Below are 115,343 nucleotides of genomic sequence, written 5' to 3' on the forward strand. Positions count from 1 at the left end.
ATTATATGCAAGTAAACTATTAAAAAAAGTAGCAGATCCGATCGAAAAAGAAGAAATGCGTTGGGTAAGTTTTAACCATTTAGAAAAACATCTTTATCACGAACATCACTTATACTTAATTAAAGAATACCTAAAATAAATAATCATCTAATTAAAGTAACGCAATGGTAATTATGTTACTTGGAAACGTCTTAAATCAATATAGAAGGTCTTCTTACAAAATATAAGAAGACCTTCTATAAATTATTAGCTATTAATCCTGATGAGTTAGATAGAAAGAGTACAGCAGAGGAATTAAGAAACCAATCACTATTATAATGAATACATACTTTTCTAATGATGGATATATCAAACCTGATAGAAAAATCACAAAACCTAGTAATAAAAACACAATTGAGGCTGTACGATGTGTTTTACTCCAAATTTTACTACTACTAACTATCCATGGCGTTTTAATACCTATAGGAGAATTAAAAGGGATTTTTTGATAATAATTACCTATTACAATTAATAATGTTCCGGTTATTAGAAGTATCAACCTATTCATATCAAAAGAAAATCCATTAGCATTAAATATCACTATTAAAATAGCCACAAATACTAGAAATATTACTAAGTTGATGATAATGCTATATACATTTTCATAAGCATCTCTTCTTCCTTTATCCATATTTTTGTACTTAGGTTTATATAGCATGATTAAATATATTATAGTCATAATAACTATCGTCAATAAAGCTGCAATATATTTATTTGCAGACCATATAACAGAACCATCATCTTCTACTTGCATAGGGATAGAATCAGGTAGTGATGGGATCATATAGATCCAGTATAAAATGCTGCATAATATGATAATCAGTGATAACTTAGTTTTCTCAAATAGTGTTTTGCTCATAATAAATCTCCTACTTTTCTTTAAATTTTAGTACCCAATGCATGATTTCTTCGAATACGGATACATTGATATTGTAGTAGACGTATTGACCTACTTTTCTAGAATAGACCAAATCTGAATGGCTTAATATTTTTAGATGTTGAGAAATGTTTGACTTACTTACGTCAAATGAATCATGAATTTCACCTGCAGTCATTTCCCCATGTTCTTGTAACAAATCAAGAATCTCTCTCCTAGTTGAATCAGAAAGTGCTTTAAATAAATCTTTCACATATTTCTCCTTAATTTAGCATTTAAGTAATTAATTAAATACTAACATTATATTAAATAAAATTCAATAGGAATTTATTTTGAGTAGTTTAAAATATAAAAGAATTGAATGTTCATAAATTTTTTCTTTTAGTAAAGTTCATCTTTCAATAATAATGTAACATAATTTTAATTAAGTTACATTAAGAACATTGATATAATAAGGATTGACTTTCTTTATATAAAAAATTTATCATAATGATATAAATAAATATATTAAATGATACTTATTGAAAGGCTGGTTGCATATGAAAACAGTTGAGCCAATTAGAAATATTGATGCCGTTAAAGAAATGAGAAAGTCACTTGCTTATTATGGATCAGAACGAGATGTATTTTTATTTGTCTTGGGGATTAATTGCGGTTTGCGTGTCGGAGATATGCTGACACTCAAAAAGAAAGATATTAAAGACTATCAGCTGAAATTAAGAGAGAGCAAAACTAAGAAGCATAAAACAATTACTTTGAATCATATTAAATCTGACATTGATGATTACATTAAGTTTTTAAATGATGATGATTATTTATTTAAATCTAATAAGCTAGATAAAGACGGTAATCAGAAAGCTATCAGTCGTGTACAAGCGTATAGAATATTAAATAAAGCTGCTGAATCTATCGGAATATCAGACATTGGAACTCATAGCATGCGTAAAACTTTCGGCTATCATTACTACAAGCGGACAAATGATGTCGCTTTACTAATGGACTTGTTCAATCATTCATCACAATCAGTCACTTTACGTTATATCGGAATCAATCAAGACGTATTAAATCAATCTATTACAAACGCTATGAGTGGCTTATATGATTAATCTTAAACTTTTGTAAAGCTGTCATATCCTGATGGCTTTTTTCTTTTACTCAAATTATGCTATGAGTGTAATTCAATCTAATTTAAAGGGGATTTGCTCAAGGTCTACTATCACAAAAGAACAGCAGTTAATGTTAATGATATTACAATTACAGCAAGCCTTAATGTTATCTATTCTTGAATCGAAGAAAAAAGATAAAGTTATAGCAGAATTAGAAGCTAAGTTGAATCAATAAATGCTGAGATTTCGATTCTAAGAACGTTTTGTATGATTCTATGAGTAATCATGCATAAAGTGTTATCTGATAGACTGTTAGCACACATAAATTAAAAACTCCCTCCTACAATGTAACGTAAGAGGGAGTTATGTTTATTGAAGTCTAAAACCTTTATGTGTTGACGGTAGTTCAGTTATAATACCAAGTTTATAATCTCTTCTAATTCGTGTAATTTCTTTGTGAATTGATTTTGGAATAAACTGAAGATTGTTTATTTGATTATTATGCGTGTTTGAATCGATGTGATCTATTTCTATCACTTCATTTGGAAACCTACTTTTTACTGATTCGTATTCATCAGGTTTAAATGTATTAATTACTAACGAATGAACTTCAATTGTACTTTGAAAAATTCCATTAGATTTATCACTTGCTGTTAATGTGACAGTTTTGTAATTTTTATTTTTACTTTCAATACTCGAATAGCATATGTTATTTTCTTTACGATAGATAAACCCTTTTGTATTAGCATAATAATCATCAAATAAATTATCTTTATAAATTATTTGCTTAACTTCTGCCCCATCATCAAAAACTGATAAATCCATCATTACCATTTCGTGCTTATTAATCATCTTATATTCATACGTTCTCAAATCTAACAATCTTTTTCCATCTGTTAGGTATCTATCATTGTTGACAACTTTACAAAATTTATCTTTATACATTCCATTTTTAACTTTAATAGCTTTTGATATATTAATTTTAAAAATTTTATCAACAACATTTTTTTCAGGAATACCATTGACTAGAATAGGCATTTCATAGGCATCTGATACTTTAATATATTTTTGTCTGTTTTCCTCAATAATATTAATATATTCTAACTTCTTAGTATTATAAACTTCTTTAGTTTTAATATTTACTTCAATGTGTGGATAAAAAGGCTCAAGTGTAATTGTATTTAGTTTAACTTCCTGTACTTCATTAATAACTGTCTTCATATTATTTTATCTCCTTAAATATTTTTATTTAATATATGTATGTATTTATTATGATTGTTCTATGTAGTTTCTAAATTTTGTATTCCATCCAGTCATATAATAAGTTTCTCATTCTTGAAGAGGGAATATAGCAATTCATTACTTCACCATTCCTTACACAACCCCTGAATAAAAATTGAACAAGATCAGATACAGCTAATAAATCTTCATTCACAACAATTCCCCTAATCTCAAAGAAACCTTTTTCCAGTGGGTTCATGAACCGATTATAAACATATGCAGCGACTGTACAATTTGCATAATCATTAGTTGCTCTAATATTCAATGATATAAAATTATCTTTTGTTCTATCATCTTTCTTATTAAATTTAGTTTTAGCATTCTTAAACTTAGATGCATACTGCTTCTTAGTAGTCCAAAAAATATTCTCATTTTTAGTTGGTACTTGAGTACGAAAATAACTATATAAATTCTTATTTAATTGTTTTATACTATCTTCTTTGTTTTTAGAAAACCAAGTTGAAGACAAATAAAAATCGGTATTTACATTAAATCTAAAATCATCGTAATTACTATTTAATATACTTTTCCTTCCAGTATCCTGTCGATAATCTTCATAAATATTCAATAGTTTACCTACTTCTTCTCTTTTATCAGCCTTGCTGTCATAATTTATCAAATGATATTTATTATTTTCATACTTAACTGAAAATTTATCATATTGTACTTCGTGCAAATCATAATAATATTTCTGGATTTGACCATCGAATAAATATGTCAGAATATACACTTCTTGAAAGCTAGTAAAAGCTTTGACATTCATTGTCCAAAACATCGCTTGGTCATTGTAGATATATAAATTATCTGTATCTGCTAGATCTCTAAGATAATCAAAACTATTATTTAAGTTCTTGTTATAATCATCATCTATCCAACGTACTTGACCTTTTGCTTCTATTGATATTGAATTTAATCTCAAAAGGTAGTTTATATCTTTGGAAGTTGTTTTTAATTGTTCAAGTACATTAGCTACTTCATCCATAATTAATGTATAACCTTCAATTCTTATATCATCAAGTGTTTCCTCATCTAACATTGAAAACAAAACATGTGTCATTACTATTGATTCGCCATTTTCAATAAGTAACTTTAAATGTGCTAATTTTGAACCTTTAAATTTCACGCTAGGTTCACTAAAGATTGCTTTAGTATCATTAATCACTCTTGTTACCTCATTGAGAAACGGTGTAACATAAATGTATTTCTTTTTACTCACATATGTTACTCCAGTGCCTATTGTAATAGACTTAATTTTAGTATTCTCATTCATCATTTGTATTGCATAACTGGTTTTACCAGCACCACATATTGCATCAATTACTTTAACTTTTACCAATATAATTCCTCCGAATGTTTTATCATAAATTTTTATCAAAAAGTGTGCAAAAACTATAATATTAAAACGTATTTTCTAGTACTTTTTAAGGGTGTCCCTTATAGAAGAGTATTAAATTTGTGCAAAAAGTCTAATCACCTTATCATTCTTCAAAATATGCTCATTTCGCTACGCTACATTCCGCTTGAACTTTATTTTATTCGCTACGCTTCATAAAAGTCGTTCGTGAAGATTCTTTCTATGTGATGAACATTATAAGCATAGCGTTAATGTGAAGCACTAAGCGGAATTGTGAAGCGTTCTTTGCTTCATCAATTTCAAGAGAACCTAAGAAAATATATTATTTATAATTTTTTAAATCATTCCCTTCATGCAATATATTTTGTTTAATATTTTTATTACTTTATTAAAGTAAATTAAGTATATAATAGAAGGATTTATTTTGTCAAATATTTATTTTTATAGTTTTATGTACTTTTAATTATTATTTTGTTAATATGAAATTTACTAGGAGGTTTATCATATGAAAAGAAATGACTATATAAAAACTATAAATAAAATAAGAAATGAATTGAGTTTAATTGAGAAGAGTATTAATAGTGAACCTGATTTTCTTGAGGGATTTGCTTTATACGATGAAAATAAAGAAAACATTATTGATACTAAAACCACTTTACAATACTTAGAAGAGTTAGCAGATGGCAATCAAAGTACTAAAGCTACATCTATATATATGAATTTAGATACGTTTGAAAAATTAGACTCTTTAAGTTCTTATATTGAAGCTACCACTTCACCAAATACGACTTATAATCCTGATTACTTATCAGAAATTGAAAAAAATAATTTTAGAGATTTAACTAAAAGTTTTAAAACAAAGTTTATTACTCTAGCAATTGAAGAAGCTTTATTAAAATGGGAATATGAAGGCAATAAAAATCCAAAAGTTCAAAAATTAAGATATTTAGGTAATAAATCAAAAAATGAATTTTACCGTTCATACTTGTGGGAAGAAAATGGTCATTACTATGGAGTGACCTTAGATAAAAGATCATTTGAAAGAGAGTTTTTAACTACTAATCCTCAAAACTTAAATCCAGAGAAAATAGTAGGTATTAAGAAGATATCTATTGGTGTACCTTTATATAAAATTGAAGAATGGTTCGAAGAAAAAAAGAGATTAGCTGAAATATAACCATGCGTAATCACTTAACTGAATATACTATCTGCTGAATGTAGGTATTAGAAAAATCTAAAACCACCCCCTCCCTACTTCAATATAAATAGCTTAATCAAAAAGGGAACTCATATTTATTCTGCTGGATCAGTAGACAAGTCAGAGGGCGGTATATATATTACATAGAGTGCTTAAAATATGTGCATTTAACACTTGTAGAATCGAGTTAAAATGAACTTTTAAAGCTGTTTAAAGGCTATTATCAAATCATCAGAAAACGCTGGTATATACGCAGAAAAAGAAGCGGTCTGCTGTCAGATTAATTTTTAAAATCTTATTTCTGAAAAATTGCCACATTATATTAGTATATATATTTAAGTGATTATTTAAAAATTACAAGGGAAATCTCCGCTAGTCGGCATTTTATCTTGTTCATAAAAGTACTAATTTACAAGGGCTTTATGAATTAGAAAATGGCTGATTTTAGTTAAATTTGTAATAATTCTATAACAACTAAAATTCACTCAACTGTTGATTTCTCTATGAAAATGGGCTTTCATTTCAGTTTAATAAAATGAGATCAGTACTTTTTAAAATATTGAATATCATAATATACTTAAGTATAAGGTAAAATCCGCTTCTAATATTGTGATAAAATCGTTCTTTTAATCGTAATAGAATCATAGTCCTATTTGAATGTTATAACGCTCTAATTAAGCCGCACAGCAACGTTACAGCTATTTATGTGTATTAAAAACTATTACTATATGCTGTCGGTTCTTCAATGCTTAATATGAATCAAATATTACTAATAGCAGATTTACTTTTTAAGACATGTCTATCTTTTAATATCATATTAAGTTATACAATAGAAGCTACTCACTGAACAATGGTGAATAGCTTCTATAATTTATTATTTTCTTTTATTTCTTCTCATACTTGATATAGATTTTTTACTATAAATCAGACTATCAACTGCATTATATTGATTATGCTGTTTTTTGATTAGTTCTTCATTCACATGAGTATATATTTCAGTTGTTGTTATTCTTGAATGTCCTAATATTTTCTGCAATACTCTTACACTACCACCATTCGCAAGAAATTCAGTTGCTGCGGTATGTCTAAATGTATGACAACTAAACTCTTTATTTATTTCCAACTTTCTACTAAACTCTTTCAATGTTTTTCTAAAAGAATCAGGTCTTAGTTTTTTCCCGTATGAGTTTAAAAAAACATATTCATTATCAAATTCTGAAGTAATATCAATATACTCTTTAAGCAGTCGTTTAGTTTTAACGCTAAAATTCACATATCTATAATTGTTATTCTTAGTCTTGCTAAAATATATTATTTGATTATCAAAATCAATATCATCTTTAGTAAGTTCTAATACCTCGCCTATTCTTCCCATTGTGTCTAATAACACATGAATAATAACATAAGCTCTAAATTCTGTGTAATAATTCTTTTCAAGTCCATTGAGTAACTTATTAATATCTTCTTTACTTACAGTTTTTACACGTTCATTCTGTTTCTTAACTAAAGATATATGCTTAAAAGGGTTATTATCAATATACTCGCATTCAACTAACGTATTAAATATTGCTTTGCTTAATCTGATATAAGTATTCACTGAAGAAGGTGCTAAACCGATCTTAGAGCCTTTTTTATTCTTCCTGTCAGTGTAATGTTTATAGTCATATAGTAAATAACGTACATAATCTTCAGCGTCACTTTTAGTTATTGTAAATATGTCCTTATCGTTAAAATATTTTCTCATGCTGACAAATGCTTTGTGATAGCTTGTCATAGTTGCTTCTGATAAGTTCATTACACTTTTAGCACTAATAACAATCTCTTCAGCTTCTGTGTATGAATCATTAAGACTTCTTTGCTTTATCAATTTTCTCGACATAAAAAGACACTTCCTTATTAAATTTATTTGTGTAAATTCAATAAAGTCGTGTCTAATATTATGAAACATGCAATCACTACTATAATGATTAACACTACTTATATAGTAATGATTGCATTCTCATATAAATATTGATTTTTGTTTCAACGTTAATTTGAAGCGGTCTTTTAAGCTTCTAAGTGACCGAATTCCATGACGTCACGAGCAATCATGACTTCTTCGTCAGTCGGAATGACCATAACTTTAACCGGTGAATGTGGATAGTTGATGAATGCTTCTTCGCCGCGGAGACCTGTATTCAATCTTGGGTCCCAGTAGACGCCCATAAATTCAAGTCCTTCCAGTACTTTCGCGCGGACGACGTCAGAGTTCTCACCGACACCTGCTGTGAAGATGATAGCATCCAGACCATGCATACGTGTTGCATATGAACCCATATATTTATGGATCCGGCTCGCGAATACTTCCAGTGCTAATGTTGCTCTTTCATCGCCTTCTTGTGCGCCCTGCTCGATATCACGAAGGTCACTTGAAGTGCCTGAAATACCTAATAGTCCTGACTCTTTGTTCAGTACGTCCAGCACTTCTTCTGCAGTCTTTCCTGTCTTCTCCATAATATATGGAATCAGCGCCGGGTCAAGGTTACCTGAACGTGTTCCCATCGTGACACCTGCAAGCGGTGTAAAGCCCATAGACGTATCGACAGATTTACCGCCGTCAATCGCCGCAATAGAGGCACCGTTACCAATGTGGCAGGAAATGACACGCAGCTGTTCAATCGGACGTTCCAGCAGTTCAGCAGCACGTTCTGATACATATTTGTGGCTCGTACCGTGGAAGCCGTATTTACGGATACCGAAGTCTTTATAGTATTGGTACGGCAAGCTGTAAAGATATGATTCTTCAGGCATTGTCTGATGGAATGATGTATCGAACACAGCAACGTGAGGAATGTTCGGCAGCATTTTTCTGAATGCGCGAATACCCATCAAGTTGGCAGGATTGTGCAGCGGTGCAAGATCGCTCAATGATTCAATCTGCTTCTCTACTTCATCCGTGACAAGTGCTGAAGTCGGGAATAACTCTCCGCCGTGCACGACGCGGTGGCCTGTGCCGTCAAGGTCGTTGATATCGTTGATGATGCCGTGTTTCTTCATCTCTTCAAGCATCATGTTGACCGCCTGTTCATGATCTTTAATATCAAGAACCTGCTTAATTTTTTCACCGTTCACTGTAATCGTGAAAATAGAATCTTTCATGCCGATTCTTTCCACAAGACCTTTCGTCACTACTTTTTCTTCAGGCATTTCAAACAGCTGAAATTTCAGTGATGAACTGCCGGCATTAATCGCCATAATTTTCTTCATGATTATCCTCCTCAAAAGTTCTACTTTAATATTAAATCATTAATACAGAAGATTATCAATCATTATAACAGCTACTTTTTATTTCTATTGGATTTAAACCATTCTGTCATTTCATCAAGAAATGACCTCATCTGAAATTCATCTTTAAAATCCGGGATATTGGCTAACAGCACTTCAACGGGCGGCGTTTTCTTACCGCTTTTGCGCTCGAGTATCAGCAGTGATTTACGTGTGGACTCTGTTTTGAATAAACTTGACGGAAAGTTAAGAAATGCCTGCATAATGGTCTCTGTTGCAATAAATTTTTGAAGCTGTTGCACATTATCATGCTCAAACAGCTGACTCGGTACAACGAGAAATGCCAGTCCGCCCGGCTTCAGTGCATGGACTGCCTGCTCTATCAGCAGATGATGGGAGAAGCTGTGGCCCTCTTCAAATCCGAGTGTCATCTGATGGCTGCGCTCGTCCACCGGATAATATCCGACCGGCAGATCGCCGATAATGAGATCCATGTCACTGACAGCAAGCGGCATGATGGCGTCCTGCGGGTAGACATTGAACGGAATCTCCAGGAAGTTCGACAAGTGGACGCTGAGCCTCGCGAGCACCGGGTCCACTTCTACAAGATAATGCGTGAATTTCTTGTCCGGATTCTGCTCATGCACTGTCGCTGATAAATGGCCGGTTCCACTGGTCATATCCAGAAGTTCCGCCTGTTCATCATCACCCATGAACATGCGGACGAGATAACTCACCAAGTAACCGATGCTGTCAGGCGTCATCTGATGATTCGGCTGGATCATCTCTTCTTTCAGCATACTTAAATAAGCGAACTGGAATGCTTTACGACGTTCCACTGTTGTGCTCTGTTCGAGGAGGGCCCGGTCATTCATATAGAGCTCTTCCATACTTAAGCCGAGATTTTCAATAAAGCTGTGCCCATTTTCGAGCTGTAGTTCTTTTGCTTTCTTATCAAGTCTTTCAAACAATTTCTCAATCATAAAGTCATATTTCCTTTCAAATAAAAACTGCCCTCAGTAAGGGCAGCATGATTAAATTGATTTCAAAGCGTCCAGTGCTTTATCGTAGTCCGGATGGTTCGTTCCTTCAGAGACGACTTCTGTATAGACCACTTTGTTGTCTGTATCAAGAACAAATACTGAACGCGCAAGTAAGCGCAGCTCTTCCATGACGACACCATAAGCAGTACCGAACGCCAAATCTTTGTGATCGCTCAATGTCACGACATTATCAAGACCGTGTGCTGCACACCATCTTTTCTGTGCAAATGGTAAGTCTGCAGAAATTGTGATGACCACTGCATTATCGATGCCGGACGCTTCTTCGTTGAAACGTCTTGTCTGCTGGTCACATACGCCTGTATCAAGAGAAGGGACGACGTTGATTAATTTCTTCTTGCCTTCAAAGTCAGCTAACGTGCGCACCGATAAATCGTTTGCGAGCACTGAAAAGTCAGGTGCTGTTGTTCCTTCGGTTACTTGTTCTCCAAGCAATGTGATCGGTGAATCTTTAAATGTGATTTGAGTCATTACAAGTTCCTCCTGAAATATTAGTCGTCTTTAATTTAACATGAAATGTGTTGAAAGCGAACTATTTTGACTGATGCGCCGGAATAATAACGGCTGTAGTGCTGTCAGTTCTCCGCCGGCTGTGCCTGTGTCAGCCGGTCGCGCAGCCGCTCCTGCTCTTCTTTGACGACAATCGTATCGCTCAGCATATCATGGATCCCCTGCCTGCTCGGATTGAACAGCACGACGAGATAGAGCAGATTTACAAAGAAATTGCTGATGTATCTGCCGAACACTTCCCGCACGACCACCTGCGTGAACGTCAGCGGTGTCTGACGGTAGGAGATGACTTTCAGCCCGAGAATCATCTTGCCGATCGTCGCTCTGAAAAACCATGTCATCAGTAAAAAGTACAAAAAATAGACGAGAGCACTAGCAACGTTCCCCGCATTGAATATCGGAACGAGCCAGTAATCACTGGACACATGCAGCAGCGTCATGAGCGGGTCGACGACAATCTGCTTGATGCACCAGATGACAAGCCCGTCAATTAAATAGGCAATGAATCTTCGGCCGAAGCCGGCATGTGTGCTGTACATAATGTCCTGCTCAAATCCGGCAAGGGGCGACGCATAAACCATTTTTTCATTCATCGTCATCACCTACTCCCCGTAAAGATACATCGGCGCTGCGCCTTGACGTTTTGTCAGCAGCTCTTTAATCGTATCCACTTCACTCTGGCCTGTTAACTTAGAGAGCCATGATTTCGCTGCGAATGGATTAGCCCCGAAAATAGAATCCTGCTGATTAAATTCAATGACTTCTGCTTTGTCTGCCTTCATCTCCTGCTTCAACGCAGCAAGTGCATCTTCCTCCAGACCGAGCTGATCAACTAAGCCGTTCTTCTCTGCCTGCAGCCCTGAATAAACCCGTCCGTCCGCCAGTTTCTTAACGTCAGCTGCACTCATCTTTCTGCCGTCTGAGATCACTTTGACAAACTGGCTGTAACTTTCATCGACAAGCGACTGCAGAATCTGACGTTCTGAGGCGTCCATCTCTTTAGTCGGGCTCATGATATCTTTATGTGCACCGCTCTTGATTACATTGAATTTCACGCCGTATTTTTCGGCAAGCTCCTTGTAGTTCATCGACTCCATGATGACGCCAAGCGAGCCTGTCAGCGTCTCTCTTGACGCAAAGATTTTGTCTGCCGGCGTTGAAATATAGTAACCACCGGACGCTGCCACATTTTTCATAGAGACATAGATTTTCTTATTTTTCGCTTTAATCTGTTCCAGCTTATCGTGTATTTCAGCACTTTCGTAAACACCGCCGCCAGGAGAATTGACCACTAACAGCAGCCCTTTAATCGATGAATCGTTCTTAATCTTCTCCAGTTCTTTCATCATCAGCTGATGATTGTAGGAGGCAGCTGAAAACAATGACTGTTCACCAGTATCCTGGATGACCCCGTTCACTTCGACCCGTGCAATTTTATGAGCTGTATCCGTGCCGGAAATCGTTGTCTCCTCGAGTGAATCAGAACTGCCGAGCTGTTTCAGTTCATCAGAGAAGTTCGAGGTAAAGCTGCTCGTAAACAATGAAGAGGCTACAGCAAAAATAAAGAGTGCCGCTGCGATCAGCAGGGCAATGATACGCTTATTCATCTTATCTTCCTTTCAAATGGTTTTATTTACATCTATAATAATAACAGAAAGAAAAACGTTATCATAACCATTAGGGGGAATTTTCCATGAATGCTAGAAATAAGTTTTATTTTTTCACATCACGTGACCCACTGGTCATCGCACAGAAAGATAGCGTGGCAGAACTGGCAGTTGAACATGGTTTTGAAGTGGTTGAACATCCGGATGACGCTGATATCATCGCATCAATCGGCGGGGACGGTGCGTTTCTGCAGGCTGTACGAAAAACGAATTTCCGTCAGGATGCTATCTATGTCGGCATCGCGACAAGCGACCAGAAATACTTGTATTCTGACTTCCATATTGACGATACATCGAACCTCCGTGCAGCAGTGAAAAACGAGACCACTGAAGTGAGACGTTACCCGGTGCTTGAAGTGAACTTGAACAACGAGATGACTTACTACTGTCTGAACGACTTCTACATTAAATCGTCCATCATCAAATCAATGACGATGGATGTCTCCATCGATGCCGTGCCCTTCGAGACGTTCCGTGGTGATGGTCTGCTGATATCAACACCGACCGGTTCGACGGGCTACAACAAGTCACTCGGCGGTGCCGTCGTCGATCCGATGATGAAAAGCATGCAGATGACTGAAATCGCATCACTGAACAACAATAACTACCGGACACTCGGCAGCCCGGTCGTCTTAAGTGACAGCCGTGAGCTGACGCTCAGCCTTGATAAGTCAGGCAACTTCTACCCGATCATGGGACTTGATAATGAGGCATTGTCTATCCAGTATACAGATTTCATCTCTATTAAGATCAGCGAGAAAGTCGTTAAAACATTGAAGATCAAAGAAAATTCGTTCTGGCATAAAGTACAGCGTAACTTCCTGTAGCACAAAAAACGATTAATCCGCCGGATTAATCGTTTTCTGCTTAATGGAAAAAATGAGCGGTGATATAGTCCCATGCATTTTTACTGATGAGCAGCACTGTCACAATGATGAACAGCAGTTTGACATAGGAGACGCCTTTGTTCAATGCAAACTGACTGCCCGCAAAACTGCCGGCCACCATCGACAGTCCCATCGCAAGCCCTACTACATAATCCACTTTCCCAAGATAGATGAAAAGCAGAACTGCACCTAAGTTGGAAGCAAAGTTCAGGAATTTGGCATTGCCCGCCGCCCTTAAAAAATCAAAGCCGATCAACAGCAGACTGAACAGCAGAAAACTCCCTGTCCCGCCTCCTAAAAAACCGTCGTAAAAGCCGATAAAGGCGACGACTACGATAAACAGCACCGACTTAACCGGTGAGAGCTTCTTATAAGTTGTCGTAGAGCCCCAGTCTTTATTGAACAGCGTATAGATCAGGACGAGAGTCAGCATAATGATAACAATCGGTTTCAATAGTGCAGGCGGCAGATAAGTAGCCGTCAATGCACCAAGGATCGACAAAATGAACGACACCGGAAAGAGCCTGCCGACGATATGGAAGTCCACTTTCCCGGAACGGATGAAAGAGACAGTCGATGTCAGTGAACCAAATGAGCTTGCAAGCTTATTCGTGCCGAGCGCCACCGCCGGATTCATTCCCGTGGCAAGCAGTGCCGGAATCGAGATAAGCCCGCCGCCGCCGACTACAGCATCTATAAACGCGGCTAGAAATCCAAAGAAAATCACAATGAGTAATATGTGTAAATCCAAAGTTGTCCCTCATTTCTCTCTATTAAAATGCTCGCTTTATAATTCCGGCTGATTTCCTTCAAATATTTCACTGTTGTCCATGTTAAAAGCGGTCCGCAGCCGGTCGGCGTAATTAGTGAACGCACCGTCTATACCGGCAGCAATAAGCTGCTTCATATCTTCCGGTTCATTCAATGTATAAGGAAAGACAAGGAATCCCAGCTGGTGCATCCGTTTGATCAGCGGCGCATCAAGGTCTTTAATGCTTGGTCCGACCGCATAGACGAACTCATGGATCTTCAGCAGCGCGTCGTCTGTCATCTGACGCAGCACCCCTTTTTTAGTCAGCAGCAGCAGCGGCATCGCCGGTACAAGATGATGCACTTTAATCAGACTCTCCAGGCTGAACGACTGGATGACCGTCTGATTGTTCTGCAGCCGCTCAAGTGACAGCAGGCCATGTTTATCCAGCACTTCGACAAGCCGCTCTTCCATGCCCGGATAAACTTCCGGCGCTTTCGTCTCAATATAATAGTTGACTGCACCGTAACGACCGATGACGTCTTCAAGCGTCGGGATAGTCTGGCCTATAAAGTAGTCGCGCTGCAACTCAGGGAACTGCTTGTTGTACCAGCTGCCGACGTCCAGCTGCTTGATTTCTTTCAGCGTCATTTCTTTGATGACACCGGGCAGTCCACTTGTCCGTTCAACAGTTTCGTCATGCATAATGATGATCTCACCGTCCAGTGTCATTTGAACGTCCAGCTCAATGTAATCAGCTTTCATATCGAACTGACTCATGTCATACGATGAAAATGTGTGCTCCGGCGCATAGCCTGATGCACCGCGATGCGCAATGACCACATTGTTAGTCAGCATTATATTCACTCCTTATAACAAGTCGTTAAAGACAGCGGCTGCTTTTTCTTTCGTGATTGTCATGACTTCAATATTGTCAATCGCTTCAGCAAGCAGCGGCTCAAAGTCAAAGTACCCTTCGAATTTCTCCATTTTATCGAGCCGTGGATTCGTCTTCGGATTTTTCGGTGTAAAGATAGTGCAGCAGTCTTCAAACGGCTGGATGGAAGTTTCAAATGTACCGATTTCTTGCGCCTTGATGATGATGTCCTCTTTATCAAGCGTCAGCAGCGGGCGGAGAATCGGCATCGATGTGACGGCGTTAATGGCATACATGCTGCCGAGTGTCTGGCTCGCGACCTGTCCTAAGTTCTCACCGTTGACTATTGCTTTAGCGTCAATCTGATGCGCCACCTGCTCCGCTATTTTCAGCATCATGCGGCGCGTTGAAGTCATCGTCATGTTTTCCGGAATCACTTTATGGATCGTCTTCTGGATGTCAGTGAACGGTACAAGGTGAAGCTTGATGACGCCTGTCGTCTGAGCCATAATACGGGTCAGTTCAATGACTTTCTGCTTCGCTTCTTCACTGGTGAACGGCGGTGAATGGAAATGAATCGCTTCAATCGTCACGCCGCGTTTCATCACTTCAATCCCTGCGACCGGTGAATCAATGCCGCCGGACAGCATGAGCAGTGTTTTGCCGCCGGTTCCGACTGGCAGTCCGCCTGCCCCTTTAATAACCCGGGAATAAATGTAGACACCTTCTGCTCTGACTTCCACGTGAACCGTGTAATCCGGTTTTTTCACCTGCACTGTCAAATGCTCGGTGTTTTTCAGAATCTCACCGCCGAGCATGCTCTGCAGTTCAAATGTATCATACGGGAACTGCTTATCTGAACGTTTCACGTCGACTTTAAATGTCGCACCTGCTTCATCGATCTCTTTCGCTGCGCCGACCGCTGATTCAATGATATCCGTGATATTCTTTGTCGTGCGCACAACCGGGCTGAGCGACTGAATGCCGAATACTTGAGCGGTCCGGCTCATGACTTCTTCAATGTCTGTACCGGGTTCAAGGTCGATGAACATGCGGTCGCGTTCAGCAATTACATGGTAACCGGTCAGCGGGATTAACGCATACTTCACGTTGCCTTTCAGCTGGCTGATGAACTGATGACGGTTCCCTGTTTTCAATGTCAGTTCACCGTAACGCACTAATACTCTGTTATAATTCATTTATTTAATAACTCCTCTACTTCACTGTATATTTCTTTGAACGCCTCTTTGAACGCCTCAATTTCTTCTACTGTATTATATTTTGACAGTGACAGTCTGACACTGCCGGTAATCGTCGCTTCATCCACATGAAGCGCTGTCAACGTCTCGTTCAGCTTCGCCCGTTTCGATGAGCAGGCACTTGTCGTCGAGATCATAATGCCGCGCCTGCTGAAGGCATTGACAATCACTTCACCTTTAATGCCGACGAATGAGAAATTGACAATGTGCGGCGCGCCGCCTGCCTGAGAGTTCAGCTGAATGCCGGGATACTGCTTGACGAAGCTTTCAATCTCCTGCTTGAACTGATAGAGCCTTGCACGCTGCATCTCCATCTCTTCCATCGCCAGCCGCATCGCTTTGCTCAATGTGACGTTAGCAGCCACATTCGACGTCCCTGACCGGAAACCGTACTCCTGGCCGCCGCCGTACACCGTCTGCGCCAGATTACGCAGCTGATTGACAACAAGCAGCCCCTGTCCTTTCAGGCCATGAAACTTATGGCCGCTCAGACTGAAGCTGTGCACGCCGTCGATGACAAGCGGCACTTTCCCGAATGACTGCACGCAGTCAACATGGAAATGGACCTTCGGATAACGCTTCAATACTTCAGCGATTTCAGCGACCGGCAATACAGCTCCCATCACGTTATTGACATGCATGACAGATACCAATATGACGTCCGGCGACAGCAGTCCTCTGAAGTGGTCCATATCAAAGGCACCATCTTCTTTGAACTTCACATACTTCACCGCAAACCCTTCCTGTTCAAGTCCCCGAATGGTCTCCAGTACAGATGGATGCTCAATTTCCGTCGTAATGATCGTCCGGCCGAATGCTTTCTTCGCCCGTGCCATACCCGTCAATGCCATGTTATTGGATTCAGTCGCACCGCTCGTAAAAACGATGCTCTGCTGATCGAGCTTCAAAATATTTTTGATCTGGCTGCGCGCTTCCTCCTGCAGCTGATTCGTCTCGAGCCCTTTCTCATGCGGACTTGCCGCATTGAAATAAAATGTTTCATTAATCTTTATGAATGCGGACAAAACCGCCGCGTCGGGCTTTGTCGTCGCACAATTATCGAAATATATCATACGTCACCTCTTCAATATTGTAATACTATACCATAAATATAGAACCCCGGATATATTTAGTCATACTCCGAAAACTCTTACAACTTCAACGGAAAAACTCCGGATGAAGTACTCATCCGAAGTTCTTTTGATAGGTCAGTCATTCAGTTGATGGACACGCTGCTCAATTTTTTCAGTAGCACCGGGTTCCACACGTTCAATGGCGGCTTCTGCGATTTCTACCGCACGTTTATAGCGGTTGTTGCTGAACAGACGCTCGGCTTCATTGAGGTCTTTGTTGACATCAGAACGGTCTTTTCTGTAGCGGTTGCCGTATTGTATCAACGCTTCTGCATATCTTGCATTATCCAGTACATCAAACGCTTCCTGTTCAAACGTATTCATCGCCACCAGCACTTTGTTCACTTTGTCACGGACGTACTCGACGTTCATCGGACGTTTATTGAACAAGCCGTGCACTTCACGTGTCTCCACATCAATTTCATTCTTCATGATAATGAACCGTTCCGGCACACTTGAAAGGTTGGATGCGAGTAACCGGCGGAATACTTCTTCTTTCCGGCTCTGGATCTTCAGCGTATGCTGCTGTGCTTCACGCTCGTATTCGCGCAGCGCCGTCAAGTGATGCTGAATCTTCTCCTGATTGTCGTTGATGACAGCGACATGATCTTTAATGTACTGAAGATTATCTTCCACTTCAGAATAGCGGACGGCAGACTTCGCCATCTCACTGAGTATTTCGTCATAAATGCCGATCAGACTTTGGATTTCATTATCGTACTGTCTGACTTTCTGGATATCTTCTTCATTAATATGATAGTTTTCTTTCACGTACTCTATTTCAGTGCGCAGTGTATAGTTCATATCTTTTGCATAGAACAACTCATCAGTGATGATTTCCCGCGATTTTTCAACGTTATTTTTCGCTTTCACTTCTATTTCAACGAGTTCCAGCATTTCATCAAGTGCCGTATTGATTTCACCGATCAGTTCCTCAGCTTCATCCAGCTGCAGTCTTGCAATCAATGGTTCTACGAGATTAAGTTTACCTTTTAATGTCTGCAGACTGCTGTCTACTTTGACGTGATCAAGGTTGTAACCTTCAACTTTTAAGTCGCGGCAGCCGTACCGGACATCCTGGAACTGGCCCGGCAGTTCTTTCTGGACATCACGGATCAGCAGCGGAATCTCATCCATATCTTCTTTCAGACGCGTCATCTGCTCGTGAAGTTCTGTAATCTGCAGATGCGCTGTGTCGTAGTTTCCTTCATTAGCGTACTGCACATACTCTTCAATGCGCGGCGCAAATAATTCGATATTATCTTCCAGTGGTTTTGCAGCTTCGCCGTATTGATGACGGTTAGCAAGGACATCCCGCTTAGCTTCGCGGTAAATCGTCCGGCAGTCCTCATATTTCATCTGATCTGCTTTCGCGCCGCCTACATAGCTCGAAATATCAGTGGTCACATTGCTATATTTCTTCTCAATCTGATCAAGAATTTGATGACTTTCGTTTACTTTGTCCTCGCTCAAAGAAAATTTAAATTTATCAAGTGCTTCATCTGCATCATTGATTGTCAATTCTACAGCTTTAATATCTTCAGTCAGAACGGTCTGCCATTCACGTTTCCATTTTTCAAAGCGCATGCCTGCTTCACCTTTAACAGTCAGTTGTTTCACTTTCACCAGCTGATCCTGAAAAGGCAGCGCCTTTACTTCCTCTTTACGCGCTTCCACTTGTTCGAGAGCAGCGCGTTTCTGATTACGTTTATAAAATAAAATACCGACAGCAATAAGCAGCAGTATAACAACCAGCACGATGATATATAATGTCATAAATAATCTTCCCTCCAACCTGTTAAATTATATTATAACTTAAAAAAGGGCCTCAAAAAACATTTTCTTGTGAAAAATATAGCAAATGATTAAAATAGGACTATCCAACATAGAAGAGGTGTTTATATATGTTTCAGCCAGGTCAGCTTCAAGATTATAAAGCTCTAAATACAGCGCTTGATCATCTGCTTGCAGGTGAAGATGACATTATCAGCCACTTAGCTAATGCCAGCAGTCTGCTTAACTACTTTCTCGACAACGTTAACTGGGTGGGATTTTATACGATGAAAAACGGTCAGCTGCAGCTCGGACCGTTCCAGGGACTTCCTGCCTGCGTTACTATACCACTCGGCCGCGGTGTCTGTGGTACTGCCGTCAGTGAGGACAAAGTGATGCGCGTAGCTGATGTCCATACATTCCCTGGACACATTGCATGCGATGCCAACTCAAAATCAGAGATCGTCATTCCAGTTCACGTGGACGGCGAAGTGTTCGGTGTACTGGACATTGATGCACCGATAGCAGACAGATTTACAGCAGAAGATGAGGCAGGGCTGCTTGAATTTGTAAGTGTCCTTGAGCAGCATCTCAAGACAGCCGCATAACAAGTGCCGGTACCGTGAGGAGTGGGTTCGGGAAGTTACGACCGATATTTGTGTTTTATCGCTCATAACTTACTCACTATATACTTATTGACATTCATAACTATCCTCTATATAATAGACGAATGTGAATAAACGAGAGTAGCGGATAAATATTGAGACGCTCTATGGTGTCCCCATAGCTGGCGTGCTGCGTAACCAAAGCTAACAGGCGAAGGCACGGAAAGACACTATATCGGCCTCGAGCATTTATCATTATTTTTGTTTTTCGCGAAAAAAACAAAAGGAGGAGTCAACTTATGGCTCGTTTTACAGGTTCAACTTGGAAAAAATCTCGTCGTTTAGGTATCTCATTAAGCGGCACTGGCAAGGAACTCGAAAGACGCCCTTACGCACCAGGACAACACGGTCCTAACCAACGTAAAAAATTATCTGAGTACGGTCTTCAATTACAGGAGAAACAAAAACTTCGTTACATGTACGGTATCAACGAACGTCAATTCCGCACAATCTTTGATCGTGCCGGCAAAATGAAAGGTATTCACGGTGCTAACTTCATGGCATTGTTAGCTTCTCGTTTAGATGCAGTTGTTTATCAGCTAGGTTTAGCGCGTACACGTCGTCAAGCCCGTCAGTTAGTTAACCACGGTCACATCTTAGTAGACGGCAAACGTGTAGATATTCCATCTTACACATTAAAAGCTGGTCAAGTAATCACAGTCCGTGAAAAATCACAAAAATTAGATATTATCGCTGAATCAGTCGAGTTATCTAACCACGTACCTGACTACTTAACTTTCAACGCTGATACTTTAGAAGGTACATTCGTACGTACACCAGAACGTTCTGAATTATCTGCTGAAATCAACGAACAGTTAATCGTCGAGTACTACTCACGTTAATAAAATTAAACCTCCAGAATATTCTGGAGGTTTTTTTGTTTGCACTGATGACATTAAAAGTGTTTTCTTCCTATTTAGAAGATAGAAGATTTAATGAGTTGAAATTCTGGCTTATTTGCTTCATGCTGATTAAAAACACTTGAAGGAGACGGACATGAAACATAGATTTAACGGTCATGCACAGTTTACCGGCGGCTACGAAGCAGCCGGCCGGCTGACGACTGATAACTTAAACACTCAAATATCGATTCCAGGTGCGATGGGCGGTGCTGATGTCGGGACTAATCCTGATGAACTGCTGCTCGGTGCTGCCACCACATGCTTCATCATTACGCTTTCTGTCATGTTTAAACGGCATGGCTTAACGCTTGCTGATCTGAATGTCAAGTCGACAGCAGTCGTCGATGTCACAGACGGTGTATTCACTTATGAAGCGATTCATTATGACGTCACTATCGATACGACTGCGCCAGAAGACAGGCGGAGCTTAATCACAAGATTCGTTCACAAGTCAGAAGCCAGCTGCATGATCACCCGGGCACTGGCCGGCAATGTCGATGTCATCATAGATGATATTACAATTAACTTTATCGAAGAATCATGAGAACAGCGGACTGCGTCTATGCAGTCCGCTGTTTTGTATCATACTCATATCAAATTTATGTCAGCTATTCTCTGCAGTCAATTCGTCGGCATTAAAATCTGATTGACTTTAAAGAATAAAAGCAATATTATGAAAAAATACGGAGAAAAGAGGGATGAAATGAGTTCAGTAACACAAATTCAAAAACCAAAACGTAGAAGAGGTATCAGCCTCCCTACTCAAATTTTAATTGCACTGATACTTGGGGTAGTAGTGGGTGCACTATTACACGGACGCACAGATTTAGTCAACTATATACAGCCGTTTGGTGATATTTTCCTTCACCTGATCAAAATGATTGTTGTACCTATCGTCTTTGCTTCACTTGTAATTTCTATTGCAGGTGCGGGCGATATGAAAACTGTCGGTCGCTATGGCTGGAAGACACTGCTGTACTTTGAAGTGATCACAACGATTGCCATCGGACTTGGTATTATTTTTGCCAACATCTTTAAACCAGGTGCCGGCATCGATGCTTCAAAGCTGCCTAAAGGCGACGTATCAAAATATACGACGAATGCGGAAGCGGCTGCACACTCCACTTATGGTAACCATATCATTGATACAATTGTCGGCATTATCCCGACGAACATCATGCAGTCAATGGCTGAAGGACAGTTACTGCCGGTTATTTTCTTTTCAGTATTTTTCGGTCTCGGCTTAGCAGCGATCGGCAAAAAAGGAGAACCTGTCAAAGCTTTCTTTGAAGGATTTCTTGACATCATCTTCTGGATGACCAATCAAATCATGAAATACGCGCCGATCGGTGTATTCGCTTTTATCTGTGTCACGGTCATCAACTTCGGCCTCGGCGCATTAATTCCATTGATGAAGCTGGCACTTGTCGTCGGAGGCTCGATGGTCTTCTTCATCATCGTCGTGCTGGGCGGTGTGGCAGCGATATGTAAGATCAACATCTTCCACTTGCTGAGAATTCTGAAGGATGAATTACTGCTGGCCTTCTCTACTTCAAGTTCAGAGACGGTACTGCCTGTTATTATGGATAAGATGGAGAAATTCGGGGCACCGAAAGAAATCGTTTCTTTCGTCGTGCCGACGGGATATACATTCAACCTGGACGGCTCAGCGCTGTACCAGTCAATCGCAGCACTGTTCATTGCGCAGATGTATGGTGTCCACTTGTCCATCACACAGCAGTTAGTACTGTTATTCACATTGATGCTGACATCTAAAGGGATGGCTGCTGTACCAGGAACATCCATCGTCGTCCTGATCACGACACTGACAGCGATGAATATCCATCCAGAAGGACTCGCGCTTATCATCGGGATCGACAGAATACTTGATATGATGCGTACCGTCGTCAACGTGGTCGGTAACTCATTATCAACATTAGTCATCGCGCGCTGGGAGAACCGTCTGGATTACGAAAAAGGACGCAAATATTACGAAAGCTTCGCTAAAAAATAAAAAGGCTGGAATCATTAGATTCCAGCTTTTTTATTTTTTATTTTAAATGATGCTCGACAGCATCGGCCACCTGCTGAACATGAGTGCCAATAATTACTTGAGCATTCTTCTGTCCAGTTTTAATGACACCGGCTGATCCAGCCTGCTTCAGCAGCTGCTCATCAACCAGTCGATTATTCTTCAGTTCAAACCTAAGACGCGTCGCACAGTTCGTCATATGCTCGATGTTTGACGGGCCGCCTACGCCTTGAATAACACGCTGCGCTAAAGCATCGTATTTATTGGAAGATAAGTTATCAGCGGTCACTTCATCAGCTGGCCCTACTTCGTCACCTTCACTTAACGCCATAGCGGCAATCTCTTCGTCACTTTCGCGGCCAGGTGTCTTAATATCAAGCACTTTAATAGCAAAGCGGAAAATAATATAGTACAGCGCAAAGTAGATGACGCCGAGCACTAGTAACATCAATGGATGGTTCGCATTAGGATTTTTTAAAGATAACAGATAGTCAATGAATCCTGCGCTGAATCCGAAGCCCGCTGTCCAGTGGAACGACGCTGCAATGAACATTGACAGCCCTGTCAGCACGGCATGAACGAAGTACAGTGCGGGGGCGACAAACATAAAGGCGAACTCAACCGGCTCAGTCACACCTGTCAGGAACGCGGATACTGCACCTGCAAGAAAAATACCGGCAACCGCTTTTTTGCGTGCTGACTTCGCTGAATGATACATCGCAAGAGCTGCACCTGGCACCCCGAACATCATGACTGGGAAGAAACCAGCCTGATACATGCCGGTAACACCTTTAACAGCATCTTTGCTCTGGAATTTCTTAATATCATCAATCCCGGCGACGTCAAACCAGAACACTGTGTTCAAAGCATGGTGAAGACCGACTGGAATGAGCAGCCGATTGAAGAAACCGAATAATCCGGCACCTACTGCCCCGAGTCCTAACATCCATTCACCGAAACTGACTAACGCACCGAATACAAACGGCCATACAAATAGCAGCACTAATGATAGCAGCATCGCAAAAAACGATACTAAAATAGGGACGAGTCGTCTGCCGCTGAAGAATGCAAGAGCAGCGGGCAGCTCTGTCTGATGGAACTTGTTAAATGTCCATGCTGCAATTAATCCGACAAGAATACCGACAAAGACATTGTCAATTTTCTCAAACCCCTTGTTTACTTGCTCAGGTGCTATTCCCATCAAGTTCGCAACTGATGCAGTGGACAACACGGTCGTCACAACCATAAAGCCGACGACTGCGGCAAGGGCGGCTGCACCGTCTTTTGACTTACTCATCCCGAGTGCAACCCCGATAGCAAACAGCATGCCTAAATGATCAAGAATCGCTGAACCTGCTTTAATCAGGAATCCAGCGACAGGATTATTCGCGCCCCAACCGGTCGGATCGATCCAGTAACCAATTCCGAGCAGCAAGGCAGCAGCTGGCAGCACCGCTACCGGCAGCATCAGACTGCGGCCGATACGCTGTAAAAATGAAAACATAAAAAAAACCTCCCTTAATTAAGTGTATATTGATTATATCAGTGATTAAGAATGAATCCTACACAATAAAAGCAGGAACTAAAAATTAGTTCCTGCCGGATGACTTATGCCTTGTAAGCGTCCTGTCTTAAGTAAGCTGCCGCTTCTGCTATATCTTTATAAAACTGTCTATCTTCTGTGACAGACGGAATAAATGCTCTATATTCGTCAAACTTCTTCTTCGTCTTCAGCGACAGTCGGTCTGCACCTTTCAGTTCGGCTGCCTGCAGCGCGATGATACATTCAATCGCAAGAACGTTACGCGTATTCTCAAGCATCATATAACCATGACGTGATGCAATAGTGCCCATTGATACGTGGTCTTCCTGGTTGGCTGAAGATGGAATAGAATCAACGCTTGCCGGATGCGCGAGTGTCTTGTTCTCAGAGACAAGGCTTGCTGCCGCATACTGCATAATCATCATACCGCTCTGAAGTCCGGGTTCCGGGCTTAAAAATGCCGGCAGACCACCGTTCAGCTGCGGATTGACTAACCGTTCAATCCGCCGTTCAGAGACGCTGGCCAGTTCGCTGATACCGAGCTTCAAATAATCAAGCGCAAATGCGACCGGCTGACCGTGGAAGTTGCCGCCTGAGATCACTAATGTCTCATCATTCTGATCAAAAATCAGTGGATTATCATTTGCCGCATTCATCTCTTTTTCAAGGACTTCTTTAACATGGCGGAACACTTGGAAGCTCGCCCCATGAATCTGCGGGATGCAGCGCAGTGAATAAGCATCCTGGACACGTACTTCACCTTGTCTTGTTGTAAGTTTTGAGCCTTCCAGCCAGTCAAGCATTCTTGCCGCTACTGCTGTCTGCTCTTGAGAATTACGCACGATGTGGACATTCTCATGATACGCATCCGTAATACCGTTCAGTGCCTGATGAGTCAGTGCCGCAATCCATTCTGCCTGGTAACCGATGCTTTCTGCTTCTATGTAACTGATAACGCCCTGAGCTGTCATCGCCTGCGTGCCGTTGATCAAGGCGAGCCCTTCTTTCGCCTGCAGCTTCAGTGCCGGGCGCTCCAGATGCACGAGGACAGCTGCACTGTCTGTTTCTTCACCTTGATAATAGACACGTCCTTCACCGATCAGTGCCAGTGCCAAGTGAGATAATGGTGCCAGGTCACCGGACGCACCGAGTGAGCCCTGGCCCGGAATGACCGGAATAATGCGTTGGTTAATAAAGAATACCAGCTGCTCGACAAGTTCTGCAGTCACACCGGAATGGCCTTTCAGCATCGTGTTCAGACGCAGTATCATCATCACAAGGGCTACATCCTGCGAGAATGGTTTACCGACACCACAGGCATGCGACCGGATCAGATTCACCTGCAGCTGATTATACTGTGTCTCCTCGATCAATACATCACTAAATAAACCAAATCCTGTTGTAATACCATAAATGGTTTCACGTTCATTGATAATCCGTTCGACGATTTTCCGGCTCGCTTTGACGCGCTCGACAGCTTCATCAGCAACAATTACAGACCCCTTATCTGCAATAAACTGACGCACCTGATCAATAGTTAAATGCTCTCCAGTCAATAATAATTCCATCATAAAATTCCCCTTTGCTGATTGGTCACTACAACACAGATTATACGCACTGACACAGACAGTTTCAATGAAGAAACCGGCAGCGGAATGCGTCAAGAGTTGCAGCCGATAATAGAATATTTTCTATTCATATATACATGTAATTGGAAAATGCATATAAATATTTTTACTATCTTGTAATTGACTATCAGTCATGATACACTTTAATTAATTAATTATATCAATTTAACCATAAATATGCTTTCGTAGGTTATTGCTCTATAATTCACATTATTATAAAATTAAGGGTGATAATATTGAGATGCCTCAAACATTTATTTAGTGGCAAACTTACTGCATATCAAATCGCGACAGCCACAGGTATCGAAATAGATACTATTACTGATCTGGCAGCAAAAAAGCTGAGTTTAGAAAATATCGATCAAGCGGCTTATAATAAACTGCTCGATCTTGAAACCAGTCTTTTTACTTCAGAAGCTGACCAGGAACAGTCAACAAATGAGACAAGTGCTTAAGCACTTGTCTCATTTTTTCGGCTCGTAGGCAGTAGTTAAATATTGAATGGACGCGAGAATGAGGTCATGCAGCACTTCTTCATCAATATCATTGACTTCCTTTATATAAAGGCATGATTTTCCCCTTCTATATTTACCGAGCTGTTTCAGCTGTTTTCCACCTTTACTGTTCACAGCGGCCAAATAAAGATTGATTTTCGTTTTTTTTAATGCGAAGGCTACAAGAGGAGCATCCCCTTCAAACTTTTCTTCAATCATATAGTGGTATTTACCGAAACCTACCATTGACGGACCCCACATTCTCGGTTCAAAACCAGACGCCTGTTCAAATATTTTAAGCAGTTGATAGGCATCTTTTTTTCTTTTGACATCTGTCATTTGAGAGATGAAATGGTTTACATCTGTATGTCTCTGCTGATTCAGGCCATCACTCATTCATTTTCCCCTTTTTGATGAATTATACTATATATTCAGAATATTTAATATATATGATGTCATTTTTGTCTGACATTAAGCTAAAAAAATAAATCTTTATGCCCTCTGATGTTTAACTTCTCCGAAAAAAAGGTACTAGTATAAAAAAGATACTTAAACCAAATACAAAAGGGGTGGGCATGATGCCAACTATCTTACTAAAAGCATCTCATCCGACTTCATATGTTAACGACACAAGATTCCAGCTGATAGATGAAAAAGAAAAAAACAGTTGTTTGAATTTATACAGAGACCAGTCAAAAGCTGTAGCAAAGAAAACGAATAGACAACACGTCATCAAGTTAGAATTTATTTATCCGGATGAGTACACAGAGACAATCGTAATGAAGGCATATTAAATAACAGCACTGGATTGATCAATCCGGTGCTGTTATTCGTTAGTTCTTATTTTCAAGATCAAGGCTCAGCTGGTTCATTCTCATCTCAAGTTCAGCAGTGATCATATCAATGGCTTCACTTTTTTTATAGTCCGCTAAATAATCTTGCGGATGGATAGGCTGACCAAACTTGATAAATGTTTTAGTCCCCCGCTTAAATAATTCTTTGAATGTGGACACACCTTTATAGCTCGCCGGAACGATTGGTGCTTTGCCGAGTACAGCAATAGTAGCGGCGCCGCGTTTCACTGGTGCGCCGGCTTGTCGTGATCCTGCTGGAAACATCCCGATAGTCTTTCCTTGATTCAGCAGTTTCACAGGGATTTTCAACGTTGACGGCCCCGGGTTGTCACGGTTCACAGGAAAGGCATTCGTATTCGTGAAAAACCATTTCAGAAACTTATTCTTGAACAGCTCCTGCTTCGCCATATAATTGATCTCATTTGGATAAACGGCTATAGCAAGAATAACGATTTCCACCATGCTCGTATGTGTGCACGTCACTACATAGCGGGAATCCGCCGGCAGATTTTTCTTGTCAATGATTTTCACTTTGCGAAGCAGTACTTTCAGGACTAAATATAAGAGCGTTGCTATCGGTTTATACATGATTGACACCTCTATTTTAGAAATCTATAGCTACGACTCTATTTTACCATAGCAGCAAGTAAGTCAACTGATACTTTTAGATAATTTTCATTTTATTTTCATAATTAAATGATAAAAATAATAATAACACTCATTATAAAAACAGTAATGCAGGAGGTCTTTTTTATGTCAAACTTTGAAGAGCATGAACAGCAGTATACAGCGCCCTATGCACAGCAGCCCGTAAAACGTAAAAGCGCCTTTCCACAGGCACTGCTCGGCGGCGTCCTCGGCTCTGCTCTGACGATAGGTGCGATGCAGCTGCCTTTTATCAATCATACGTCAAATGATGGCGGCACTGTCACGACTACTAACAGTAAAGATTATAATTTATCAAAAACATCAGCGAACAGCAGTTTCGCTGATACCATCGATAAGATCTCACCGGCAATTGTCGGGGTCATCAATATGCAAAAAGCAAGCAGTAACCCGTTCAGTCCTTCACAGAGCACAGAAGAAGAGACTGGGACAGGGTCAGGTGTCATTTATCAGGCCGCTGACAATGTGTCCTATATTGTGACAAATAATCACGTTGTAGAAGGCGCTTCTGACATTAAAGTCCAGCTGTCAACGGGAAAACAGTATGATGCAGAGCTGATCGGTACAGATGCCCTGACAGATATTGCCGTGCTGAAAGTGAAAGGCAATCTTCATATAACGCCTGTTCCGTTCGGCGACTCATCCAGTATTAGAACCGGAGATACAGTGTATGCCATCGGTAATCCGCTCGGTCTTGATTTCGCGAATAGTGTGACCGAAGGGATTGTCAGCGCTAAGGAACGGACAATGGACGTCTCGACTTCTGCCGGAACGTCATCTGTTAAAGCGATTCAGACAGACGCAGCCATTAATCCCGGTAATTCAGGGGGCGCTCTGCTTAATACAAAAGGGCAATTAATCGGCATCAATTCAATGAAAATTTCTTCCACAGAAGTAGAAGGTATCGGCTTCGCCATTCCAGCGAACGATGTCAAAACCATCATCAAACAAATCGTCAAAAACGGTAAAGTCATCAGACCATACATGGGTCTTGCCTTAACGAGTGCTGACTCTATTCCGACGCAGTACTTGCAGGAGATGGGTATCAGCTCCAATAAAGGCGTCATCGTCGCTCAGACAGATGACTACGCAGGAAAAGTATTCAATGAAGGCGATTTAATCACAAAAGTGGATAATCAAGCTGTTGCTTCTGACAGTGAACTTAAATCCTATATTTATCAGAATAAGAAGTCAGGAGATACAGTGAAGTTCACGATTGTGAGAGGCGGCCATACTAAAGATGTGGAACTGATGCTCCGCAGCACAAAAGATCAGACAAACTAATCACAACACAAAAACGGAAATCCATGTTGGATTTCCGTTTTTGTGTTGTGATTAGAAGCCGCGTCCTGCGCCACCGCCGCCGAAGCCGCCACCGCCAAAGCCGCCACCGCCGAAGCCGCCATCGCCGAATCCTCCTGACGAGAATCCACCGCCAAAGCCGCCGCCTGTCGGGAAGAAAATAACTGGTCCGATACCGCCTCGTCTACGGCCGCCTCGACCGCCGCCGCCTCCTCCTCTAAAGAAAATGGAGAAGATCAAGTAAAGAAAGAACAATGTAATCAAAATCTGAAAGACACTGAATGAATGGCCGGAACTTGTTGTCTGCATCGGTTGTTCCCGCGTAAACTTACTGCCATCATAGCCGTATGAATCAGCAATTTCCTGCCATACAGCTTTGTACAGCTTAGTCATTGCCTGACCATACAGCTGTTTAGCTTCAGCACTTTCACCTTTTGGGTCGAGTGCCACCGCCTGGCGCAGATCAGGCATCGCGTACTTGTCAATCAGCGCCCCGACTTTAGCATCATTCAGCACACCTTCAAGCCCATAACCTACCTGCACTTCGATACCACGGTTTTTAAATTCATTGCCATTGTCCAGATTCAGCAGAATGACAATTCCGTTGTTTTTGTCCTTCTGTCCGACACCGTATTCACGCCCTGCTCTTAGTGCGTAGTCAGCGCGGTTTTCCTGACCGATGGACGGCATTGTCATTAAAAGTATTTCTGCAGTCGTCCCTTGTTCTAGCCGATTACCCAGCTCATTGATTTCTGAAACTTGTGTACCGGACAACAATGAGGCATTGTCCTGAGTGTACACAGGCTGCTTAAGCTTAGGCAGAGGTTCAGCTGCACTCGCCTCATTCAGCGGTAACAAAGCACTGACGATAATCGCGAAGATTAACGCGATTTTGTTCATTAATTGCTATCCTTACTGTTTGTATCAAAATTAACGTCCGGTGCATTTTGTGCAGCACTGTCTGATTTAAAGAGATCTCGTTCTCTGAAACCTGTCAGACCAGCGACAATACTTCCCGGGAAACGTTTGACGACTTTGTTGTATTCTGTCGCCTTATCATTGTAGTCACGACGTGAAACAGCGATACGGTTCTCAGTACCTGCAAGTTCATCACGCAGTCCTGTGAACTGTGTATCAGCTTTCAGTTCAGGATAAGCTTCACTGATAGCAATCAGACGGCCTAATGCAGAAGTCATCTCAGCATTGGCTTCAGATTTTTCTTTAATCGTACCATTTTGAGTAGCTCCTGCTAATTTAGAGCGGGCATCTGCCACTGATTTGAAGACATCTTCTTCATGCTTCGCGTAACCTTTCACTGTTTCTACAAGGTTAGGAATCAGATCCAGACGGCGCTGCAAGTTAACATCGATATCCGATTCTGCCTTATCCACATCCTGGCTTAAATCCACCAGTCTGTTATAAGGCCCGATCAGCATACTGCCGAGCACAAGCAGGACTGCAGCAATCGCAATAATAGGTAATAAAAGTTTTCTCATATTGTTACTCCTTTATATTTAATGTTCTACATTAATACTCACTACCCAAAAAAGACTGGCAGTAACCAGTCTTCTCACTAATTAAAAGTCACCATGAAATATTTCTTCTTACCGCGGCGGATAATCATGAACTCGTCATCAATCTTATCACTGTCGCCGACTTCATAGCTGACATCTGTCTGCTTCTCGCCGTTGATTGAAATGGCACCGTTTGTAATGTCTTCCCGCGCCTGACGTTTACTCGGTGAGATGCCTGCTTCTACAAGCAGCTCAACTAAGTCTGCCGCTGCTGTAACCGTCGACTGCGGCACATCTTTGAACCCTTCACGGATTTCCGCAGCAGACAGTGCAGCTAAGTCTCCTTTGAATAACGCCTCTGTAATACGCACAGCGTCCGAGAGCGCTGCTTCATCGTGGACAAGCTTCGTCACTTCTTCAGCAAGTTTTCTTTGGGCAAGACGTAGATGCGGTTCCTGTTCGACTGATTGCTCAAGTGCATCAATTTCGTCGTGAGATAAGAATGTGAAGTACTTCAAGTATTTAATGACGTCCGCATCCGGTGTGTTGATCCAGAACTGGTAGAACTCATAAGGAGATGTCTTTGTTCTATCAAGCCATACTGCACCGCTTTCAGATTTCCCGAACTTTTTGCCGTCAGATTTTGTGACGAGCGGAATCGTCATCCCGTATGCTTCAACTTCGCCGTACATGCGGCGCATCAGTTCAATTCCAGATGTAATATTCCCCCACTGGTCAGAGCCGCCGATCTGCAGCTTCACGTTATGCTCTTTGTTCAGATGACCGAAGTCGATTGCCTGAAGAATGGTATAAGTGAATTCAGTATAGGAAATACCCCCTTCAAGACGTGACTGAATACTGTCTTTAGCAAGCATGTAGTTGACACCGACATGTTTACCGTAGTCGCGGAGAAATGTCAGCAGGTCAATCTGACCGAGCCAGTCTTTATTGTTCACGCGGACCGCACCGTTCCCTCCAGTAAAATCAAACAGCTGCTCCATCTGTCTGTTAATGCCGTCAACGTTCTGCTGCACCATTTCAGGTGTCTGCAGCACACGTTCGTCTGAACGGCCGGACGGATCACCGATCATTCCTGTACCGCCGCCGATCAGTACAACCGGACGGTGTCCGTGCTGCTGAAATCTCTTTAACGTTAAAAAGGGCAGTAGATGACCGATATGCAGGCTGTCCGCTGTCGGGTCAGCCCCGCAGTATAGACTGACAGATTCCTTGTTCAACAGTTCTTCCATGGCTTCTGGATGTGTCTCCTGATAAATTAACCCTCTCCAGCGTAAATCTTCTAATAATGCGTTCATATATAATCCTCCTTGTTATGATAAAAATAAAAAGCACCCCTACGCCGAAACGTAAGGGTGCTTGACTGCACGGTACCACCATACTTATGATTGCTCATCACTTATTCGATGAGACGGTCATCGTCCGTCAGACCTTATGCCAGGTGTATTCATAAATGAGATTTCATCAGTTCACAGCACCACTGACTCTCTTCGGATAATCTTCATTTATTACTTGTCCTTTAGTCTGAACATTATATAATTATGATAACAGTTTAATGTTTCATTTCAGCTACGTCAAGTTACTTGTTATGATATACTGGAAATATTCCGGGAGGTTAATAATGGTAAAAAACAATCGCTTCTCTTCTTATAGCAAGAATACATATGCTCACGCTAAGAAAAGGCTGAGTTCCATCGAATGGACGCCTTATGTAGTTTTTCATACGATCTATCATACTTTTTCAAATATCTTGTTCTTCTTTCTCATTGTGTCCATTCTGCTGATTGCTCTGCTGGCAGGATTCGGTACCGGCTACTTCGCAGCGCTCGTCAAAGATCAGCCTGTTGAGAGCGATGCCGCACTCAAGAAAGCACTGAACCAGATGGCTGAGAGCACTACTGTTTATTTCGGCACTGGGCAGTCACTCGGCAGCTTGAATGCCGATACCCAGCGGCAAGTCGTCAATTATCAACAGATTAATCCGCATGTTGTCGATGCACTCGTGGCGACAGAAGATGAATATTTCTATAAGCATAACGGCATTGTGCCGAAAGCATTTATCCGGGCTTCAGCACAGGAGATTCTCGGGTCCAGCACCAGCTCCGGCGGCAGTACGCTGACTCAGCAGCTCATAAAAAACCAGCTGCTGTCCAACGAGACTTCATTCGAACGAAAAGCTAAGGAAATGCTGCTATCATTGCGCGTCGAAAAATCATTATCCAAACAGGAAATCATGTCTGCTTATTTGAACGTCGTCAGCTTCGGCCGTAATACAAATGGTCAGAACGTGGCCGGCATTGAAGCGGCAGCCCGCGGTATTTTCGGTAAACATGCCAAAGACTTGAACATCGCACAAAGTGCTTTTCTTGCCGGTCTGCCTCAGAACCCTTATACATATACACCATTTCTGACGAACGGCAGTCTGAAGAGCGATGATGAACTCAGCTACGGTATGCACCGTCAGCAGTACGTGCTGGCAAGAATGCTGCAGAAGAAAAAAATCACGCAGCAGCAATACGATGAGGCTAAAAATTTCAATCTGAAACAATCATTCAAAGACCGGGTGGAAAATCCTGCTGACCAATATCCGTTTCTTGTCGAAGAAGTAGAACGCCGCGCTGTCGATATTATGAAATACGTGCTTGCTGAGCAGGATGGTATTTCAAAGCAGGAGATCGATGACACGCCAGTACTTGCTGATAAATACAGAGTGAAAGCTGATCAGTCACTAAGAAATGAAGGCTACACGGTCGATACGACAATCAATAAAAAGATTTACGATGTCATGAATGACATTAAAAATAACCCGAACTATTATTCAGTCGACCGTCAAGTCGACGTGAACGGCAAAACCGAGACGCTGCAGCATGAAGTCGGCGTTATGCTGAAAGAGAATAAGACAGGTAAAATTCTGGCGTTCGTCGGCGGGCGTAACCATGAGAAATCTCAGAACAACCATGCCACTCAGACGAAACGTTCGCCAGGCTCGACTATGAAGCCGCTGCTCGACTATGCGCCGGCAGTCGAATACGGTGTCATCACACCGGAGACCGTGCTGCTCGATAAAAAGTTTGATATTAACGGCTATTCACCGGAAAACTATGCTAAAAAGGAGTTCGGCGAAGTAACCGCAAGAATTGCTCTGGAAAACTCATTCAACTTAAGTACACTGCGCTTATATTCCGGCATACAAAACAGGCAACCGTGGAACTTCCTTGAGAAGATGCATATCGATATTCCGGACAGCGAAAAGCCTAACTTATCATTACCGCTCGGTGCAACGGATATCACACTTGAAGATGATGTCAACGGCTTCTCCGCATTGGCCAACAATGGTAATTATCAGGAAAGCTATTTGATCGACAGCATCCGTTCAAAAGATGGCAAGGTCATCTACCAGCATAAAGCACGGCCGGAACGCGTGTTCAGTGATGCCACCTCTTATATTATGACGGACATGTTAAAAGGCGTGCTCGATACCGGTAGTGCTTATCAGCTGAAAGGCACATTCGCCTATAAGCAGGACTGGGCAGGTAAAACAGGTACTGCACAAAATGCCACAGATAGTCTGTTCATCGGTTACAACCCAAGCGTCACTATGGGTATCTGGATGGGCTACGACAAACCGACATCATTTGACGAGGAGAACCATTATCAGCTGACATTGTGGCGCGATATCGTCAATGCGGTGACAGCTGTTAGTCCGACACAGATGGGTGTCGGTCAGCACTTCAAACAGCCGTCCTCTGTGCAGACTAAAAAAATATGTCAGCTGACGAACAGTCTGCAAGGGTCATGTGACGGCAGCGAACCAGTTAAACCAACTTTAGTATGGACTAACACAGATCTATCAAAGAAAACATTGAAATCACATGCTGTACTGTCAAGGCTCGGTATTTACCTCGACTCTAAGACGGGTGACAAAGTCTCTGCCAAGAGGGCTGTCGCGAATACATTCTTTGAACTGAGAGGTGTCAGCACCTCAGCAGGCAGCAATACTAAGCAAGAGACACCGGCGACCATCACTAATGTCAGCCGATAAAAAACGGAAATCCTTTAAAAGGATTTCCGTTTTTTTGGCTGGATTTAGAACAGCCCTACTGCATGGCCGTCAGCATCGATATCCATATTGAGCGCAGCCGGCTGCTTCGGCAGTCCCGGCATCGTCATAATATCACCGGTCAATGCAACAATAAAGCCTGCACCTGTTTTCGGGATCAGCTCGCGGATCGTGATTTCAAAGCCGGTCGGACGGCCGAGTTTTTTTGGGTCATCCGTGAATGAATACTGGGTTTTCGCCATACAGACGGGATAATGATTCCAGCCGTTATCTTTAATCGTCTTCAGCTGCTTCTTCGCGCTGTCAGAGAACACTACGTTATCTCCGCCGTAAATCTTCTGGACGACTGTGCGGATTTTCTCTTCCACCGGCAGTTCCAGTTCATAGAGCGGCCGGAAATCCTGCTTGTCAGCCATCACTTCTTTGACGAGCCGTGCAAGCTCGACGCCGCCCGCGCCGCCTTTTTCCCATACTTCAGTCAGCGCAATCTTAATGCTGCGGTCAGCACACCAGTCTTTGACTGCCTGCACTTCTTCTGCCGTATCTGTCACAAAGGCATTCAGGGCAACGACGGGCTCCACACCGAACTGCTGTAAGTTCTGCAGATGCTTCTCAAGATTGACGATACCGCGTTTCACCGCTTCAACATCTTCTGCTTTCAGCTGCTCCTTCAGTACACCGCCGTGCATCTTCAGCGCGCGGATAGTCGCTACGACAACGATAGCTGCAGGCTCAAGACCGGCTCGCCGCGCTTTAATGTCCATAAACTTCTCGGCACCGAGGTCAGAACCGAAGCCGCTCTCAGTGACGACTACATCTGCCAGACGCCGGGCTGTGTTCGTCGCAATAATAGAATTGCAGCCGTGGGCAATGTTGGCAAACGGGCCGCCGTGAATGAGTGCCGGTGTCCCTTCGATCGTCTGTACTAAGTTCGGTTTGATGGCATCCTTCAAAATAAGTGCCAGGGCGCCTTCCACTCCTAAATCTTTGACAGTGACCGGCTGCTTGTCATAAGTATAGCCGATTGTCATTTTGGCGATGTTTTCTTTTAAGTCATGAATATCACGTGACAGACAGAAGACCGCCATAATTTCGCTGGCCACTGTAATGTCAAAGCCATCTTCACGCGGCACCCCTTTGAACGGGCCGCCGAGACCGATCACTACTTCCCGCAGCGCCCGGTCGTTCATATCAAGAACGCGTTTCCACGAAATACGGCGCGGATCAATGTTCAGCGCATTACCCTGATAAATATGATTGTCGATGAATGCCGCTAAAGCATTGTTAGCAGTCGTAATCGCATGCAGGTCACCATTGAAATGGAGGTTGATTTCCTCCATCGGCAGTACCTGCGCGTAACCACCCCCAGTTGCCCCGCCCTTCATACCGAAGACAGGTCCTAAAGACGGCTCACGCAGCGCGACCATCACATTATCACCGAGCTGTCTGAAGGCATCACTTAAGCCTACTGTCACCGTGGACTTACCTTCACCTGCAGGCGTCGGGCTCATCGCAGTGACCAGCACGACTTTGCCTGTCGGCTGTGATTTAATTTTTGTCGTATCAATCTTCGCTTTGTAGAAGCCGTAAGGTTCGACCGCTCCGACTGGAATTCCTGCTTCTTCAGCAATAGAGCTGATCGGACGAATTTTCGAGCGCTTTGCAATTTCAAGATCAGATAAATAGTCAGTCATTTTCATTCCCCTTTGTATAAGTCTTCCAGTTCATCTTAGTTGAATAAGAAGGAACTGTCTACCTGTACATAAAAACAATAACAGTGCTCACTTCTTATACACAAGAACCCCTTGAATATCAAGAGGCTCTATGCTGTCAATCTTCCAGCGTGCTTAAATCACCTGTCGGCAGGTCAAGCTCCCATGCTTTCAGCACACGTCTCATGATTTTACCTGACCGTGTTTTCGGCAGCTTATCCTTGAATTCAATTTCTCGCGGCGCCGCATGTGCTGCCAGACCATTTTTGACGAAGACACGAATCTCCTCTTTCAGTTCATCCGTCGGTTCATAGCCTTCACGGAGCGCAATAAATGCTTTGATGATTTCTCCGCGCACTGGATCCGGCTTGCCGATTACACCTGCTTCAGCGACGGCTGGATGCTCGACAAGCTTGGATTCAACTTCAAACGGCCCGACACGTTCGCCTGCTGTCATGATGACGTCATCTACACGTCCCTGGAACCAGAAGTAGCCGTCTTCATCCATATAGGCAGAGTCACCGGAAATATACCAGCCGCCCGGCAGGAAGTACGATTCATATTTCGGACGGTTGTTCCAGATGTCTCTCATCATAGACGGCCATCCTTCTTTAAGCGCCAGGTTACCCATGCGGTTCGGCGGCAGCACATTGCCGTCGTTATCAACAATGGCCGCTTCGACACCGGGAATCGGTTTACCCATGGAGCCGGATTTAATGTCCATGCTCGGATAGTTGACGATCATATGGGCACCTGTCTCAGTCATCCACCATGTGTCATGAATTCTTTTGCCGAATACTTTGTAGCCCCATTTGATGACTTCCGGATTCAATGGTTCACCGACTGACAGGACGTGACGCAGACTGGACAGATCATAGTTCTTGCTCAGTTCATCTCCGGCACCCATCAGCATGCGGAAGGCAGTCGGTGCTGAATACCAGACGGTCACTTTGAATTCTTCGATGGTGCTGTACCAGCCTTCAGGCGAGAATCTGCCGCCTGCAATAACATTCGTCGCGCCGTTCAGCCAAGGTGCAAATATTCCGTAGCTTGTACCTGTCACCCAGCCCGGGTCAGCTGTACACCAGTAAATATCATCTTCTGTCAAGTCGAGAACGTACTGCCCGGATATGTAATGCTGCACCATAGCATACTGCACGTGCAGCACGCCTTTGGGCTGCCCTGTCGAACCTGATGTATAGTGCAGAATCAAGCCGTCTTCTTTATCGAGCCACTCGATGTCAAAAGTGTCCGCTGCCTCTTTAAACGCTTTGTTGAAGTCAATATGCTGATCAGCCACCTCATCATCGACAATGACAATATGCTTTAAATTCGGCAGCTCATCGACCGGAATACGTCCGACTAAACTGTTTGTCGTGACAATGACAGACGCTTCACTGTTTTCCAGTCTATCTTTGACTGCTTTCTCCATGAATGCTTCAAATAACGGCCCGACAATGGCTCCGATCTTCAAGGCGCCAAGCAGTACAAAGTAAAGTTCAGGTGACCGCGGCATAAAGATGAACAGTCTGTCTCCTTTAGCGACATCCGTCGTATTTTTCAGGACGTTCGCTGCTTTGTTGGAGTTTCTCTTCATCTCTTCAAATGTATATGATTCATTACGTTCAGCATCTTTATAGTAAAGGGCGACTTTATCACCTCTGCCGCTGTCTACATGACGGTCAATACATTCATAACCCATATTGACTTTCCCTGTTTCGTGCCAGGAGAATGCCTTTTCAACTTCTTTCCAGTCAAAGTTTTTATAGCGCTCATCATAATCCTGTAAATTATAATCCCCTGGTTCTACTTCATATATCTCTGTCTTCATTATGACATCCCCTTTGTATACGTTTTCAATGCTACAATATTATTATATAATAGATTAAACAAACTTTTCAAAAAAATTAGAATTTTAAAAGGAGCCATGCATGGAACATCTTAAAACTTATTACCGGCATGACCACTATCGGCACGACAGGCATATCATTATAGAAGGTCCCGTCTCCGGCGACACACTCAGCCGCTATACGTTTGACGATGGTCTTGTCGCTTTCAGAAGACCACCGGAACAGTTTGAAGCCATCAGGGAAATCGCTGACCTGCCTGAAGGAAGAATCATTATCTGCCGGGATAAGGATAACATCATCGGCTATACCACCTATCTATATCCGGATCCACTGGAACGCTGGAGTGAAGGTAATCTGCCCTTTCTGCTGGAGCTCGGTGCTATCGAAGTGTCACTCCATTACCGCAGTCTCGGCCTCGGCAAGGAGATGCTGAAGCTGTCCATGCGGGATGACCAGGTTGAGGACTATATTATTATCACGACTGAGTATTACTGGCACTGGGATTTAAAGAATACGAAGCTCAATGTCTTTGATTATAAGAAAATCATGCAGAAGATGATGGCAGCAGGCGGCCTTGAAGTCTTCTCCACAAACGACCCGGAAATCACAAGCCATCCGGCCAACTGCCTCATGGCGCGTATCGGCAGCAGGATCACGAACGAACAGATTGACCAGTTTGATAAGATCAGATTCACGAACCGATTCTTTATGTAGGAGGAACAACATGCTGGTAGAACGTATTATGACAAGCCCATGCCTTACAATCAATGAAGAGCGAACTATTGAACAGGCGCTGGAACTGATGGCGTCACAAGACATCAGACATCTTCCTGTCGTCGATAATGATATGAAGCTGCTCGGTATCGTCACAGACCACGACATCAACCTGGCACTTCCGTCGATTCTCGGCACTGAAGATCCGGCCGCCCATCTCGCCATGCCCGTCACGCGCATCATGCACAAAAATGTCACGACATGTCACCCGCTTGACTTCGTGGAAGACATTGCCGTCGATTTCTATGAGCTGAAGCTCGGCAGCATCCCGGTCATCAGAAACAAGCAGTGCATCGGCATCGTCACACAGAAGGACATGCTGAATACATTCCTTGAACTGACCGGTGTCACTATACCCGGCTCTGCCATTGAAGTCGCCGTGCCGGATCAGGCAGGCATCATGCACGAAGTCACACGCGTGTTCAATACAAACAAAGTCAGCATCGAAAGTATTCTTGTATACCGGGACCGGGCCAATCCAGGCTATAAGCTTGTACTGATCAGAATGCAGTCGATAAATCCGACAAAAATTATTAACGACCTGGCAAACTCGGGGTTCACGGTCAGAACACCGCAGAACAGCGGCCTATGAGCAAATACATTTATTCAGAGGAATTATTGAACTACCGCTTTTCAGACAGTCATCCGTTTAATCAGATGCGGCTTGTGCTGACGACTGAGCTGCTGCAGGCACTTGAATTTCTTGATGACAGCGAAATGGTCCCGGCAAGAAAGGCAACAGACGATGAACTGAAGCTGGTTCATACTGCCGACTACGTGGAGGCCGTCAAGCAGGCAGGGCTTGGTACGCTCAGCCAGGCGAAATGCGACAGCTACGGCCTTAATACAAACGACACGCCCAACTTCAGCGGTATGCATGACAGCAGTGCCTGGCTCGTCGGCGGCACATTGACGGCCTGTGATATTGTCATGACCGGGGCTGACACGACTGCCTGTAATCTCGGCGGCGGTCTGCATCACGGCTTCCGCGGCAGAGCGTCCGGCTTCTGCATATATAACGACAGTGCTGTAGCGATTGAATATATGAAGCAGAAGTACGGTGCCCGCGTCCTTTATATCGACACGGATGCTCATCATGGTGACGGCGTGCAGTGGGCGTTCTATAATGACGACGATGCCTTCACTTATTCCATCCATGAGACTGGTAGATACTTGTTCCCCGGTACAGGCGGTATTAACGAGAAAGGCGAAGGAGACGGCTACTTATACAGCATGAACCTGCCGATAGATGCTTATACTGAAGATGACTCGTTCCTTGAATGCTTTAAAGAAAGCGTGGAAGTCGCCTGCCGTTTTTTTAAACCTGACGTGATTATCAGTCAGAATGGTGCTGACGCCCATTATCTTGACCCCCTGACTCATCTTCATTGCACGCATCACGTGTTCGAAGCGATCCCGAGAATCGTCAAGCAGCTTGCTGATGACTACTGCGGCGGTAAATGGATTGCAGTTGGCGGCGGGGGTTACAACATCTTTCAAGTCGCCCCGCTCGCCTGGAGTCAGATCTGGCTCGCCATGAAAGGCATCCCGGCGCCTTCAGGTAATCTTCCAAAGAGCTGGCTCGAGAAATGGCAGAAGAAAACTGAAGTCACTCTGCCGGCAAAGTGGGATGCAGACAGCGAAAACTATACAGTCATTCCACGCCGGGTGGAGATTACAGAGAAGAACAGGCGGACGCTTGAACGTGTCATCCAGCATTATGAATAAAACCAGCGCATAATAAAAAAGCACACTTGTTTGTTGAAGTGTGCTTTTTGAGGTGTTATTTTGTCGTGCCGCGATAATCGATGTGATACGGCAGAACGACCTGTTTATCTTCTATTTCTTCATCATTCATGAATTTCGTCAGCAGTCTCATCCCTACTGCACCGATATCATATAACGGCTGCATAACGCTTGATAGCTTGGGACGTACCATCTGCACCAGTCTCGTATTGTTGAAGCTGACGATCTGCAGGTCATCCGGTATATTCAGACCGGCATCCTGAGCGGCATGGACAAGTCCGATCGCCTGTTCATCACTGATACAAAGAATAGCATCCGGTTTTAATCCTTGCAGCTGCGCAAATGCTTTTTCACCGTCTAAATATTGTTCGCTGCCGACATAGACAGCATCATCATTGAACGTAATCCCGTTGTCCTTCAGCACTTCCGTCATTCCTGACAATACGTCATGCCGTGCTTTCTCAGAATATCCGCCGCCGACGAATGCGAACTGACGCGCACCGTCTTTCAGCAGTTTTTCCGTAATTTCACGGCTTGCTGAATGATAGTCGATATTGACTGCCGGCAGTGCACTGTCATTATCCTGTGTTCCTGATACAACAACTGGAACTGAAGAAGTCTGAATCAGTTCAGCTGTTTCATTGGATAACGTACCTCCAAGGAAGATAATACCATCCACCTGCTTGCTCAGCAGATTGTTGAATATTTCCCGCTCTTTGAACGGATCGTTATCCGAATTTGAAATAATGGTCTGATATTTATACATCGTTGCAATATCTTCAAGCCCGCGGGCAAGCTCAGAATAGTAGATGTTCGAAATATCAGGAATAATCACACCGACTGTTGTCGTTTTTTTGCTGGCAAGTCCCCTTGCGACAGCATTCGGACGATAGTTCAATCGTTTGATGACTTCATTGACGCGGTCGCGTGTAGCAGGCTTCACATTAGGATTACCGTTCACTACACGTGATACAGTTGCCATTGAAACTTTAGCTTCTCTTGCAACGTCATAAATGGTGACTGTCATAGTTTCCTCCTGTAATCGTTTTCCATACTATTCTAACACGTTTTCATGAAGTTTTCATAATAATTTCTAGCGATATTGTTTTCTTGTCCGTTCAATTTCATCATAGAATGCATCGAACTCGTTTAAGTCCATCTGCTGTCCTGCATCGCTCAGCGCAACCGATGGATCCGGATGCACTTCTGCCATGACACCGTCTGCTCCGACGGCAAGTGCAGCTTTAGCGACCGGCAGCATAATATCTTTCCGCCCTGTAGAATGCGTCACATCGACCAGCACCGGTAAATGGGTACCTTGCTTTAAGATCGGCACGGCAGAGATGTCCAGTGTATTTCTTGTCGCTTTTTCGTATGTACGGATGCCGCGCTCACAGATGATGATATTGCTGTTACCACTGGCATGAATGTATTCCGCTGCATAAATCAGCTCTTCAATCGTCGCTGACAGACCACGTTTCAGCAGTACAGGCTTGTTGGCGCGGCCTGCCTCTTTCAGCAGCTCAAAATTATGCATATTGCGGGCACCGATCTGGAATACATCGATGTATTGGTCAGCCAGTTCAAAGTGATGGGGATCGACGACTTCCGATATTACTGCAAGGTCATATTTTTGATTGATCTCTTTCAATATTTTAAGACCTTCAACACCGAGTCCCTGGAAATCATATGGAGATGTACGAGGCTTAAATGCGCCTCCCCGAATAAATTTCTGTCCTTTTTCAACCAGACTTTTTGCTACCTGCTCTACTTGGTCATAAGATTCAACAGAACATGGTCCGAAGACGAAGATTTTCTCATCTCCGCCGATGACACCGCCATTAGCAGTTTTCACGACCGTATCTTCAGCTTTCAGCTTTCTAGATACATAGAGATGCTTCTCATTTTCAGATTTCTGCAGCTCAGTCGATGCTTTAAAGATTTCTTTGAATAGCTGTTTAATGACATTATCATCGTAAGGCCCTTGATTTAAGTCCTGTAATTTATTGATCATTTCTTTTTCACGCATAGGATCATAAATCATCGTACCGGCTTTACGTTTCTCCTGACCAATCTGTTTCGCAATTTCTCCGCGCTCAGACAGCAGTTCTAATATAGCCACATTGATCTCTTCGATGCGTTCTCTTAACTGGTTCAATTCAGACATTCGATACACCTCATTAACTTCAAATTATTCTTCCCATAAAAAAAAGCAGGGTGAGAATTCACCCTACTATAATATCACAAGTATATGCATCTTTTGAAAGATACGCTTATTTTTTGTTATTTTTGTTGTTTGTGTTACCAGGTTTGAAATCTGTTTTAGTTGTATCCACTTTAGTGTTTGGATTAACTTTAGTTGAATTGTTTGACTTAGAAGTTGTTTTGTTTGTGTTTAAATCTTTATCAACAACTGCAATGGGTTCTTTCAAAGAATTATCGTTAACTTCATCTTTGATTGCGCGGCGCTGTGCTGCTAAAGCGTCAGTATCTGTTTCAACTTTAGTTGTCACATGACTTGTCGCTTCATTGTAGCCTGTCGCCTGGTTGTCATTTTTTGTGTTTGTTTTGTTTTGAGTATCCTGTGCTTTGTCTTTAACTTCAGCAACTTTGTCCGCTGCTTTGTCTTTGATTTCAGCTGCTTTGTCTTTTAACTGATCAACTGCAGAAGGCTTGTTGTCTTCTTTGTACTGATTGCCTTTTAAGTAAGAACCTTTGTAGTCTGCATTGTCATAGCCGCGTTTGTCATCTTTCTTAGGCGCAAATAACAGACCGAGTAATGTTCCAAGAGAAACACCTACAGTGAAACCTAAAGCAAAGTCACGTGTAGAGTAATTCGTATTTTTCACTTCATATTCTTTTAAAGTGTTGGCACTTAATGAACGGTTGTAAGTGTTGTTCGGATATTCATTGACACCGTTGTCATAAGTGTTGACTTTGTCGTAAGAATTGAAATTGTTGTCTTTGTCAAACGTCGTTTTTGTGTTTGTGTCTAATGTGTTGTTTTTGTCAAAATTGTTGTTTTTGTCAAAAGTGTTTACGTTTGATGCTGTGTCGAATTTGTTCTCGTTGTCTTTACCGAAGTTAGTACTTGTTAAGTCTTTGTTATTTGTGTTTGTCATTATAATGACCTCCTAATTAAAATGGGAATATACTTAACTTGTTATAGTTTAGTATATTCCCACTTATACGACGGTTAAACGTCAAATATTATTTTAAGTCAGAATTTTTATCTAATCCTGCTTTAACTTTTACAATGTCGACATTTCCATTATGAGCAGTATCTTCATTGTATGCCGTACTTGCTGCTTCTTTGTAGACTGGCTGGTCAGCAAAGTTGACGCTGTTACGACGCTGTTTTCTCATCTGCCATTTATCCAGCACTTCCATCACTACATTTGACCATTTAACAACTTGTGCGATGTTTTCCTGGTTGTTAGCGATGTTATGAGTCACAGAGTTTGTTACCCGGTCTACAGAGCTGTTCAAGTTCTGTACAGAACCACCGACTCCTTTGACTGCATCTACTACCGTATTTAAGCGTGCTGATTTGTCCTGGACATCTTCAGCAAGACGGTTCGTCTTATGTAATAAGTCCGTAGTCTCGCGTGTAATCCCTTGAATCTGACCTTCAACGCCGTCTAAAGTTCTAGCGACATGATCAAGGTTTTTCTTAACTGATAATAATACGACTACGATACCGATACATAGAATTAAGAATGCCAGTGCCGCGATGATACCGGCGATTGGAAGTATCCATTCCATATATAACCCCTCCTATTTCCTATCTATATTTTACTACCTCATTTTACCCTGCAATTATAGTTTAAAACATATTTGAACTATTGCAACAGATTTTCGTAGGCTTTCTGGATTTTTTGAATATCTCCGGCACCCATAAAGATAACAACGTCATTAATATAGCGCTTTAAAACGTCAACATTATCTTCACTGATCAGCTCTGCTCCTGGAATCAGTACGGCAAGATCATTGATTGTCAAGTTCCCGGCCGTTTCGCGTGCCGAACCGAATATATCACAGAGGAATACTTTGTCCGCTGCTTTCAGGCTGTCAGCGAAATCTTCTAGAAACGTTTCAGTACGCGAGAATGTATGCGGCTGGAACACTGCAACAATTGTTCTGCCGTCATATTTTTTGCGAGCTGAGTCAATAGTCGCACTGATTTCTTTTGGATGATGCGCATAGTCATCGATCAATACTTGATTGTCTTTCTTCTTCTCGGTGAAGCGGCGTTTAACGCCACCGAAAGTTTCAAGCGCGTCTTTAATGTTCTGAACATCGAGCTGCTCAAGATGGCAGACCGTAATCACTGCCAGGGCGTTTAACACTTGATGGTCACCGAACATCGGTGTCTTAAAGCTGCCAATAAACTTGCCGTCAATTATAACATCGAATGTCGTTCCGGACGCTGTAGAGATGATATTTTCGGCTCTGACATCATTATGCTCTTCTGTACCATAGTAATAAATCGGAATCGTCACCTGCAGGTCGCGCAGATTTTTGTCGTCGCCGCAAGCAATGATGCCTTTTTTGACTTTACGGCTCATCTCCTGGAACGCATTGAACACATCGCTCATGCTGGCGAAATAATCCGGATGGTCAAAATCAACGTTCGTAATAATGGCGTAGTCCGGTGAATAACTCAGGAAGTGCCGGCGGTATTCGCATGCTTCAAATGCAAAGTACTCACTGTCCGGAAGTCCCATGCCTGTACCATCACCGATTAAATAAGACGTCTTCTTATCTCCGTTCATCACATGAGATAACAGACCGGTCGTTGATGTCTTGCCGTGAGAGCCTGTGACCGCAATAGAAGTGTACTGATGCATGAATGACCCTAAAAAGTCATGGTAACGATAGAACTCAAGATTCAGCATCTTCGCCCGCACAATTTCAGGGTGGTCATCACCGAAAGCATTACCGGCTATGATCGTCATCCCTTCTTTAATATTGTCAGCAGCGAACGGCACAATCGTAATGCCTTTATCGCGCAGTGCAATTTCCGTGAAAAATTCTTTCTCGATATCCGACCCTTGAACTTCATGTCCCATATCAAAAAGGATATGTGCGAGCGCACTCATACCTGACCCTTTAATTCCTATAAAATGATATAACGTCATTGTTTACACTCCTATTGTTGTTTTTCTGCGATTAACACTGTTCTTGGTTTTGAACCATTGGCCCCGCTGATATAACCTGCGTCTTCCAGGCTATCGACGATGCGTGCTGCTCTGTTATAGCCGATCTGGAATCTACGCTGCAGCTGTGAAGTTGAAATCTGGCCTTCTTCCTGCATGTAGTCGATCACATCATCAATCAGTTCATCCTGCGGGAGTTCGTTGACTTTACTGAGCAGTTCTTCCTGCTTGAACATGTAGTTCGGCGGCCCCTGTTCCCTGATATAAGCAGCGACTTCATCGATTTCCTCATCAGATACATAGCAGCCTTGAATACGAATCGGCCGGTTCATGCCGTTACCTTGGTACAGCATATCACCGTTACCGAGCAGTTTCTCAGCACCGCCGCTATCCATCACTGTACGTGAATCGACAGCAGAAGATACCATGAAGGCGATACGAGTCGGCACATTCGCTTTAATCAGGCCGGTGATGACATTGACAGATGGACGCTGCGTCGCAAGTATCATATGAATACCTGCAGCACGAGCTTTCTGTGCAATGCGGGCAATCGAGTGCTCCACTTCCTGCGGTGCCATCATCATTAAATCAGCGAGCTCATCGATAATAATGACAATCTTCGGCAGCCGCTTGTCATAAGTTGACTTCTGGTTATATGCGGTAATATTTCTGACATGAACATCGGCAAATGTCTTATAGCGCCGTTCCATCTCTTCAACAATCCACTTCAAGCTTTCAGTCGCGGCCTTGACATCAGTGATGACCGGTGCGAGTAAATGCGGCAGATCGTTATAAGGCGCAAGCTCCACCATTTTCGGGTCAATCAGCAGCAGTTTAAGCTCACTCGGATTGTTACGGTACAGCAGCGACAGTAAAATCGCATTGATGCTCACTGATTTACCTGAGCCGGTTGCGCCTGCGATTAATGCATGCGGCATTTTAGCGATGTCCATCAGCATCGGTTCATTATTGATCTTTACACCCAGTGCGACCATAAGCTTGGATTCTGCAAATTTAAACCGTTTGGAGAAGATGACTTCACTTAAATTGACCGGCCGTGTTTCAAGGTTCGGAACTTCCACGCCCACACGGGATGTGCCGGGAATTGGTGCTTCAATACGAATATCCTTAGCTGCCAGCGCCATTTTGATGTCATCCTGCAGATTGGTGATTCTGCTGACTTTGACTCCTTTTTCTACTGAGAGTTCATAACGGGTGACAGAAGGACCGACGACGACATGCTCCACTTTAGCAGGAACGTTGAAGTGATATAATGCTTCATCCAGCTGTGCACGCTGCTCTTCCACCCATTCATGAGACGCTGCAGGCGCTTCAGGATGTGCCAGCAGACTGACAGGAGGCAGCAGGTAATTCGGCCCTTTACGTTTCTTATCTTTTCCAGTCACCACCTCTTTCACTTTCTCCATAACAGCAGGCGCTTCCTGCTCTATGTGACCAGGTGTGACGAAGTCGATGGCTTTTTCAAGCAGTGATGGTTCTGCTGAAGATCCATCGGCAGAATCAGGTGTTATTTTATCGATTATTTTTTCTACTATTGACGGCTCAGTGACAGCCTGTTTTTTATCCATCAGCCTTTTTTTATCTGACGGTGTCATGACAACATTAAATGGTCTCGTCTTAGTGACCACCGGACGGAGTATCGGTTCTTTCATTTCGTCGACTGCTTCATCAATGGAGTCGTTAACGTGAGAGACCGCTGATGTTTCACGGACAAGTGCTTCGACTGCCGAATTTTCAGCAGGTGGCAGGATGACTTCTACTGTTTCAAGTTCAGGCATCAGCTCATGAACCGGCTGAAGCACCAATGATTCTGTTTCCAGTTCAGAAGAATAGACAGTCTCTGTATCAGGCGTTTCTTGTTCCGGTGCAGAAGAATAGACAGTCTCTGTGTCAGGCGTTTCTTGTTCCGGTGCAGAGGAATAGACAGTCTCTGTATCAGGCGTTTCTTGTTCTGGTGCAGTCATCAGCTTTTCCTCAAGTTCCTTCTGAAGTTTCAGCTGCTGACGTTTCTCTTCGAATGCTTTTTTGGCCTGTGCTTTCTTTTCACGTTCCCGCCTGATTTCCGCGACAATTTGTGATGCATAGACATTCTCGACGTTAACCATGTTATCCTGCCTGCGGTGAGGCGGCGTCACGGGTTTTACCATTTCCGGCTTTCTGCCAGTCAGCGGGGTGATGACCACCTTGCTTTCACCCGGCTTCAAATTTTTACGTGTGCCGTAAATCGCAGACGGCACTTCACTTGCGACGAACTTCGGCTTATGTATGTCTGTCTTGCTCGGAGGTGGTGTATAAGCCGGATGATAGCGCTCTGTCAACGGATGAGGCGGCTCATCATGCTGCTGATGGTGACGTTTACGACGTTCCCGCCGACTGTTGAAGTAATCATCATTGACGAAGTCACTTTGAACAGGATGTGCTGATTCCGGTTTTGCCTCTGCCTCTTTTTCTGTTCCAGTCTCAACATCGATAGGAAATCTAAATCTTCCTTTCGGTCTTCTGTATATTTCGTCGTGATTATCTTCTTCCCTAGGTTTTATCATTACTTCATCTTCACGCTGCTGATGTGTGTCATTTGATTGTTCTCCGAATAATTTGTCAAACCAGCTCATCTACTCACACCTTTTAAACTTGTTTAAAGAAGTCGGTACCAGGAACCACTTCTTCACCCAGTACTAATATGCCTTTTTTCTCTTCGGAATCAGTGAGTCCGAGTTCACGTTCAGAACAGATCATACCGTTTGACGGCACACCGCGCAGTTCAGCAGCTTTAATCAGCATTCCGCTCGGCATGACAGCGCCTACTTTAGCGACGACGACATTTTGTCCGGCAGCGACATTGTTAGCGCCGCAGACAATCTGCAGCACTTCGTCTCCGACATTCACCTGGCAGATGTTCAGCTTATCAGCATCCGGATGTTTTTCCATGCTGTCGACATGGCCTGTAACGAACTTAGGAGACAGGTCGACTGTCAGCGGCTGCATGCCTTTACTCGTCAGCACTTGATTGATGGCGTCCACTTTTGCTTCGTCCAGTTCCACTTGACCATTACCGTCAAACGACAGCTGGCCGCTTATATTGAAAACATTATAGCCGACGACTGCACCGTCTTTCTTAATAGTGACCACGTCTCCATTCTGCTCATAGTCAAATGGGCCGTCAGCATGCTTCAACGTGATCAGTAGAACGTCACCAATTTTGTCATTGTAGAAGATATTCATGTCATTGCTCCTTATTATTTTCAAATTTTTTACGGTTTTTCTCCAGGCGGGCAATAGCCTCCTGATTCCGCTTCATATTGTTCTTGCCGAGAATAAAGACCGGCGTCAGCTTGCCATTTTCGTACTGGAATGATAATGACGTAATCGGTACAAGGCCGTTGCTGAAGAACTGCATCATCATCTGGGCCATAATGTCATAACCTGTCTCATTCTCGATATCCGCGATGATCAATACATCGGCATGTGGTGTTGCGACGAGCAGCTCACCTTTTTTGTTCTTATCAAACTGCTGCAGCAGCGTATCATTTAATATTCTGGAGGCATCGTAGCCGTCGTTGGAGTTGAAGAAATAAAAGGTACTGCCGGCTACATGGTCCTCTTTGTACTGTGCTGCCAGCTTTTTGACGTTAAACAGCGCCTGTTCTTTGACATGTTCCTTTGATATCGCCATCTCACTTAATACATTGTCATCAATCAGGCGGTAAGTGGAACCAAGATCAAGCGCGTAATAAATATTAGTCTCAGCCGTATGTTCCGAAATGACAAAAGGCACGCCGTTTGTTTCTTTTGGAAAACTTGTCGACCGGATGACCGGCATGATTTTCATTTCAGTAATTTTCTTATTTGTCTCATCCGCCATCGCTGTAATTGTCTCATTGATATAGTAAAGAACTTCATCGATGATTTTGCGCTCCTGCTGCTTATATTTCGCCACGAGCGGCGCAAGCTTAATCGTCAGTCCTTTATGATTGTCCCGGCGTTCAACTCTCAATGTTTCTTCCTTGCGGTCGAAATTCCATGTCATTACTTCGGCAGCTAATTCAGCGGTAATGGCATCTCTTATTTCAAACACATTCATAGGTAACACTCCTCAATTCTTGTATTATTTATTGTACAATAAAACCACGATGAGTGATAGTATCCCATCGTGGTCAGCTATTACAATGATTCAATGAATTGATTGATCTCTTCTTTTGTTTTTCTGTCTCTGGAGACAAAACGCCCTGTTTCGCGGCCCTCATTAAATGCCACAAAGCTTGGAATCCCCATGACGTCATACTGCACCGCAAGATCCATAAAGGCATCACGGTCCACGGAAACAAATTGATAGTCATCATGCACTGCTTCAATCTCCGGCAGTGCGGGCTGGATGAAATGGCAGTCCGGACACCATCCTGCTGTAAACATGACGATTGTCGGTTTGTTGATCAGTTCATTAAAGTCCTGTTCATTTGTTAAGTTAATCATGTTCTCTCTCCTGTCATAATTTGCTGGTCACCAGGCTTGATGATCTGTGCATTTTTCATCATCCGGTAGACGAAATAACTGATGAGCCCCGGCAGCAGAAAATGGAACAGACCAATCTGCAGCCAGGTCGTCACCGATGCTCCCATCGTCTTCACCGTCATGATCTGGCCGACGAAGCCGCTCGTCCCCATACCGGCACCGGCTGCGACGTTCTTCATCGGCCAGAACATCGTCATGAGCGGTGCTGTCATCATACTTGCGATAATAGGCGGCACGAGAATAAACGGATTTCTCATATAGTTCGGAATCTGGATTTTACTCGTCCCTATGCCGTGCGCGATGAGCCCCTGTATTCCATTATCCCCGTAACTCGTCACCGCAAAACCAATCATGTGGCAGCAGCAGCCGATTGTCGCTGCAGCAGCGGCAGTCCCTTCGATATTCAGCATCAATGCAAGCGCGGCGCTGGATATCGGACTCGATAATGTGAGACCAAAAACCAGTGCAATGAGTATTCCCATCAACAGCGGCTGCTGTGTCGTCGAGAATGTAATGAACTCACCAATACGTGCCATAAATGCTGCAATAAACGGACCGATCAGTTTGGCGATAGTGCCGCCGAGCAGCAAAGTCAGCAGCGGTGTGAGCAATATATCGACTTTTGTTCTGCCACTGTATAGTCGTCCGAGCTCCGTCGTCACAAGTGCCACAATATATGTTCCGGCAGCACCGCCCTGCTCATAGCCATACATCCCGGTCACTGCGCTTGAGAAAATCACAAGCGGTGAAGCACCGAGTCCGTAAGCGACACTGACACCTACTGCAGCGCCGGTATATTGCTTCGCGAGCTTACCGATTTCAAGCAGCAGACTCGTATCAAAGAATGGTTTCAGTTCTGTTCCTGCGGTTTCAATAATAAGACCGATAATCAAAGAACTGAACAGACCGAGCGCCATAAAGCTCATCCCATCAATGAACCAGCGCTTTAAATAAGCTTTCATCCCCTTCACCTCATAATCAGTATAGCGAAAAAAAGTGAGAGCGACATTAACAATTTACAATTTTTTAAGATACTTATATGGGATTTTGTAAGAAAAAAACCAGGCATCCGCCTGGCCTACTTCTGATCGATGATATTTAAGAAACGTTTCAATGCATCGCTTTTTGGATGATTGAATATTTGATCGGGTGTACCTATCTCTTTAATGCGTCCTTCATGAATAAATGCTATTTTGCTCGCGACGTTCTTCGCAAAGTTCATCTCATGCGTCACAATGACCATGGTCATCCCTTCAGCAGCGAGGTCTTTCATAACGTTCAGTACATCCATGACAAGCTCGGGATCAAGCGCTGACGTCGGCTCATCAAACAGCATGACTTTCGGGTTCATCGCGAGCGCGCGGGCGATGCCGACACGCTGCTGCATCCCGCCGGATAACCCTGAGGGATACTGGTTGCTCACCTGCTCAAGACCTACTTTATGCAGCAAGTCGAGACCAATTTTTTCTGCTTCAGCTTTAGGCATGTTCTTGACGGTCACTAGTCCTTCAATGACATTTTCAAGCGCCGTCATATGAGGAAAGAGCTGATAGTTCTGGAACACCATCCCTGACTTTTTACGCACTGCAATCTGGCTGCGTCGATTGTTATTAGAATAACTGGTCCCGTCTACAATGACCTGACCAGACGTCGGGAGTTCAAGCGCATTGATCATGCGCAGCAGCGTTGTTTTACCAGATCCACTACGACCAATCAATACAACTACTTCACCGTCGTCAACCGTCAAATTGACGCCTTTAATCACATCTTTATCGCCAAAGCTTTTATAAATATTGTTCAGCTCGATCATATCGTATACTTCCTTTCAAGGCGCCGCTCGTACATCCCTTGTATGAGAGAGATGATAAAGCAGACGACCCAGTACATCGCTCCAACCAAAAGATAAATTGAGAGGAACTCGAATGTAGAGGCTGCTACTTCCTGTGCCTTACGAAACATTTCTGCAACGAGAATAAATCCTAATAACGATGTATCTTTGATAAGACTTAAAAATGTATTACCAAGTGTCGGGATTGAGTTACGAATGGCTTGCGGCAGAATAATACGTCGCATCGTCTGCCATTCACTCATACCGATAGAATATGCTGCTTCTCTTTGTCCTTTAGGAAGAGTAAGGATACCTCCACGAATAATCTCAGAAGTATATGCGCCAACATTCAAACTTAATCCAATAATTGCTGCAGTAATAGATGACAACGTAAGTAAGTCGTTTGAGTTACCAGTTGCTAGCCTCGCAATTTCCGGTATTCCATAAAAGATAATAAATAACTGAACGATCATCGGCGTTCCTCGGAAAATCGAAACATAAACCCGTGCAATGATTTGGAAGATTTTAATACGTGATACCCTTGCCAGCGCAGTAATCAATGCGATAATAAACCCAATGATGAACGTTATGATCGCCAAAGGTATGGAGTATTTAAATAGTGCCTCCAGCATCGGCAGAAAAGCCTGCTGCGCGGCATCCAGAGCATGCTGCTGTTCTTCATTAAGGTTTAGAAACATCTTCACCAAACCATTTCTTACTGATCTTAGCTAATTCACCGTTATCTTTTAATGTTTTTAAAGCTTTGTTGACGTCATCGATAACTGATTGATCAGTTTTCTTTGTGAATACAAATGCTGACTCGCTCTTCTCTGCATCGCCTTCGATAATTTTGACATCCGCACTTTTCTTCTGTTTCAAGTAATCAAGAACTGATAATTTTTCGTTGAAAGTACCTTCTACACGGTTAGACTGGATAAGTTCCATCGACTGGTTGAATCCTTCGACCTGTGTAATTTGTGCACCGTGGTCTTTTGCCAGCTTACCGTAGTTTGATGTTAACGTCTGCGCTAACTTTTTACCTTTTACATCATCGAAAGATTTAATATCATTGTTTTCTTTACGTGTGACAAGTACTGCACTTGTATAAGTGTATGGCTCAGAGAATTTGTACTTTGCTTTCCGTTCATCGTTAATACCCACCTGGTTCGCTACAGTGGTAAAGCGGCCGGCATTCAGACCTGAGAACATAGAGTCCCATTGTGTTTCAACAAATTTAGCTTTATAACCTGCTTCTTTTGCTACTGCCTTGACCACATCCACATCATAACCAGTCAGGTTACTAGACTTATCATGATAAGTGAAAGGTGCGTATGTTCCTTCCGTACCAACTGTCAGCACTTTTTCTTCATCAGCGGAAGATCCCTTCTTTGAATCATTATTCTGCCCACATGCAGCAAGAACAAACAGCATCGCCGCTAAAACCCATAAAAACTTTTTCATCTTTTTACCTCTCCTATTCTTATCGTTTCACTCGGAATACTACTAATTGTATCGGAATCCATCGTTTAGTCAACAAAAAGATTCTGGCGGCAGAGAAAACTTGAATTTTTTCTGTAATCTAAGATAATGAAGATAAGGAAAAGGAGGTTTCCCATGAATAAAAAATGGTGGATTGGTTCCTCAATCGTCGTTGCTGCACTGGTGATCGGCTATGCATTCAGCAGAAGATATCGCCTGCTGAATCCCCATCAGCTGCTTGAAGATATCAAACAGAAATTTAATGGCGTTGAATCATCTTTTATCGTCTATACCCCGGAACGCTATAAAAGATTCGGAGTTGAGACACAAATTTATCGCGGCGGCATCACTACTAACTTTGACGATTACAAAGAAGAGTATGAATTTATCGCTGATGCTTATACTGGACAGCTGATTGACTGTATTGAAGTCACTCATAACAACTAAAAAAACCAGGCGGATATACTGCATCCCAAACGTCAGACCTAAAATCTAACGTTTGGGGTGTTTTTATTTGGCGCGGGCGCCGGGCGCCTCTCAGACGAATATCCACGCCGCTATTTTCGCGGGACGCCCCTCATCGTCGAAATTATACATGGGCCGGCTTTCTTCTCACTTCATCGATTATTTCTCTGCCGTCAAACTTCGCTGCAAAATAACGGACGTCATGATAAAAAATAAACCAGGCATCGTCAAACTTCTCAAATAACTCTTCTTTCTGAAAAATAGAGTCCAATGGATAATCATCATAAGCGGTCACCCACAGTGGATTGCGATGAGCTGTCGTCGGCAGCAGGTCAGCCATGTGGACCGCCCGCATGCCGTCGTCCTTAATTTCAATGATACTGTGCCCTTCACTATGGCCGCCGGTATGTATCATTGTAATGCCCGGGCAGATTTCTATTTTGTCGTCAAACGGTTCCACCTGGTGCTCGATGCCGCGATAATTCATCTCCCAGTAGGTCGCCCTGCTGCGGACGTTAGGATACCGCATCTCATGCCATTCTGTACGCGATGTAATAATCCGTGCGTTATTGAAGACTGACTGCCCGTCTGCCGTCGTCAAGCCCAGCGCATGGTCAAAGTGCAGATGACTCATCAGGACGATGTCAATATGTGAAGGCGTCAGCCCGAGTTGATTAAGCGCAGCTGTCACATCACTGTCGTAAGTCACCCCGTAATTTCTTCTCTGCTTCTCATCGAGCTTCCCATTACCCACTCCGCTGTCAATCAGCATATTGCCGTATTGTGACTGGATAAGAATCGGATGGGTCACAAGAGGCACTTGGTTTTGTGCATTATTCGGATATTTATCCTGCCATAACGGCTTCGGTACGACACCGAACATCGCCCCGCCGTCCATATGAGTGATACCACCGTTTAACGGCGTCAACTTGAACTTGCCTATATGAAGCATACAATCCCTCCGTTCTCTTTCATTCTACATGAAACGCGCAGTTTGTTAAAACACAAAAAAACCTCCCGATGATTCGGGAGGTCGGACATTAGTTAAACGTCGCTTCCAGGCGGTTAATACGGAAGCCTCTGTTAGAGAACTTCTCTTCATATTCTGTCTTGATGTTATCTTCCGGTTCATTTGCATGTAAATCCAGATTGATGTTTTTCAGCTTCATGCCGAACTGGCTCATGCTTTCCAGCGAGAACTCAAATAACTGCTGATTGTCCGTCTTAAAATGAAGCTCACCGTCTTCTGCCAGCACCTGCTTGTACAGCTTCAGAAAGTTCGCGTGTGTCAGACGGCGCTTCGCATGCCGCGTCTTCGGCCATGGATCTGAGAAGTTCAAATACACTCTTGCGACTTCACCAGCCATGAAAAACTCAGGCAGATTCTCAGCATCGAGCGTCAGCAATCTTAAGTTCGTAATGTTTTGTTCCACCGCTTTTTCAACGATACGGATCATCACGTTCTTGTCCCGTTCGATCCCGATATAGTTGATGTGAGGGTGCTGCTTCGCCATCTCTGTAATAAAGCGACCCATGCCGCTGCCCACTTCAATATGAATCGGCTGGTCGTTACCGAACCAGTCGGTGATCTTCGTCTTCCTTTCATCACCGATACTTACAATATCGCTGTGTTCCAGCAAATACTCTTCCGCCCATGGTTTGTTGCGCATTCTCATTTCATTGTTCTCCTTATATAAAACGATTCATCATCAGTACATCATTCAAAAACTGCAGCCATTCATTCATATCCTGAAAGCGATTCTTCTCTTCATACCATTCTACCATCGCAATCGCCTGAATAATCGTATACCACTTCATGCGTTTTCTTAAATCAAGTGTATCCTGGATACCGTACTTACTCAGCCAGTCACACCACTCTGCGGGTTCAATATACGTATAGAGAATCATACCGATATCGATGGCCGGGTCCGCAATCATGGCCCCTTCCCAGTCTACAAGGAACAGCTCATCCTGCTCTGACAGCAGCCAGTTATTATGATTGACATCACCATGACAGACTGTATAGAACGCTGAGTTCAAGTTCGGCATGTGCTCTTCCAGATAAAGCAGCGACTTTCTGATCACGTGATGTGTCAGCACATTCCTCGATAGGGAAGAGTTGATTTTCTTGAGCAGCATCGATGGATACATCGGCTCCATCTCAAGCCTTTTCAGCATATTAAGAAGCTGCGTCGATTTATGAATCTTTCTCAGCATCAGGGCGACACGATTGGATTTCATTTCATCATGCATTAAAGACCTGCCGTTTTTCCAGTGCTGTGCTGTCACGACTTCACCTGTCTCAATCCGTTTCGTCCATACAAGCTTCGGTACGATCCCTTCAGCAGACAGGGCCGCAAGGAAAGGACTGGAATTTCGTTTCAGAAACAGCTTCCTGCCGTCCTGCTCAGCCATATACGCTTCACCTGAGGCACCGCCTGCTGAATCCAGCGTCCAGCCTAATTGATAGAAATGCTCCAACGTGTTCACCTCCATTCAGAAAAAAGAAAAGGCTCGAGATATAATCAAGAGCCTTATCCATAACTTTAAATCTTCACGTTCATTAGTAACTTGTTTAAATTTTATACCCTTCACGGCTGTAATTCAAGCGGAAAAGTTACTCAAAATGTATTGACATTTTGAGAAGACCCTTCCAGCCGCGGTCCAGTGGAAGTCTTATCTTCCTGTCTGAATTTTCTCATCAAACGCCTGCTGCAGTTTCCGGGCAACGGGACCCGGTCCGCCGATGACTTTCTCATCCACCTGGACTACCGGTGTCACTTCAAGTGTCGTACTCGAGATGAACACTTCATCAGCTGCCAGCAGTTCATCCGGTCCGAACGTCTCTTCGTGGAACGGGATGAGTAGTTCCTCTGCACATTCTTTGATCACTTGGCGGGTGATACCATTCAAAATCAAGTTGTTTGCTGGATGCGTGTAAATCGTGCCGTCTTTAATGATGTAGACATTGCTTGAAGCACCTTCAGTGACAACGCCATCTCTAATCTGCACAGCTTCCACTGCCCCGGCCCGGACAGCTTTCTCCTTGTTCAGCACATTACCGAGCAGATTCAAGCTTTTAATGTCACAGCGCAGCCAGCGGATATCTTCAGCCGTGATGACTTTGACACCGTCCTGCATCCCCTTGAGCGGCCGTCCTGCTTCGTACGTATACATTAAAGTGACCGGTTCAGCATGTTCTGGAAATGCATGGTTACGTACAGCGACACCGCGCGTCACTTGAATATAGATATTGCCGTCAGCCAGCTGATTCTTCTCGATCAGCTGCTCGCAGATTTCAATGTATTCATCAACAGTTTTCGGTGCAGTGATCAAAATCTCACCGGCACTGCGGACTAACCGTTCAAAGTGCTCGCGCGCCGTGAACAGTCTGCCGTCATACACTCTGACCACTTCATAAATTCCATCGCCGAACTGATAGCCGCGGTCGTTATAGTCAAGGGTCACTTGATCATCACGGAACTCACCGTTGTAATAAATGATTGTCATTGTCACTCCTCCACACAGACCGCATGAATCGCTTCCAGATAAATAGCGGTCGCATCAAAGAGCTGTTTTTTCGTCATATATTCATTTTTCTGATGCATTAAATCGACTGAGTCTTTGAACATGGCACCGAATGCCACCCCTTTTTCGAGGTTACGTGCATAAGTTCCGCCGCCGATTGTGTATGGCTCCGTCATATCACCTGTCTGATTGCGGTAGGCTGTCAGCAGTTTCTGGATGAACGGATCGTTTTTATCGACGTAATGAGGTTGCTGGTGCGTATTGACAACAATATCAAAGCCGTCACCTTTAATTTTATCAGTGAAGCCGGCAATTTCTGATGTAAAGTCAAACCCTGTCGGATAGCGCAGGTTAATGCCGTAATGACCGCCGTCAATATCCGTATAGCTGATGACACCGATATTAGTCGTCACTTTACCCATTTCAGCATCTTCAAATGCCATGCCCATCTTCTCACCGAAATGAGAATCAAATAAATAGCGGTCGCCGAATGCAACAAACGCTTTCGCTTTCTCGTCAAGCGCTAACGTATTCAGGAAATTCACAAGGAACAGTCCCGCGTTGACACCGATAGACGGATCCATGCCGTGCACTGATTTCCCTTCAATCTGAACCAGCAGGCTGCCGTTGTCGACAGTCGTCTTCCCTGTCAGCTGATGGTCATTCAAATAATTATTGAACGATTGCAGCACATAATCCATCTTTTCTCTGACAAGCAGTTTTGCTTCAGCGAAGTCAGGCACCATGTTGTAACGTTCACCGGCATTCAACGCCTTCAGTTCGACTTCAGGTGCAGTCACATCTTCTTTAGCGCTGTTTTGAATGATATCGAACGTTGTAATCCCTTTCTCGCCGTGAATGAGCGGGAAGTCCGCATCCGGTGCGATCCCGAGGTCAGGCATCTCTTCAGTCTGGAAGTAACGGTCGGTACACATCCATCCCGACTCCTCATCCGTACCGACGATCAGATGAATCCGCTTCTTGAAGTCTGCATTCATGTCCGTCAGAATCTTCACCGCATAGTAAGCCGCAATGGTCGGCCCTTTATCGTCGAGTGTGCCGCGTGCAATAATCCGGTCTTCTGTCTCTACAGGGTCAAATGGATCTGTGTCCCAGCCGCTTCCCGGCGGTACAACGTCCACATGGCATAAAATACCGAACAGTTCGCTGCCTTTCCCCATTTCAATGCGCCCTGCGATATGATCGACATCGACTGATTTGAAGCCGTCACGTTCAGCAAGCTTGTACATATATTCCAGCGCTTCCCGAGGCCCCGGACCGACCGGTGCTGCTGTTGTCATCAGGCTGTCATCTCTGACACTGTTGATGGCAAGAAGCCCTTTTAAGTCTTCTATAATTGCCTGTTCATATTCTGCTACTTTCTCTCTCCACATCATATAAATCCCCCTATCTTCAATACTTCTATCTTACAGCAACGATCAGTGATTTGAAAAGCACAATAAAAAAAGCTGCCTGTAACAGGCAGCAAAGAAATTAATTATAAACGACTGCGGTCGTGCACTGTATGAACATTGTTGACACCGCCGCCACCTTCATCGTCGAAAGTTGCAACTTGTTCATGTGTGTCGCGCTGAGTTTTCGGGAAACGGTCGTTGTTGACATTGTTATCACTTTTAACAGCATTCGCTGCCGCTGCTTTAACTTTTTCTGTCAATGTCGGTTTAACGCCAGGTGAATCACCGTTTGCTTTCTCTGATTTGTTCAGTAAACGGTCTAAATTTTCTTTTTTAGAGAAGTAAGCTGCCGCTGCAGTACCTCCGATAACTAATGCCGCTCTTAATAAACCTGCCTGTTTTGCCATAGTCAAACACCTCGTCTGTAAGATTTATAAATTAAATATACCCTTACATCGAACTGCTAAACGCTCTTATTTATTTTTCACCCGATTTATATCCTCAGCCGTCAGCAATTTGTACTGGCCGGGCTGAAGCGAGCGGTCAAGCGGCAGGCCGCCCATCTGGATACGTTGTAAGTAGCTGACAGTCATACCGACTGCACTGAACATACGCTTTACTTGATGAAACTTACCTTCCTGAATCGTCACTTCGACTTCACTTATAGCACCGGACGTCACTATCTTCAACCGGGCAGGCATCGTTTTATAGCCGTCATCCAGTATAAGACCTTCATTGAACTGTGTGATTGTCTCGGCTGTGACACGTCCGTCAATTCTCGCGTAATACGTTTTGTCGACGTGTTTCCTCGGACTGAGCACTTCGTGGCTGAACTGCCCGTCATTTGTCAGTATAAGCAGCCCTTCCGTATCTTTGTCCAGCCTGCCGACCGGGTGCAGGTCATAGTGCCGGTAATCGGGCAGCAAGTCAACGACTGTATCATGCCGCGCATCTTCGGTCGCGCTGATGACGCCCTGTGGTTTATTCAGCATTAAATAGACAACAGGCTCATAGAGCACGACCTCACCGTTAACAGCCACAGTGCCGGCAGCATGGTCTATCTTCATATCAGCTTTCTTAACTGTCTCACCGTTTACTGTGACCCGCCCTTTTTTGATGAGCTGTTTTACTTCCGTGCGGGTGCCGCAGCCGGCATTGGCCAGAAACTTGTCTAATCTCATGCACGTCCTACTTTGCGGCTGAGTTTCGCAACACGGGCACCGAGATATCTTTCTGCCAGTCCTGATCTCAAGGAAATATAACCGTAGACCAGTGCGCCGATCACGGCACAGATGATGACAATCAGCAGCGCTTCGAATTTATTCGCGACGCTCATAAAATGAATCAGGACAAGGTAGACGAGTTCCACTGCAAAGACCATCAGCAGACTGTAGAGCAGTATTTGAGACATCTCTGTGAAAGTCGAGCTGAATTTGAAACGGGCATACTTTTTGATGACTAAAAGATTGCAAATAATTGCAGCGGTCAGAGCGATTGCTGTGCCGAACACAGCGCCCACTGTATGGAACATCACAATCAGCGGCAGATTGATCAACGCCTTAATCACCAGTGAACCGATAACAATCCAGACGGTCATCGCCTGTTTATCAATACCTTGCAGCATGGCAGAGGTCACTGATAGTAATGCAATTAAAATGCCGACTGGTGCATAGAAGTAGAGAATATGGTTGGCTGCTGCGTCGAAGCTATAGAATGACGTATAAAGCGGTGCCGCAAGTACCATGATACCTAGTGACGCTGGTACCGTCAGAAACATGAGCAGGCCAAGAGACGTTCTGATCTGATGATGCATCGCCCGGATCTGCCCGGAAGCATGAGCGCGGGTAATCGCCGGTACAAGGCTGATCGCAAAACCAGAAGCAAGTGATGTCGGGATCATGACGAGTTTATTTGTCGTTAAGTTCAGCATGGTCAGCAGCGGATCGTGCATTTCTGCAGGTACGCCCGCTATATCAAGACCTTTGTTGTGTGTGAACTGATCGATAATCAAGTAAAGCGGGAAACAAAGACTGACAATGACGAACGGCACACTGTAAAGCAGTATCTCTTTATACATTGCGCGGTAGCTGACCGTCGTATGAGTATGATCATTCTCAATCATCCGCTCAATATGCGGCTTTCTTTTACGCCAGTAGTACCACAGCGTCAACAGTGCAAAAACTGCACCGATAGCAGCCGCGAATGTTGCGACTTCGTTTGCCAGCAGAATATTTTTCCCCATGTATTTGATGACGATTAACGCACCGCCGAGAAGAAAGACGATACGGGCAACTTGTTCGATGACTGTAGAGACAGCAGTCGGGCCCATTGAATCATAGCCCTGGAAAATCCCTCTGAATGTTGCAAGAAACGGTATGAAAATAACAGCGACAGAAATGACGCGGATGATCTCAGTGATATCTCCTGTATTCCATGAATTGCTGCCGGCCGCTGTACTATGCTTAGCAAGTGTTGCTTCTGCAATGGTCGGCGCCAGTAAATATAAAATGATAAAACCAAGAAGGCCGGTCAGCGACATGACGATAAGGCTTGATTTGTACAGCTTCTGGCTGACTTTATAAGCACCTATTGCATTGTACTTCGAGACATATTTGGCGACAGCAAGCGGAACACCTGCACCGGCAACAACGAGCATAACCGTATAAGGATTATAGGCATAGTTGTACGGGGCAAGATTTCTTTCTCCGCCGATGATGGCGTAGAATGGGATAACGTACAATATCCCGAGGATCTTTGTAATGAATATACTGGCGGTCAGTATGAATGTACTGCGGACCAGCGAACTACTTTGTGACATATTTTCATCCCTAACTTTCTAGATTTAAACTAAAGATATCTTATCATCTTTAGTTGCGATACACTACTTTTATATCAATAACATAATGAAAAGGAGAACTTTATGTATCAGACAATTGTAATCGGCGGCGGTCCAAGCGGGCTGATGGCTGCCATCAGTGCAAGTGAATCCGGCGACCGGGTGCTGCTGATCGACAAGAAGAATCAGCTCGGCCGCAAACTCCAGATCTCCGGCGGCGGCCGCTGCAACGTCACCAACCGGCTGCCTTATGAAGAGATCATCAAACATATTCCGGGCAACGGCCGCTTTCTTTACAGCGCCTTCAATACATTTGACAACGAAAGTATTATCCAGTACTTCGAATCACGCGGTGTCAAACTGAAAGAAGAAGACCACGGCCGTATGTTCCCGGTATCGAACAATGCGAAAGACGTAGTGAATACACTGCTCACTCACTTGAAAGACAATAAAGTCGACATCAGAACCGATGTCAAAGTAGAGTCACTGCTGTTTGACGACGGCCGGATCATCGGCGTTAAAGCAGCTGGAGAAGATATCAAGGCGGCACAAGTCATCATCGCAACAGGCGGTAAAAGTGTGCCGCAGACCGGCTCGACCGGTGACGGCTATATTTTTGCTCAGCAGGCCGGGCATACGATCACGGACTTGTTCCCGACTGAAGTACCGATCACTTCGCGGGAACCTTTTATTAAATCTAAGGTGCTGCAGGGACTGAGCCTGCAGAATGTCGCCTTAAGTGTGCTGAAGAAAAACGGCAGGCCGGCTGTGACACATCAGATGGATATGCTGTTCACCCATTTCGGTATATCCGGTCCGGCTGCACTGCGCTGCTCACAGTTTGTCTACAAAGAACAAGAGCGTCAGAAGAAGCAGGAGATCAACATGACCATCGACAGCTTCCCGGCTGTGTCACTGCATGAATTAACGCAGCGTATCGACCAGCTCTTAACCAGCATGCCGGACAAAGCGCTGAAGAACAGCCTGAAAGGACTGATGCAGGAACGCTGGCTGCTCTTTCTACTGGAGCAGGCCGGCGTCAACCTTGACTTAACAGCGCATCATGTGAAGAAAGAAGCGCTCGCCCGGTTCATTGAACTGCTCAAAAACTTCACCTTTACCGTGAACGGCACATTGTCGATTGATAAAGCATTCGTCACAGGAGGCGGTGTGTCGGTCAAAGAAATTGTCCCGTCGATGATGCAGTCAAAGCTCCATGATAACTTGTACTTCTGCGGGGAAGTGCTCGATATTCACGGCTATACCGGCGGCTATAATATTACAAGTGCACTCGTCACCGGCTACGTGGCAGGTTTTAACTGCCGGACAGCGACTCAACTATAATGATAAACAAAGCGATGAGTGAGGACAGTCCCCACTCATCGCTTTGTTTTTATCGCGTAATCGCTGCCATGCCGCCGATGACATTATAAGCGTTGAAATCATGCTCTCTTAAATACTCGGTGACTTTCTCGCTTCTAATACCATGCGCGCATAAAATATAATAAGGTTCATTCACTTTCAGCGTATGCATATTATCCGGAATTTCATTCATTGGAATGTGGACAGCTGCATCCAGCATCCCCATCTGCACTTCAAAATCTTCACGAATGTCAATGATATTAGGAATCTCGCCTTGTTCCAGTTTCCTTATGAGTTCACCGGCTGTAATTTCGTAAGTCATAAATCCTCCTAGTTCGCCACGATATTGACTAATTTATTAGGTACTGCAATGACTTTGCGCACTGTCTTACCGTCAATCGCTGCTTTAATCTCCTGCTCTTCTAGCGCCAGTGCTTCCATCGTTTCTTTCGCCGTGTCTTTGGCGATCAGTTTTTTAAGTTTCATTTTGCCGTTCACTTGAATGACAATCTCCACTTCATCATCCACGAGCTTGCTTTCATCATAAGTCGGCCACTCTGCATAAGTGATCGTCTCTGTGTGACCCAGTTTCTGCCACAGCTCTTCTGCGATGTGCGGCGCAATTGGTGCCAGCATCTTCACGAATCCTTCGACATAACGGACGTTGAGCTGCTCCTGCTTATAGCATTCATTGATGAACACCATCAGCTGAGAAATCGCAGTATTGAAGCCGAGTGTCTCATAGTCTTCCGTCACTTTTTTAACAGTCTGATTATAGACTTTATCAAGCGCCGGTGCAGCGTCTGCCGTCACTTTAGCGGACACCGTGCCCTGCTCAGTGATCAACAGACGGTAAACACGGTCAAGGAATCGACGGGCACCGTCGACGCCTGTCGTGTTCCAGGCAATGGATGCTTCAAGCGGTCCCATGAACATCTCATAAAGACGCAGCGTATCAGCACCATGTGAGTTGACGATATCATCAGGATTGACGACGTTGCCTTTTGACTTGCTCATCTTCTCGTTCCCCTCACCGAGGATCATTCCCTGATTGACAAGCTTCTGGAACGGTTCTTTCGTTGTCACAACACCGATGTCATACAGTACTTTATGCCAGAAACGTGCGTACAGTAAATGCAGCACCGCGTGCTCCGCCCCGCCGATGTACAAGTCGACCGGCAGCCATTCCTCAAGTTTCTTCGGATCTGCGATCATCTCATCATTATGCGGGTCGATATAGCGGATGTAATACCAGCAGCTGCCTGCCCATTGCGGCATAGTATTCGTTTCGCGGCGGCCTGTCATGCCTGTTACAGGGTCAGTGACATTGACAAAGTCTTCAATGACCGCAAGCGGTGATTCTCCTGTACCTGATGGCTTGATTTTATCTGTTTTCGGCAGCATGAGCGGCAGCTCGTCTTCCGGTACAGTCGTCATCGTGCCATCTTCCCATGTGATGACTGGAATCGGTTCACCCCAGTAACGCTGACGTGAGAACAGCCAGTCGCGCAGTTTATAGCTGACTTTTTTCGTGCCGATGTTTTTAGCTTCCAGCATCTCGATTGCTTTAGAGATGCCGTCTTCCTTGTTCAGCCCGTCCAGTTCACCTGAGTTGATGTGCGGGCCGTCACCTGTGAAGGCTTCCTGTGTGATATCGCCGCCTTCAAGCACTGGAATGATGTCAAGACCGAACTGCTTGGCGAAGTCATAATCGCGTTCGTCGTGAGCCGGCACCGCCATAATAGCGCCTGTACCGTAAGAAGCAAGAACGTAATCTGAAATCCAGATCGGCATCTCCTGCTGCGTAAACGGATTGATAGCATAAGCACCTGTGAAGACACCTGATTTATCTTTAGCAAGGTCCGTCCGTTCAAGGTCGGACTTACGCGCGGCCTGCTCCTGATAGGCTTTGATAGCGTCATGCTGTTCATCAGTCGTGATCGCCTCAACAAGCGCGTGCTCCGGTGAAAGGACTGCGTACGTCGCACCGTAGATCGTATCAGGGCGAGTCGTAAAGACATCAAATGTTTGGTCAGTGCCATGGATGGCGAACGTCACTTCCGCACCTTCTGAACGGCCGATCCAGTTACGCTGCATGTCTTTCAGTGATTCCGGCCAGTCAAGGTCCTCTAAGTCTTCCAGCAGGCGGTCAGCGTATTCTGTGATTTTCAGCACCCATTGACGCATCGGCTTACGGACTACCGGATGGCCGCCCCGCTCTGAGACACCGTCAATGACTTCTTCATTGGACAGCACAGTACCAAGTGCCGGACACCAGTTGACCGGGACTTCATCAACATAAGCAAGCCCTTTGTTGTAGAGCTGAATGAAGATCCACTGCGTCCATTTATAATAAGCAGGGTCCGTCGTGTTGACTTCACGGTCCCAGTCATAGCTGAAGCCGAGCTCCTGAATCTGACGTTTGAATGTCTCAATATTTTTCAGAGTGAATTCAGCAGGGTCATTCCCTGTATCAATTGCGTACTGTTCAGCAGGCAGACCGAAAGCATCCCAGCCCATCGGATGAAGGACATTGTAGCCCTGCATGCGTTTGAAGCGGGAAATAATATCCGTCGCTGTATAACCTTCCGGATGTCCGACGTGCAGACCCGCGCCTGATGGATATGGAAACATATCCAGGGCGTAGAATTTCTTCTTCGTTGAATCATCTTCTGTTTTGAATGTCTTATTCTCAGCCCAGTATTGCTGCCATTTCTTCTCGATTTCATTATGGTTAAAGTTCATCTGTTTTCCTCCTTAAAATAAATAAAGACAGTCATCCCTGGAAGAGGGACGACTGTCATATAGACAACCGCGGTACCACCCGCAATTCACTGTCATTATCAGTGCAGCTCAATGTGATTCAGTTATGTAGACTCCGGCAAGTTCGCTGGCATCATTATCAGTTCGCACCACCACTGACTCTCTTCTAGAATGACGTCTCAGTTACTACTCCAGTTACTCTCTACTATAAAATGCCGGTGCAAAATGTGCAAGTTATTTTTGGCAGTTAAAAAATTTATCATCTGTTTAGTTGCCGCGTTCCATTTTAATATAAGAGAGAAGACGAAGGAGGACACTATTGGACATCATCAAGCCGTTTACCCAAAATAGTACTGCTTACCTGCTGCAGCAGAAATTACTGCGCCATGGACTGACTGAACATGAAACAAAGGAACTCAGAAAACACCAGGATGGCAGCCGCGGAGAAACATGGTTTGCTCGTGCAGTCGCTGAAAATTGTGATGAAGCCATTATTTATTTCGATCTTGTCCTCACTCTGATGGGCAAAGAATTTCAGATTGACTGTCTCATCATCATGCATGACGAGCTTTATATTTTTGAGGTTAAATGGACGAACCATGATATCATCTGCCGCAATTGCACTTATTATTTCCTCGATTCAAATGTAGAGATCATCACATACAGTCAGCAGGCTGTACGGACGAAACAACTTTTCCGGCTGCTGCTTGAGAGAAACAACCTGCACTATTCTACTTACTATTACCACGTCTTCGCAAACCCTGACCGCAAGATTTACGGCATTACACCGGATGATCGCTGCTTGACGTATCATGACGTCACACCGTTTTTACAACAATGTTCACGCGTCCCCATGTTCTATGACCATACTGCTCTGCACCGCACTTTAATGAAACACGCACTGACTCATTCAAGATATGAACAGACCGTTATTTTTGACTATAAGCAGGCTGCAAGAGGTGTCTTCTGTCCATGCAGCCAGCTCATTTCAAAAGCCACCAACAAGAACTTCCGCTGCCGCTGCGGCAAAACATTCACTACGAGAGAATTTCTGGACATCGCTCTATATGACTTTAGGACTTTATTCCCTGAGTTACCTATTTCCGTGCCGGCCATCCATGACTGGTGTTTAAAACTTGTCTCTGAACGAACTATTAGACGCTATTTAATGAACTATTACGTACCCCACGGTAATAAACGCGCAACAACATATCAACCTGCGAACAGCAAATAATAGATTTAAGAGGATTGATGGGAATAAGGACAAATGTACTCCCGCTTTTTCGGATTTGTCCTTATATTTCCTGGATACGGACAAATCTCCCCTGCTAACCTTAGATTTGTCCTTATCAATCATCACAAAAAACCACACCTCTGTTATGGTGTGGTTCATTATCAGTCAGTCAGTTTTTTATCATACACGGCTAGAAAGAAAAACCCGATCAGCAGCAGACCAATGATGACATAGAACATCGTCTGCATATTAAAGGCATCAACGATAATCCCACCGAACAGTGGTCCGATCGCCCGGCCTAAAGTCGCTGTTGAATTGACGATGCCCTGATAGACACCGAGCCTGCCTTCCGGTGCCAGCTGATTGGCAATCGTCGGCACGGCCGGCCAGACAAACATCTCTCCAAGTGTCAATATCGCCATGCCGATGATAAACAATGAGAACGACTCAGCAAAACTGCTCACTATATATGAGACAATAAATATTACTATACCGACTGCTATCTGCTGCTTGATTCTGCCTGCCATGCGTTTGACAACCGGATTAATGAACGGCTGACCGACAATGATCAGTATGCCGTTCAGCGCCCAGAGGAAGCTGTACTGCTTCAGACTGATGCCGATGTCCTGCGTGTAACTTGAGATTGTTGTCTGCCACTGGACATAGCCGATCCAGCAGAGACAATACATGACACATATAAGAAGCAATGCATTGAACCTCGTCTTATCCCGCACATCACCGACACTTTTCAGCTGGCTGCCGGCTGTACTGCCGCCGTGCACACCTCTATAGCCCAGCGCCGCTATGAGCAGGAAGACGACATAGAGCGCCAGGTTCGCGAGAAATATATACTCGAACTTTAAATCAGCGACAAATCCACCGGCAGAGGCACCGACTGCCACCCCGATATTCTGCGCTAAATAGATTGCATTGAATGTTTTCCGACCGCCTTCCGGCCATGCAGCTCCTGCCATCGCATAGATGGACGGAAAAATCATACCGGAACCGAATCCGAGCACAACAAGCCAGACTGCATACCACGGCCAGCCATGAAGAAAAACAATGCCGACCAGACTAAGCAGTGCAATGATGATGCCGGTAAGCGTCGATAAGTAACCGCCGATTCTATCGAACAGTGAGCCACCGATTAAATTCCCGACAACCGATGCACCGGAATTCAACATCAGCACAAATCCTGCCGTGCTGAGGCTTTTTCCCAGTTCATCATGTATGTATATTGTGTTAAGCGGCCAGATGAAGCTTGCTCCTGTGACATTGACCGCCATTCCTATAATTAACAACCATATTATTCGTGGCATAAACACTGCTCCTCATTACTTCCTCTTTACAGCCTATCTTTTTTTTCACCGCAGTACAACGTTTTATGTTAAAATCCTACAATAAGAAAGGTGAGAATAATGGACCAATTTAAATATGCATTAGACAATAAACGCTATCATACATGGAACTACCATCTCCGTCAGAAGTTCGGCCAGAAAATCTTCAAAGTGGCACTGGAAGGCGGATTCGACTGCCCGAACCGTGACGGTACTGTGGCACATGGCGGCTGTACATTCTGCTCTGTTGCAGGATCAGGCGACTTTGCGGGTGACCGGGTCGACCCGATTCCTGTCCAGTTCGAGAAGATCAAGAACCGCACGCACGAAAAATGGAAGGACGGTCAGTATATCGCCTACTTCCAGGCTTATACAAACACGCATGCACCGCTGCACGTTCTGAAGGAGAAGTACGAGGCGGCACTCGCACAGGAAGGCGTCGTCGGCCTGTCCATCGCGACGCGTCCCGACTGTCTGCCGGAAGATGTCGTTGAATACCTCGCTGAACTGAACGAACGCACGTACCTCTGGGTCGAGCTTGGCCTCCAGACCGTCCACCAGGAGACGTCAGACCTCATCAATCGCGCGCATGATATGCAGTGCTATTATGAAGGCGTCGAAAAACTCCGTAAGCACAACATCAACATCTGCTCCCACATCATCAACGGTCTACCGGGTGAGAACTACGACATGATGATGGAGACGGCTCAGGCTGTCGCAGCTATGGATGTCCAGGGCATCAAGATTCACCTGCTGCATTTACTTAAAGGGACCCCGATGGTCAAGCAGTACGAAAAAGGGAAGCTCGAATTCATGACAAAAGACGATTATGTCTCTCTTGTCGCAGACCAGCTCGAAATTCTGCCGCCGGAAATGATCATCCACCGCATTACCGGCGACGGCCCGATTGAACTGATGATCGGCCCGATGTGGAGCGTCAATAAATGGGAAGTGCTGAATGCGATTGATAAGGAGCTTATCCGCCGTGACAGCTGGCAGGGAAAACTCTATAAAGAGGAAGTCACGAATGAAGCTTAAAGGAATTCTGCCGTTCTCCAAGCTGCTGATTGACCAGTTCGTCACTGACACAGACATTGTCGTTGATGCGACATGCGGCAACGGCAACGATACACTTTATCTGGCAGAACGTGTGCCGCATGGCCATGTCTATGCGTTTGACATTCAGGAGACTGCTATACAGAATACAAAACAGCAAACAGCCGATCACGCGAATATCACATTTATTCACGACGGCCATCAGCATGTTGACCAGTACTTACCGGACCGCGACATCAGCTGCGCTATATTCAATCTCGGCTACCTGCCAAAAGGCGACAAATCTATCGTCACACTCCCTGAGACAACGATCACAGCCGTCCAGAAGCTGTTTGCGCGTCTTAAATCCGGCGGAGTCATTATACTTGTCATTTATCCGGGACATGCAGAAGGACAGATTGAGAAAGAAGCAGTGCTCGACTTTCTGCAGACTTATGACCAGGAGACTGCCCATATTTTAAAATACGAATTTATCAACCAGCGCAACCAGCCACCGTTTATCTGCGCCATAGAAAAAAGGTAAGCTGAAGCTTACCTTTGTGATTCGCAGATCGACAGCACAGCGTTAAAATGCTTGCGTAAATTTTCAAGATTGTCACTGATGGCCTTACAGGCAGCTTTGACAATCTTTTCTTTTTCCGGTGCTTTATCTTCATTATAGTGAATAATAACAGTCCGTTCGTCATCAGATGGTCTCTCTTTAGTAATCCAGCCTTTGCTTACGAGGTTGTTAAAAAAACGGGTTCGTTTATAAGGTTTGATATCGATATATTTATCCAGAGCTCTCATGGCCATCGGACCATTGTTCCATAGAGCGACCATCACGACATATTCATTTTTGGACAAGCCGAATTCATCAGAAATCTTCTGGAATATCCCATCAATTTCATGCTGCAGTTCATTGAGCAGCATCATGTCTTTGACATCATGAGACATAACATCCCCACCTCTGTAAGTTGATACAGTTGTTATACCCTGCTATTCCGAAATTAACCCAACATAATAAATTCTATTGTTCATAAAAGATTCTATATAGCGCAGTATGTTTTCTTTCTCCGGCTCCTGGTGCAGTTCATGATAGAGCCCGTTCCAGCACTTCACATACATCTCATCCGTTTGAAATTCCTTGCTGAATAACCGGGTCTGCTCGAGATCAGCGAGCTTATCTTCTCCTGCATACATCAGCAGAAGCGGTACGCTGCTGAGCGCCGGAATATTTTCCATCGTGTCTTTCATCGCCTCCATAATAGAGCGATACCAGTTGAAACTCACTTTACTGATCATCAGTGAATCGGACTCAGCATCTTTCACGGCATCTGCTGAGCGCGTCAGCTGATTCATCGCAATATTCATATCGAACTTGGCATCTTTTGACGTCCCGCCGAAACTGGAGGCGAAAATGTTCTTCCGTGTCGACAATGTATTTTGAAAACCAAAGAGCGGTGATATTAAAATCAGGCCTTCAAGATTGAGGGTGACGCGCTCCAGTAAATTCACAGCAATCAGGCCGCCGAGACCGATGCCGAAAAGAAATACCGGCAGACGATATTCCTCTGCTACTTCTATCCATTCGAGCACAGCCTCACGATATACACCAAATGATTCAATATGTCCTTTGTTGACACGGGATGTCTGTCCCTGGCCGGGCAGGTCTCCCATAACGACATGATAACCGCTTCTTCTCAGCTGTGTAATCAGCCAGGCATAACGCCCGTGGTGCTCCAGCATATTATGAACGATGACGACGACGCCTTTAGCGGCCTTTTCTGTTTCCCACTTCCACATAATTTCTGCTCCTTCTGTCAATCAATGATATGATTAAGTATAACAAAAAAGGGGGCACAAGATGGAACTCAAATATAACGGCCATAGGCCAAATATCTCAGACACTGCATTTATCGCGCCAACTGCAGTCATTACAGGTGATGTCACAGTCGGTGATCACGCTTCCGTCTGGTATGGGACAGTCATCCGCGGAGATGTCAGCCCTGTCATTATCGGCAGTCAGAGCAACGTCCAGGATCTGTGCTGTCTTCATCAGTCACCAGATAAGCCGCTCATCATTGAAGATTGTGTGACAATCGGCCACCGGGTGACGCTGCATTCGTGCACGATTAAAGAAAACGCCCTTGTCGGTATGGATTCGACCATACTCGATGGCGCTGAAATCGGTGAATATGCCTTTATCGGAGCAGGGTCTCTCGTGCCGCCCGGCAAGAAGATTCCACCGAGAACACTTGCTTTCGGCCGGCCCGCTCAAGTCGTGCGCGAGCTGAACGACCATGACTACAGTGAGCTGGAACGCATTTACCGCTCGTATGTCGACAAAGGTCAGCAGTATAAAGCGGCTCATACAGAATAATTCCACACAAAAAAATTCGGTACCGCTTAAGCGACACCGAATTTTTTGTGCATAAATGCTGTGCTTGTGATCAGGAAGCTGAAGACAAATTCATAGAACATTGAGAAGAAGTTCGAGAAGAAGAAGGAGATATTCTGCGCAACTATCGTACCGATTCCTTGATCGCCGAACAGGAAGTTGACATCTATCGCATTATCGATGATGTTAAGCAGTATAATGACAAGTCCCATCGTCCATGCTCTCTTTGTAAGTATTGCCACGATGACTGCAATGATTGTAATAACAATCGGTTCAAATACAAACAACTGCATGAATGGATCCAGTTCATGACCGAATATATAATATGCCATATCTTTGAACATTAGTAGCACACCTCTTAATTAATCAATATACGTCTATTTTAACACCACTATCCCATCCATAATGTAAAGTTTCCTTAAAGATTTTGGTCACCGATTTACAATTCCTTAATATTCAATTGTCCCGCCCGTCTGCCAGCAATTCATCGACAAGCCGGTGCGCTTCTTCATACATTTCGTAGTAATCCATGCCTTCCAGTATAACCGTACGGTCACGGAGCTGCTGGCTGTCAAGTTCAGCGAGCATCAGCTCATACATCTCATCACCGCTTTCAGCAGTCGGCAGTACAATGATGAGTGCCCATGTCTGCAGTGAGATATAGAAATCGAACACCGGCGCGACATGGTTGAAGTCCTGCTCGCTCAGATGAGATTTTGCGAACAGCTTTGTCATCATCACATCTGTGTCTGCAAAGAACACTTTCCGTGTACCTGGTGAATGAATATGACGGCGGTTGTGCTCATACTGACCGATACCGATCTCGTGAAAATCCTTGATGTCGAGCTCTTCTTCCCGGACCAGCCGCTCCGTCAGAAAGTCCGGCATATATTCCAGTGAATAAGACGTTGAATAGCGCCGCGCTAAATCTCGTGTCAGTGCTGTCTTGCCTGTTCCGGCGCCACCGATGATCAGCACATTTTTGACGAAGAAACGCCTGAACGGCCGGGTGACATAATCCCAGTTGAAGAGCGGATTCTCCCTTATGGAAGTGCCGCTGATACCAGTCACGCGGCGGTCCACACGTGTAATGACGACGTCTGCCTCCCAGCAGTCGGAGAAGTAGTCATCAAGCGGCTTCATATACTCATCTTCACCGACATAGAAAGTCACCCGTTCCGTTATATCTGTCGACTGCTCCACACTTTCCCGGAGCATATTCAGCCACGGTGCCCAGCCGGCAGGATATTTCGGGATAGCTGTTTCATCGAGCATCAGCACGGAGACGGTCGGATCATCTTTCAGCAGCTCCCGCATCGCCTTGACGCGGTTTTTCAGGCTCATGCCGGCAAGGTCTCCCCGGTCACCGTCGTAACCTGAGACGATGACAAACGCTCTATCATTCTCGCGCTTGGCACGGACAATCTGTTCAAAGTGGCCGACATGGCATGGTGCAAATGTCCCAAAATAAATTCCTAAGCTTTTCATCAGCTGACTCCTTGTCATGATTTACTTTATTAATAGCAGTATAGCAGACATCAATAAAGTAAATAAATTATTTACAAATGCTTTAAAGCAGATTCACATATCGCCTTTACAATGAAAGTGATTATAAACCAAGGAGGCAGTCATGAAGCTGATCAAGAAGATCATCATCACATTAACTGTTATTATGGCTTTACCTCAACTGATAGAAATCAGCGCCGAACCGATCAACAAAGAAACGATCGCTATAAAAAGTGCCCAGTCTGATGATTAGGCACTTCTCAGCTGTTCTTATTGTGGTAGATGCAACACTGCAGAGTCATGCGGTGAGCAGAAGACAAACGATTCTATTCGGTATCACTACCCGCGTTGACAATCAATGAATAGCGCCGCGCCCGCTGCTTCATAAATGAACCTCCTTCATCTTACCGTTCGGAGCGCCATTAATTTTACATGAGCCTCTGTCTTTTTCAGTATGCCTCCTTATTCCCCGGGAATGATTATTCAAAAAATGTAAAATATCTTTCTGCAATATGATAAGAAAACGCTTAACTTTCTTCAAATTTGTAGTACTATAATTGATATGCAAGATATTTAAGGAGGCTTTACTGATGGATTTGACAAGAGATTTTTTTATTAAGCTGAGTGAGAACCAGGCATTAAATGCCGCAGCCAAACGCTATGGTCTGGCACTTGGTGCAAACAAAGTCGTTGCAGGTGTGGACATCCCTTCAACAATCAAGGCAATCCGCGTGCTGAACGCTAAAGGGATTACGGCGACAGTCGATAATCTCGGCGAATTTGTCTTCTCGAAAGAAGAAGCGACAAAAGCTAAAAATGAAATTCTTGCGATGATTGAAGCGATTCATGAATCAGGCGTGAAAGCACATATGTCAATCAAACTGACGCAGATCGGCCTCGATGTCGATGAAGAGTTCTGCTACGAGAACGTGCGTGAAATTCTACTGAAAGCCCATGCATGCGGCAATATGCATATCAATATGGACACTGAAGATTACAAACATACAATGCAGACGTTCGCTATTCTTGACCGTCTGAAAGGTGAGTTCAAGAACGTCGGCACAGTTATCCAGGCTTATCTTTACCGCGCGACTGAAGATATCGATCAATATCAGGACGTGCGTCTCCGCTTAGTTAAAGGTGCTTACAAAGAACCGGCAGAGATCGCTTATCAGTCCAAGGAAGATATCGACGAGAACTACATCAAGCTGATTGAGCAGCGCCTGCTGAATGCAAAAGCGATGACATCTATCGCAACACATGACCATGATATCATCGACCATGCGAAGCGGTTCATCGCCCAGCACAACTTGAACAAAGAGCTGATTGAATTCCAGATGCTTTATGGTTTCCGTACAGAGCTGCAGGAGCAGATTGCTAATGAAGGCTATCAGTTCTGTGTCTATGTGCCGTTCGGCCAGGACTGGTACGGCTACTTCATGCGCCGCCTGGCAGAACGACCGCAGAACCTGCAGCTGGTGACGAAATCCATCTTCACGCCGGCTGTCAATAAAAGAATCGCAGCAGGCGCAGGAATTGCGGCAGCCATCACGCTGATCGCCGCAGCTAAAAACAGCAAATAAAAAGCAGCCTCGGCTGCTTTTTTTATTGGTTTTTACGCATCAGCTCAGCAGTTGATTCAAGTTCGCCATTTCAATCGCGGCTACTGCTGCCTCACCGCCTTTGTTGCCTGCTTTCGTGCCGGCACGTTCAATCGCCTGCTCTATCGTTTCTGTCGTCAGCACCCCGAAGATGACCGGTGTGCCCGACTCATTCGCTTTAGCAACCCCTTTTGCCACTTCGCTGCAGACGTAATCATAATGTGTTGTAGCGCCGCGGATGACACAGCCGAGCGTGATAACTGCATCATAATCCTTCTTGACGAGTTTCTGGGCAGCGAACGGAATTTCAAACGCACCGGGCACAAGCACGTGATCGATATGCTCTTCACGGACACCATGACGGATCAACGTATCGGTTGCCCCTTCCGTCAGCCGGTCTGTGATGAAATGATTGAATCTTGCCGTGACCACTGCTATTTTAAGTCCTTCACCTGTTAACTTCGCATCAAACTTCATATTAATTTCTCCTCCAGTAAATGGCCTAATTTTTCTTTCTTCGTCGTTAAATAGTTTCTGTTGTTCACGTTGCTGACAAACTGATGCGGCACACGCACTCTGACATCAATGCCGTATGCCTTCAGTCCTGAGATCTTCCGGGGGTTGTTGGTGATGATATTGACTGACAAGATGTCAAGGTCCCGCAGTATAGACGCCGCCACTGCGTAGTCACGCATGTCGCTCTCGAACCCGAGTGCGAGATTCGCTTCCACCGTGTCCATCCCCTGCTCGATCTTCTCGTATGCTTTTAACTTGTTGATCAGACCGATGCCGCGCCCTTCCTGGCGGAGATAGATGACGAGGCCGCCGTGCGTCTCGATGTGATGCAGCGCCTGCTCAAGCTGAATGCCGCAGTCACAGCGCTCACTATGAAAGACATCACCCGTCAGACATTCCGAATGAATGCGGACGTCCGGTATGCCGGTGTAAGGCTTCATGTAGACGACGTGCTCTTTGTCTGAATAAAGCTCCTGGAAGCCGTACAGTTTGAAATGACCGTACTTGGTCGGCATATCGACGACCGCTTCTCTTGTCACAAGCGGCTCTGTCACTTTGCGGTAATGCACCAGCGCATCAATCGTGATCATCTTCAAATCATGCTTATGCTTGAAGTCAACGAGGTCATCGCGCCGTGCCATCGTGCCGTCCTCTTTAATGATCTCGCAGATGACGCCTGTCTGTGTCGCGCCGCACAGCCGGGCGAGGTCGACACATGCCTCAGTATGGCCCTGGCGCTCCAGCACGCCGTCATCTTTTGCGATGAGCGGGAAGATATGACCTGGTGAATTAAATGTCTTCTCTGCACCGTCGCCGAGCAGTGCACGCACAGTGTCATAGCGTTCAGCAACGCTGATGCCGGTCGTACTCATCACGTGATCGATGCTCGCTGTAAACGCCGTGCCGTGAGGGTCGTCATTCGTCACGGTCATCGGCAGTAAACTGAACTTTTCAGCAATCGCGCGGGAAACCGGCGCACAGACGAGACCGCGTGCTTCTTTGATCATGAAGTTCAGCACATCCGGCTGCATGAACTCGGTGACAGCGAGCAGATCACCTTCATTTTCGCGGTCTTCAGAATCCACGACGATAATCGGCCGGCCTGCTGTTAACGCGCTCAGTGCTTCATCAATGGAATCAAACATCAGACTCTCTCCTTCTGCTTCAGCACATATTTACCGAGCATGTCGAACTCAAGGTGCACAGCATCGCCCGGCTTCAACTGCATCAGTTTCGTCTGCCGCTGCGTCTCAGGAATCAGCTGCACTTCAAAATAATTCGGCGCAAGCTTGAAGACAGTTAGCGATGTCCCGTCGACAGCGATGGAGCCTTTATCGATAATATAAGGCTGATCATCCGGCGCCAGACTGATATGACATACGGTCGCATTGTCCTGTCGGAATGTCCTCATCACTTTGGCCACCTTATCAATGTGGCCCGTGACAAAATGACCGCCCATTCTGCTTGAAGGCATCAATGCGCGTTCAAGATTCACTGTGAACCCGGCCTGCACCGCGGAGAATTTCGTGCGGTCTGAAGTGCCGGTGATGATATCAACATCAAAGGTCTCGGCCGTGAAGTGCGTCACTGTCAGACACGTGCCGTCAACAGCGATCGAGTCGCCGAGTTTGACGTCACCGAGAATAGCGGGACATTCAATCGTCATCTTCAGGCTTCGTCCGCCGGTGATGCGTCTGATGGTCCCTGTTGCTTCAATAATTCCTGTGAACATCGTTCTGCCCCTTTCTGTAAGTCAGCTTGACATCATGCTGGAACACATCGACACTTTTAAGTTCCAGCTGCTTGAGCGCTGACAGCTCTTTTTCTTCTGTATGGTAAAAACGATTGCGTTCAGTGCCGCCCAGCAATTTCGGGGCATAATAGAGGACGACTTCATCGAAACAATCGTGTTCAATAAATGCTGTGATAACGCTGCTGCCGCCTTCGACGAGCAGCCGGCGTATGCCGTGCTTATACAACAGCTTCGTAATATGACCAGGTGACAGATCATCAGTCACAATGACTTCAGCCGTCGTCTCGAGCTCGCGGCTTGTGATGATAATGATGCGCTGTTCTGAGTCGATGTCTGCCGCGTGCAGCTTGACATCACCTGACCTCGAGATGATAATCTTCGCAGGCTTTTTCCCGCTGACGTGACGGGCATCGAGTTTCGGCTGGTCCAGCTCATAAGTCCGCCTGCCGACCAGCACACCGTCCATCGTATGCCGCAGCTTGTGCACGTCAGTCCGGGAGTCTGCGTTCGTCAGCCACTTGCTCGAATCGCTGTCATCGGCAAGCTTGCCGTCAAGAGTCGCCGCAAGCTTCACCGTGACGTAGCAGGCAGAATCCTTTTTCGCCTGAAAGAACGGCGCGTAAAATTCCGTGATGTCATCATGTGGTTCATGACTGACTTCTATGCCGTGCGCTTCCATGTAAGCGATCCCAGTGTTATCAAGCGATGTATCCCGTGCGGCAAAGACGACGCGGCTGATGCCGGCCTCGACAACGGCCTCAGTGCACGGCGGCGTCTGACCGTAGTGACTGCACGGCTCAAGCGTACAGTAGAGCGTGGCACCGCGTGCGTCACCTGCCATAGCGAGTGCCTGCACTTCCGCATGACTGGAACCTTCCTTCAGATGCGCGCCGATACCAATGATGGCGCCGTCCCGCACAATGATGCAGCCGACCGCGGGATTTCTGCCCGTCTGACCGTTCGTCATCTGAGCGAGTTTGAATGCTTCGTTAATATACATCTGCTCCTCCTTAACAACAAAAGCGCCCGCAGCAGCGGGCGCTTAAATTTTGGTATCACAAATAAGACCATTCAGTTATAGTTTTCAAGCACAAATAAACCATACGATAATGGTGTCTTATTCTTTCTCCCATCCAGACTGTAACTGTCGGCTTCAGCTTTGCACTGAATCAGCCTTTATCAACGATAAAGGGTCGCGGGCTCATCAAAGATTTACCGCCGGTTGGGAATTTCACCCTGCCCCGAAAGAATGTTATTAACTTGTCTGTCAATCATAGACTGACAAGTCAATGGTACCGGAATCATGCCGCGAATGCAACCGATGACCCGCCCCAAATTTAAAAGCCATGTCTCCAGCTCAGGAGACATGGCTTTATTGATTATTTAAGTGCCAAGTCGTGATTCACAATCACTTGACCGTCCTTAATGACTTTCTCGGCATGATTCACGCCGTAATGGTACGGGATGTACTGATGGTTCGGTGCATGCCAGATGACGATGTTCGCTCTGTCACCTGTATTGATGGTGCCGGCGTCCAGCCCGATGGCTTTAGCGGCGTTGACTGTCACTGCGTTCCATATTTCGTTCGGTGACAGTTTCAGTTTGAGTGCTGCGATCGCCATGACCATCTGCAGGTTGTTCGTCACGCAGCTGCCCGGGTTGAAGTCGGTCGCAATAGCGATAGCACCGTTATTATCAATCATGCCGCGCGCATCGGCATAGCTGTCCTTGTTCAAGTAGAACGTCGTCCCCGGCAGCAGTACTGCGACTGTATCACTGTCGTGCAGCTGCCGCTTGCCTTCTTCGCTCGCTGCTACAAGATGATCGGCTGAGATGGCATGCTGTTCAATGGCCAGCTCAAGTCCGCCGAGCGGGTCGATTTCGTCTGCGTGGATTTTCACCCGCATGCCGAGGTCATTGGCTGCCTGCATGTATCGGCGGGATTCTTCAATGGTGAAGACTCCTGTCTCACAGAAGACATCCGCGAAATCTGCATAGTCCTTCACTTCCGGCAGGAAATCAATCATCTCCTGCATGAATTCCTCTCCGCCTCTTCCTGCCGGCACGGCATGCGGCCCGAGGAACGTATGCTTCATATCAAGCTGATATTTATCAGCAAGTCTGTGGGATACACGCAGCTGCTTCAGCTCCGTCTCACGGTCAAGACCATAGCCGCTCTTACTTTCCACGCCGAGCACACCGTGATGAATCATCGTCAGCAAGTTGTACTCTGCTTTCTTGAACAGCTCTTCTGCTGACGCCTCGCGCGTCGCTTTGACCGTCGAGAGAATACCGCCGCCCCGCTTCAATATTTCAAGGTATGACACGCCTTGACGTTTCAGCGCCATCTCATGTTCGCGGGAGCCGCCGTGAACGAGGTGGGTATGTGCATCAATCAATGCAGGAGAGACTACTTTGCCCGTCGCATCAATTGTCTCATGGGCTTCGTATTCTTCTGTATGCGGCCCTGAATAAACGATTTTTCCGTCTTTCACGACAACGGTGCCGTTCTCCACGATTGTCAGCTCATCGAGTTCACGACCTTTCAGCGGTCGGTCTGTCGATTTCGGCAGAATAAGCTCCTGAATGTTCTGGATGATTAAATCATTCATTGTGATCACCTTTCCCTGTAATCATCGGAATATGAACGCCGCGTTCCACGGCGACCTTAACAGCAATATCGTAACCTGCATCTGCATGACGCACAACCCCCATGCCCGGGTCAGTCGTCAGCACGCGCTCCAATCGTCGTTCTGCATTCTCGGTACCGTCCGCCACAACAACCATGCCGGCGTGCAGTGAATAACCCATACCGACACCGCCGCCGTGATGGAATGAAATCCATGAGCCGCCTGCCGCTGTATTGACGAGCGCATTCAGCACCGCCCAGTCACCGACCGCATCACTGCCGTCCTGCATCGCTTCTGTCTCGCGGTTAGGACTTGCCACCGAACCTGAATCAAGGTGATCCCGGCCGATGACAATCGGTGCAGAGATTTCGCCGTCACGCACGAGGCGGTTCAGCGCAAGACCCATCTTCACCCGTTCGCCGTAACCGAGCCATGCGATACGAGCAGGCAGTCCTTGGAAAGCGATCTTCTCCTCAGCGAGATCGAGCCAGCGCAATAACTTCTCGTTATCCGGGAACAGCTTTCTCATCTCTTCGTCTGCACGTGCAATGTCTTTCGGGTCACCACTTAATGCGACGAAACGGAACGGTCCTTTACCTTCACAGAACAGCGGTCGGATGTACGCCGGTACAAATCCCGGGAAGTTGAACGCATCACTCACGCCTTCGTCAAAAGCCACCTGCCGGATGTTGTTGCCGTAGTCAAAGGCAACTGCACCGTTCTTCTGGAACTCGAGCATATATTCAACGTGTTTCGCCATCGACGCTTTAGCTAACTTCACATAGTTCGCAGGATCTGCGTCGCGCAGCGCCTTTGCCTCTTCCAGCGAATAGCCTTGTGGAATGTAGCCGTTCAGCGGGTCATGGGCACTTGTCTGGTCAGTGATGATATCAATCTTGAAGCCTTTGTCTAAAATAGCTTTGTGTGTATCGACCGCATTACCGACTAACCCGATGGATAACGGCGTGCCTGCCTGACGTGCTTCTTCCGCCATGCGCAGCGCCTCGTCCAGGTCATGTGTCTTGACGTCTGTATAACGCGTTTCAATCCGTTTGTCGATCCGTGATTCATCGACGTCAACACCGATGACCACACCGCCGTTCATTGTGACCGCGAGCGGCTGCGCGCCGCCCATTCCGCCGAGTCCTGCTGTGAGTGTCACTGTACCGTTCAGCTGCCCGCCGAAATGCTGGTTCGCAAGTTCCCCGAATGTCTCATATGTCCCCTGGACAATCCCCTGCGAGCCGATGTAGATCCAGCTGCCTGCAGTCATCTGGCCGTACATCATCAGCCCTTTCTTGTCGAGCTCATGGAAATGCTCCCAGTTTGCCCAGTTCGGTACGAGCACTGAGTTGGCTAATAATACACGCGGTGCTTCGTCATGTGTTTTGAAGACAGCCACCGGTTTTCCGGACTGAATTAATAGCGTTTCGTCTTTCTCGAGGTTTCTCAGCGTCTCAACAATCGCATCAAAACTCTCCCAGTTCCTCGCCGCACGGCCGATACCGCCATAGACGACAAGCGTCTCAGGATGCTCCGCCACTTCAGGATCCAAGTTATTGTAGAGCATACGAAGCACCGCTTCCTGCTCCCAGCCCTTACATTCGATTTCAAGACCTTTTTTCGCTCTAATGTTTCTCATTGATATCCGCTCCTTTTATCATCACCCTTACACGTCTCATTATATTATGCTAATCTATAGATAACTAATATCAATAATCTATTTATTAATAACTAAAAACTATGAAAGGCGCGTAGTTGATTGAAAATTCTGCAATTGGAGTACTTTATAACAGTCGTCAAACAAAATAGTTTCACGAAAGCGGCCGACTTGCTGCATATCAGCCAGCCATCCTTGACTGCCTCCATCAAGAAGCTGGAAGATGAGCTCGGCTACCAGCTGCTGACCCGCACGACGAAAGCAGTGAAAATCACAGAAAAAGGGACGCTCTTCTATCATTATGCGACGGAGCTCGTCCAGCAGTATCATCAGACGGTCGAAAAAATGTACGACCTGAGCTTCAGCCAGACACCGAAGATTACCATCTCGCTCCTTGAGTCGACGAGCCAGTGGATGTCCGCTGTCATCCAGCAGCACCGGCAGCAGTATGACGAGCAGCACTATAAGGTGAATGAAGTGCTCGGTCTGCAGGACGCGGTGAACATGCTGCTGAACTATGATGCTCATATCGCCATTACAAACGAAGAAATCAGACATGAAGATGTGACGTCTATCCCGCTTTACGAAGAAGAGTACTTTCTGCTGGCGCCGATGGGACAGTTCAATACAAAATCTATTTCCATCAAGGACTTGCCGCTCATTCTGCCTAACCAGCACTATCAAGTGAGAAAACATCTGGATGATTATTTCGTGCGGCTTGACGTCAGACCGAATATCGTCATGGAAGTGGACCGCTTCGAAGCGGCGACGAACTTCGTCCACCGCGGCATGGGGTTTGCGGTCATCCCGAGGTTTTACTACCAGTCTTACAGCACAGCACATCTTGACGCCCTGAGAATACGACCGAAGATCAGCCGGACAATCCACCTCAACTACTTAAAAAAGAGAAAGCACGCAGCACGCGTCCTTTCTCTCATTGAATTATGCCAGCATTACTGGATGTTTGAATAACCTGCTGTCACGAAAACTTTTTGCCGATCATGTGGTTCATCAAATAGGCGATGAGTTTCGCCGTTCTGTTGTCAATGTCATATACCGGGTTCATCTCAGCGATGCTGACTGAGCTGACTTTGTCACATGATGCGATAGTAGCGGCGAGCTCTGCTACGACGTGGGACGACAAACCGAGGACAGCAGGTGCACTGACGCCCGGTGCGAAGGCACTGTCGATGACGTCCATGCATATAGTGAACAAAATGACGTCATAACTATCGATGAACTGCTGTATTTGTGACACGACCTCATCCGGCACACCGCTATTAAAGCGTTCTGCGAGCACATAGCTGATATCGTGACGTTCCGCATAATCAAACAACGCCTGCGTATTGCCGCTCGGCTGAATACCGAGCACTAAGTAGCCGGCCTCATCATCCTGCTCGATGATCTGACTGAAACTGTTACCTGACGTCGACTGCGCTTCATGGCGCGTATCAAAGTGGGCATCAATGTTGATGACACCGATTGTCTTGCCGGGATACGCCTGTCTGACAGCTAAATACTGCGCATAAGCGATGTCATGGCCGCCGCCGAGCAGGAAAGTCAGCTGATGACGTTGCAGCAGTTCTGCGGCTTCAGCTGCCAGTTCCTGCTGAGTTTCAAGGAGGGTGTCATGGTCATGAGTGATATTGCCGTAATCACTGACCATTGCACCTGCGATGACCGGCAGTCCGGCAAATGCTGTTTTAATCGCATCCGGACCTTCTACAGCACCCTGCCGTCCTTTGTTCAGCCGGACCCCTTCGTCCACTGCGTAGCCTAATAGCGCGACTTGTGCGCCCGTATTCTCTCCGCTTAAATCAATCGTCTGAAAATATCTGAAGTGACGCTCATCACTTTCACTATCCAGCCGTCCTGTCCATAATGCCTTGATAGGTTGTCGATGCATAAGATTGCCTCCTCTATTAGTCAAGTTATGATGCATAAATGACATTTATCGGTCATAAATCATCGATGGTTGTCACTTGCCTCATAGTTATGATGCATAAATGACATTTATCGGTCATAACTCTTTTTTATCACGATTACAGCCTACTGTAAAAGTATTTAACGACCCGCTTCGCCTCAAGCAGCAGTTCATAGACACCGTTATTGCCGTAGTTAACGCCGCCTGTCATCTGACCGAGCACCATCAAATTATCCATGACTCCGTACTTCGGACTGATGACGCGGTTATCATGCGGCATGACCTGGATGCCGCCGTATGGATTTTCAGCGATCAGACTGTCATCAAGCAGTGTTTCAACGAGCTCACCGGCGTCCGTCTCGTGAATATGCTTCGCCGGTCCTGTCGCATTGATGACGTAATGCACTCGGTCTTCTGTACCGTCTTCATACTGCAGCCGGTATTTCCGGTACTTGTATTCGACGTGATGCAGACCGCCCTTAATCACTGTCCGGTTGTCCTCAAGCAGTGCGAGCAGTTCCTCACCGCTCGACTCCGGCATCGGATTCATGTTTTCTTTCAGCAGCGGCTCATATTCCGCTAAAAATATCGCTTTATCCCGGCGCGTCATGTACGGCCACAGTTCAAAGCCGTGGTGCTGCATCTGGTAAAGGATGCTGTGAATCCCGCCGATTTCCTTATGGCTGCTAATATCATGCTTCAATGCCTCTTTAGGTCGGCTGCGGTTCACGTTAAACCAGCGCGCATAGTCCACGCCCTGGTAGTCACATTCCTTTTTGAAGACATGAATCAGTTCCTCGAGCGGCAGCTGATCGTTATGTTTCCGCTTGATTTTATCAAACGTCTTTGTCGTAAAGTATTTAAACCGGTACGTCTTCATCTGACCGCGGACCGCCTGTACTTGACCGCTTCGTGAAGCCACTGTGACCGTGTTCACACCTTTGTCCGTCAAATAGCGGATGCAGTCGAGCCCGGACAGCCCGCTGCCGATGACAGCATATGTTTTATCGGGATGTACTGCGAGCTGGTCAAGAGGATACGGCCAGTCGATATAACCCGCCGTTCCTGTCAATCTGTACGGGTCCAGCGCCGGCAGCTGACCAGGCACTAAAAAGACATAGTCAAACTGCTCAGCCTTATCTCCTGCCGTCAGCGTCCAGCGCCGCCCTGTTCTTTTAACAGTTGAGACGCGCTCTGTAATGACAGTTACATTGCTATTAGCGGTAAGCTGCTGCATTTTGTGCTGGACGTAATCACCGAACAGCCGCCGCGAAAAGTAGATATTTCCTTCTTCATCTCTATTATCCCCTTCCTCACGGATGTCTTCGAGTGACTGCGTTTTGACCCACTGATAGAAGTCATCCGGCTTATTCTTTTTAAGTGATATCAAATTGGATGGATAGTTCAGCAGAAGCTCCGGATCATCTTCCTGAAATGCGTGCCCGCGCCCAAGATGAGTTTTGTCGTCGAATAATGTCACTGTTATCCGCTTTTGCTGCTTGCTTTTCATTAAATAGTTGATCACGTGGTAGCCTGCAATGCCGCCACCGATGACTGCGATTTTCATAGTGCGCTCCTTCATATCTTCTTAGTTGCTCGTACGTATCTATTACCCTATTCTTATGATAAGATATATAGTTATGAATCACCAATAAATTTCAAAGCGATAATGGAGGATTTTATGCTAGAGATCAAACATGTTTCCAAAGTATACCGGGGTGGTAAAAAAGCCGTTTCCGATCTTGATCTGACAATCAATAAAGGGGAATTCATCGCTTTTATCGGGACAAGCGGCTCAGGTAAAACGACCGCTATGAGAATGCTCAACCGCATGATTGAACCGACAAGCGGTGAAATACTGCTGAACGGCAGAAATATCCAGCAGATGAATCCGGTGACGCTCCGCAGAAGCATCGGCTACGTCATTCAACAGATTGGATTACTTCCTCACATGACAATCAGAGACAATATCACGCTCGTCCCTAAACTACTTAAATGGTCTGAAGAAGAGAAGAACAAAAAAGCTGAGGAATTAATCCAACTTGTTGACCTGCCAGTGTCCTACCTCGATATGTACCCGGCGCAGCTATCAGGCGGCCAGCAGCAGCGTATCGGTGTCATCCGTGCGCTTGCTGCCGACCAGGAAATCATCTTGATGGATGAGCCGTTCGGTGCACTTGATCCGATTACACGTGACACGCTGCAGGACTTAGTGAAAGAGCTGCAGGTCAAATTCAATAAGACATTCATCATGGTCACACACGACATGGACGAAGCGATCAAGCTGGCGGACCGCATCGTCATCATGAGTCACGGTGAAGTCATCCAGCTGGATACACCGAACAATATACTGAGTCATCCGGCCAGCGACTTCGTCCGTGACTTCATCGGTGAGAACCGTCTGATTCAGGACCGTCCTAACGTCCGTACAGTTGATGAAGCGATGGTCCGCGCGATTACAATCACTGCCGAGAAATCCATCAACGAGGCGATTGAGGTGATGCGCGAACGTCGCGTCGATACATTGTTTGTCACAGACAACCAGAATGTCCTGCTCGGCTATGTCGACATTGAAGACCTGCTCGTCTCCCATACGAAATTCCAGAGCCTGTCACAGATCATGCGCACGGATACATATTCCGTTAGAAGTGGTGTCATGCTGCAGGATACAGTGCGGACGATTCTCAAGCGTAACATCCGCATCATTCCTGTCATTGACAACAAGAAGCATATCGTCGGCGTTATTACACGTGCCAACTTAGTGGACATCGTCTATGACACGATCTGGGGTACTGAGGAGGAATAACGATGATTGACTTTATCCAGCACAATAAAGAAGAGCTGCTCACAAAGACGATGGAACACTTGTCCATCTCGCTGCTCTCTCTTCTAGCAGCAGTCATTATCGCAGTTCCGCTCGGCATACTGCTGACCCATACAAAGAGAACGGCAAAAATTGTATTATCACTGACCAGCGTGCTGCAGACCGTGCCTTCGCTTGCCATTTTAGCGATGATGATTCCGTTCTTCGGCATCGGTACACTGCCTGCGGTCATCGCGTTGTTTTTATATGTCTTGCTGCCGATACTGAACAATACTTATCTCGGTGTGAAAGCCGTTGACCCGACAGCGATTCAGGCAGGTCGTGCCATGGGCATGACATCAGACCAGCTGCTGCGTCTAGTCGAGTTCCCGCTCGCGATACCTGTCATTATGAGCGGTATCAGACTGTCAGCCGTTTATGCCATCAGCTGGGCGACACTCGCTTCCTATATCGGTGCCGGCGGACTCGGCGATTTTATTTTCAACGGTCTGAACTTATATCAGCCCGAACTGATTATTGCCGGCGCTGTGATCGTCACGTTACTGGCACTCATTATAGACGGTATACTGGCACTTGTTGAACGCTGGGTGACGCCGACCGGCCTGACTATCAATAAAGGAGAGCGATAAGATGAAGAGATATATAATCACTCTGCTCGCCTGCCTCGTTCTACTATCCGGCTGCGGTAATCAGCAGAAGGAGACGATCAAGATTGCCTCTGTCTACACGACAGAGAGTCAAATACTGGCGCACATGATCCGCCTGCTGATTGAACATGAGACAGACGATCCTGTCGAAATCATCAACAATCTAGGTTCAGGAACAGTCGTCCATCAGGCGATGCTGAATGGTGATGCCAACATCTCAAGCGCCCGTTATACAGGGACCGATCTGACGGGACCACTTGGTATGGACCCCATCACTGACCCTAAGAAAGCACGGAAAGTTGTGACGAAAGCGTTCAAGCAACGATTCAACGAGACTTATTTTGATTCCTATGGTTTTGAAAACACTTATGCCTTTATGGTGACAAAAGAAACAGCTGCGAAATATCATCTGAAAAATGTCAGTGATTTAAAAAAATATGCGCCGAAATTGAAAGCAGGCGTCGATTCTTCATGGATGAAACGTAAAGGCGACGGCTATGAAGCGTTCACAAAGAAATATGGTTTCGCTTTTGCTGATACGAAGCCGATGCAGATTGGTCTCGTCTATGAAGCGGTCAAGGCCGGCAAGATGGACATCGTGCTCGGCTATACGACAGACGGCAGAATTCAGAGCTATGACCTCGTTGTGTTAAAGGATGACCTGCATTTCTTCCCGCCTTATGATGCCAACCCTGTCGCTGACAACATGCTGCTGAAGAAGAATCCAGAAGTGAAAAAGCTGCTGCAGCGCATGAAGAACACAATCACGACTGAACAGATGCAGAAGCTGAACTATGAAGTGGATAACGACCTTAAAGAGCCTGCAGTCGTTGCCGAGGAATATTTGAAGCAGCATCATTACTTCGATGGAGGACAAAACTGATGGAGAAACTTAACATATTCGAGCAGTTCTTTGCTTATTTCCGTGACAACTATCATTACGTCTTCCAGCTGTTCCTCGACCACTTTCTGATCAGTATTTACGGCGTTGTACTCGGCGCGATTGTCGGTATCCCGGTCGGTATATGGATTGCCCGGCATTCAAGACTTGTCGGGCCGGTCATCGCCATCGCGAACATCATTCAGACAGTGCCCGCAATTGCGCTGCTCGCGATACTGATGCTGGCGCTCGGACTTGGCAGGACGACAGTGATCACAGCAGTATTTCTGTATTCACTGCTACCGATCATCAAAAACACGTACACCGGCATCCGTTCGGTGGAAGCCCATATCATTGATGCGGGCCGCGGAATGGGGATGACAAAACGCCAGCAGCTGACTATGATTGAGCTGCCGCTGAGCTTATCTGTTATCATCGCCGGCATCCGCATTGCACTGGTCATCGCAATCGGTGTCACTGCTATCGGTTCATTCATCGGTGCACCAAGCCTCGGTGATATTATCATCCGCGGAACTAACGCGACAAGCGGCCAGGCTATCATACTGGCAGGTGCTATTCCGACGGCTCTTATGGCCGTCCTTGCTGATATCATCCTCGGCTTTATCGAACGCCTGCTGGATCCTTTGAAACGCAGAAGGAAACCCGCAGCCAATCACTAGGAGGAACACATGAAAAAACAACTACTTGCGACACTGCTCGCTTCTACTGTTGTCATGACTGCGTGCGGCCATGACAAAGAAACAACGAATAAAACAGACCATACGAACAAAGTGACTAATACGACGTCACTGATCAAAGCCGCCAAAGCAGCTGCTAAAAACGTCAATTCTTATGCGTCCACTTATAAAAACAACATTAACGACGGCAGCAACCAGTCAGTCATTGATTTCGGCCTGATGATTGATGAGCAGCATAACCAGAAAGTAACAATAAAAGATAACAAAGAAAGCACCGTCTTTTACGTCTATGACAAGAAGACAGTGCTGAAACAGAACAACCAATGGATCGATGCTTCGACTTACGTCGGCTCTCAGATGGTCTCACAGACAGAACCGCTGCTCTACAATTCTCAGTTCAAGCTGATCGACCAGCTGAAAGGTGCGAAGTATGAGAAAAACAACGGCTATACGTTAACTGAGACATTCAGTGACTACAAGAAATATAAAGCATTGTTTGGCAACACGACAGAGAACCGAAAAGCCATCAACGCACTCGAAAAAAAATACCCCGGGATTCAAGGCTCCATCATCGTGATGTTCAATAAAGACAAGCAGATCGAAGATATCACGAATAAGCTGACGCTGACAAACGACAACACAACTGTGTCTAACAACGCCGTCACGACATTCGACAAGATCAACGAACTGAAAAAACTGGATATCCCGGATGCAGTGAAACAAGCAGAAAGCATACAATAATAACAACCTCCGATTTCAGAGCGAAATCGGAGGTTGTTTTGTATACACCATGTTTCCCGCGAATAGTCCGGTGATATTCGTTTGGACAGCCTCGGGCGCATGTTCATCAATCAAAACTTTTCAATTTCTCCACATAGACGCGCTTCAGCAAATGATGGCCGTCCTCTTCAGTGAACGTCATTATCCATAATGACTCACTCGTCTCCTGACCCGCTTCCTTCTCGCGGCTCGCATGGACGATAATGATATCTTCATCGCTGCGCTCTGTCTTATGGATCAGATCAAAGTCCCATGTATGATTGTCTTCGAATATCGGCTCTAGCCATCTACTGATCTCATGATAAGACAATTTCAGTTCAGAGCCGTCCTGCCGGATGATGTGCACCCGGGTCTCTTCATCCATCATACTCATTATTTCGTCAATATTCTGATGCTGGCATGCCATAAGCATATGCAAGTATGTCATAATTAAACCTCTGCTCTTTCATCAAGATTTTTTGATATAACAGCTATTTCTGGAAAGCTCCGCTCCTGCTACAGCAATGCAGCAACCAGACACGCGCTATCATTCAGCTTTTAAAGGATTGATGACCTCAACATACACACGCTTCAAATAATGATCTATCTTGTTTGTGTCAAACGTCAGCAGCCAGAGATACGCCCCGCTCTTCTGCGTCGTGACATTTTCCCGTGTCGCCTTAATTACCACGAGTTCCTCGTGCCGACGCTCTGCCCGGTGGAGCACATCAAAATCCCATACACATTCAGTACTGAAATAATCACCTAAAGAATGTATCAGATGATGATAATCTCCTTTAAACTCTGAACCATCTTCTGAAATGATGGTCAGCTTCGCGTCGCTAGCAAGAATGGTTTTCATCGCTTCGAGATCCTGTTCCTGACAGGCTATCAAATAATGTAAATATTTCATCGTTATCTCCCTTCTGCCATAGTCTCCAGTGATTATATTATAACACATCGCAGACTCTTGAAATAAAGAGTTGAGGCCGGGATCAGTGAATATTTTATCTCATCTTCTTAATAGGTTACAATAGTTTTGAAGTAGAGGCTGTCAACAAAATAAGAGGAGCTGGTAACATGAAAAAAGTGTTTATTATCGGGGCAGGACTCAGCGGACTGACAGCAGCAGCAGAGTTATTAAAGGCGGGGCATGAAGTCGTTATGCTCGACCAGGAACCGCGTCAGGCAGTCGGCGGTCAGGCGTTCTGGTCATTCGGCGGGCTGTTTCTCGTCGATTTCACAGTGCAGCGAAAATACAAAGTCAAGGATTCCTACGAACTTGCGCTGAACGACTGGCTGGGCACTGCACGCTTCGACCGGCTGGACGACGAGGACCATTGGGCAAGCGCATGGGCTGAAGCGTACGTCCGGTTTGCGGCGTTCGACAAAGAAGACTATTTGAAATCGATGGGCATCAAGCTGTCACCTGTGCTCGGCTGGGCTGAACGCGGCGGCACTCGTGCGGACGGTCACGGCAACTCCGTGCCGAGATTCCATATCACTTGGGGGACCGGCCCGGGACTTGTCCAGCCGTTCGCAGATTTTGTGCTCAACCATAAGCGTTTCCAGCTGCTGGAACGTCATCAAGTGACAGACATCAAGATTGTCGGTCATCAGATCACCGCGGTCTCCGGCAACATTCTCGTGCCGAGCGACGTGGAACGCGGCGCTCCGTCCTCGCGGGAAGTCATCGGCCAGTTTGCGTTTGACGTCGACACACTGATCATCACGACCGGCGGCATCGGTGCTAACCATGAGCTGATCAAGCAGAACTGGCCCGCTCGTCTCGGCCGAGCACCCGAACACATGGTTCAAGGGGTACCTGATTCAACGGACGGCAGGATGCTGCAGATCAGCGAGGATGCCGGCGTCCGTCTCGTCAACAAGGACAGAATGTGGCATTACACAGAAGGGCTGAAAAACCATACGCCGATCTGGAACAATCACGGCATCCGCATCATCCCGGGGCCGTCATCCATGTGGTTCGATGCTGAAGGCAATCGTTTCGATGCGCCGGATTACCCGGGGTTTGACACGCTGCATACACTCGAATCCATTATGAAGACCGGCTATGATTACTCGTGGTTCGTGCTGACAGAAGACATCATGAACAAGGAGTTCGCACTCTCAGGGTCGGAGCAGAACCCTGACCTCACGAACAAAGATATCAGGCAGATCATCCGGGAGCGGCTGTTCAGTGACGGCACAGGGCCGGTCAACAAGTTCAAGACAGACGGCGAGGACTTCGTCCGTGCTGCCAACCTGCCTGCACTCGTGCGGGGGATGAATAAGTTAGCCGGCAGTGAGCTCATCAACTACGATAAGCTGAGACGCCAGATCGAAGCGCGGGACAGCCAGCTCGACAATCCCTTCAGCAAAGACCCGCAGATCACAGCGATCCATGACACGCGGCACTTTTTAGGCGACAAGCTGGTGCGCACTGCGAAGCCGCACAAACTGCTTGACGGCCGGCCGCTGATCGCCGTCAGACTGAACATCATCAGCCGAAAGACACTGGGCGGCATACAGACGGACCTGAACAGCCAGGTCTTCCACAAAGACGGCCGGCTCATCAACGGCCTCTATGCAGCAGGAGAAGTCGCAGGGTTCGGCGGCGGCGGTGTGCACGGCTACAGCGCACTGGAAGGTACATTTCTCGGCGGCTGTATTTTCAGCGGCCTCCGTGCAGCAGCAGGCATCAACGAAAGCTGACACTCACATATCACAGAAACCCGCCGGACTGCGCAGCACGGCGGGTTTATTAAATAAAGACAATCTTTCTGAAGTTCACCGCGCTTACCCCCACTCTCCCTCACTAATCGGCAGCAGCGCATCGAAGTCCGTCCGGTAATCACCTGCAAACACATCCTTCAGCCGCGTGATCAATTCAGCGTCATCAGCAACAACGTCGACATATAACGGGCTGATTCTGATGAACAGCGTATCGTTGTAGAAATAAGTGCATATCGGCATACTCGACTTCCTGCGATACATGCGGTAATAATTCAGCATATCCTGTGCAGACACATGTGACACAATGATGAACCTCAAGCCATCAGCACCAGTGACCTCCCGCCAGTTCGTGATCCGCAGCACACGGAAAAGCTGAAACCGACGAACCCGCCCGCTATGTTCCGCTCGCCTGACAACCGCCATATCCAGCCCGTCTGCCTGAAGCGCTGCAAGCAGCCCTTTAAACCCGGCCGAAGACAACCGTCCAAGACTAAACCTCATACTATGTGCCGCATCAACCTGCACGAAAGGTGACAGCGACGTCGTCATGAAATCAATACCTGCAATCATCGGCATGGAAAAACTCCTTTCGGTGGTGAGTGTTGAAGTCATTATAACGTAATGGAAATATATAGTACATTCATAACATGCCTAATATAGTTCTTCCCTTCGATATATAGCATAAAGGAGAAATCATGAAGCATATATCGGAGGTCCTAGAGGAGATTGTTGCGGAGTATGAGGAAGCGCTGGGTTTGGAAGAAAAGAAAACAGCCTCGACGGGAAGTCGGGGCTGAATTATATATTAAAAAATTTAAATATAATGATTAGATATGATGTCATAGAACTTTAAAGTGATTTATACTAAATTTTATCACTAGTGTTATACTTTACTTATTAAGAGGTGTTGTATTATGAAAAAATATATAAAAGTAGTCGGTGCAGTAATTTTAAATAATAATAAAGTACTTTGCGCTCAAAGAAGTGAATCCATGTCTTTACCGCTTCTTTGGGAATTTCCTGGAGGCAAGATAGAACAAGATGAATCTCCAGAGGAAGCATTAATACGAGAACTAAAAGAAGAAATGAACTGTTCTATAGAAATATTAGAGAAAGTTACTACTACAGTTCATGAATATGACTTTGCTACCATTGAACTTACGACCTACTACGCTACTATCACTTCAGGTAGTATTCAATTATCAGAACATGCACAAATAAAATGGTTAAATCGTTCTGACCTGCTTTCTTTAAACTGGGCCCCAGCAGATATTCCAGCTGTAGAAATAATAAAGAACGCATAAAATTCATGCGTTCTCTATTCTAATATTCTAATTCATTTAATATTTCTTTAGGAACAGGTTGCTGCAGTTTCCATACTATTGAGATAGGATTATTGCCTTTTGCGGAAACAAAATCTACTTGTCCTACATAATAAAATGGCAATGTCCTTTTATCTTCTGTATTCTTTCTTCTGACAAATAAATGTATTTTATGATTATCTCTTTTATGATTAATATACTGTTGACCTGTAGGTGATTGTTGACTGGTTTTATTTTGTGATTGCCAATGAAAGTATTCAGACGAAATAAAATAATCATCATAAAGTAAATGTTCTTCAACGTTATTTTGATCTTTTTCCAAATTAACAAATAAATAATGATTACCCTTATATTGTTTAACACCATCCCTCCATGAAGAAAGATCTTTATCAAAACCTACTAAAGCTGCTACTTCAATTCTAGAATATTCTTTGTATAACTCTAGTTCTTCTTCTTGATTAAGCAATTTTACATCTATCTCTTGTTGGTAAGACGCAACAACAAATGATAGGTAGTCATCTAATTCTCTAATTATATCGTTATCTAATACTATAGGGTTTTCTAATATCTGTTCCTCTTCGTTCCAATTAAAGACCATTTGCTTTTGATATTGAAGCTTACTTGTTCGTTTCATTGCTAATTCAATTTTTGTACGAGCTTGTTGGTTTAATGAAATTGAGAACGTATGTTCAATAAATTTTTGTATATCGTCAAGTGAGATTGCTTGATTCTTTAATACCAATAAAATACTTAAAATATCATACAACCTTTTAATAGGTATAAGTTTAGTGAGTTCTTCAAATAACCATTTAGTAATAGGTTCTTTAAGAATTTTTTCATCTATTGCTCTTGCTTCTTTTATAGCTTTATTTAAGGCAGGTAAAGATTGGTAAGTACCTTTAAAAACAATTGATAAATTGGGTGCATCTTCAAAGTTATAAAAGTCTAGAATAGATAACTTTTTCTCTGCTTGCTTTGTTTCTATTCTTACCACTTCTAAAAATTGTTTAATTTCTTTTTTAATAAATTCGCTAGACATAAAATCTTGTTGATCAATGGCTTTAAGAATTCTCTCTTTAGTTTTATAGTCCATCTCAATGTGCACATTCTCTGATAAATTATTGAAATTATTTTCTACTAAAGATTTTAACTTCTCTTTACCACCAAACTCTTTATTGCCTGATAATGCAATAGGTACTAAATAGCTCTTTCTATCATTAGTTACAAAATCTAGTACAGTTAAATACTCTTTTCCTTCAAATTTTCTTAAACCACGTCCTAATTGTTGAGTAAATATAATTGCAGACTCAGTCGGTCTCAAAAATAACACTAAGTTAACTTTCGGTATATCTATACCTTCATTAAACAAATCTACTATAAAAATAATTTCTAACGGGTCTTCTTCATCTTCTAACTTTCTTATTGCCGCTAACCGCTCAATGTCTGAATTTTCACTCGTAAGTACTTGAGAATTGAATCCACGTTTTAGAAATTCTTCATTCATATATTTAGCATGTTCTTTATTTTGACAGAATGCTAAACCTTTCATTGAACCACTAAGTGTATATTGACTCATCTTTTCAATCACAAAGTCTACTCGTGTATTAGTACTTAAGAGTTTAATTATATCCTTTTCGTTGATCCCTTTGTTTATTGCAAAATCTACTGTATTGTCACTAATTCCATAGTATTGGAAAGGAACTAGCAATTCACTTTCCAATGCATGTTTTAATCTAACATCTACTATGATGTTGTATTCAGCTAACCCATAAATATCACCGTTATCTGTTCTCTCGGGAGTAGCTGTTAATCCTAATAAGAAATTAGGCTGTAAATGATCAATAATTTTCATATATGTAGAAGCAGTAGCATGATGAAATTCATCAATAATAATAAAATCAAATAATTGTGGATCTAAATTATCGACATCATTTGCTAAAGATTGTACTGAGGCAAACGTAAATTTACTAAATTCCCTATTAGGTCCTTTATATATAACAAAGTTTTCTACAGGTTCATCTTTAAATATATTTTTAAAAGTTCTTATGGCACCTTCTAGTAGTTCAATTCTATGAGCAATAAAAAGTACATTTTCTGGTTCTACTTGTTGTGCACACATGGCTGAAAGATACGTTTTACCAGTACCAGTGGCAGCAATAGCTAAGCCTCTTTTATGACCTTTTGTAATAGAATTAAGTAAGTTTTCTATCGCCGTTTTCTGCATTGAATTAGGTTTAATTTCATTTGTTAAATTTTCAGTTTTACTAATGTTAAATGAGTTGATGTATGGTCTTATAACTTTGCCATTATCCATATAATTAGCATATTTTTTTATAAATTCTTCATTTACCTCTTTCGTTTTATCATCAGACCATAGCTTATTAAAGCGATTCATCATTTTAAGATAAATGGAATCACTAGCTTTTTCAAATGTACGAATATTCCATTCTTCACCCGTTTTTAAAGCGGCAGCCGATATATTTGAAGAACCGACTATAACGGAGCTTAAATGATTTTTGCGATGGAAAACATATGCTTTAGTATGAAAACTATCTGTAGCTTTACTACTTTGGTAAACTTTCACTTTTATATTTGAATAATTTAATAACGTAGAAAGTGCCTTTGGCTCTGTAACATTCATATATGTAGAAGTAATAATTCTACCTTGTATACCAATCTCTCTTAAGATATTTAATGTATTAACTAACATATTTAGACCAGAACCTCTTATAAAGCTAACAATAATATCGAAACTGTCACATGTAAGTAGCTCATTTTTCAGATGATTAATTAAATAATTACCTGATTGATGATCATTCGTGATTAATTTACTTTCAAGCAACTGAAAATCATTGGTTAATTCATGTCGATATTTTTCAATACTCTTATTTCCATATAGTGATAAACGAAATGGAATAGACTTAATACTCTGTGAGGTTCGATTTGAGATGTATTCAGCAAGTTCAATAGATGATTGATCTAGATACTCCGATAATTCTTGACTTACCTTTTGTTCATAAGAATTTAAAAAATATTGTATAGATTCTTCTTTAGTGAGTAGCTTATTATTAATTAGAATTTGTTCAGGATTAACTTTATAATCTGCTGGAGTTTCTAATAAGTGATCTTTAAAATTTTGTTCCATACTATACCTCTATAAGATAAGACTTATAATAATTATATGATAATTTACAAATAATAGGTATAAAGTATTAAAATCTATTTCCTCCTACTCGGCACTTTAACCAATTCATCCACTGTCATTCCAAAGTAATCAGCGATCTTCACTAATTCCACTCCTGTAATGACCTGCTCGCCGTTTTCTATCTTCGAATATTTCGACGGTACGTGTCCTAACATCGCTGCGACGTCTTTTGCTTTAATCTCTAAGTTTTCTCTGTGCCACTTGATGGCTGTTACAAGCTCTTTATTATCCATTAATCTACCTCACTTTTTTAAAGTGAGAATACTAATTCACAGGACGTAAAAACGGATTCTCCCCATCCTGGAAAGAATCCGCAATTCACTCAATATTTATCATATAATAGATGGTTACTCTGTAATAGAAAATTCCTCCTCGATAGGTCGCTGATAGAGCATCAGATCCACTTTCGTCACTGACTCCCCGATGGTCACGACTTTGCCGCGCCACAAGTTGAACTCATAGTAATAACCTTTGTCTTTCAGCTGGGTGATTTTTAAGGGCTCATGTCTGTCGAAATACTTCGCGTAATGATTCTCCAGATAACGTACAATCAGCGGCTCAGGCAACATGGTCTCTACCCCTTTTTGACGTTATTGTAGCTTATGAGCTGTCCTCAAAGATTTATTTTTCCACTATGGAAATTTTACACAATAAATCTACATGTTATATTATAATATATTTTTACGTCACTCTGCTGTCAGCGCCTGTTTGATCAGGTTCTTCATCGCTTCCACTCCCGGCGCCTCCAGATGGATGCCGTCTGATGCGAAGTATTCGGGATGGTTCACTGATGCTGTGTACCAGTCGATCACGTGTACATGCCGGTGTGATTCAGCCGCTTCTTTCATCAGCTGATTGACATGCGCCTCATAATCCAGCGGTACTTTCGTCGTCACCAGGAAGACATCCGCTTTGTCGAAATAGCTGAGCAGTTTGTCCAGGTGTTCTTTTGTGAAGTCACCGTTTGTACCGACATGCAGCACGACTTTGCGGGCCGGATGATTGAACGACTGATACTCGGCAGCAAGCGGAATCGCCTGATAAATATTGCGGCCGACTTTTCCGTCTATCTCTGCATCCGGGTATTCTTCTTTCAGCGCATAGTAGATGTCAACGAGCAGCGAATCGCCGATGAACAGCGGCGCCAGCTGCTGTTCTGCTGTAGTACCGGGATGTAGTTTAGCGAGCGGCTTCGGTTCAGGCAGTATGCTTGCCGTCGATGTCATCCGTGCTTCCTGGATCGGCGCATGGTAGTCGACGTATTTGTAGCCGGTGAATAACGTCACAGCGGCCAGTGCCAGTGCGACTGGCGCTGTTTTTAGCGATACGCCTTTTCTGAACGGCTGTTCGACCAGGTGATAGCTGAGGACGGCGAGACCGATTGTCAGCGCGATATCGATGCCATATATGTATGACGGCAGCTCACCTTTGTTGAAATGTGCATGTGTCAGCACGATGACCGGGTAGTGCCAGAGATACAGGCTGTATGAATAGCGGCCGATAGTCGTCAGCAGCTTCCAGCTTAAGAGCTGATTCAGCAGGCTGCCCGGAAAGACACATGAGGCGATGATGACCAGCGTGATGATGCCGAGTACACCGAACCCGCCCTGGTATAAGTAGCCGCTTGAATCACGGACGACTACGAAGGCGCCCATCAGCGTGAAGAGCGCCGTGAAACCTAGAATACTCATAATTGTTCTCGTCATGACCCCCGGTTTCGCCTTCAACTGGTGGACCGGCCAGATAAACGCGAGCAGCACCCCGAGCATTAATGTCTGCAGCCGGGTGTCCGTCCCGAAATAGAGGCGTGACGTGTTCATGCCCGGCTCGTATAAGTAGTTCATCCATAGACCTGAACAGACCGCAAGGAGCGCGAAATAGAACAGTGTCAGCTTGCGTTTATTTAATGTCAGAAAGAGCAGCAGCATACAGGGAAATACGAAGTAGAACTGCTCTTCGATGGCAAGTGACCATAAATGCTGCAGCGGCTTCGGATTAAATGACTGAAAGTAATCGACCGTATCATAAATGTACCACCAGTTGGTCACATAGAGCAGGACGGCGACGATGTCTTTTCTCAGCTGTTCAATGAGCGCCGGCTGAAAGAACAGACAGTAGTTGAAGACTGTCACAATCATCAGCAGAACGGCCGGGAACAGCCGCCGTATTCTTTTCATATAGAAGATTGTCAACCGGATAGTGCCGGTCTCGCGATGTTCTTTTAAGAGCAGTGTTGTAATCAGGAAGCCGGAGATGATGAAGAACGTGTCGACCCCGAGAAAACCGCCGGGCAGTATCGCCGGATTTAAATGATAAATGATAATAGCAATGACGGAAATGGCACGCAGACCATCGAGCCCCGGCATATAAAATAAATAGTTTTTCGATTTCATGGCATTACCTCGTTTTGTAATATTAACGTAATATAAATGTAATATATTTTATAGAATTAATCAACAATAAGTAAATAAAAGTAAATTTTCCGATAACTTGATGGGTCTCCTCTATTGTACTCAGCAGCTTAAAGTTTTCTTAAATTAAGTGTCTATTCGTGATTCCATAACTTGTACGGAGTATAATTAAAGCTGTACTAATTAATCAATAGAGGAGATGAGCATATGGATTTCAGAACAATAGTAGATTTTTTGAAGGACAGACAGTGGGAGAACAGAGAGCTCGGCATGGCCTTACTATTCATTGTCATCGCAAGTATATTCACTACACCGATTCTCGGCGTGCCGCTCGGAATCGCCGCTTACCTTTATGTCTATCAGCAGGAGAACATCGCACAGTATAAACGTAACAGAGACCAGTTTAAAAAATAATAAAAGAAGCTCCCTGGCGTTCACGGTTAAGTGATGCCGGGGAGCTGCTATTTTTTATAGTAATATCTTGTAAAGAACCTGCCTTCCAGATCCATCTTCTTATAGTAAGCTGCCATCTGCCGGGCATTATGATAAGCCCACATGACGTCTGTGGCATATTGATGGTGGCCGGGATTTACCGGATTGAAGCGCATCGAATACAGCGTGTGCTGATTGTCACGTGATAAGTATTCACTGTGAATAAACTCAGCGCCTCCTCTCACAGCCTTCTCCGGCGTGTCCCAGCCGCGCTGCTGCGCCAGCCGGGCACCGTCCATCACTGGGTTTTGGTCATAGGCACCGATACCGAAGAAGTTATAATAACGCCGGCCCGACTCGTCTCTCTCGCCTTTTTTGTTCAGCTTGATTCCCCGCGCAAGTTCACTTCTGCCCTTGCCGGTTTCAAGCATCGCATGGCTGATCAAATAAATCTCGTTGACATCTTCTTTCTTTGACGCCTGATGAAACGCATGACCCATCCCGTCCAGTATGCCCTGTCCTTCAAGCAGCTCATCAAGCGCCGATGCACGAATATGCTGCGACATCTTCAAGTTCAGGAATTGATAGCGCTGCTCTGGATGGAAATACAGTTTATCCGGCTGCATGAAACGGTCGATATCACCTGCATCTGCCCTTGTCCATGTGACACCGTCAGAAATCACAGGCCCTGCTTTCAACTGAAGATTCCGTGCCTGCTTGTATGTAGCATTTACAGTGATCCGCCTGTCTTCCATGCTTTCTTCATAAGCCGCAGTAGACATCTTGATCATCGTATAAATAGCAACCCCGATCAATACAAGAATGCCAGTCATAATCCATTTATTCCTGAGTTCAAGCTGTCGGTTCGTCATCCGTCTCTGTGCCAAAATAAACCTCCATGTTTAACCCGGTTTTAAAAGGGGTAATTTGTAACTATACCCCTCTTTACTATCTTGCTATACACCTGCAGCTCACTCCTGCAGGTGCTTTTTTCATCTTAACTTTAGCAAATAGCCGCGCCAAAAGAAAGATATCCTTTTCACAGAAATCTGTTGCAAGAAAAAACAAAATAAAAAAGCCGAACCCTGGAGGGCTCGGATTGTATTATCTACTAATGTTTATCCCCGCCAGGTTCAACAAAAGCAGGTTTTGTATCTTTATCTACTGTATAAGTACCTACTCCAAATAACACTGCTAGTAAAGTTAGTAAAGATAATGTTTTAGTTAATTTGTTTTTCATAATTTGTATCCTCCAAGTATGTTTTAATTGTTATAGTCTAAGAGTTCTTGTTCATATAATTTTATGTGTGATATATCATTCTTTAAAATAGACAAATTATAGCCTATTTTATATAACATTCTATCTTTATCACTAATTATTCCTAAGTCTTGTTTAGCTCCACAAACGAGATAAATCAATTCCTGAAATAAATACATGATATTTTTATCTATACATATTTCTAACCCTTTTTGTGCATATTCTAAACACCGATGATAATCATTTTCTCTCATAAGCAAATTCGCATATTGATAATACACCTTAACAGCAATCTCATTATACATATCATATTTCTTTATAATATATGTTGCATGCTGAATAGCTCTATCAGCTTTGCTCATCTCACCAATACTTCTGTTAAAGATAGCTAATGAATTATAAATGCTTGCTTCCAAACTTGGATCGTAGAGAATGATTGGTTGATCAGCTAAGCCTTGAAGACTTGATATAGAATTTTCTATATCTTTTGTAGTATAGGCTGAGCATACAGCTTTAACCCAAGTGAAATAACGATACTCATAATCACTGATAACTGCTTGCAACTGGGCATCTACAAAAACTTCTAAAGTCGTATAATCTCTTCTATCAAGGTATTCTTCACATATCTTCTTACCTCTGATGGTGTTATTAACCTGTTCCACCCCGAAAAAGTAATCCATACTTACATTCAGTTTATTCGCTATTAAAAACAGTGTTTCTGAACTCGGCATGATTTCATTTTTCTCAATTCTACTGACTTGACTTTGCGTGCAAATATCTTTTGCCAGCTCGGATTGAGTCATTTTCACTTCTTTTCGTCTTTTAATGACTTTATCTCCAATGCTAATCGGCACAACTTCCCTCCTTCCATTGCGTAAATATTCTGAATAAGGTGCTATAAATAATATACCTCATAAATATATTATATGCAATATTGCATGAACACATTTAGAAATATTTTTCAGTTAATGTCAAATAAAAAATATCCTCCCTTTAAAGGAGGATATCGTCGTCATTCTTATAAAATTTTCAAGCCGCTTTTCTCGATATCTTTTGCGAAGCCTTTTACTGTATCAACTGACAATTCGTTAACGTCGCGACCGATATTCGGAATCTTCTTAACGACATCACCCGGACATGTAATGATGTCACAGCCGATTTCATCCGCTTGAATGACATTGTACAGTTCACGGCAGCTTGCCCATAACAGCATAACGCCTTCTTTAGAGTGACATACTTTTTCTGCTTCTTTCATCAGCGGCAGCGGGTCTACGCCTGTGTCCGCGATTCTTCCCGCAAATACAGATACGTAAGTCGGCACTCCTTCTTTTACCGCTTCAGTGATTTCTTTCACCTGTTCAATTGTGTACACTGCCGTCACGTTCAGCTGAACGTCCTGTGCAGATAATTCTTTGATCAGCGGGATCATTGATTCGCCGTGTGTATTAACGACTGGAATTTTAACGAAGACATTGTCGCCGTATCCTTTTAAAATCTCTGCTTCTTTACGCATTGTGTCAAGATCATCCGCGAAAACTTCAAATGAAATCGATGCATCCGGAATGGCTTTTACTGCGTCCAGTGCAAACTGCTTATAATCAGTCACACCCGCTTTTGCCATGAGTGAAGGGTTAGTTGTGAAACCATCCACCTCTTTATTATTGTAAGCTGATTTCATCTGTTCGATGTCAGCACCGTCCGCAAATACTTGTACTTTCAAGTCTTTCATTGTGATTCCTCCTGTAATTGAAGTTTTGTCATTTTCACTATAACTTTTATCTTTTCTAATTACAAACGAAAGAATCCAGTATTACAGTCGTGTCAATTTCCATTCTGCATGCTAAAATGGTTTCATACTACTTGAGGAGGCTTCTATGTATAAAGGACATAAATTTTTCTACCTCTCTATTATCTGTGTCTTACTCAGTATATTTCTGAGCGTTCATAATCCGGTCATTAAAAGTTTATTCGGCTCAATCAATGCGATTATTTTATTTACAGGTCTGGTCAATGCCATTTTACTCGTCATCAGCATCGTATTAATTGATAAAGCGATCAAGCATCCGGAGCAGTCATCTGAAGGTGTCTACAGATGGACGAAAGTCTGGCCGTGGGTCATTCTTGTAGTGATTATTTATCACTTATTGTCCGGTTTATTTTTATTCGGCATTATTTAGAAATTGTACGCTTTGTGCAGTTTCTTTTTTATGGAGGTTAGCATGAAATATTTGTATGTATGCATATTTGCATTTATAGGCGGCGCACTGCGCTATGAGATAAGCATGCTGGTCGACATCGGCGGGACATTAGCCGTTAATCTCGCTGGTGCCTTTATTCTCGGGCTGCTGTCTGTTAAGTTGATGGCGCTGGATCAGAATTTAAGGACCGGCATTACAGCGGGATTTGTCGGCAGTTTCACAACGTTTTCGACGTTCAGCAAGGAAAGTATTGAACTGCTGCAGACAACTGTCTGGTCAGGAATAGGATACATCGCTGTAACTATTATCTTTGGAGTGCTGCTGGCCTATGCCGGCATGAAAGTCGGGGAGGTGACGCAATGATCACAGTAGGTATCGGGGCTATGATCGGTGCGTGTATCCGTGTATTTCTAAGTCAGTATAACGGCAAGTTTCCGTGGATGACTCTACTGGTTAACACTATAGGCTCACTGCTGCTCGGTATATTCGTAAGTACTGATCATTACTTGTTCCTCGGAACCGGGATAATGGGCGGTCTGACGACATTCTCGACATTTTCAGTGGAAACAGTCACGTTACTGCGCACTCATTTGATGACAGGAGTGCTGTATATCGTATCATCCATCACATTGCCACTGTCTTGTTTTCTTATAGGGACGCAGTTTTAATATATTATTGCAAGTTTTTATAGTTTGAAGGCCACTTCTTCAGTATTTCTGCTGATTTTTTGTAATTTTGGCCTTCAGGAGGCGTTTGAAGGCCACTTCTTTAATATTTCGACTGGTTTTCTAGTAATTTTGGCCTTCAGGAGGCGTTTGTAGGCCACTTCTTTAATATTTCGACTGGTTTTCTAGTAATTTTGGCCTTCAGGAGGCGTTTGAAGGCCACTTCTTCAGTATTTCGACTGTTTTCTAGTAATTTTGGCCTTCAAGCCAAAAAAATAAAGGCCCTCTCTATAGAAGGGCCTTTAGTGATTAACATGGCTGTATTATGCGCCTGTGAATCCAGCTGGGTCCGGACCGATTCGACGGTCCTCGTTCAACTGTTCAATCTCATATAAATCTTCCTGGGATAACTGGAAATCAAAGACGTTCAAGTTTTCTTCAATACGGGCAGGTGTCACAGATTTCGGAATGACGACGACATCGTTCTCGATATTCCAGCGGATAACGACCTGCGCCGGTGTCTTACCGTGTTTCTCAGCGATGTTACTGATGACCTCGTTCGTCAATATTTCACCGTTCATTAATGGAGACCATGATTCCATGACGATCTGTTTGCCCGCTAAATAGTCGCGTAACTGCTTCTGGTCAAAGTAAGGATGGAATTCCACCTGGTTGATAGCCGGTTTGACGGCAGCCTGTGCCAGCAGTGCTTCCATATGTTCAACGCTAAAGTTGCTGACGCCGATGTTTCTTACTTTGCCTTCGTTGTACAGCTGCTCCAGCGCTTTCCATGTATCGATGAACTTCGCTGTATCTGTTCCCGGCCAGTGGATTAAATATAAATCTAAATAATCAAGCCCGAGTCGCTCAAGTGATGCTTCATACGCTTGGATTGCCGTATCAAAGCCGAAATCATCCAGCCAGATTTTAGATGTGACAAACAGTTCGCTGCGATCGATTCCAGCTGCTTCGAGGCCGAGGCGGATTCCTTCGCCGACTGACTGCTCGTTCTTATAGATCATTGCTGTATCGATGCTTCTATATCCTGAAATAATCGCATGTTTCACCGCATCCACTGCTTCCTGTCCTTCCTGCACTCTGAAGACTCCTAGTCCTACTTGCGGCATAGTATTACCATTATGAAATGTTACTGTTGTTTCCATGTGTCGACACCCCTTTGATTAGTTATCATTCTATACCCTGACTCCCACTAAAAAAACCGACCTGCCGGCCGGTTAATGTTATGGATTTAAATGTTCGATTCTATCGCGGATCTCTTCCAGTTCATCTACTGAGTACTGGAAACGGCCGTGGAAGACATATTTCTCGAAGAAGAGTTCAAGTTCTTCTTCACCGATGACTACTTTCACTTTCTTATCCCGCGAGTAGTTGTTCATCGTTCCGGCATCGTGACCTTCTCTATTGAAATATGCGATAGAAGTCACTGGATATTTCAGCTGGAATGTCTCCTCCACTAATTCTGCGCGGCGTTTCAAATCTTCAATATTGTCTCTTAACGAACGGAAATAAACTGTGTTCTTCTCATCGTCCCGTTCCATCGCCAAAGTCTGTTCAATATAAGGATCAATATCAAGCAGGCTGAAGACATGTTCAAACATCGGCTCAGCCGAAAACTGTGTCTGATCGACGCCGTGATAAATATGACCTTTCCAGTAATGAGAATCGAGAATGTAAATACCTGTTCTTGTCAGCACGATATGCGCGATTTTCTCTGTGCGCTTCAAGTCACGGCCCGGTATGAAAATGTTGGCAAGTACATGCATGTCTTCTGGTCTGATACGCTCATTTCTCACGAGACGTTCTTTCAGCTGAATCAGCGTCATATCTGTTAAATATTCGCCGCCGTCTTTTGACAGATGTTTTAAACTATCAATCTGCAGTGCCTGCTTTGAGACAGTTTCGTCGTATGATTGTTTCTGCTGCGCAAAAGCTTTATCCTGCTCCAGCCGTTCTTTCTCAGCTTTATCCTGCAGTTCAGCTGACAGCTTCTGCTTCTCGTCGGCACGCTGTTCAGCAAGTCGGTTCTGTTCACGTTTCGCTCTAGTCTGTGCGACCAGCCATAGTATAAGGAACAACAGTGCCAGTGCACCGAGTGCAATCATAATGTAATGAAGCGGTGTTAGTTCAGTCATGTAATTCTCCTTTATGTATATAGATTCCTTCATATTATAAGCAAAATTTACGTTTACTTCAGTAAATTTAACGTATTTCCACATGATAAATTTTTTTAATGGAATATTTACACTTTTTATAATAATTTATCCTATATTTATAATCACTTCATATGTTTAAGAGATAATGACTTTAGCCCTGCACATAGGGACATCATCCTTAGGAGGTTTCAAATTGAAAAATTTAAAACAATTTTTACTAGTCGGTTCATTTGCTTCAGCTTTATTGTTAGGTGCCTGCAGTAACGACAGTTCTTCAGATAAATCTTCTGAAGATACTTCTACTGAAGAGACAACTGAAGACGCTACAACAGAAGAAGCAACTACCGAAGAAGAGACAACCGAGGACACTACAACTGAAGAGATGACAACTGAGGAAGAAACAACAGAGGATACAACTACTGAAGACATAACTACTGAAGACACAACTACTGAAGCGGCATAATAAGAGCCCCCATTATAAATGGGGGCTTCATGCTGTTATTTAGTAAGTGCCGCTTTCAAGCTGTCGACTTTGTCTGTTTTCTCCCAAGGAAGATCGATATCTGTACGGCCGAAGTGTCCGTATGCTGCTGTCTGTTTGTAGATTGGACGGCGCAGGTCAAGCATTTTGATGATGCCTGCCGGGCGTAAGTCGAATGTGCTGCGTACTGCTTCCACTAATTCCACTTCAGAGTAGTCACTTGTACCGAATGTATCGACAGCGATAGATACAGGATGTGCAACACCGATTGCATAAGCAAGCTGTACTTCTGCTTTATCAGCAAGTCCTGCTGCAACAATGTTCTTCGCAACGTAACGTGCAGCGTAAGCGCCTGAACGGTCTACTTTCGTTGCATCTTTACCAGAGAACGCACCGCCGCCGTGACGTGCATAACCGCCATAAGTATCTACGATGATTTTACGGCCGGTAAGACCTGCATCCCCTTGTGGTCCACCGATAACGAAGCGGCCTGTCGGGTTGATGAAGTATTTTGTCTCATCATCAATTAATTCAGCTGGTACGACTGGTTTGATGACATATTCTTTAATGTCTGCCTGGATCTGCTCCAGTTCGATTTTCTCGTGGTGCTGAGAAGAGATGACGATAGTGTCGATACGCTTTGGTTTGTTGTTTTCGTCGTATTCAACAGTGACTTGTGTTTTACCGTCAGGACGCAGGTAGTCTAAAGTGCCGTTTTTACGGACTTCTGTTAAACGGCGTGCCAGCTCATGTGATAATGAGATTGGTAATGGCATTAAGCTTGCTGTTTCATTACATGCATAACCGAACATCAAGCCCTGGTCTCCTGCACCGATTGATTCGATATCTGAATCAGAGAGTTCTTCTCTGTCTTCAAGCGCACGGTCAACCCCCTGCGCAATATCAGGTGACTGCTCATCGATTGCAGTTAGGACTGCCATCGTCTGGAAGTCATAACCGAATTTCGCACGTGTATAACCGATTTCCTTAACTGTTTCACGCACGACTTTAGGAATATCTACATAAGTAGAAGTAGTGATCTCTCCTGCGATCAATGCCATACCTGTTGTCACAGACGTTTCACAGGCAACACGTGCTTTAGGATCTCCTTTTAAGATTTCGTCAAGAATTGCATCAGAAATCTGGTCTGCAATTTTATCTGGATGTCCTTCTGTTACTGATTCAGAAGTAAATAACTTACGATCTGCCAATTTAATTTCTCCTTTTATATAAAGTGATTTACGGTTTATCCATAGAGAAAAGCCTTCTCCACAATTAAGAGAGAAGGCCCTGAATCATACAAGTCCATTCACTCTTATCGTTCAGAATTAATCTGCAGACGGTTTGGCACCTTGTTTCCCGAAAGAATAGGTTGCTGGGCTTCGTAGGGTCCATGTCCCTCCACCACTCTGGATAAGAGAATCCGCAAGTAAGATAATACTAAACTATTTGTTAAACGTCAATAAATTATTGTTATCCAAAATTTTCTGTCTTTAAATTCACTTGTAACTATCGTTTCAATAGTATAGACTATTAAGTCTCTTATGTTATACTATTTGATGAAACTGCTTACATTGCAGAAAATATTACTGGGGGATTATAACATGAACGATACGTCGACGTATAAAGAAAGTCTGGATCAATTACTTACAAAACCTTCTACTTTAAAGCAGCTGTCACGCACACAGCTCATTCAGGAAATACTGAACAATGGTGAAGGTGTTCTTACAGACTCAGGAGCCGTAAGAACAGAAACAGGGAAATATACGGGTCGTTCGCCTAAAGATAAATTTATCGTCAGAGAAGCAGAGACAGAAGACAAGATCGACTGGAATGCGATCAACCAGCCTATCGAAGAAGACGTCTTCTTAAAACTGCTTAATAAAGTGACTGACTACTTAAAATCAAAAGACAAAGTTTATGTCTTTAACGGTTATGCCGGCGCAGACGCTGCGACTCAGCTGAAACTTTCCGTCATCAACGAAATGGCATGGCATAACTTGTTCGCCCGCACGATGTTCATCCGTCCTGAAACGACAGAGGAAGGTCTGAATATCACACCGGACTTCACTATCGTCTCTGCCCCGCACTTCAAGGCAGACCCTGAAGTCGATGGTACAAAATCAGAGACATTCATCATGACAAGCTTCAAACATAAAATCATCTTAATCGGTGGTACGGAGTATGCCGGTGAAATGAAAAAAGGTATTTTCGGTGTCATGAACTACTACTTACCGGATAATGACGTCATGAGCATGCACTGTTCAGCGAACGTCGGTGAAAATAAGGACGTTGCTTTATTCTTCGGTCTGTCAGGCACAGGTAAGACGACTTTATCTGCTGACCCGCAGCGTAAACTGATCGGTGACGATGAGCACGGCTGGAATGACAACGGCGTCTTCAACATTGAAGGCGGCTGCTATGCGAAGACAATCGACCTGACACGCGAAAAAGAGCCGCAGATCTATGATGCCATCCGTTACGGTGCGATTCTGGAAAACGTCAAAGTCGATGAAGAAGGCTTCCCGAACTATGAAGATAAATCACTGACTGAAAATACACGTGCAGCATATCCGATTGACAATATTGATAACATCATACTGCCTTCTATTGCGGGTCATGCGAAAACAATCATCTTCCTGACAGCTGATGCATTCGGGGTGCTTCCTCCAATCGCTAAGCTGACGAAAGATCAGGCAATGTATCACTTCTTAAGCGGATTCACATCAAAGCTTGCTGGAACTGAACGCGGTGTCACAAGCCCGCAGCCGGTATTCTCGACATGCTTCGGTTCACCGTTCCTGCCGATGCACGCGACGGTTTATGCGAACAAGTTAGGCGAACTGATCGACAAACATAACGTCGATGTCTACCTGGTCAACACTGGCTGGACAGGCGGAGAATATGGTGTCGGCTCACGTATGAACTTGACGCATACACGTTCTATGGTCCGCCGTGCTATCAGCGGCGCACTGAAAGAAGTGGAATACAGAACAGACGATATTTTCGGACTTCATATTCCTGCTCATGTGCCGGGCGTACCGACTAACTTATTGATGCCGCGCGAAGCATGGGTATCTGATGATGCTTATGACGAGAAAGCGAAAGAACTTGCTGTCATGTTCAAAGAGAACTTCAAGAAGTTCGGCGAACGCTCTGCAGCAATCGAAGCACAGGGCGGCTTCACTTATAAAGGTGAATAAATCGAAATTAAATAAGCTCCCATTCAAGCAGTCGCTTGAATGGGAGCTTATTTTTTATCTTGTATAATCGTTTCTTCTGCCGTTTAAGTAGGCAAAGACAAGACCGACGAAAATACCGCCGCCGATATAGTTGCCGATAAAGGCAAACACTAAGTTTTTAAGAACATCGAGCCATGATAAGGCATCGATATTATAGTACATCATTCCGGCAAAGAGACCCGCATTGTAGACAACGTGCTCAAAAGCCATAAAGACGAAGATAACAACACCAAGTGCAATGAAGAATGCTTTAGCCAGCGCTTCTTTACATTGAATCGCCAGGAAAATCCCCATGTTGATGAAGAAGTTGGCAAAAATCCCTTTGATCATAATTGCCAGCCATGTCGATTCCACGGTTTTTGATGCTACGGATTTAGTGAGAGCTCCCACCATCTCCGGTGTCATGACATTAGTGCCTTTCATCAGGCCGAATAAAATAAAACCTCCGATAATGTTGCCGATGAAGCACAGCAGAAATATTTTAGCTGCTTTACTCAGTGAGATTGTTCTGTAATACAGACCGACCGTAAAAAACATGAAGTTACTCGTCAATAGTTCGGCTCTAGTCAGCACAATCATGACGAGAGCGATACTGAATGCAGCAGCCCCCATTAAGTTGATGACGCCGTGATTGACACCGTCAAACTGCGTTTTAATGGCAAGCATAAACACTGTCATAATGGCGAGTAAGACACCTGCCATTATTGACTTCAGCATAAAGCGTCCTAGACTTCTGTCTGCTGACGTTTCTTTCGTTGCGACTTGATTGAGAATATCGTGGATATTGTCGATATTTGTGAACGTATCCTCAACTGTTTTTACTGGTATTTTATTTTCCATACCTTTCTTCCCCTCTGTTAAAATATATGAATACATAGAACACCTTTTATAATACCCTGTTATCAGCTGATACAACAGCTAAAAATGAATTTTTATCCGTCTTCGACTGCCGTCATCCACTCTTGAATCTTCTTCAGCGTCTCGCGTTCTTTCGGCGGCGTGAACACATGACCTTCGCCTTCCACAATGTGCATCTCGTACGGCACACCGAGCGACTCCAGCCGCTGCTGTAATATATAGGCATGCTGAATACCGACCTGGACGTCGCTCGTGCCGTGGATGATCATGACCGGTGGACTCATCTCAGTCACATGCTGATAGCCGTTGCGCCGGTCATAGGCCTCTTTGTCGACGGCGGGCCTGCCGATGAGCCGCTTCATCATGCCGCGTAAATCATGCCGTTCCTCAAACATCAGGTAAATATCTGTGACGCCGCTATGGCAGATGAATGACGCCGCCCCGACGTCCTGATATGTCAATAACCCCTGTATCCCGCCCCGCGAAAACCCGATCAGATGGATCGGCACGTCTCCGTAATTTTCTCTCAGCAGACGCACGAGCGACCGCACATCTTCCAAATCTGCACCGCCGAACTCGTCTTTCCCGTTGTCACTTCTAGTCCCTCTGTAATAAGGCGCAGCGACAAGTGTATGAGGGCCGGCAAACTGCATGAGCCGGACCGGTCTCACTTGACCGACCCCGCCTTTCCCGCCCCGCAGATAAATGACGATGCGTCTCACATCTGCCGCTTCAAGGAGCAGTGCCGAAACAACAAATTCATCTGAATAATAATCCACTTCAACCAGCTGTCTGCTTAAATACCAGGCAGCGACCGGTCGTTCTGCCAGCCACATCAAATCACCTCCGACACAATGTAATTAATGCAGTCATCATCAAGCAGCCTGCTGCGCAGCGCTCTTTCCACTTCGTCAAGCCTGTCAACAATGACCGGCCCGTAAGTCTCGTAGTAATGGTCACGCGGCTCAAACGATGAGATGACTGCCGTGAATACATCTTTCGTAAACGGTGTGTCTGCATGCACTGTATAAGTTGTGATATATTTCAGTGATGACGTGCGCCCGCCTGTTTCCTCAAATAATTCGCGTCCTGCGGCCTCTATGGTTGATTCATGCGCTTCCCGCTTGCCGCCCGGAAATTCAATGCCGCGCTCTTTCTGATGGGTCAGTACGAACCGGCCCTGATACGTCGCTATGACCAGCACATGGTCATGGACCGGTTTATCGCGCTGCAGCACTACTCTGCATCCCAACTGATCGATAAATTCCATAAGCTATCCCCGTTCACATCTCTATGATAAAATCAGACTATAAAAACAAAAGAGGTTATCATGAAGAAAATTGTTTATATCATTACTATATTATCATTAATTACCGGCGCATGTAGCAAAGAGTCACCAGCGCCCAGGACAAAAGACGAAACATTCAGTCAGATGCAGCAGTCCATCAAAGCGATAGCCAGCTTGAGCAGTGAAAGTGAAAATAAGACGACCGTTATATATAATAAGTTCACGACACAGTTCACACAGAAAACTAACAGCCAGACAAATACAGCAGACCAGTTCAATCTGAGAGTCAAAGCAGCCAGCAACAACATGCACTACCCCGTGAAATCCTATAAAGCCGACTTGAAGAACGGCGTACTGCAGGCCGACCCGAAACCTGACTATATTACTTATCAGGCGCGGCATGCAGATACAAAGTACATCGAATCCACTATCGCTGACATCTTCAATCTGAAGCACCTGCTGCAAGACGTCATTAAGCCTGAAGCTGATCACATGACAGTCAACAAAGACAGCATGCATTACGAAGGACACGGAGCAGTCATGACAGCATTGTTTGAATACGGTCTCGCTTCCTCCAGCTTGAATCAAGTGGAAAGCCTCGCTGACATTCAGGACTTGAAAGTGAAATCCGGCAGTTATACAGTGGACTACTCGCCTGTCAATGTATATCCTAAGACGCTGACATTCGATGTAGAGATGACTGGCACGATAGACGAGGAACCGGTTCATATTCATATGAAGCAGACAACGAATTACTATGATTTCAATAAGACTAAAGTTAAAGACCTGATAAAATAGGAGGCTGCTATGAAACATGTACTATTATCTTTAATCCGGTTTTACAGAAGCTATATCTCGCCGATGACACCGCCGACATGCCGATTTTATCCGACGTGCTCTGAATATGGATTAGAAGCGATTGAAACACATGGTGCGCTGAAAGGCGGCATGCTGACAGCAGCGCGCATCAGTAAATGTCATCCGTTCCATGAAGGCGGCTTTGACCCCGTGCCACCAAAAAAAGACTAAACGTCAAAAGCGTTTAGTCTTTTTTATATTGTGGTCTACTCTTATATTTTAATACGGCTGAGCCTTGATTCATCGACTGCCGGAAAACTCATCGTCATCATTCCTGCTGAAATCTCTTCGTTCCAGTCTGCATAATCGGCATTGAAATAATAGCCCCGCGGTGTAATGTCAGGTATGGTCCCCATCTGTTCGGCAAGCGCTGCGGTGAAGTATTTGCTCAGCCCGAACTCATACATCCCGCCGATGATGATTGTTTTGTCAGGCATTGCCTCTTTCAGCATCATGACGGGATAGCCGCCGCCGAGTCGTGAGTACTTCGCTATGATGATGTCGACGCCCACTGCAGTATACTTCAGAATAGTTTCGATGCTGTCTGCTGATTCATCAATCGCAAGCGGCAGATGGCTGTACCGCTGATACAACGCGATATCGCTGAACGGCTCTTCAATGTAATCGATGCCGTACAGCAGGCAGTCTTCTATGACGGGCATGTCTGCTTCAGTGAGGCTGCCGTTTGCGTCAATACAGATCTTGATATCGGGATAGCTTCTGCGGATGCTGCTCACTGTCGTCACAATATCAGTCGTCCATTTGACCTTCACCCGGTTGCTCATGTGATCAGGGATAGCACTGTGGACCGTGTAACCTAACGGCACTGTGACCGGCGGACAGCCATGAAAATACTGCCAGCCGATATAATCGAACAGCGCTATCGCATGCGGCGTCTCTTTGAATCGATAAAGTGCATGACCGAGCTCTGTATAGTCTGTAAATGTCTTATCCTGCAGTGCAGCAAATATTGCCCGGACAGCTGACGCCGTACTGTCTATTGTTTCATAATGGTACCACGGCGCTGCAAAAGCATTGCTCTCTGCATAACAGCTCGTACCGTCGACGTCAAGCGAGATGACCAGCACTTCGCGTTCAGCCATCTGGACTTTCACCGTCTCGACCGGCTGATGAAACGGCGCTTTGTAACGGAATAGTTTTAAGTTACTGAATTTCATTCAGCAGCCACTCTCTGACGCGGTGTCTTGAGATCTTACCGTTACTTGTCCGTGCAATATGTGCCCGCTTCATCATCACCGGGTGCTTGTACTTGGCGATGCTCCCGGCGATCACCTGCCTGATCTCATCATCCATATTTTCCGGTGCCTCGTAAACAAGCGCCGGCCGCTGCCCCCACTTGTCATCTTCAATAGGAACGACGGCACATGCGCTGATGGCAGGAAGTGCGAGAACGACCTGCTCAATCTCGCTCGGATAAATATTCTCGCCGCCTGAAATAATCAAGTCACGTCTCCGGTCAAGGACATACAAGCAGCCGTTAGTAATACGGCCGACGTCTCCGGTCATAAAGAAGCCGTCTGTAAATGATGTCGCATTCGCCTGCTGCGGGTAAAGATAACCATTCATCACGTTATCGCCCTTGACAAGAATTTCACCGGCACCGTTCAGCGGTGCCGCTACTTTAATGTCCGGTGTCACCCGGCCGACGCTGTTCGGATATTTTGCGATATCTTCAGGCGTTGCCGTAATAAACTGGGAGCAAGTCTCAGTCATGCCGAATGATGTATAGATCGGCAGTTCACGTTCCAGACTCTTCTCAAGCGTCCGTTCATCCATCTTAGCGCCGCCGATCAGCAGGCCCTGCAACTGGTGACGCTCGAGGCCTGCATCAAGCAGCCACTCAAGTGTCTGCGGCACAAGCGAAATATGTGTGATGTTCTGGTCCTTAATGCTCGCTAATACGTTGACGGCATCGAACTTTTCAAACAGTACTATCGTGAAGCCTTCTATAGCGCTTCTCAGCAGTATGCTGAATGCTGAAATATGATATAACGGCAGACAGAGCAGCCATCTTGAATCTTCGTCATAAGGAAAGGACTGCCTGCAGCGCTTGGCACTGGCATAATGATTCCTGAATGTCTGCGGCACTGCTTTTTGGACGCCTGTTGTGCCTGATGTGAACATAATGGACAGTATATCGTCCTCTTCAAACGTTGTCATCGTCTCTGTGACTTCATCAGCATCAAGGAGTAACGATTCCGGAGAGATTGAATGAATAGCTGTATATTGTCTGTCAGTAATCAGTACTTCCACTTGAATGGACGACAGCTGCTGCATCACTTCGCTCTCAGTCAAATGCGTATTGACCGTCACGACTTCACGGCCGGCGAGAATTAAGCCGTGCATGATAATGACTGAAGATAATTGATTGTGAGGCTGAACCGCAATGCGCTGCGGCAAGTTCAGGGCAGCGATATGCCCGCTGACTTTCTGTGCCCGGCTGTAGAGCTTGCCGAATGTCAGTTCCAGCCCGCCGGTTATCAATGCGATTCGCTCTGGATTGTTCATTGCTTGTGTATATAACCAGTGATTCATCGTTAGCTGCTCCTTATTAAAAGACGCGCCTTCCGTGCAGAAAGCGCGCTGTTCAAGTTATTTATTCTTAAGGGAATTTAGGGAACTGGTCG

At 44.6% G+C, this 115,343-nt stretch carries 120 protein-coding genes and 2 riboswitches (2 of these 122 only partly in view); of the genes, 40 read left to right on the top strand and 80 right to left on the bottom strand.

Annotated features, from left to right (window positions below; genetic code table 11):
- Positions 1-139 carry the end of an NUDIX domain-containing protein gene (locus KFV11_RS07755; protein ID WP_149458357.1) on the top strand. The gene continues 290 nt to the left of window position 1, outside the view, so the window shows 139 of its 429 coding nt (coding positions 291-429); its start codon lies beyond the left edge, outside the window; the stop codon is at positions 137-139.
- Between the two features lie 114 nt (positions 140-253).
- Here the strand turns inward: KFV11_RS07755 and KFV11_RS07760 are convergent, their stop codons facing one another.
- Together KFV11_RS07760 and KFV11_RS07765 are read right to left on the bottom strand one after the other, a co-directional pair.
- Complete coding sequence (locus KFV11_RS07760; protein ID WP_149458356.1) at positions 254-898, bottom strand: SdpI family protein; 645 nt, start codon at positions 896-898, stop codon at positions 254-256.
- Between the two features lie 10 nt (positions 899-908).
- A complete protein-coding gene (locus KFV11_RS07765; RefSeq protein WP_254249632.1) occupies positions 909-1,169 on the bottom strand; it encodes an autorepressor SdpR family transcription factor in 261 nt (86 codons plus the stop codon).
- A 286-nt stretch (positions 1,170-1,455) separates the two neighbouring features.
- Between KFV11_RS07765 and KFV11_RS07770 the strand changes: the two genes are divergently transcribed.
- Positions 1,456-2,022: a tyrosine-type recombinase/integrase gene (locus tag KFV11_RS07770; protein WP_149459977.1), complete on the top strand. Its 567-nt coding sequence runs from the start codon at positions 1,456-1,458 to the stop codon at positions 2,020-2,022.
- A 31-nt stretch (positions 2,023-2,053) separates the two neighbouring features.
- Positions 2,054-2,257 (top strand): hypothetical protein, encoded by a 204-nt coding sequence (locus KFV11_RS07775; RefSeq protein ID WP_254249633.1) that lies wholly within the window; start codon positions 2,054-2,056, stop codon positions 2,255-2,257.
- Positions 2,258-2,391: 134 nt separating this feature from the next.
- Here the strand turns inward: KFV11_RS07775 and KFV11_RS07780 are convergent, their stop codons facing one another.
- Positions 2,392-3,243, bottom strand: coding sequence for a hypothetical protein (locus KFV11_RS07780; protein WP_254249634.1), 852 nt, complete (start codon positions 3,241-3,243; stop codon positions 2,392-2,394).
- A gap of 70 nt (positions 3,244-3,313) precedes the next feature.
- Complete coding sequence (locus KFV11_RS07785) at positions 3,314-4,639, bottom strand: YonV family putative phage-derived protein (protein ID WP_254249635.1); 1,326 nt, start codon at positions 4,637-4,639, stop codon at positions 3,314-3,316.
- 523 nt (positions 4,640-5,162) lie between these two features.
- Here KFV11_RS07785 and KFV11_RS07790 point away from each other — a divergent pair.
- Positions 5,163-5,834, top strand: coding sequence for a hypothetical protein (locus KFV11_RS07790; RefSeq protein ID WP_254249636.1), 672 nt, complete (start codon positions 5,163-5,165; stop codon positions 5,832-5,834).
- Between the two features lie 895 nt (positions 5,835-6,729).
- On the opposite strand, the gene KFV11_RS07795 is transcribed toward KFV11_RS07790, so the two are convergent.
- The 6 genes from KFV11_RS07795 to sppA form a co-directional block, all read right to left on the bottom strand.
- Entirely contained in the window at positions 6,730-7,734 is a 1,005-nt protein-coding gene (locus KFV11_RS07795) for a tyrosine-type recombinase/integrase (protein ID WP_170234594.1), read from the bottom strand.
- A 167-nt stretch (positions 7,735-7,901) separates the two neighbouring features.
- A complete protein-coding gene (locus KFV11_RS07800) occupies positions 7,902-9,101 on the bottom strand; it encodes an acetate kinase (RefSeq protein WP_425463267.1) in 1,200 nt (399 codons plus the stop codon).
- Positions 9,102-9,172: 71 nt separating this feature from the next.
- Positions 9,173-10,102 carry a class I SAM-dependent methyltransferase gene (locus KFV11_RS07805; RefSeq protein WP_149459538.1) on the bottom strand — a complete coding sequence of 310 codons (930 nt, stop codon included), beginning with the start codon at positions 10,100-10,102 and terminating at the stop codon, positions 9,173-9,175.
- Positions 10,103-10,153: 51 nt separating this feature from the next.
- The gene (tpx, locus tag KFV11_RS07810; RefSeq protein WP_149459537.1) at positions 10,154-10,651 is read right to left on the bottom strand and encodes a thiol peroxidase; all 498 of its coding nucleotides are present in this window, start codon (positions 10,649-10,651) and stop codon (positions 10,154-10,156) included.
- Between the two features lie 104 nt (positions 10,652-10,755).
- Positions 10,756-11,289 (bottom strand): RDD family protein, encoded by a 534-nt coding sequence (locus KFV11_RS07815; protein WP_254249637.1) that lies wholly within the window; start codon positions 11,287-11,289, stop codon positions 10,756-10,758.
- Positions 11,290-11,292: 3 nt separating this feature from the next.
- Positions 11,293-12,297, bottom strand: coding sequence for a signal peptide peptidase SppA (sppA, locus tag KFV11_RS07820; RefSeq protein WP_254249638.1), 1,005 nt, complete (start codon positions 12,295-12,297; stop codon positions 11,293-11,295).
- Between the two features lie 86 nt (positions 12,298-12,383).
- On the opposite strand from sppA, the gene KFV11_RS07825 reads away from it, so the two are divergent.
- Positions 12,384-13,184, top strand: a complete 801-nt coding sequence (locus KFV11_RS07825; RefSeq protein ID WP_149459534.1) for an NAD kinase — start codon at positions 12,384-12,386, stop codon at positions 13,182-13,184.
- Between the two features lie 40 nt (positions 13,185-13,224).
- Here KFV11_RS07825 and KFV11_RS07830 read toward each other — a convergent pair whose 3' ends face one another.
- The 5 genes from KFV11_RS07830 to ezrA all read right to left on the bottom strand — a co-directional run bounded on the left by KFV11_RS07830 (position 13,225) and on the right by ezrA (position 19,040).
- Positions 13,225-13,995: a sulfite exporter TauE/SafE family protein gene (locus tag KFV11_RS07830; RefSeq protein ID WP_149459533.1), complete on the bottom strand. Its 771-nt coding sequence runs from the start codon at positions 13,993-13,995 to the stop codon at positions 13,225-13,227.
- A gap of 36 nt (positions 13,996-14,031) precedes the next feature.
- Complete coding sequence (locus tag KFV11_RS07835) at positions 14,032-14,853, bottom strand: glycerophosphodiester phosphodiesterase (protein WP_149459532.1); 822 nt, start codon at positions 14,851-14,853, stop codon at positions 14,032-14,034.
- Positions 14,854-14,865: 12 nt separating this feature from the next.
- Positions 14,866-16,071 carry a tRNA uracil 4-sulfurtransferase ThiI gene (gene thiI, locus KFV11_RS07840; protein ID WP_149459531.1) on the bottom strand — a complete coding sequence of 402 codons (1,206 nt, stop codon included), beginning with the start codon at positions 16,069-16,071 and terminating at the stop codon, positions 14,866-14,868.
- Positions 16,068-17,204, bottom strand: a complete 1,137-nt coding sequence (locus tag KFV11_RS07845; RefSeq protein ID WP_149459530.1) for a cysteine desulfurase family protein — start codon at positions 17,202-17,204, stop codon at positions 16,068-16,070. The genes thiI and KFV11_RS07845 overlap by 4 nt, the downstream gene beginning before the upstream one ends.
- A gap of 135 nt (positions 17,205-17,339) precedes the next feature.
- The gene (ezrA, locus tag KFV11_RS07850; protein WP_149459529.1) at positions 17,340-19,040 is read right to left on the bottom strand and encodes a septation ring formation regulator EzrA; all 1,701 of its coding nucleotides are present in this window, start codon (positions 19,038-19,040) and stop codon (positions 17,340-17,342) included.
- 128 nt (positions 19,041-19,168) lie between these two features.
- On the opposite strand from ezrA, the gene KFV11_RS07855 reads away from it, so the two are divergent.
- The 4 genes from KFV11_RS07855 (at position 19,169) to KFV11_RS07870 (ending at position 22,618) form a co-directional block, all read left to right on the top strand.
- Positions 19,169-19,645 (top strand): GAF domain-containing protein, encoded by a 477-nt coding sequence (locus KFV11_RS07855; RefSeq protein ID WP_149459528.1) that lies wholly within the window; start codon positions 19,169-19,171, stop codon positions 19,643-19,645.
- A gap of 296 nt (positions 19,646-19,941) precedes the next feature.
- Complete coding sequence (rpsD, locus tag KFV11_RS07860) at positions 19,942-20,544, top strand: 30S ribosomal protein S4 (protein ID WP_149459527.1); 603 nt, start codon at positions 19,942-19,944, stop codon at positions 20,542-20,544.
- A 154-nt stretch (positions 20,545-20,698) separates the two neighbouring features.
- Complete coding sequence (locus KFV11_RS07865) at positions 20,699-21,148, top strand: OsmC family protein (protein WP_149459526.1); 450 nt, start codon at positions 20,699-20,701, stop codon at positions 21,146-21,148.
- Between the two features lie 159 nt (positions 21,149-21,307).
- Positions 21,308-22,618, top strand: a complete 1,311-nt coding sequence (locus tag KFV11_RS07870; RefSeq protein WP_149459525.1) for a cation:dicarboxylate symporter family transporter — start codon at positions 21,308-21,310, stop codon at positions 22,616-22,618.
- Between the two features lie 37 nt (positions 22,619-22,655).
- Here the strand turns inward: KFV11_RS07870 and nagE are convergent, their stop codons facing one another.
- Both nagE and hutH read right to left on the bottom strand, forming a co-directional pair.
- Positions 22,656-24,140 carry an N-acetylglucosamine-specific PTS transporter subunit IIBC gene (nagE, locus tag KFV11_RS07875; RefSeq protein WP_149459524.1) on the bottom strand — a complete coding sequence of 495 codons (1,485 nt, stop codon included), beginning with the start codon at positions 24,138-24,140 and terminating at the stop codon, positions 22,656-22,658.
- 104 nt (positions 24,141-24,244) lie between these two features.
- Entirely contained in the window at positions 24,245-25,747 is a 1,503-nt protein-coding gene (gene hutH / locus KFV11_RS07880) for a histidine ammonia-lyase (RefSeq protein WP_254250612.1), read from the bottom strand.
- A 296-nt stretch (positions 25,748-26,043) separates the two neighbouring features.
- Between hutH and KFV11_RS07885 the strand changes: the two genes are divergently transcribed.
- On the top strand, positions 26,044-26,262 hold the full coding sequence (locus tag KFV11_RS07885; RefSeq protein ID WP_149459522.1) for a hypothetical protein: 219 nt from the start codon (positions 26,044-26,046) through the stop codon (positions 26,260-26,262).
- 9 nt (positions 26,263-26,271) lie between these two features.
- On the opposite strand, the gene KFV11_RS07890 is transcribed toward KFV11_RS07885, so the two are convergent.
- Entirely contained in the window at positions 26,272-26,697 is a 426-nt protein-coding gene (locus KFV11_RS07890; RefSeq protein WP_149459521.1) for a DUF1801 domain-containing protein, read from the bottom strand.
- Between the two features lie 182 nt (positions 26,698-26,879).
- On the opposite strand from KFV11_RS07890, the gene KFV11_RS07895 reads away from it, so the two are divergent.
- Positions 26,880-27,095 carry a hypothetical protein gene (locus KFV11_RS07895; RefSeq protein ID WP_254249639.1) on the top strand — a complete coding sequence of 72 codons (216 nt, stop codon included), beginning with the start codon at positions 26,880-26,882 and terminating at the stop codon, positions 27,093-27,095.
- Between the two features lie 39 nt (positions 27,096-27,134).
- Here the strand turns inward: KFV11_RS07895 and KFV11_RS07900 are convergent, their stop codons facing one another.
- Complete coding sequence (locus KFV11_RS07900) at positions 27,135-27,743, bottom strand: lysophospholipid acyltransferase family protein (protein ID WP_149459519.1); 609 nt, start codon at positions 27,741-27,743, stop codon at positions 27,135-27,137.
- Between the two features lie 165 nt (positions 27,744-27,908).
- On the opposite strand from KFV11_RS07900, the gene KFV11_RS07905 reads away from it, so the two are divergent.
- Positions 27,909-29,105: a S1C family serine protease gene (locus KFV11_RS07905; RefSeq protein WP_254249640.1), complete on the top strand. Its 1,197-nt coding sequence runs from the start codon at positions 27,909-27,911 to the stop codon at positions 29,103-29,105.
- A 51-nt stretch (positions 29,106-29,156) separates the two neighbouring features.
- Here KFV11_RS07905 and KFV11_RS07910 read toward each other — a convergent pair whose 3' ends face one another.
- The 3 genes from KFV11_RS07910 to tyrS all read right to left on the bottom strand — a co-directional run bounded on the left by KFV11_RS07910 (position 29,157) and on the right by tyrS (position 31,953).
- Positions 29,157-30,023, bottom strand: a complete 867-nt coding sequence (locus KFV11_RS07910) for a TPM domain-containing protein (RefSeq protein ID WP_254249641.1) — start codon at positions 30,021-30,023, stop codon at positions 29,157-29,159.
- Positions 30,023-30,619 (bottom strand): LemA family protein, encoded by a 597-nt coding sequence (locus KFV11_RS07915; protein ID WP_254249642.1) that lies wholly within the window; start codon positions 30,617-30,619, stop codon positions 30,023-30,025. Before KFV11_RS07915 ends, KFV11_RS07910 begins: the two co-directional genes overlap by 1 nt.
- Positions 30,620-30,696: 77 nt before the next feature.
- Complete coding sequence (gene tyrS, locus KFV11_RS07920; RefSeq protein WP_254249643.1) at positions 30,697-31,953, bottom strand: tyrosine--tRNA ligase; 1,257 nt, start codon at positions 31,951-31,953, stop codon at positions 30,697-30,699.
- A gap of 323 nt (positions 31,954-32,276) precedes the next feature.
- Here tyrS and KFV11_RS07925 point away from each other — a divergent pair, with 323 nt between their 5' ends.
- A complete protein-coding gene (locus KFV11_RS07925) occupies positions 32,277-34,697 on the top strand; it encodes a transglycosylase domain-containing protein (protein WP_254249644.1) in 2,421 nt (806 codons plus the stop codon).
- A 44-nt stretch (positions 34,698-34,741) separates the two neighbouring features.
- On the opposite strand, the gene KFV11_RS07930 is transcribed toward KFV11_RS07925, so the two are convergent.
- Together KFV11_RS07930 and acsA are read right to left on the bottom strand one after the other, a co-directional pair.
- Positions 34,742-36,409, bottom strand: coding sequence for a formate--tetrahydrofolate ligase (locus KFV11_RS07930; protein WP_254249645.1), 1,668 nt, complete (start codon positions 36,407-36,409; stop codon positions 34,742-34,744).
- A gap of 136 nt (positions 36,410-36,545) precedes the next feature.
- The gene (gene acsA, locus KFV11_RS07935) at positions 36,546-38,258 is read right to left on the bottom strand and encodes an acetate--CoA ligase (protein ID WP_254249646.1); all 1,713 of its coding nucleotides are present in this window, start codon (positions 38,256-38,258) and stop codon (positions 36,546-36,548) included.
- A 100-nt stretch (positions 38,259-38,358) separates the two neighbouring features.
- On the opposite strand from acsA, the gene KFV11_RS07940 reads away from it, so the two are divergent.
- The 3 genes from KFV11_RS07940 to KFV11_RS07950 are packed head-to-tail and all read left to right on the top strand — an operon-like array spanning position 38,359 to position 40,779.
- Positions 38,359-38,991 (top strand): GNAT family N-acetyltransferase, encoded by a 633-nt coding sequence (locus KFV11_RS07940; RefSeq protein ID WP_254249647.1) that lies wholly within the window; start codon positions 38,359-38,361, stop codon positions 38,989-38,991.
- A 10-nt stretch (positions 38,992-39,001) separates the two neighbouring features.
- The gene (locus tag KFV11_RS07945) at positions 39,002-39,643 is read left to right on the top strand and encodes a CBS and ACT domain-containing protein (protein WP_254249648.1); all 642 of its coding nucleotides are present in this window, start codon (positions 39,002-39,004) and stop codon (positions 39,641-39,643) included.
- Entirely contained in the window at positions 39,640-40,779 is a 1,140-nt protein-coding gene (locus tag KFV11_RS07950; RefSeq protein ID WP_149459509.1) for an acetoin utilization protein AcuC, read from the top strand. Before KFV11_RS07945 ends, KFV11_RS07950 begins: the two co-directional genes overlap by 4 nt.
- 55 nt (positions 40,780-40,834) lie before the next feature.
- Here the strand turns inward: KFV11_RS07950 and ccpA are convergent, their stop codons facing one another.
- From ccpA to KFV11_RS08015, 13 genes are all read right to left on the bottom strand, one after another.
- On the bottom strand, positions 40,835-41,824 hold the full coding sequence (ccpA, locus tag KFV11_RS07955) for a catabolite control protein A (RefSeq protein WP_254249649.1): 990 nt from the start codon (positions 41,822-41,824) through the stop codon (positions 40,835-40,837).
- 66 nt (positions 41,825-41,890) lie between these two features.
- Positions 41,891-42,964 carry a bifunctional 3-deoxy-7-phosphoheptulonate synthase/chorismate mutase gene (locus KFV11_RS07960; protein WP_254249650.1) on the bottom strand — a complete coding sequence of 358 codons (1,074 nt, stop codon included), beginning with the start codon at positions 42,962-42,964 and terminating at the stop codon, positions 41,891-41,893.
- A 106-nt stretch (positions 42,965-43,070) separates the two neighbouring features.
- The gene (locus tag KFV11_RS07965; protein WP_149459506.1) at positions 43,071-43,919 is read right to left on the bottom strand and encodes a YtxH domain-containing protein; all 849 of its coding nucleotides are present in this window, start codon (positions 43,917-43,919) and stop codon (positions 43,071-43,073) included.
- Between the two features lie 88 nt (positions 43,920-44,007).
- The gene (locus KFV11_RS07970) at positions 44,008-44,562 is read right to left on the bottom strand and encodes a DUF948 domain-containing protein (RefSeq protein WP_149459505.1); all 555 of its coding nucleotides are present in this window, start codon (positions 44,560-44,562) and stop codon (positions 44,008-44,010) included.
- A 77-nt stretch (positions 44,563-44,639) separates the two neighbouring features.
- Positions 44,640-45,938 (bottom strand): UDP-N-acetylmuramate--L-alanine ligase, encoded by a 1,299-nt coding sequence (gene murC, locus KFV11_RS07975; RefSeq protein WP_254249651.1) that lies wholly within the window; start codon positions 45,936-45,938, stop codon positions 44,640-44,642.
- Between the two features lie 11 nt (positions 45,939-45,949).
- Positions 45,950-48,589: a DNA translocase FtsK gene (locus KFV11_RS11695; RefSeq protein ID WP_302054835.1), complete on the bottom strand. Its 2,640-nt coding sequence runs from the start codon at positions 48,587-48,589 to the stop codon at positions 45,950-45,952.
- Between the two features lie 13 nt (positions 48,590-48,602).
- Positions 48,603-49,199, bottom strand: coding sequence for a YtpR family tRNA-binding protein (ytpR, locus tag KFV11_RS07985; RefSeq protein ID WP_149459502.1), 597 nt, complete (start codon positions 49,197-49,199; stop codon positions 48,603-48,605).
- A 1-nt stretch (position 49,200) separates the two neighbouring features.
- Positions 49,201-50,058, bottom strand: coding sequence for a DUF1444 family protein (locus KFV11_RS07990; RefSeq protein ID WP_149459501.1), 858 nt, complete (start codon positions 50,056-50,058; stop codon positions 49,201-49,203).
- An 80-nt stretch (positions 50,059-50,138) separates the two neighbouring features.
- Positions 50,139-50,447, bottom strand: a complete 309-nt coding sequence (locus KFV11_RS07995) for a thioredoxin family protein (RefSeq protein WP_149459500.1) — start codon at positions 50,445-50,447, stop codon at positions 50,139-50,141.
- On the bottom strand, positions 50,444-51,448 hold the full coding sequence (locus KFV11_RS08000) for a PTS sugar transporter subunit IIC (protein ID WP_149459499.1): 1,005 nt from the start codon (positions 51,446-51,448) through the stop codon (positions 50,444-50,446). The genes KFV11_RS07995 and KFV11_RS08000 overlap by 4 nt, the downstream gene beginning before the upstream one ends.
- Before the next feature lie 116 nt (positions 51,449-51,564).
- Positions 51,565-52,296 carry an amino acid ABC transporter ATP-binding protein gene (locus KFV11_RS08005; protein WP_149459498.1) on the bottom strand — a complete coding sequence of 244 codons (732 nt, stop codon included), beginning with the start codon at positions 52,294-52,296 and terminating at the stop codon, positions 51,565-51,567.
- The gene (locus KFV11_RS08010; RefSeq protein WP_149459542.1) at positions 52,293-53,012 is read right to left on the bottom strand and encodes an amino acid ABC transporter permease; all 720 of its coding nucleotides are present in this window, start codon (positions 53,010-53,012) and stop codon (positions 52,293-52,295) included. The genes KFV11_RS08005 and KFV11_RS08010 overlap by 4 nt, the downstream gene beginning before the upstream one ends.
- On the bottom strand, positions 52,996-53,775 hold the full coding sequence (locus tag KFV11_RS08015) for an amino acid ABC transporter substrate-binding protein (protein ID WP_254249652.1): 780 nt from the start codon (positions 53,773-53,775) through the stop codon (positions 52,996-52,998). Before KFV11_RS08015 ends, KFV11_RS08010 begins: the two co-directional genes overlap by 17 nt.
- 153 nt (positions 53,776-53,928) lie before the next feature.
- Here KFV11_RS08015 and KFV11_RS08020 point away from each other — a divergent pair, with 153 nt between their 5' ends.
- Positions 53,929-54,240 carry a hypothetical protein gene (locus KFV11_RS08020; RefSeq protein WP_149459496.1) on the top strand — a complete coding sequence of 104 codons (312 nt, stop codon included), beginning with the start codon at positions 53,929-53,931 and terminating at the stop codon, positions 54,238-54,240.
- A gap of 142 nt (positions 54,241-54,382) precedes the next feature.
- Here the strand turns inward: KFV11_RS08020 and KFV11_RS08025 are convergent, their stop codons facing one another.
- The 8 genes from KFV11_RS08025 to KFV11_RS08060 all read right to left on the bottom strand — a co-directional run bounded on the left by KFV11_RS08025 (position 54,383) and on the right by KFV11_RS08060 (position 62,019).
- The gene (locus KFV11_RS08025) at positions 54,383-55,210 is read right to left on the bottom strand and encodes an MBL fold metallo-hydrolase (protein ID WP_254249653.1); all 828 of its coding nucleotides are present in this window, start codon (positions 55,208-55,210) and stop codon (positions 54,383-54,385) included.
- A gap of 88 nt (positions 55,211-55,298) precedes the next feature.
- The gene (gene trmB, locus KFV11_RS08030) at positions 55,299-55,934 is read right to left on the bottom strand and encodes a tRNA (guanosine(46)-N7)-methyltransferase TrmB (RefSeq protein WP_254249654.1); all 636 of its coding nucleotides are present in this window, start codon (positions 55,932-55,934) and stop codon (positions 55,299-55,301) included.
- A gap of 13 nt (positions 55,935-55,947) precedes the next feature.
- Positions 55,948-56,739, bottom strand: a complete 792-nt coding sequence (locus KFV11_RS08035) for a phosphotransferase family protein (protein ID WP_149459493.1) — start codon at positions 56,737-56,739, stop codon at positions 55,948-55,950.
- 195 nt (positions 56,740-56,934) lie between these two features.
- Complete coding sequence (dat, locus tag KFV11_RS08040; protein WP_149459492.1) at positions 56,935-57,768, bottom strand: D-amino-acid transaminase; 834 nt, start codon at positions 57,766-57,768, stop codon at positions 56,935-56,937.
- 2 nt (positions 57,769-57,770) lie between these two features.
- On the bottom strand, positions 57,771-59,180 hold the full coding sequence (gene pepV / locus KFV11_RS08045; protein WP_254250613.1) for a dipeptidase PepV: 1,410 nt from the start codon (positions 59,178-59,180) through the stop codon (positions 57,771-57,773).
- Positions 59,181-59,284: 104 nt separating this feature from the next.
- Positions 59,285-59,608, bottom strand: coding sequence for a hypothetical protein (locus KFV11_RS08050; RefSeq protein WP_149459490.1), 324 nt, complete (start codon positions 59,606-59,608; stop codon positions 59,285-59,287).
- Positions 59,609-59,674: 66 nt separating this feature from the next.
- Positions 59,675-60,382, bottom strand: a complete 708-nt coding sequence (locus tag KFV11_RS08055; protein ID WP_254249655.1) for a pseudouridine synthase — start codon at positions 60,380-60,382, stop codon at positions 59,675-59,677.
- The gene (locus KFV11_RS08060; protein WP_149459488.1) at positions 60,379-62,019 is read right to left on the bottom strand and encodes a putative polysaccharide biosynthesis protein; all 1,641 of its coding nucleotides are present in this window, start codon (positions 62,017-62,019) and stop codon (positions 60,379-60,381) included. The genes KFV11_RS08055 and KFV11_RS08060 overlap by 4 nt, the downstream gene beginning before the upstream one ends.
- 102 nt (positions 62,020-62,121) lie before the next feature.
- Here KFV11_RS08060 and KFV11_RS08065 point away from each other — a divergent pair, with 102 nt between their 5' ends.
- Positions 62,122-63,381, top strand: a complete 1,260-nt coding sequence (locus KFV11_RS08065; RefSeq protein WP_254249656.1) for a BaiN/RdsA family NAD(P)/FAD-dependent oxidoreductase — start codon at positions 62,122-62,124, stop codon at positions 63,379-63,381.
- Between the two features lie 49 nt (positions 63,382-63,430).
- Here the strand turns inward: KFV11_RS08065 and KFV11_RS08070 are convergent, their stop codons facing one another.
- A complete protein-coding gene (locus KFV11_RS08070; protein ID WP_149459486.1) occupies positions 63,431-63,721 on the bottom strand; it encodes a rhodanese-like domain-containing protein in 291 nt (96 codons plus the stop codon).
- 8 nt (positions 63,722-63,729) lie between these two features.
- A complete protein-coding gene (gene leuS / locus KFV11_RS08075) occupies positions 63,730-66,144 on the bottom strand; it encodes a leucine--tRNA ligase (RefSeq protein ID WP_254249657.1) in 2,415 nt (804 codons plus the stop codon).
- 337 nt (positions 66,145-66,481) lie between these two features.
- Between leuS and KFV11_RS08080 the strand changes: the two genes are divergently transcribed.
- The gene (locus KFV11_RS08080; RefSeq protein WP_254249658.1) at positions 66,482-67,396 is read left to right on the top strand and encodes a nuclease-related domain-containing protein; all 915 of its coding nucleotides are present in this window, start codon (positions 66,482-66,484) and stop codon (positions 67,394-67,396) included.
- 161 nt (positions 67,397-67,557) lie between these two features.
- On the opposite strand, the gene KFV11_RS08085 is transcribed toward KFV11_RS08080, so the two are convergent.
- Positions 67,558-68,721 carry an MDR family MFS transporter gene (locus tag KFV11_RS08085; protein ID WP_254249659.1) on the bottom strand — a complete coding sequence of 388 codons (1,164 nt, stop codon included), beginning with the start codon at positions 68,719-68,721 and terminating at the stop codon, positions 67,558-67,560.
- Positions 68,722-68,814: 93 nt separating this feature from the next.
- On the opposite strand from KFV11_RS08085, the gene mnmL reads away from it, so the two are divergent.
- Positions 68,815-69,771 (top strand): tRNA modification radical SAM protein MnmL/YtqA, encoded by a 957-nt coding sequence (mnmL, locus tag KFV11_RS08090; protein WP_170234592.1) that lies wholly within the window; start codon positions 68,815-68,817, stop codon positions 69,769-69,771.
- Positions 69,761-70,312, top strand: coding sequence for a tRNA 5-(aminomethyl)-2-thiouridylate-methyltransferase MnmM (mnmM, locus tag KFV11_RS08095; RefSeq protein WP_149459482.1), 552 nt, complete (start codon positions 69,761-69,763; stop codon positions 70,310-70,312). Before mnmL ends, mnmM begins: the two co-directional genes overlap by 11 nt.
- Positions 70,313-70,320: 8 nt before the next feature.
- On the opposite strand, the gene KFV11_RS08100 is transcribed toward mnmM, so the two are convergent.
- Both KFV11_RS08100 and KFV11_RS08105 read right to left on the bottom strand, forming a co-directional pair.
- The gene (locus KFV11_RS08100) at positions 70,321-70,725 is read right to left on the bottom strand and encodes a transcriptional regulator, SarA/Rot family (protein WP_149459481.1); all 405 of its coding nucleotides are present in this window, start codon (positions 70,723-70,725) and stop codon (positions 70,321-70,323) included.
- 42 nt (positions 70,726-70,767) lie between these two features.
- Positions 70,768-71,574, bottom strand: coding sequence for an alpha/beta fold hydrolase (locus KFV11_RS08105; RefSeq protein ID WP_149459480.1), 807 nt, complete (start codon positions 71,572-71,574; stop codon positions 70,768-70,770).
- A 61-nt stretch (positions 71,575-71,635) separates the two neighbouring features.
- Here KFV11_RS08105 and KFV11_RS08110 point away from each other — a divergent pair, with 61 nt between their 5' ends.
- Positions 71,636-72,151, top strand: a complete 516-nt coding sequence (locus KFV11_RS08110; RefSeq protein ID WP_149459479.1) for a gamma carbonic anhydrase — start codon at positions 71,636-71,638, stop codon at positions 72,149-72,151.
- A gap of 26 nt (positions 72,152-72,177) precedes the next feature.
- On the opposite strand, the gene KFV11_RS08115 is transcribed toward KFV11_RS08110, so the two are convergent.
- Positions 72,178-72,513 carry a hypothetical protein gene (locus KFV11_RS08115; protein WP_254249660.1) on the bottom strand — a complete coding sequence of 112 codons (336 nt, stop codon included), beginning with the start codon at positions 72,511-72,513 and terminating at the stop codon, positions 72,178-72,180.
- Positions 72,514-72,625: 112 nt separating this feature from the next.
- Positions 72,626-73,657, bottom strand: coding sequence for an AAA family ATPase (locus KFV11_RS08120; protein WP_149459477.1), 1,032 nt, complete (start codon positions 73,655-73,657; stop codon positions 72,626-72,628).
- 142 nt (positions 73,658-73,799) lie between these two features.
- Between KFV11_RS08120 and KFV11_RS11700 the strand changes: the two genes are divergently transcribed.
- Together KFV11_RS11700 and KFV11_RS08125 are read left to right on the top strand one after the other, a co-directional pair.
- The gene (locus tag KFV11_RS11700) at positions 73,800-73,928 is read left to right on the top strand and encodes a hypothetical protein (protein ID WP_281290596.1); all 129 of its coding nucleotides are present in this window, start codon (positions 73,800-73,802) and stop codon (positions 73,926-73,928) included.
- Positions 73,929-74,265: 337 nt separating this feature from the next.
- Positions 74,266-75,258 carry a proline dehydrogenase family protein gene (locus KFV11_RS08125; RefSeq protein WP_254249661.1) on the top strand — a complete coding sequence of 331 codons (993 nt, stop codon included), beginning with the start codon at positions 74,266-74,268 and terminating at the stop codon, positions 75,256-75,258.
- Positions 75,259-75,297: 39 nt separating this feature from the next.
- Here KFV11_RS08125 and ribH read toward each other — a convergent pair whose 3' ends face one another.
- The 6 genes from ribH to hutU form a co-directional block, all read right to left on the bottom strand.
- Positions 75,298-75,753 carry a 6,7-dimethyl-8-ribityllumazine synthase gene (ribH, locus tag KFV11_RS08130; protein WP_149459475.1) on the bottom strand — a complete coding sequence of 152 codons (456 nt, stop codon included), beginning with the start codon at positions 75,751-75,753 and terminating at the stop codon, positions 75,298-75,300.
- Positions 75,750-76,940 (bottom strand): GTP cyclohydrolase II, encoded by a 1,191-nt coding sequence (gene ribA, locus KFV11_RS08135; protein WP_281290599.1) that lies wholly within the window; start codon positions 76,938-76,940, stop codon positions 75,750-75,752. Before ribA ends, ribH begins: the two co-directional genes overlap by 4 nt.
- The gene (locus KFV11_RS08140) at positions 76,937-77,524 is read right to left on the bottom strand and encodes a riboflavin synthase (protein WP_254249662.1); all 588 of its coding nucleotides are present in this window, start codon (positions 77,522-77,524) and stop codon (positions 76,937-76,939) included. Before KFV11_RS08140 ends, ribA begins: the two co-directional genes overlap by 4 nt.
- On the bottom strand, positions 77,505-78,545 hold the full coding sequence (gene ribD, locus KFV11_RS08145) for a bifunctional diaminohydroxyphosphoribosylaminopyrimidine deaminase/5-amino-6-(5-phosphoribosylamino)uracil reductase RibD (RefSeq protein ID WP_254249663.1): 1,041 nt from the start codon (positions 78,543-78,545) through the stop codon (positions 77,505-77,507). Before ribD ends, KFV11_RS08140 begins: the two co-directional genes overlap by 20 nt.
- A 117-nt stretch (positions 78,546-78,662) precedes the next feature.
- A riboswitch (FMN riboswitch) is annotated at positions 78,663-78,798 on the bottom strand.
- A gap of 126 nt (positions 78,799-78,924) precedes the next feature.
- A complete protein-coding gene (gene hutI / locus KFV11_RS08150) occupies positions 78,925-80,157 on the bottom strand; it encodes an imidazolonepropionase (protein ID WP_254249664.1) in 1,233 nt (410 codons plus the stop codon).
- Positions 80,150-81,817, bottom strand: a complete 1,668-nt coding sequence (gene hutU, locus KFV11_RS08155; RefSeq protein ID WP_149459470.1) for a urocanate hydratase — start codon at positions 81,815-81,817, stop codon at positions 80,150-80,152. Before hutU ends, hutI begins: the two co-directional genes overlap by 8 nt.
- A gap of 120 nt (positions 81,818-81,937) precedes the next feature.
- Here hutU and KFV11_RS08160 point away from each other — a divergent pair, with 120 nt between their 5' ends.
- Positions 81,938-82,807, top strand: a complete 870-nt coding sequence (locus KFV11_RS08160; RefSeq protein WP_254249665.1) for a LysR family transcriptional regulator — start codon at positions 81,938-81,940, stop codon at positions 82,805-82,807.
- Positions 82,808-82,814: 7 nt separating this feature from the next.
- On the opposite strand, the gene hutG is transcribed toward KFV11_RS08160, so the two are convergent.
- Positions 82,815-83,741 (bottom strand): formimidoylglutamase, encoded by a 927-nt coding sequence (gene hutG / locus KFV11_RS08165; protein WP_254249666.1) that lies wholly within the window; start codon positions 83,739-83,741, stop codon positions 82,815-82,817.
- Positions 83,742-83,877: 136 nt separating this feature from the next.
- Positions 83,878-85,326 carry an FAD/NAD(P)-binding protein gene (locus KFV11_RS08170; RefSeq protein ID WP_254249667.1) on the bottom strand — a complete coding sequence of 483 codons (1,449 nt, stop codon included), beginning with the start codon at positions 85,324-85,326 and terminating at the stop codon, positions 83,878-83,880.
- A gap of 114 nt (positions 85,327-85,440) precedes the next feature.
- On the opposite strand from KFV11_RS08170, the gene KFV11_RS08175 reads away from it, so the two are divergent.
- The 5 genes from KFV11_RS08175 to KFV11_RS08195 are packed head-to-tail and all read left to right on the top strand — an operon-like array spanning position 85,441 to position 89,549.
- Positions 85,441-86,565 carry a betaine/proline/choline family ABC transporter ATP-binding protein gene (locus KFV11_RS08175; RefSeq protein WP_254249668.1) on the top strand — a complete coding sequence of 375 codons (1,125 nt, stop codon included), beginning with the start codon at positions 85,441-85,443 and terminating at the stop codon, positions 86,563-86,565.
- A gap of 2 nt (positions 86,566-86,567) precedes the next feature.
- Positions 86,568-87,212 (top strand): ABC transporter permease, encoded by a 645-nt coding sequence (locus tag KFV11_RS08180; RefSeq protein ID WP_149459465.1) that lies wholly within the window; start codon positions 86,568-86,570, stop codon positions 87,210-87,212.
- A 1-nt stretch (position 87,213) separates the two neighbouring features.
- Entirely contained in the window at positions 87,214-88,113 is a 900-nt protein-coding gene (locus KFV11_RS08185; protein ID WP_254249669.1) for an osmoprotectant ABC transporter substrate-binding protein, read from the top strand.
- Positions 88,113-88,790, top strand: a complete 678-nt coding sequence (locus KFV11_RS08190) for an ABC transporter permease (protein WP_254249670.1) — start codon at positions 88,113-88,115, stop codon at positions 88,788-88,790. The genes KFV11_RS08185 and KFV11_RS08190 overlap by 1 nt, the downstream gene beginning before the upstream one ends.
- A 9-nt stretch (positions 88,791-88,799) precedes the next feature.
- Positions 88,800-89,549, top strand: a complete 750-nt coding sequence (locus KFV11_RS08195; RefSeq protein WP_254249671.1) for a hypothetical protein — start codon at positions 88,800-88,802, stop codon at positions 89,547-89,549.
- A 106-nt stretch (positions 89,550-89,655) separates the two neighbouring features.
- Here the strand turns inward: KFV11_RS08195 and KFV11_RS08200 are convergent, their stop codons facing one another.
- A complete protein-coding gene (locus tag KFV11_RS08200) occupies positions 89,656-89,994 on the bottom strand; it encodes a nuclear transport factor 2 family protein (protein ID WP_254249672.1) in 339 nt (112 codons plus the stop codon).
- A gap of 120 nt (positions 89,995-90,114) precedes the next feature.
- On the bottom strand, positions 90,115-90,480 hold the full coding sequence (locus KFV11_RS08205; protein ID WP_254249673.1) for a hypothetical protein: 366 nt from the start codon (positions 90,478-90,480) through the stop codon (positions 90,115-90,117).
- A gap of 167 nt (positions 90,481-90,647) precedes the next feature.
- Here KFV11_RS08205 and KFV11_RS08210 point away from each other — a divergent pair, with 167 nt between their 5' ends.
- A complete protein-coding gene (locus tag KFV11_RS08210) occupies positions 90,648-92,282 on the top strand; it encodes an FAD-binding dehydrogenase (protein ID WP_254249674.1) in 1,635 nt (544 codons plus the stop codon).
- An 84-nt stretch (positions 92,283-92,366) separates the two neighbouring features.
- On the opposite strand, the gene KFV11_RS08215 is transcribed toward KFV11_RS08210, so the two are convergent.
- Positions 92,367-92,879, bottom strand: coding sequence for a hypothetical protein (locus tag KFV11_RS08215; protein ID WP_254249675.1), 513 nt, complete (start codon positions 92,877-92,879; stop codon positions 92,367-92,369).
- 338 nt (positions 92,880-93,217) lie between these two features.
- Here KFV11_RS08215 and KFV11_RS08220 point away from each other — a divergent pair, with 338 nt between their 5' ends.
- Positions 93,218-93,607, top strand: a complete 390-nt coding sequence (locus KFV11_RS08220) for a (deoxy)nucleoside triphosphate pyrophosphohydrolase (RefSeq protein ID WP_254249676.1) — start codon at positions 93,218-93,220, stop codon at positions 93,605-93,607.
- 19 nt (positions 93,608-93,626) lie between these two features.
- Here KFV11_RS08220 and KFV11_RS08225 read toward each other — a convergent pair whose 3' ends face one another.
- The 4 genes from KFV11_RS08225 to KFV11_RS08240 form a co-directional block, all read right to left on the bottom strand.
- Entirely contained in the window at positions 93,627-96,770 is a 3,144-nt protein-coding gene (locus KFV11_RS08225) for a DUF3427 domain-containing protein (protein WP_254249677.1), read from the bottom strand.
- 74 nt (positions 96,771-96,844) lie between these two features.
- Positions 96,845-97,063 carry a helix-turn-helix domain-containing protein gene (locus tag KFV11_RS08230; RefSeq protein ID WP_254249678.1) on the bottom strand — a complete coding sequence of 73 codons (219 nt, stop codon included), beginning with the start codon at positions 97,061-97,063 and terminating at the stop codon, positions 96,845-96,847.
- Positions 97,064-97,177: 114 nt separating this feature from the next.
- Complete coding sequence (locus tag KFV11_RS08235) at positions 97,178-97,399, bottom strand: hypothetical protein (protein ID WP_254249679.1); 222 nt, start codon at positions 97,397-97,399, stop codon at positions 97,178-97,180.
- 117 nt (positions 97,400-97,516) lie between these two features.
- Positions 97,517-99,223, bottom strand: a complete 1,707-nt coding sequence (locus tag KFV11_RS08240; RefSeq protein WP_254249680.1) for an acyltransferase family protein — start codon at positions 99,221-99,223, stop codon at positions 97,517-97,519.
- A gap of 225 nt (positions 99,224-99,448) precedes the next feature.
- On the opposite strand from KFV11_RS08240, the gene KFV11_RS08245 reads away from it, so the two are divergent.
- Positions 99,449-99,655 carry a VraH family peptide resistance protein gene (locus KFV11_RS08245; RefSeq protein WP_254249681.1) on the top strand — a complete coding sequence of 69 codons (207 nt, stop codon included), beginning with the start codon at positions 99,449-99,451 and terminating at the stop codon, positions 99,653-99,655.
- A 47-nt stretch (positions 99,656-99,702) separates the two neighbouring features.
- Here KFV11_RS08245 and KFV11_RS08250 read toward each other — a convergent pair whose 3' ends face one another.
- The 4 genes from KFV11_RS08250 to KFV11_RS08260 form a co-directional block, all read right to left on the bottom strand.
- A complete protein-coding gene (locus tag KFV11_RS08250; protein WP_254249682.1) occupies positions 99,703-100,560 on the bottom strand; it encodes an N-acetylglucosaminidase in 858 nt (285 codons plus the stop codon).
- Between the two features lie 224 nt (positions 100,561-100,784).
- On the bottom strand, positions 100,785-100,913 hold the full coding sequence (locus KFV11_RS11705) for a hypothetical protein (RefSeq protein WP_302054836.1): 129 nt from the start codon (positions 100,911-100,913) through the stop codon (positions 100,785-100,787).
- Between the two features lie 23 nt (positions 100,914-100,936).
- Complete coding sequence (locus tag KFV11_RS08255; RefSeq protein WP_254249683.1) at positions 100,937-101,785, bottom strand: helix-turn-helix domain-containing protein; 849 nt, start codon at positions 101,783-101,785, stop codon at positions 100,937-100,939.
- A gap of 164 nt (positions 101,786-101,949) precedes the next feature.
- On the bottom strand, positions 101,950-102,660 hold the full coding sequence (locus KFV11_RS08260; protein WP_149459337.1) for a transaldolase: 711 nt from the start codon (positions 102,658-102,660) through the stop codon (positions 101,950-101,952).
- 145 nt (positions 102,661-102,805) lie between these two features.
- Between KFV11_RS08260 and KFV11_RS08265 the strand changes: the two genes are divergently transcribed.
- From KFV11_RS08265 to KFV11_RS08275, 3 genes are read left to right on the top strand one after another with little or no spacing between them, the layout of a single operon-like run.
- Positions 102,806-103,108: a hypothetical protein gene (locus KFV11_RS08265; protein WP_149459338.1), complete on the top strand. Its 303-nt coding sequence runs from the start codon at positions 102,806-102,808 to the stop codon at positions 103,106-103,108.
- Between the two features lie 42 nt (positions 103,109-103,150).
- Positions 103,151-103,492, top strand: coding sequence for a fluoride efflux transporter FluC (locus KFV11_RS08270; protein ID WP_170234578.1), 342 nt, complete (start codon positions 103,151-103,153; stop codon positions 103,490-103,492).
- Positions 103,489-103,797 carry a fluoride efflux transporter FluC gene (locus KFV11_RS08275; RefSeq protein WP_254249684.1) on the top strand — a complete coding sequence of 103 codons (309 nt, stop codon included), beginning with the start codon at positions 103,489-103,491 and terminating at the stop codon, positions 103,795-103,797. The genes KFV11_RS08270 and KFV11_RS08275 overlap by 4 nt, the downstream gene beginning before the upstream one ends.
- Positions 103,798-104,117: 320 nt before the next feature.
- Here the strand turns inward: KFV11_RS08275 and KFV11_RS08280 are convergent, their stop codons facing one another.
- Both KFV11_RS08280 and KFV11_RS08285 read right to left on the bottom strand, forming a co-directional pair.
- Positions 104,118-104,957, bottom strand: a complete 840-nt coding sequence (locus KFV11_RS08280; protein WP_254249685.1) for an aldo/keto reductase — start codon at positions 104,955-104,957, stop codon at positions 104,118-104,120.
- Between the two features lie 78 nt (positions 104,958-105,035).
- The gene (locus KFV11_RS08285; RefSeq protein WP_254249686.1) at positions 105,036-105,947 is read right to left on the bottom strand and encodes a nuclease-related domain-containing protein; all 912 of its coding nucleotides are present in this window, start codon (positions 105,945-105,947) and stop codon (positions 105,036-105,038) included.
- A gap of 214 nt (positions 105,948-106,161) precedes the next feature.
- On the opposite strand from KFV11_RS08285, the gene KFV11_RS08290 reads away from it, so the two are divergent.
- Positions 106,162-106,431 carry a hypothetical protein gene (locus tag KFV11_RS08290; RefSeq protein WP_254249687.1) on the top strand — a complete coding sequence of 90 codons (270 nt, stop codon included), beginning with the start codon at positions 106,162-106,164 and terminating at the stop codon, positions 106,429-106,431.
- Positions 106,432-106,466: 35 nt separating this feature from the next.
- Here KFV11_RS08290 and metK read toward each other — a convergent pair whose 3' ends face one another.
- Entirely contained in the window at positions 106,467-107,660 is a 1,194-nt protein-coding gene (metK, locus tag KFV11_RS08295) for a methionine adenosyltransferase (RefSeq protein ID WP_149459344.1), read from the bottom strand.
- Between the two features lie 101 nt (positions 107,661-107,761).
- A riboswitch (SAM riboswitch) is annotated at positions 107,762-107,869 on the bottom strand.
- 184 nt (positions 107,870-108,053) lie between these two features.
- Here metK and pckA point away from each other — a divergent pair.
- Complete coding sequence (gene pckA, locus KFV11_RS08300; RefSeq protein WP_149459345.1) at positions 108,054-109,652, top strand: phosphoenolpyruvate carboxykinase (ATP); 1,599 nt, start codon at positions 108,054-108,056, stop codon at positions 109,650-109,652.
- A 54-nt stretch (positions 109,653-109,706) separates the two neighbouring features.
- Here the strand turns inward: pckA and KFV11_RS08305 are convergent, their stop codons facing one another.
- From KFV11_RS08305 to KFV11_RS08315, 3 genes are all read right to left on the bottom strand, one after another.
- On the bottom strand, positions 109,707-110,531 hold the full coding sequence (locus KFV11_RS08305) for a formate/nitrite transporter family protein (protein ID WP_254249688.1): 825 nt from the start codon (positions 110,529-110,531) through the stop codon (positions 109,707-109,709).
- 92 nt (positions 110,532-110,623) lie between these two features.
- Positions 110,624-111,385, bottom strand: coding sequence for an alpha/beta hydrolase family protein (locus KFV11_RS08310; RefSeq protein WP_149459347.1), 762 nt, complete (start codon positions 111,383-111,385; stop codon positions 110,624-110,626).
- Positions 111,385-111,819, bottom strand: coding sequence for an NUDIX domain-containing protein (locus tag KFV11_RS08315; protein WP_149459348.1), 435 nt, complete (start codon positions 111,817-111,819; stop codon positions 111,385-111,387). The genes KFV11_RS08310 and KFV11_RS08315 overlap by 1 nt, the downstream gene beginning before the upstream one ends.
- 60 nt (positions 111,820-111,879) lie before the next feature.
- On the opposite strand from KFV11_RS08315, the gene KFV11_RS08320 reads away from it, so the two are divergent.
- Complete coding sequence (locus tag KFV11_RS08320) at positions 111,880-112,635, top strand: hypothetical protein (RefSeq protein WP_149459349.1); 756 nt, start codon at positions 111,880-111,882, stop codon at positions 112,633-112,635.
- A 9-nt stretch (positions 112,636-112,644) separates the two neighbouring features.
- On the top strand, positions 112,645-112,866 hold the full coding sequence (gene yidD / locus KFV11_RS08325; protein WP_254249689.1) for a membrane protein insertion efficiency factor YidD: 222 nt from the start codon (positions 112,645-112,647) through the stop codon (positions 112,864-112,866).
- 41 nt (positions 112,867-112,907) lie between these two features.
- Here yidD and KFV11_RS08330 read toward each other — a convergent pair whose 3' ends face one another.
- The 3 genes from KFV11_RS08330 to menB form a co-directional block, all read right to left on the bottom strand.
- Positions 112,908-113,873, bottom strand: a complete 966-nt coding sequence (locus KFV11_RS08330; protein ID WP_254249690.1) for an enolase C-terminal domain-like protein — start codon at positions 113,871-113,873, stop codon at positions 112,908-112,910.
- Positions 113,860-115,251: an o-succinylbenzoate--CoA ligase gene (menE, locus tag KFV11_RS08335; protein WP_254249691.1), complete on the bottom strand. Its 1,392-nt coding sequence runs from the start codon at positions 115,249-115,251 to the stop codon at positions 113,860-113,862. The genes KFV11_RS08330 and menE overlap by 14 nt, the downstream gene beginning before the upstream one ends.
- 67 nt (positions 115,252-115,318) lie before the next feature.
- On the bottom strand, positions 115,319-115,343 hold the 3' end of the coding sequence (menB, locus tag KFV11_RS08340) for a 1,4-dihydroxy-2-naphthoyl-CoA synthase (RefSeq protein ID WP_149459353.1). It continues 794 nt past the right edge of the window; 25 of the gene's 819 nt are visible here — the last part of the coding sequence; its start codon lies off the right edge, out of view; its stop codon occupies positions 115,319-115,321.

This window comes from Macrococcus equipercicus (assembly GCF_024205945.1).
GTDB lineage: Bacteria > Bacillota > Bacilli > Staphylococcales > Staphylococcaceae > Macrococcus > Macrococcus equipercicus.

Coding starts and splice junctions, on each gene's coding strand:
- KFV11_RS07760 (WP_149458356.1), bottom strand. CDS start 898: ATGAGCAAAACACTATTTGAGAAAACTAAGTTATCACTGATTATCATA.
- KFV11_RS07770 (WP_149459977.1), top strand. CDS start 1,456: ATGAAAACAGTTGAGCCAATTAGAAATATTGATGCCGTTAAAGAAATG.
- KFV11_RS07775 (WP_254249633.1), top strand. CDS start 2,054: ATGGCTTTTTTCTTTTACTCAAATTATGCTATGAGTGTAATTCAATCT.
- KFV11_RS07780 (WP_254249634.1), bottom strand. CDS start 3,243: ATGAAGACAGTTATTAATGAAGTACAGGAAGTTAAACTAAATACAATT.
- KFV11_RS07790 (WP_254249636.1), top strand. CDS start 5,163: ATGAAAAGAAATGACTATATAAAAACTATAAATAAAATAAGAAATGAA.
- KFV11_RS07795 (WP_170234594.1), bottom strand. CDS start 7,734: ATGTCGAGAAAATTGATAAAGCAAAGAAGTCTTAATGATTCATACACA.
- KFV11_RS07800 (WP_425463267.1), bottom strand. CDS start 9,101: ATGAAGAAAATTATGGCGATTAATGCCGGCAGTTCATCACTGAAATTT.
- KFV11_RS07805 (WP_149459538.1), bottom strand. CDS start 10,102: ATGATTGAGAAATTGTTTGAAAGACTTGATAAGAAAGCAAAAGAACTA.
- tpx (WP_149459537.1), bottom strand. CDS start 10,651: ATGACTCAAATCACATTTAAAGATTCACCGATCACATTGCTTGGAGAA.
- KFV11_RS07815 (WP_254249637.1), bottom strand. CDS start 11,289: ATGACGATGAATGAAAAAATGGTTTATGCGTCGCCCCTTGCCGGATTT.
- sppA (WP_254249638.1), bottom strand. CDS start 12,297: ATGAATAAGCGTATCATTGCCCTGCTGATCGCAGCGGCACTCTTTATT.
- KFV11_RS07825 (WP_149459534.1), top strand. CDS start 12,384: ATGAATGCTAGAAATAAGTTTTATTTTTTCACATCACGTGACCCACTG.
- KFV11_RS07835 (WP_149459532.1), bottom strand. CDS start 14,853: ATGCTGACTAACAATGTGGTCATTGCGCATCGCGGTGCATCAGGCTAT.
- thiI (WP_149459531.1), bottom strand. CDS start 16,071: ATGAATTATAACAGAGTATTAGTGCGTTACGGTGAACTGACATTGAAA.
- KFV11_RS07845 (WP_149459530.1), bottom strand. CDS start 17,204: ATGATATATTTCGATAATTGTGCGACGACAAAGCCCGACGCGGCGGTT.
- ezrA (WP_149459529.1), bottom strand. CDS start 19,040: ATGACATTATATATCATCGTGCTGGTTGTTATACTGCTGCTTATTGCT.
- KFV11_RS07855 (WP_149459528.1), top strand. CDS start 19,169: ATGTTTCAGCCAGGTCAGCTTCAAGATTATAAAGCTCTAAATACAGCG.
- rpsD (WP_149459527.1), top strand. CDS start 19,942: ATGGCTCGTTTTACAGGTTCAACTTGGAAAAAATCTCGTCGTTTAGGT.
- KFV11_RS07865 (WP_149459526.1), top strand. CDS start 20,699: ATGAAACATAGATTTAACGGTCATGCACAGTTTACCGGCGGCTACGAA.
- KFV11_RS07870 (WP_149459525.1), top strand. CDS start 21,308: ATGAGTTCAGTAACACAAATTCAAAAACCAAAACGTAGAAGAGGTATC.
- nagE (WP_149459524.1), bottom strand. CDS start 24,140: ATGTTTTCATTTTTACAGCGTATCGGCCGCAGTCTGATGCTGCCGGTA.
- hutH (WP_254250612.1), bottom strand. CDS start 25,747: ATGGAATTATTATTGACTGGAGAGCATTTAACTATTGATCAGGTGCGT.
- KFV11_RS07890 (WP_149459521.1), bottom strand. CDS start 26,697: ATGAGTGATGGCCTGAATCAGCAGAGACATACAGATGTAAACCATTTC.
- KFV11_RS07895 (WP_254249639.1), top strand. CDS start 26,880: ATGCCAACTATCTTACTAAAAGCATCTCATCCGACTTCATATGTTAAC.
- KFV11_RS07900 (WP_149459519.1), bottom strand. CDS start 27,743: ATGTATAAACCGATAGCAACGCTCTTATATTTAGTCCTGAAAGTACTG.
- KFV11_RS07905 (WP_254249640.1), top strand. CDS start 27,909: ATGTCAAACTTTGAAGAGCATGAACAGCAGTATACAGCGCCCTATGCA.
- KFV11_RS07910 (WP_254249641.1), bottom strand. CDS start 30,023: ATGAACAAAATCGCGTTAATCTTCGCGATTATCGTCAGTGCTTTGTTA.
- KFV11_RS07915 (WP_254249642.1), bottom strand. CDS start 30,619: ATGAGAAAACTTTTATTACCTATTATTGCGATTGCTGCAGTCCTGCTT.
- tyrS (WP_254249643.1), bottom strand. CDS start 31,953: ATGAACGCATTATTAGAAGATTTACGCTGGAGAGGGTTAATTTATCAG.
- KFV11_RS07925 (WP_254249644.1), top strand. CDS start 32,277: ATGGTAAAAAACAATCGCTTCTCTTCTTATAGCAAGAATACATATGCT.
- KFV11_RS07930 (WP_254249645.1), bottom strand. CDS start 36,409: ATGACTGACTATTTATCTGATCTTGAAATTGCAAAGCGCTCGAAAATT.
- acsA (WP_254249646.1), bottom strand. CDS start 38,258: ATGAAGACAGAGATATATGAAGTAGAACCAGGGGATTATAATTTACAG.
- KFV11_RS07940 (WP_254249647.1), top strand. CDS start 38,359: ATGGAACATCTTAAAACTTATTACCGGCATGACCACTATCGGCACGAC.
- KFV11_RS07945 (WP_254249648.1), top strand. CDS start 39,002: ATGCTGGTAGAACGTATTATGACAAGCCCATGCCTTACAATCAATGAA.
- KFV11_RS07950 (WP_149459509.1), top strand. CDS start 39,640: ATGAGCAAATACATTTATTCAGAGGAATTATTGAACTACCGCTTTTCA.
- ccpA (WP_254249649.1), bottom strand. CDS start 41,824: ATGACAGTCACCATTTATGACGTTGCAAGAGAAGCTAAAGTTTCAATG.
- KFV11_RS07960 (WP_254249650.1), bottom strand. CDS start 42,964: ATGTCTGAATTGAACCAGTTAAGAGAACGCATCGAAGAGATCAATGTG.
- KFV11_RS07965 (WP_149459506.1), bottom strand. CDS start 43,919: ATGACAAACACAAATAACAAAGACTTAACAAGTACTAACTTCGGTAAA.
- KFV11_RS07970 (WP_149459505.1), bottom strand. CDS start 44,562: ATGGAATGGATACTTCCAATCGCCGGTATCATCGCGGCACTGGCATTC.
- murC (WP_254249651.1), bottom strand. CDS start 45,938: ATGACGTTATATCATTTTATAGGAATTAAAGGGTCAGGTATGAGTGCG.
- KFV11_RS11695 (WP_302054835.1), bottom strand. CDS start 48,589: ATGAGCTGGTTTGACAAATTATTCGGAGAACAATCAAATGACACACAT.
- ytpR (WP_149459502.1), bottom strand. CDS start 49,199: ATGAATATCTTCTACAATGACAAAATTGGTGACGTTCTACTGATCACG.
- KFV11_RS07990 (WP_149459501.1), bottom strand. CDS start 50,058: ATGAATGTGTTTGAAATAAGAGATGCCATTACCGCTGAATTAGCTGCC.
- KFV11_RS07995 (WP_149459500.1), bottom strand. CDS start 50,447: ATGATTAACTTAACAAATGAACAGGACTTTAATGAACTGATCAACAAA.
- KFV11_RS08000 (WP_149459499.1), bottom strand. CDS start 51,448: ATGAAAGCTTATTTAAAGCGCTGGTTCATTGATGGGATGAGCTTTATG.
- KFV11_RS08005 (WP_149459498.1), bottom strand. CDS start 52,296: ATGATCGAGCTGAACAATATTTATAAAAGCTTTGGCGATAAAGATGTG.
- KFV11_RS08010 (WP_149459542.1), bottom strand. CDS start 53,012: ATGTTTCTAAACCTTAATGAAGAACAGCAGCATGCTCTGGATGCCGCG.
- KFV11_RS08015 (WP_254249652.1), bottom strand. CDS start 53,775: ATGAAAAAGTTTTTATGGGTTTTAGCGGCGATGCTGTTTGTTCTTGCT.
- KFV11_RS08020 (WP_149459496.1), top strand. CDS start 53,929: ATGAATAAAAAATGGTGGATTGGTTCCTCAATCGTCGTTGCTGCACTG.
- KFV11_RS08025 (WP_254249653.1), bottom strand. CDS start 55,210: ATGCTTCATATAGGCAAGTTCAAGTTGACGCCGTTAAACGGTGGTATC.
- trmB (WP_254249654.1), bottom strand. CDS start 55,934: ATGAGAATGCGCAACAAACCATGGGCGGAAGAGTATTTGCTGGAACAC.
- dat (WP_149459492.1), bottom strand. CDS start 57,768: ATGACAATCATTTATTACAACGGTGAGTTCCGTGATGATCAAGTGACC.
- pepV (WP_254250613.1), bottom strand. CDS start 59,180: ATGTGGAGAGAGAAAGTAGCAGAATATGAACAGGCAATTATAGAAGAC.
- KFV11_RS08050 (WP_149459490.1), bottom strand. CDS start 59,608: ATGGCAAAACAGGCAGGTTTATTAAGAGCGGCATTAGTTATCGGAGGT.
- KFV11_RS08055 (WP_254249655.1), bottom strand. CDS start 60,382: ATGAGATTAGACAAGTTTCTGGCCAATGCCGGCTGCGGCACCCGCACG.
- KFV11_RS08060 (WP_149459488.1), bottom strand. CDS start 62,019: ATGTCACAAAGTAGTTCGCTGGTCCGCAGTACATTCATACTGACCGCC.
- KFV11_RS08065 (WP_254249656.1), top strand. CDS start 62,122: ATGTATCAGACAATTGTAATCGGCGGCGGTCCAAGCGGGCTGATGGCT.
- KFV11_RS08070 (WP_149459486.1), bottom strand. CDS start 63,721: ATGACTTACGAAATTACAGCCGGTGAACTCATAAGGAAACTGGAACAA.
- leuS (WP_254249657.1), bottom strand. CDS start 66,144: ATGAACTTTAACCATAATGAAATCGAGAAGAAATGGCAGCAATACTGG.
- mnmL (WP_170234592.1), top strand. CDS start 68,815: ATGGACCAATTTAAATATGCATTAGACAATAAACGCTATCATACATGG.
- mnmM (WP_149459482.1), top strand. CDS start 69,761: ATGAAGCTTAAAGGAATTCTGCCGTTCTCCAAGCTGCTGATTGACCAG.
- KFV11_RS08100 (WP_149459481.1), bottom strand. CDS start 70,725: ATGTCTCATGATGTCAAAGACATGATGCTGCTCAATGAACTGCAGCAT.
- KFV11_RS08105 (WP_149459480.1), bottom strand. CDS start 71,574: ATGTGGAAGTGGGAAACAGAAAAGGCCGCTAAAGGCGTCGTCGTCATC.
- KFV11_RS08110 (WP_149459479.1), top strand. CDS start 71,636: ATGGAACTCAAATATAACGGCCATAGGCCAAATATCTCAGACACTGCA.
- KFV11_RS08115 (WP_254249660.1), bottom strand. CDS start 72,513: ATGTTCAAAGATATGGCATATTATATATTCGGTCATGAACTGGATCCA.
- KFV11_RS08120 (WP_149459477.1), bottom strand. CDS start 73,657: ATGAAAAGCTTAGGAATTTATTTTGGGACATTTGCACCATGCCATGTC.
- KFV11_RS11700 (WP_281290596.1), top strand. CDS start 73,800: ATGAAGCTGATCAAGAAGATCATCATCACATTAACTGTTATTATGGCT.
- KFV11_RS08125 (WP_254249661.1), top strand. CDS start 74,266: ATGGATTTGACAAGAGATTTTTTTATTAAGCTGAGTGAGAACCAGGCA.
- ribH (WP_149459475.1), bottom strand. CDS start 75,753: ATGAAGTTTGATGCGAAGTTAACAGGTGAAGGACTTAAAATAGCAGTG.
- KFV11_RS08140 (WP_254249662.1), bottom strand. CDS start 77,524: ATGTTCACAGGAATTATTGAAGCAACAGGGACCATCAGACGCATCACC.
- ribD (WP_254249663.1), bottom strand. CDS start 78,545: ATGTATATTAACGAAGCATTCAAACTCGCTCAGATGACGAACGGTCAG.
- hutI (WP_254249664.1), bottom strand. CDS start 80,157: ATGAATGATTTAATCATCCAGAACATTCAGGAGCTTATTCTGCCGAAA.
- hutU (WP_149459470.1), bottom strand. CDS start 81,817: ATGAGAAACATTAGAGCGAAAAAAGGTCTTGAAATCGAATGTAAGGGC.
- hutG (WP_254249666.1), bottom strand. CDS start 83,741: ATGCATCGACAACCTATCAAGGCATTATGGACAGGACGGCTGGATAGT.
- KFV11_RS08170 (WP_254249667.1), bottom strand. CDS start 85,326: ATGAAAATCGCAGTCATCGGTGGCGGCATTGCAGGCTACCACGTGATC.
- KFV11_RS08175 (WP_254249668.1), top strand. CDS start 85,441: ATGCTAGAGATCAAACATGTTTCCAAAGTATACCGGGGTGGTAAAAAA.
- KFV11_RS08180 (WP_149459465.1), top strand. CDS start 86,568: ATGATTGACTTTATCCAGCACAATAAAGAAGAGCTGCTCACAAAGACG.
- KFV11_RS08185 (WP_254249669.1), top strand. CDS start 87,214: ATGAAGAGATATATAATCACTCTGCTCGCCTGCCTCGTTCTACTATCC.
- KFV11_RS08190 (WP_254249670.1), top strand. CDS start 88,113: ATGGAGAAACTTAACATATTCGAGCAGTTCTTTGCTTATTTCCGTGAC.
- KFV11_RS08195 (WP_254249671.1), top strand. CDS start 88,800: ATGAAAAAACAACTACTTGCGACACTGCTCGCTTCTACTGTTGTCATG.
- KFV11_RS08200 (WP_254249672.1), bottom strand. CDS start 89,994: ATGGCATGCCAGCATCAGAATATTGACGAAATAATGAGTATGATGGAT.
- KFV11_RS08205 (WP_254249673.1), bottom strand. CDS start 90,480: ATGAAATATTTACATTATTTGATAGCCTGTCAGGAACAGGATCTCGAA.
- KFV11_RS08210 (WP_254249674.1), top strand. CDS start 90,648: ATGAAAAAAGTGTTTATTATCGGGGCAGGACTCAGCGGACTGACAGCA.
- KFV11_RS08215 (WP_254249675.1), bottom strand. CDS start 92,879: ATGCCGATGATTGCAGGTATTGATTTCATGACGACGTCGCTGTCACCT.
- KFV11_RS08220 (WP_254249676.1), top strand. CDS start 93,218: ATGAAAAAATATATAAAAGTAGTCGGTGCAGTAATTTTAAATAATAAT.
- KFV11_RS08225 (WP_254249677.1), bottom strand. CDS start 96,770: ATGGAACAAAATTTTAAAGATCACTTATTAGAAACTCCAGCAGATTAT.
- KFV11_RS08230 (WP_254249678.1), bottom strand. CDS start 97,063: ATGGATAATAAAGAGCTTGTAACAGCCATCAAGTGGCACAGAGAAAAC.
- KFV11_RS08235 (WP_254249679.1), bottom strand. CDS start 97,399: ATGTTGCCTGAGCCGCTGATTGTACGTTATCTGGAGAATCATTACGCG.
- KFV11_RS08240 (WP_254249680.1), bottom strand. CDS start 99,223: ATGAAATCGAAAAACTATTTATTTTATATGCCGGGGCTCGATGGTCTG.
- KFV11_RS08245 (WP_254249681.1), top strand. CDS start 99,449: ATGGATTTCAGAACAATAGTAGATTTTTTGAAGGACAGACAGTGGGAG.
- KFV11_RS11705 (WP_302054836.1), bottom strand. CDS start 100,913: ATGAAAAACAAATTAACTAAAACATTATCTTTACTAACTTTACTAGCA.
- KFV11_RS08260 (WP_149459337.1), bottom strand. CDS start 102,660: ATGAAAGACTTGAAAGTACAAGTATTTGCGGACGGTGCTGACATCGAA.
- KFV11_RS08265 (WP_149459338.1), top strand. CDS start 102,806: ATGTATAAAGGACATAAATTTTTCTACCTCTCTATTATCTGTGTCTTA.
- KFV11_RS08270 (WP_170234578.1), top strand. CDS start 103,151: ATGAAATATTTGTATGTATGCATATTTGCATTTATAGGCGGCGCACTG.
- KFV11_RS08275 (WP_254249684.1), top strand. CDS start 103,489: ATGATCACAGTAGGTATCGGGGCTATGATCGGTGCGTGTATCCGTGTA.
- KFV11_RS08280 (WP_254249685.1), bottom strand. CDS start 104,957: ATGGAAACAACAGTAACATTTCATAATGGTAATACTATGCCGCAAGTA.
- KFV11_RS08285 (WP_254249686.1), bottom strand. CDS start 105,947: ATGACTGAACTAACACCGCTTCATTACATTATGATTGCACTCGGTGCA.
- pckA (WP_149459345.1), top strand. CDS start 108,054: ATGAACGATACGTCGACGTATAAAGAAAGTCTGGATCAATTACTTACA.
- KFV11_RS08305 (WP_254249688.1), bottom strand. CDS start 110,531: ATGGAAAATAAAATACCAGTAAAAACAGTTGAGGATACGTTCACAAAT.
- KFV11_RS08310 (WP_149459347.1), bottom strand. CDS start 111,385: ATGTGGCTGGCAGAACGACCGGTCGCTGCCTGGTATTTAAGCAGACAG.
- KFV11_RS08315 (WP_149459348.1), bottom strand. CDS start 111,819: ATGGAATTTATCGATCAGTTGGGATGCAGAGTAGTGCTGCAGCGCGAT.
- KFV11_RS08320 (WP_149459349.1), top strand. CDS start 111,880: ATGAAGAAAATTGTTTATATCATTACTATATTATCATTAATTACCGGC.
- yidD (WP_254249689.1), top strand. CDS start 112,645: ATGAAACATGTACTATTATCTTTAATCCGGTTTTACAGAAGCTATATC.
- KFV11_RS08330 (WP_254249690.1), bottom strand. CDS start 113,873: ATGAAATTCAGTAACTTAAAACTATTCCGTTACAAAGCGCCGTTTCAT.
- menE (WP_254249691.1), bottom strand. CDS start 115,251: ATGAATCACTGGTTATATACACAAGCAATGAACAATCCAGAGCGAATC.